Genomic DNA, 115,343 nt, shown 5'->3' with positions numbered 1-115,343 from the left:
TCAGGCAGCGGCATAAAAAGAAGAGTCTGCCAGTCTGTATCCAGATGTTCTGCAAGCGCAGGCTTATATGTTCTTATCATCTCTCTTCCCTCCTCTGAAAATATCTCCATGTTTACTGACCGTTTCGTCTTTTTTCGCCAAAGACGTGGCACATTCCTTCACTCGTAACCACCCATGTTTTTCCGAACTTCCGGATGGTGCCCGGCGGAAACTGATTGACCCTTTTTCTGAGAGCAGAATCGTCAATCCCCCATTCTTTGCAGGCCTGAGCGGAACTCATAATGTTTTTATCCAATAGATTGGTTTTTGTTTTTTCTGCTGTTGCCAAGACGTTCACTCCAATAAGAACTGAGAAAATCAGCCGTGCAGCCATAGGTACCCTGAGAACACCCCGCTCCTATTGTACCACCTTATACAGGTAAATATTTCTATTTACTGTTCAGCAGGGACAGGCTTGATTTTCGCCAGGACATTTTCCAGAATTTCCTCTGAAGCGAAGATTCCATTTTTCGACGTTCGCTGTATGGTTCCAGACAGCCTTGCGCCTGACTCGCCAAGCTCGCCGTGCAACGGTGAAAAGGCAAGATCGGCTTCTTCGAGCATGCACAAATCAAGCAGGGAGTCGCCCGCAGTCATCACGGTTTTTGCACCGGCAGCTTCTTTCACATAGGCAACGGCGTCCCATTTATTAATCGGTTTCGGCACAAAATACAGCTTTCTTCCCTGCAGTGAATGCTTCCAGCCGTGACGGTCCGCCCAGAGGATAAACTCCTGCAGGCGAGCCTCCGGAATATTTCCGCGTTCAATAATGTTGTATAAAAAGAGATTCTCGGCGTTTTTCTGCTTCAGCACCCAGTCATCTGAAGCAATCTCCTGAAATTTAAGGGAGACATCCTCCAAACTTGTACACTCATCTTTCATGCGTGCTTCAAGATGCTGTTTCCACTCCTCGTCAAGCTTCCCCTCTTTGAATACATGTCCGCCGTTGCTCGTTACAGCGTAGCGCGGAAGGATTTCCTGCTGAAAGATGGAGATCCGTCCGTATTGGGACGGGGTTCTGGTTGTTACAGGAACAAACGTCATCTGTCCGGCTATTTCCTTCAGCATGGAAATCGCTTTTTTCGTCATGAACGAAATTTCCTGGCCGTCGAGAGTTTCAATCAATTGAATATCCTCTTCTCCAACCGGCTCACGGAACGATCTTCTCGAATAAATGAGCGTCTGATCCAGATCACTTGCAAAAATCACAGCAGTACCTCCTAGTTTAAGGGCTTGATAATCCCGCAGCATGAGTAAGACATATTCTTGTATTCAATGACAGGGACGTTCCGTTCTTTTGCCAGCAGGAAGATATGCTCGAGGTCTTTATTGCCTAAATCCTTAACAAGGATCTTCCATGGCACTCTTCTGAGCAGTACACGCGTCGTCTCTCCCACTCCCGGCTTCACATGGTGGATGTTTTCAATGCCAAACTCGTCCTGAATTTGCTTAATATCCTCAATCCCTTTCCATGTCGGTGTCCGGTCCTCTTTATCAAGCAGCGAAACCTGCTTTGAGATCTCCTCTTTAACGTTTGGAAACTCAGAGACTACTACGTCAATGAAATGATTGGACACGTCTTCCGGCAGCAGTTCTTCGTAATATTTGGCACCGTGGAAGTCATCCGGCCCGATGAAGGCATCGTTCAGGACAGTTCTGCTGACAAGGCCTGATACAGTTGAGTTCAGGCAGGCGCTCGGAATCAGAAAATCTTCTCTGGTTCCATAAATATCCGTGCAATAACCGGGATCTGCAAGTACCGCGAGCGAGTCATCAATGGCAAGGCCGTGTTTGCTGTTGAAAACTTCCATTGCTTCTCTAAGCTCTCTTGTGATGGCGCCTTTTCCTGTCCAGCCATCCACAAACTGCACGCTTTCATCCGGATGATTATGGGCGATATAATTCATGGCGTTGGCATCAATGCCGCGTCCTCTCACAATGGAGACACTGTAATGAGGAACATCGATCTGATGCACCTCCTGCAAGTAGCGCTTCATCAGAATTCCTACCGGAGTGCCTGCGCGGGCAAGCGAAACGAGCACGATGCTCTTGCCCTTTGTTTTTAAAATCTGCTCTGACACCGTTCCAACAGCAGCTGCAAGCTTTTGTTTATACATGTCTAATGAGTGATGAAAAAGCTGCAAATATTCATCGGTCGGCTTATATTCAATTGGAAGCATCTCAGAATAATGTGTTCCGCTCTGAACAGCCTGCTCCCGTTCGAGTGTTGATTTTTCAAGACTAATTTGGCTCAAGTCCTTCAGCAGGAAAACAACGTCCTTTTCTGAATAACTTCCCATTGCTGCCGGCTTCGGCAATTGCTGCTCCACCTTACTCATCAGATGCACTTCCTTTTTGGTTTGTACTGAAATATACAAAATGAATCACCGGGAAAACAGTTTTCAGCTGATCAAGCATCGGCTGCAGTCTCTCCTCAGGAACAGAACGTTCGAAGAAGACAAAAACTTCATCATACTGGCCCTCTGTGACATTGTAGAAAAAGTTTGCTGTTTCCCCGTCTTCTGGATTTGAAAACGGGAACGCGCTGTTCACAGCGTAATTCACGCGGTTAACAGGATGAATCGGGCTTCTTGTCGTAGACTGATAGTAGATGCCGTCCCCCATGTAGGAGGCTGTTTTCATAGGAATGTACATAAATTCCCCTGTACCGAGACAAAGGGTTCTTTTTCCTTTTCTGGCTTCGCGCAGCCTTGCTGCCGCCTTCAGGCAATAAATGTCTGCCTCCAATTGTTCTGCATCAGTCAGACCGAACCTTCCCGTATGCTTCACATATGGGGAAGACAGCTGTTCTGACGCACATGACGTAAGATCGCCTTCTTCCGGAGAAATCACGATTTCCTCCATTTCTGCATGGAGTGAAGACAGAGAACGGGTTTGGGGTTTGCTTTCTGCAACCGGATCTCCATTTGCTGTAATCAGTCCCGTTACAAGAGAAACCTCATGAATGGTAATGCCCAGCCGTTTCTCTGTATCTCTGAATCTCTTTTGATCTTCCTCTGAACGCCAGTCGAGGATGGATACGACCGTATATTCGCTGCGCGGGAATTTTTCCTGAATGGATTCAATGATATTCAGCGCCGTTTTCCCTGTTGTGACTTCATCATCAACAAGAACGATCGGCCTCGTGTTATCAAAAAGCTTTTCATCAACATAGCACCGGTGTGAAGTGGCGTGAGAATGCTCCTCTTCAAAGTTAATAATAGAATCCATTTCAGACACCTGTTCTCTTGTCGTATGGAAAAAAGCCGCATTTCTGAAGTTCTCAAACACCGCGTGCCCAAGAGCTGTCGCTGTTTCTGCAAACCCGATAAATAATGCCGGTTCAGCTAGTGCATGGCGGTATTCGCTTTTCTTTGCCTGTCCGCCCATCAATCCTGCAAGAATCTGATCCCGCTCCGGATGCGTTTTTGCCTCAACGACTTCCATGTATCTGGCTGCAAGCGCCTGACCAGTAAGAAGAGCAAGCGAAGGATCAACAGGAATATGCTTGCCGAGAACGGTGCTGACAAAAAGAAACGAGCGCTTTTTGTTAATGCGCGCCGCCATCTGGAACAGCCTGTCCAGCGGTAGAAGATAAGGATTTCCGGTCAATTCGATGTCTACCGAAAGCTGACCCAGCAGGTCAAATGTATAGCTGTTCGTTTGCGGTTTCGCTGATAAGGTCGATAAATGATTGCTGCTCATGGAACACCCCGTATAGTTTAGATTTCAAGATGATTTTCCGCGCCCAATTGTAATGGGGTTTAATTTCGTTCATTTTATTTGAAAATTCGCTTCGGATCACGCCGTTGTAGGACTGCGCCTGATCAAGGATGGAGGAGGCGTCCAAATATTCCTCCCTTGTGACCGCGTTCAGCGCATTGACGATTTTAATATGAAGAGGATGTATGATCGTTTTCCCTACAAGCCCGTTCGTATTATCCAGAACGATCTCATGAATAAGTCCGTCGTCATAACGGTCAATGAGGTTCGCTCTGAATTCAAGCCCTTCATGGCCATATGCCTGCTGGAAAGGAGTTTGTCTGATCTGCGGCTTCAAAATTCGCTGTCCGCCCCCAAAATACTCCCATACCGGACCGGAGATGACGTACTCTTTTTCACATCGGCCGAAAACATTGATAATGTCCGTAATGCAGTCCCGGATGACTGAAATATCATAGATGGTCGTATCCCTGCTTCTCCTGATTCCAAACAGACCGGATAAGTCTGTGCCTCCAAGCCTTACATTCAGCACATACTCATAAAAATCATCCAGAATCGCTTTGATGCCAAGCAGTTCGTTCAAGCGTGTTTCTTTATAAATAATCTCTTTTGTTTCAAGAATCGGCATTCCGTAAAGCGTAACAGAATAATCGGATGCAATTTCCTGCAGCGCTGTGTAATACCCTCTCCCGTTTTCAGATGTGAATTTCGGAAAAACAAATCCGCTGATCAGCTGAATGTGATGCTTAAGCTTCCGAGACACCCGCTGCATCTGTTCCCGGCTTCTGATTCTGATAAAAATAAGCGGAAGATTTCTCTGGTCAAACTGTCCTTTCAGCACACTGTCTGAAATGGTTTGAATCTGGCTCACAGTATTTGCTTCTGCTGCCTCTACTTCTGTATCGCCGATGGAATCTTCAAGACAAATGACCATCGAAGTCAGTCCTTCGTGCTTTCCATTAAGAAATTTACCAGATAGTACATCTCCTGCAATGGCTGTCCTGCTTCCGGGCATATAGAGAGTTGCGCCCAGAGCATAGGCAAGCATTTCCCGCTCGGTCTCCTTTGAAAAGTGAATCGGCTCATATAAAAAAATCTCGCTGCGTTTTTCCTTGCTTAAATATTGAAAATGTTTCAAGATTGTTCCTCCATTCAGGGACCGTTCGTGATGTACTAAGTGGTAAATTTCCACACTGAAATGCGGAACCTTCCGTTTAGCTCCGACAGACAGAAAAGAAATCACCCGAAAAGTCCGCTTTTAGACTTTTTGGGGGATTTTGTTCTGGCGGAGGAGCTGGAAGGTGGAGCTGGACACTGCGAAAAGCAGAATCGCCCGGATGGCCGGGCGATTCACCGCCTTGCTGTTCTTTCAGCTTTGAAAAAGGCGCGTTGTTTATAAAAACAACGCACCCCTTCATGTTTATTTACACTTCTGCAATTAAACGTCCAAGCCGTAGTCTTTTACAAGTGAACCAAGACCGCCCTGGTAGCCGCTTCCGATTGCATTAAATTTCCACTCTGCGCCGTGACGGTAAAGTTCGCCTACAACGACTGCAGTTTCAATAGAGAAGTCTTCCCCTAAGTCATAGCGGATAAGCTCTGAATTGCTGTCTTCGTTCAAGATGCGCACGTAAGCATTGGAAACTTGTCCAAAGTTCTGGCTGCGTGATTCTGCATCATGAATCGTGATTGTGAACGCAATTTTGCTGATAGAAGCAGGAACTTGTGAAAGGTTAACTTTGATGACTTCATCGTCACCTGAACCTTCGCCCGTACGGTTGTCGCCAGTATGCTCAACTGATCCGTTTCCGCCAACAAGGTTGTTGTAGAAAATGAAATCTGCTTCGCTTGCTGCTTTGCCGTTTTCATCCAATAAGAAAACAGATGTGTCAAGGTCAAAGTCTTTTCCGCCGTCATACTTGTTTGTATCCCAGCCAAGACCGACCAATACTTTTGTTAAACCAGGGTTTGTTTTTGTTAAATCGATTTTCTGACCTTTAGATAAGCTGATTGCCATTTTGAATTCGACTCCTTTTATCCTGTTATTTTTTATGTCTTTCAGAATCCCGTGTCAGGATTCCGGAAAGAAATTATGCGTGACGGTTTGCAATTTCTGTAATGGAAGCGTCTTTTGTACCTGAACCGACTGCGGAAAACTTCCACTCGCCTCCGTGGCGGTAGATTTCGCCCGGGATAAGGGATGTTAGACCGGAGTAATCATCGCTCAGGTTAAACTGAACAAGTTCCGTGCGGCTTGCAGAATCCACTACACGGATAAAGGCATTTTGAATCATGCCGAAATGCTGTTTTCTTTGGACAGCCTGATAGATGTTAACAACAAACACAAGCTTATGAACATTTGCAGGAACCTTGCTCAGATCGATCAGCACCTGCTCATCGTCTCCATCGCCGTCTCCTGTCAGGTTGTCTCCGGTATGTTTAACTGAACCGCATTTGCTTGTAAGGTTGCCAAAATAAATGACGCTCTTTTTATCAAGCAGACGGTCATTTTCATCAAGCATTAATACTGAAGCATCGCAGTCAACGTTGCTTCCGCCGCCTCCGAAGAGTCCGCCGAGAAGACCGCCGCTTTTTTGCTGGACAGGATCCCATCCTAGTCCTACCATAATGTTTTTAAGACCGGCATTTCCTTTTGTCAGATCAATCTTCTGACCCTTTTGCAGTGTAATTGCCATTTCTTCACTCTCCCTTTCTGGGTAATGGGGAAACTTGCAAACAGAGACCTGAGCCATACTTCTTTATGTATTATTCGGTCTATTGTCACGATAACGTGACCACAAGTCTTATACTACCAATATCTGAGCAAATTTCAACTAAAAACCTTTTACTGGCCCGCACTATTTCATACGTTTTAAAAGAAGAAAAGTTTCATAGAAGCTAAGATAAAATAATTTCCTTTTCCAGGAAGGTTGCCTTTATATCAAGCTTTGCCTCCTGCTTTTCTACTTTTTCGCCAAGCAGCAGCTTGACCGCCAGATACGGGAAGTTCACTCCCGAGAGGCAGCTGAAATACAGGCCGCCCGACATCCGCGGGTTAATCTCAAGCAGCTTTGGAAGCCCCTGATTATATTTGACCTGGATATTAAAAATGTAGTCCAGCTTAAATTCCTTGGTGAACGCCTCTGCAAGTTCAATTAATTCTTTGTTGTTTTCAAGAATCCGGATTCTTCCTCCGCCTTTCCTGCGCGGCACAGCTGCGATGAGTTCGCCATTAAAGGCCAGGCAGTCAATGCTGTATTCTTCTCCTTCGAGAAATTCCATGACCATAAGCTCCGGGAACTCTCCGGCAGCTTTCAGCCCGTCGTAGACTCTCTGAAACGGAATCCGGTAGCTCGGCGCCATCACTTCTTTAAGGGGATCAACATTGTCATCGATGATTCTGAACCCGTATCCTCCCTCTCCGACCACAGGCTTATAGCAGACACCGAGTCCTTCGTTTTTCAATTTTTCATATGTATCTTTGAATTCTTCAGGTGTTTTTGCTGTATAAAAGGAAGGGATATCAAATAAGCCCTTCTCTCTGCAAATCTCGTAAAAATCATCTTTATTGTCTATAGCCTCTAGCAGCTCAGCATCTCTATTGACTAATACCTTTACACCGAGCTCTTCAAACTTGTCCAGCGCTTTTGCAATTGGCAGCATTTTATACCTTGGGATGAACAGCTCAATGCCATGTTTTCGGCAAAAATCAAGACAGTACTGAACATATTCCTCATCCGTTTCGCACTTCGGTTCAACCTCTGAATAATCGCAGTTGGCAAGCATGACATGATCAGCATCCGGATGCGTCCCGTACACTTCAAACTTAATCCCGTCTTCATTGTTCCGAATCATATCAATATAGTGATAGGCAACCGAGAACCAGCGGTTGAACCAGATTTTATATGTACTCATTTTTCAGAAAAACCCCTCTCTTCGGAACAGTCCGAAGTTTTCTATTTCTTTCATTTTACATAAAACGGGAAGATAAGTCATTGGGAAAAAATTTCTTTCCGGGTTAGTGCCTTCAACCTGTGGATTCTTCTTTTTGGTGGTTCTGTTTTTCCCGGTAAGTGCCTTCAACCTGAAGGTTCTTTCTTTTGGTGGTCCTGTTCTTCCTGATAAGTGCCTTCAACCAGCTGACTCTTCCTTTTGATGGTACTGTTCTTCCTGATAAGTGCCTTCAACCTGAGGACTCTTCCTTTTGATGGTACTGTTCTTCCTGATAAGTGCCTTCAACCAGCTGACTCTTCCTTTTGATGGTACTGTTCTTCCTGATAAGTGCCTTCAACCAGCTGACTCTTTCTTTTGGTGGTACTGTTCTTCCTGATAAGTGCCTTCAACCTGAGGACTCTTCTTTTTGGTGGTTCTATTTTTCCTGATAAGTCCTTCAACCTGAAGATTCTTTCTTTTGGTGGTACTGTTCTTCCTGATAAGTGCCTTCAACCAGCTGACTCTTCCTTTTGATGGTACTGTTCTTCATGATAAGTGCCTTCAACCAGCTGACTCTTCCTTTTGATGGTACTGTTCTTCCTGATAAGTGCCTTCAACCTGAGGATTCTTTCTTTTGGTGGTACTGTTCTTCCTGATAAGTGCCTTCAACCTGAGGATTCCTCCTTTTGATGGTACTGTTCTCCCGGATAAGTGCCATCAACCTGAGGATTCTTCTTTTTGATGGTTCTATTCTTCCTGATAAGTGCCATCAACCTGAGGATTCTTCTTTTTGATGGTTCTATTCTTCCTGATAAGTGCCATCAACCTCCGGATTCTTCTTTTTGATGGTTCTATTCTTCCCGATAAGTGCCATCAACCTCCGGATTCCTCCTTTTGATAGCACTGTTCTACCAGATTAGTGCCATCAACCTGAATATTCTTTCTTTTGGTGGCACTGTTCTTCCTGATAAGTACCATCACCCTGATTATTCCTCCTTTTGATAGCACTGTTCTCCCGGATGAGTAACATCAACCAGAACATTCTTCCTTTTGATGGTTCTATTCTTCCCGGTAAGTACCATCAACCCAGGAATTTCTCTTCTTGATGGCACCATTCTACAAAATCAGTGATCTCCTTTCACAAAAAGAAAGAAGCCCCCTCTAAAACCGGGAGCTCCCTCTTCCTACATATTCCTGCGGTACTGTCCGCCTACTTCGTATAGTGCCTGCGTGATCTGGCCGAGACTTGCGTAGTTGACCGTCTCCATCAGTTCAGCAAAGATGTTCTGATTGTGGATGGCTGCCTGCTTCAGTCTTTCGATGGCTGCATCAGCTTGAGCGGCATTGCGTTCCTGGAACGCTTTTAAGTTTTGAATTTGTGTTTCTTTTTCCTCTTTAGAGGCCCGGGCTACTTCCATGTTGTCAACGGAATCTTCAGATGGCTTGTTCGGATTGATATAAGTGTTGACGCCGATGATCGGGAGTTCACCTGAATGCTTCTGCATTTCGTAGTACATGGATTCATCCTGGATTTTTCCGCGCTGATACTGGGTTTCCATTGCACCAAGCACTCCGCCGCGCTCGTTGATGCTGTCGAATTCTTTAAGGACAGCTTCTTCAACTAGGTCTGTCAGTTCTTCAATGATGAAGGAGCCCTGCAGCGGATTTTCGTTTTTGGCGAGTCCGTGCTCTTTTGTGATGATGAGCTGAATGGCCATGGCTCTGCGGACCGATTCTTCTGTCGGTGTCGTGATGGCTTCATCGTACGCATTTGTGTGCAGCGAGTTGCAATTATCCTGAAGCGCCATAAGAGCCTGCAGCGTTGTGCGGATATCGTTAAAGTCAATTTCCTGGGCGTGCAGGGAACGGCCGGATGTCTGAACGTGGTATTTCAGCTTCTGGCTCCGTTCGTTTGCCCCGTATTTTTCCCTCATAACGGTTGACCAGATGCGGCGTGCCACACGTCCGATGACGGTGTATTCCGGATCAAGGCCGTTGCTGAAAAAGAAAGAAAGGTTCGGCGCAAAATCATCGATTTTCATGCCTCTGCTTAAATAGTATTCGACATACGTAAACCCGTTTGCGAGTGTAAACGCAAGCTGTGAAATCGGGTTTGCTCCCGCTTCTGCAATATGATAGCCGGAAATGGAGACAGAGTAATAGTTTCTCACTTTTTCATTGATAAAGTACTCCTGGATGTCCCCCATCATTTTCAGGGCAAATTCTGTTGAGAAGATGCAGGTGTTCTGTCCCTGGTCTTCTTTCAGAATGTCTGCCTGAACCGTTCCGCGGACCGTTTGAAGGGTTCTTTTTTTCACCTGCATCATTTCCTCTGCCGTTAACTCGCGTCCAAGCTCTGTCCGCTGCTTTTCAGCCTGCTGGGCAATGGCCGTGTTCATGAACATGGCCAGGATGATTGGCGCAGGTCCATTGATGGTCATTGAAACAGATGTGGCCGGCGCGCACAAATCAAAGCCTGCATAAAGCTTTTTCATGTCATCAAGCGTACAGATGCTGACTCCGCTCTCGCCGATTTTCCCGTAAATGTCGGGACGGTATGCAGGGTCTTCTCCGTAAAGGGTAACAGAGTCGAATGCGGTGCTCAGGCGTTTTGCCGGGTCATCTTTTGAAAGGTAATGAAAACGTCGGTTCGTCCGTTCTGGTGTACCTTCCCCTGCAAACTGCCGCTTCGGATCTTCTTCTGCCCGCTTGAACGGGAAGACGCCGGCGGTATACGGAAATGCTCCAGGTACATTTTCTTTGTAGACCCACTTTAGAATTTCCCCGTAGTCTTTGTATTTTGGAAGCGAGACTTTCGGAATCGCGAGTCCTGACAGGGAAACCATCTTTAATGATGTCACAATTTCTCTATCGCGGATTTTTGTCACAAACTGATCCGCTTCGTATTTCTCCCTTAGCTCTCCCCACCCGTCAAGGATCCGCTTTGATTCCGGAGAAAGCTCTTCTTCTGTTTTCTTTTTAATTGCTTCAAGAGAGTCAATCACCTCGGGTGCCCCGTTCTGCTCTTTGACACTTTCAATCGCACCCTGAAGCTGAAACAGTCTTCTGGCAGTATCAGCCTGATATTCGGCATTTTTGTGGTAGTTCCGGACAGATTCGCTGATCTCTCTCAGATAGTAGCGGCGGTCTGTCGGAATGATGACATTCTGTTTTTCAACATCTTTGACAATAGGCAGACTTGAAGACCAGTTTTTATTTTTCTTTTTGTTGATGAGGTCAAGCAGGGCTACAAACAGGGTGTTTGTACCGGGATCGTTGAACTGGCTTGCAATCGTTCCGTAAACCGGAAGATCCTCAGCAGGACTTTCAAACAGCATATGGCTGCGCTGGTACTGCTTTTGCACCTGGCGCTTTGCATCCTGGGACCCTTTACGTTCAAATTTGTTGATGACGATCAAGTCCGCGTAGTCAATCATGTCGATTTTTTCAAGCTGGGACGGCGCACCGAATTCGCTTGTCATGACATACATGGACATGTCGCAAATCTCAGTGATGGCTGCATCGCCCTGCCCAATTCCGCTTGTTTCTACAATAATTAAATCATAGCCTGCTGCTTTCACAACGGCGATGGCGTCATGGATGGCAAGCGACAGCTCTGATCTGGACTGTCTCGTCGCAAGACTTCTCATATATACCCGAGGAGAAAATATCGCATTCATCCGGATTCTGTCACCAAGCAGAGCTCCGCCTGTTTTCTGTTTTGTCGGGTCAATGGAAATGACGGCAATCTTAATTTCAGGCACTTCATTTAAAAAACGCCTGATCAATTCATCTGTCAGTGAACTTTTGCCTGCCCCGCCGGTACCGGTAATCCCAAGGACAGGTGCATCGGATGCATGCTGCTTGACCTCTGAAATGACTTTTTCTGCTGCAGCTGCCGCTTCCTGCCTGCTGCCGATTTGCGATTCGGCAACCGTGATCAGTTTTGCGATTGCTCCGGCATCGCCTGTTTTCAGCTTCTCCATCTCTTCCTCAAGCTTTGCGGCTGTCTGGAAATCGCACTCTTTCATCATAAGTTCAATCATGCCCTGAAGACCGAGCTCTCTCCCGTCCTCAGGAGAAAAGATGCGGGCAATCCCGTATTCATGAAGCTCTTTGATTTCCCGCGGAAGGATGACCCCGCCTCCTCCGCCGTAGAGCCTGATATGCGAAGCTCCTCTTTCTTTTAAAAGATCATACATGTATTTGAAAAACTCCACGTGCCCGCCCTGATAAGAAGAAATGGCAATTCCCTGCGCGTCCTCCTGGATGGCTGCATTGACAATCTCTTCAACCGAACGGTTATGGCCGAGGTGAATCACTTCTGCGCCGCTCGCCTGAAGAATTCTCCGCATAATGTTGATTGATGCATCATGTCCGTCAAACAAACTGGATGCCGTTACAAAACGAACGGCATGTTTCGGTTTATAGGTTTCCTTTGTATGCATGCTGGCCGCATCCCCTTTATTGTCGTTATTCCGGCTGATTTCCGCTTTTTTGTATCCCCCGCAGAATCAGCTGGGTCTGAACTTCAATGTATTCCTCAAGCGTATAGTTCCGCTGAAGGGCCCATCTTCTGAAGCCCCACATCTGTCCCTGAACGAAGATGTTGTGGGCAAGCAGCTGTCTTTCCGTTGCTGTAAGCGAGATTTCCCCTTTATCCGCACAGCCTGCTATCACCTTTTCAAACATCCCGACCATTTCAATTTCTTTTTGAAGCACATAAGGAAGCGCGTCACGTGACAGTGACTTCGCTTCCTGGTACATGACGAGAACCTCATCCTGCATCTCATCCACCACTCTGAAGTAGTTTGCGATGGCAAGCTTGAGACTCTCAATCGTTCCAAGCTTCATGTCGATGTTTTTCTCCAGCCGGTCGCGCACCTGATCATAGATCGTGTCGCAGACCAGGTAGAGGACGTCTTCCTTCTGCCTGATATATTCATAGAGCGTGCCGATGCTGAAGCCTGCCGCTTTGGCAATTTCCCTTGTGGTTGTGCGGTGGAATCCCTTTTGTTTAAAAAGATGAACCGCCCCTTTAATCATCTGGTCACGCCGCTTTTCCACAAGCCTCTCATCTTTGACAGAGGCATGCACTTCCCGTTTAGACATGTTCCACCGCCTCCCTGTTTAGGCCCTTTATTTTGTCAGCATGCGCGAAATGACAAGTCTCTGAATCTCCTGAGTGCCTTCGTAAATCTGGGTAATCTTCGCATCTCTCATGTAGCGTTCAACCGGATAATCCTTCGTATAGCCGTAGCCGCCGAACACCTGCACCGCTTCTGTCGTGACTTTCATAGCCGTATCTCCGGCAAACAGTTTGGACATGGCCGATTCTTTTCCGTACGGAAGGCCCTCAGACTCAAGCCATGCAGCCTGGTAGGTTAATAGACGCGATGCTTCAATCGTTGTCGCCATATCAGCAAGCTTAAAGCCGATTCCCTGCTGCTGTGCAATCGGCTTGCCGAACTGCTGGCGCTCTTTCGCATAGGCAACAGATGCATCAAGGGCTCCCTGTGCGATTCCTACAGCCTGGGCTGCGATGCCGTTGCGGCCGCCGTCAAGAGTCATCATGGCAATTTTAAAGCCTTCTCCTTCTTGACCGAGAAGGTTTTCTTTCGGAACCATGCAGTCTTCAAACATGATTTCGGTTGTAGGCGATGAGCGGATGCCGAGCTTGCTTTCTTTTTTGCCGACGGAGAAGCCTTTAAAGTCCTTCTCGACGATGAATGCACTCGTGCCTTTATGCTTGCTTGAAGGATCTGTGACGGCAAAAACAATATACGTATCAGCAATGCCACCGTTTGTTATGAAAATCTTGGATCCGTTAAAGACATAATGATCGCCGTTCAGTTTGGCAGTTGTTCTCATGCCGCCGGCGTCTGAACCCGAGCCCGGTTCTGTCAGTCCGTAAGCACCGATTTTCTCGCCCTGGGCCATTGGTTTTAAGTACTTCTGCTTTTGCTCTTCTGTACCGAATTTGTAAACCGGCCAGCCTGCTAGCGAGGTGTGGGCTGAAAGGGTTACTCCGATGGAAGCGCACACTCTAGATAGCTCTTCTACGGCTATGACGTATGCCAGATAGTCGCTGCCGATGCCGCCGTACTCTTCCGGCCATGGAATTCCTGTCAGTCCAAGCTCAGCCATTTTGTCGAACAGCTCACGGTCAAAGCGCTCTTCTTCGTCGCGCTCTGCAGCTGTAGGCTCAACTTCATTTTTAGCGAAATCTCTTACCATTTTGCGGATCATTTCATGTTCATCTGACAGTTTGAAAAACATTGCGTTCATCTCCCGTGTTCTTATTATTATTTACCCCTTAGTTAAATGCTTGCTGATGACGATTCTTTGAATCTCGCTTGTACCTTCGTAGATTTCACACACTTTGGCATCGCGGAAGTAGCGTTCGACCGGGTAGTCCTTTGTGTAGCCGTAGCCGCCGAAGACCTGGATGGCCTCTGTTGCTGTTTCCATAGCCGTTTTGGAGGCGAAAAGCTTTGCCATGGAGGCTTCTTTGCCGCACGGCATGCCGTTTTCCCTCATGAATGCCGCTCTGTAGGTCAGCAGTTCTGAAGCTTCGACGGCTGTCGCCATGTCGGCAAGCTTGAAGCCGATTCCCTGCTGGGATGAGATCGGCCTTCCAAACTGGACGCGCTCTTTTGCGTATTCAACCGATTTTTCTAGGGCTGCCTGGGCAATACCGAGAGACTGGGCAGCAATTCCGATGCGCCCGACGTCAAGGTTGGCCATCGCGATTTTAAAGCCTTCGCCTTCTTCGCCAAGCAGATTTTCAGCAGGCACTTCTGCATCTTCAAACGAAAGCTGAACCGTTCTTGAACCGTACAGACCCATTTTATGTTCGTCTTTTCCGATGACAAGTCCTTTTGTGTTTTTCTCGACGATAAAAGCAGAAATCCCTTTTATGCCCGCCTCAGCGTTCGTAGAAGCGAAAACAATGTACGTATCTGCTTCTCCGCCGTTTGTAATAAACACCTTTGAGCCGTTCAGGATGTAGGTGCCGTCTTTTTTGACTGCTTTTGTTTTCAGGCTGCCTGCATCAGATCCTGATCCCGGTTCGGTCAGGCAGAATGCGCCAAGATACTCGCCGCTTGCAAGCTTTGGAATGTACTTGTTTTTCTGCTCTTCCGTTCCGAAATAGAGGATTGGATTTGTTCCTACCGATGTATGAACGCTCAGGATGACCCCGACTGTCGCACTGACCTTTGAGAGTTCATGAATGGCGATAATGTAGGACGTAAAGTCCATTCCCGCTCCTCCGTACTGCTCCGACACAGGGATACCCATCAGGCCGAGTGATCCCATTTTCCGGAGGATGTCCCGGGGGAATTCTCCCTTTTCCATCCGTTCGACAAACGGTTCAATTTCAGCCTGGGCAAAATCCCGAACCATTTTCCTCATCATTTCCTGTTCTTCCGTGAAGCGAATATTCATATCCCGTCCCCCTGTGATGTCCGATTACCCTTCGTATGAATAAAACCCTCTGCCTGTCTTGCGTCCAAGCCAGCCTGCTTTTACATATTTTCTGAGAAGCGGACACGGCCGGTATTTATCGTCGCCAAAGCCCTCGTGCAGCGTTTCCATAATGTACAGGCATGTATCAAGCCCGATAAAATCAGCAAGCGTAAGCGGCCCCATCGGATGGTTCATGCCAAGCTTCATCACTTCATCAATTGCTTCCTTCTCTGCTACCCCTTCATACAGCGTATAGATCGCTTCATTGATCATCGGCATCAGGATGCGGTTTGAAACAAATCCGGGAAAGTCATTGACCTCAACGGGGATTTTATTCAGCGTCTTTGTCATGTCTTCTATCGACTGATACACGTCATCTGCCGTTGCAAGGCCCCGTATAATCTCAACCAGCTTCATGACAGGAACAGGATTCATAAAGTGCATGCCGATTACTTTTTCCGGACGGTTTGTTGCTGCCGCAATTTCCGTGATCGGCAGGGAAGAAGTGTTTGTGGCAAGTATAGTGCTTTCCGGCGTGATTTTATCAAGCTTTGCAAAAATGTCTGTTTTGATCGCCATGTTCTCAACAGCTGCTTCAATGACCAGGTCCGTCCCGGCTGCATCCTGAAGATCCGTTGATGGAGAAAGCCTGCTTAATATCTCCTGCTTTTGATCTGCCGTGAGCTTCTGCTTATCAACCTGGCGCTGCAGGTTTTTTTCAATTGATGCGAGTCCCTTTAAAACAAATTCCTCTTTCAGGTCATTCACTAAAACGCTGTACCCTGCCATTGCGCACACCTGTGCGATGCCTGATCCCATCTGTCCTGCGCCAATTACCATTACGTTTTGAATACTCATTATTATCCCCCCTGCTATTAAACTTCCACCATAATCGCGTCGCCCTGGCCGCCGCCGCTGCAGATGGCTGCAATACCGATGCCGCCGCCGCGCCGTTTCAGCTCGTGAATCAATGTGATGATAATCCGCGCTCCGCTTGCCCCGATCGGATGGCCGAGTGCAACAGCTCCTCCGTTTACGTTCACTTTTTCAGGATCAAGACCTGCCAGCTGATTGCTTGCAAGAGCAACCGCCGAGAAGGCCTCGTTAATTTCAAACAGATCGATTTCTTCAAGCTTTCTGCCCGTTTTCTTTAAAAGTTCAAGAATGACAAGACCCGGTGTTTTTGGAAAATCCTTTGCTTCAAGCGCAATGGCCGTGTGGCCAAGGATTGTTGCCAGAGGCTGCTTTCCTTCTTTTTGCGCACGTTCCTCGCTCATGAGAACAAGGGCGCCTGCACCGTCATTCACTCCAGGGGCATTGCCGGCTGTAATCGTCCCTGCCTGATTAAAAACGGGAGACAGCTTTGAAAGCCTTTCGATTGAAGTATCTTTTCTTGGTGCTTCGTCGTGCTGAACGATGATAGGATCTCCTTTTCTCTGCGGTACAGGGACAGGAACAATTTCTTCTCCCAGTTTTCCTGACTCAATGGCTGCGACGGACCGCTCATGGCTTCTGAGCGCCCATGCATCCTGTGCTTCTCTTGAAATTTCAAGCTCCGATGCCGTTTCATTTCCGTAGGTTCCCATATGCACGCCTGTAAATGTGCACGTCAGTCCGTCATGAACCATCATGTCCTGAACCTTTGCATCTCCCATGCGAAGGCCCCATCTTGCTTTTGGCATCATGTACGGCGCATTGCTCATCGACTCCATTCCGCCTGCAACAATGACTTCCTCGTCGCCTGCACGGATAATCTGGTCTGCTAGCGTCACGCTTCGAAGACCGGAAGCACATACTTTATTAATTGTTTCGGTTTTAACTTCCCATGGCATGCCGGCGTGTCTTGCTGCCTGGCGGGAAGGAATCTGCCCCTGTCCGCCCTGCAGAACAGAACCCATGATGACTTCATCTACTTCCTCTGCTTTCACGCCTGCACGCTCTAACGCTTCTTTAATGGCGATGCCGCCAAGCTGCGATGCTGTCAGCGTGCTGAGCCCTCCGCCAAATTTCCCAAAAGGTGTGCGCACTCCGCTTACAATGACTGTCCGGTTCATCGTTCATCATCCCTCCGTATTTTTATAAAAACCCTATAGAAAGCGGTTACAAAACTGTCGATTGAACGCTCGCTCAGTATGCGTCCAGCCAAGAAGGTGAAACGAAATCCGTCTCACCTTCCTATTCAGACTATTGGCTGTTCACACTTTAAGCGGCACTTTCTTTTCCTTCACCAATCACTGCTTTTTCAAGCAGCTCTGCCACATCATACGTGCTGACTGTTTCTTCTACTTCTTTTGCCTTCGTGCCGTCGCTTAGCATGGTCAGGCAGTAAGGACATCCTGAACTGATGACCGTCGGATTCACTTCAAGCGCCTGGTTCGTTCTCGCCACGTTAACACGCGAACCGGCATCCTCTTCCATCCACATCAGACCTCCACCGGCACCGCAGCACATGCCTGTTTCGCGGTTCCTGTTCATCTCGACAAGCTTCACGCCCGGAATGGCTTTCAAGATTTCGCGAGGCGGCTCATACACTTCGTTGTAGCGGCCAAGGTAACAGGAATCGTGGAACGTAATCGTTTCCTTCACTTCATGCTTTGGAACAAGCCTTCCTTCCTTAACAAGCGCTGCAAGCAGCTCTGTATGATGGTATACCTCTGCTTCAAGCCCAAAGTCAGGATATTCATTTTTGAAAATGTTATAAGCATGCGGATCAATTGTGACAATCTTTTTGATCTCATTTTTCTGGAATTCATCAATGTTTTTCGTCGCAAGCTCCTGGAACAAAAATTCATTTCCAAGACGGCGAGGCGTGTCTCCCGAGTTCTTTTCCTTGTTGCCGAGAATGGCAAACTTCACTCCCGCTTCGTTCAGAAGCTTTGCAAACGAAAGGGCGATCTTTTGGCTTCGGTTGTCATAAGATCCCATAGAGCCGACCCAGAACAGGTACTCAAACTCTTCGCCTGCCTTGTTCATTTCTTTCACCGTCGGAACATGAACATCTTCGCGCGCCTCGCGCCAGTCTTCACGCTCTTTGCGGTTAAGGCCCCACGGATTTCCCTGGCGCTCAATGTTCGTCATGGCGCGCTGGGCATCTGCGTCCATTTTTCCTTCTGTAAGAACGAGATAACGGCGCATATCAATAATTTTATCGACGTGCTCATTCATTACCGGACACTGATCCTCACAGTTGCGGCACGTTGTACATGCCCAGATTTCCTCTTCTGTGATGATTTCGCCGATCAGGCTCGGGTTATAGGCAAGTGATGCTGCAGCTTCCTGTGAACCCTGTCCCTGGGCCATCGCAGCAAGCTGGTTTCCTTTCGTATCTGCAAACGCATAGGCAGGAACCCACGGGGACATCGATGTGACGGCAGCCCCTTTTTCCGTTAAATGGTCGCGAAGCCTTAAGATCAGGTCCATCGGCGACAGCATTTTGCCTGTACCAGTTGCAGGACACATATTCGTACAGCGTCCGCACTCCACGCAGGCATATAAGTCAATCAGCTGCGTCTGTTTGAAATCTTCAATTTTACCTACCCCGAACGTCTCCTGACTCTCATCTTCAAAGTCAATTTTCTCTAGCTTTCCAGGGTTCGAAAGGCGACCGAAATAGACGTTGGCCGGGCCTGCAAGCAAATGTGCGTGTTTTGACTGCGGCACATAGACAAGGAATGTTAATAGGATCAATAAATGAACCCACCATGAAATGTAAAAGATGACGGCAGCTCCCGTTTCACCGACAAAGCTCAGCAGATAAGCAAAGCTTGAAGCGATCGGTTCTGTCCACGTCAGCTCGTGATTGTGCCAGATGAGGTTCATTCCGTTTCCAAGAAGAACAGAAAGCATCAGCCCGCCGATGAAAATCAGAACAAGACCGGCTTTAAAATTCTTTTTGAGGCGAACGAGCTTTTCTATGTATCTGCGGTGAAAAGCCCAGACAACCGCAACAAGAATCATCAGCGTGACGATTTCCTGGAAGAATGTAAAACCTGGATACAGCGGCCCAAGCGGCAGGTGAGCATCCGGAATTAACCCTTTAATAATAAAATCAAGCGCCCCAAACTGGACAAGGATAAATCCGTAAAAGAACATGACGTGCATGATTCCGCTCTTTTTGTCCTTTAAAAGCTTTTTCTGGCCGAAAACATTCACCATAATGTTTTTCAGCCGCTCATTTAATCGCTGATCAAACTCCTGTTTACGTCCGAGCTTGATATAAGCCATGCGTGAACGGATCAGGTATACAAACAAACTGACTCCGTAAGCGGTTACAAGTATGAATGCCAAAAAGTTGACCCATAGCAGTGCGTCCACTGTCTCTCCCCCGTTTCTGTGATGAAATTTCCCGTTTCCCCATGATTTTAAATACTTTAAATCCATTTAATTTTCAGAATTCAACCTATATTTACATGATAATAATGAATGAGCATTCAGTCAATGATTTTCACTCAATCTTCCCCTGATAATTTTTCATCCGGACGTAAAAGATAAAAGATAGATGAATTCATGGAGGGTTTAGAATGAACGGCATTCTTTTTATCACAGCGGTTATGATTATTTTTGCTGTCTTTCTCTCTATGGACTTTTATTTTGGTCGCAGACAGCACATAAAAACGGCTGCAGCAACTGGCTTTCCTCCAAGAAAAAGTGATTTGGAGCTGTTCACTGTAGGCCAGCACTTTTATGAACGGCTGTTTGAAGATATTGAAAATAGCACCCATTCCGTTCATGTGTTATTTTATATTATAAAAAATGATGCCGACAGCGAGTCCTTTCTTTCTCTCCTGCAGAAAAAAGCGAAGCAGGGAATCAGCGTGCGGCTGCTCGCTGACTATGTCGGCAGCCATAAGCTTGAAAAAAAGAAAATCCAACAGCTGAAAGAAAGCGGCATTTCCTTTGCTTTTGCCCATAAACCGAAATGGCCGTTCTTTTTTTACAGCTCACAGACAAGAAATCACAGAAAAATTACTGTCATTGACGGCAGGACGGGCTACACAGGCGGGTTTAATATCGGAAAAGAATACCTTGGCAAAGATCCAAAGTTTGGCTTCTGGAGAGATTATCACCTGCGTGTTACAGGGGAAGGTGTACAGGATTTGCAGCGGCAGTTTCTGACAGACTGGAACGCTGCGTCTGATGAGCATTCTGAAGAAGAAACCGGGCTTTTTCCTTCCCTGTCTCAAGGCAAATTCAGCCACAGGTTTCTTACAACTCCCGGCAAAGATCTTGAGAAGAATTTTCTCACGTTCGTTAAAGAAGCAAAAACGGAGCTTCTGATTTGTTCTCCTTATTTCATTCCCGGAAAGAAACTGATGAAAGCGCTTTTGAACGCAAGGAACCGGGGAGTTTCAGTCAAAATCATGGTGCCGATGAAGGCGGATCATCCGCTTGTGAAAGAGGCGTCTTTCCCTTATTTCGGTCCTCTTCTGAAGGCAGGCTGTGACATATATCAATATTATTATGGATTTTATCATGCGAAAGTCATTGTCGTTGATGACGTCTTCTGTGATATCGGGACAGCCAATTTTGATAAGCGCAGCCTGTTCTTAAATGATGAATTCAACTGCCTGATTTATGACGAAGCGTTTATTTCACAGCTGAAACTCTCGGTTATAAAAGATATGAAGAGTTCAGCTAAGCTTACCCTCGACCACTATAACAGCAGATCTTTCCGTCAGAGGGTGATGGAGAAGACCGCTTCCATCGTATCTTATTTCTTATGAACGAAAGGAGAATATCATGGAGATCCGGTTCGGCTATGTATCAAATGCTCTCAACTTGTGGGACTGTTCTCCTGCAAAAACGATGACTTTTGCCCGCTATTCCAAGCTTGACCGTGAAGAAGCCGAACAAGCGCTTCACACTGTTGCAAAGCAGAATCTTGAGCATACGCTGCGCATTCTGCATTACAGCGTGGCCCATGAAATTCCGCTCTACCGTTTCTCATCTTCTCTCATTCCCCTTGCTACCCACCCTGAAGTAAAGTGGGATTTTCTGACGCCGTTTGGCGGTCTTCTGCGGGAAATCGGCAGCTTAGTGAAAAAAAACAGGCTCCGGGTGAGCTTTCATCCAAATCAGTTCACTTTGTTCACGAGCGATAAGCCCCATATTACAGAAAATACCGTAGCTGATATGCAGTATCACTATGACCTGCTGAAAGGAATGGGGCTTGAAGATGAAGGGTTTATCAACATTCATGTCGGCGGGGCATACGGGAACAAAGAAACGGCGACAGAACGCTTCCACCGCAATATAAAAAAGCTTCCGGCTGAAATTAAAGCACGGATGACCCTTGAAAATGATGATAAAACGTATACAACATCCGAAACACTGGCAATCTGCGAGAAGGAAAACATCCCGCTCATGTTTGATTATCATCACTGCTTTGCCAATAAAACAGATGAGGATGATCTTGAGAAGCTGCTGATCAGGTTTGCCCGGACGTGGGACGGCACCGGGAAAAAGCCGAAAATCCATATATCCTCCCCAAAATCAGAGAAGGAACTCAGAGCCCATGCCGATTATGTGGATCTGGATTTTATTATGCCTCTTTTGAAAAAGCTGAAAGAGATGGATTTGGACAGTGATTTTATGATTGAAGCGAAACAGAAGGACCGTGCCGTATTGAAGCTTGTAGAGGAGATTTCCGCAATCCGGGGTGTAAAGCGGATCAGCGGAGGATCTGTTGTGTGGTAGGATCAGTTGGCTTAAGCCCCCTGATCCTCTGTTTCGTTATCAAATAATGCTAAGAATGAAGCCCATGACAGGAAGGCTAAAACAATACTGAAAAAAGCAGCGACTATTGACAGAAAATATTCACCTTCCTTAAATCCTTCATAAGCTCCATACCCCGCAAGGAAAGTACCGAGCGGCATCAGGACCATCATCATATAATCCCCCACTCTGGATCTGACTCTATGTCGGTTTTTCCCCCACATCATGTACAGAATCCCAGCAAACACCGCAAGGAAAACCATGCTTGCTGCCGCATACCCCATTGCTCCCGCCGAAAGATTTTTAAACAAGCCGTCCACTGCAACCCACCCAAGAAACAGGACAAGGATTGTGCCCGGAATTTTCATCATGGAAGAAAGACATCCCATCTTCATGACCTCCTTTATGTATTCTGTTGATTTCATACCTCACCCTCATACCGATTAAACCCTTTTTAAGGAAATTTTATGGGTGGATGGTACTGAATTTGAGGTCTTTGCTGTTTTTGTATGCTATCTTTTCGGTACCAGCCATTTTTAACGTACGTTTCTCCTGTTTTCTTATGCTATCTTCCATGCGACAGCCACTTATAACGTACGATTCTCCTGTTTTCTTATGCTATCTTCCGTGCGACAGCCACTTATAACGTACGATTCTCCTGTTTTCTTATGCTATCTTCCGTGCGTTAGCCACTTATAACGTACGATTCTCCTGTGCTCTTATGCTATCTTCCTGGCGCAAGTCACTTATAACGTACGATTCTGCCTTTTACTTATGCTATTTCCTGGCGCCGGCCGTTTTTAACATACGATTCCTGCCATTTCCTACAAAAAAAAGAACGGCCATCAGCCGTTCTTTCTTCCTTACATCTTTTCAGGAGCAGATACTCCAATTAGTGTAAGCGAGTTTTTCAATGTAATTTGTGTTGCTCTCATTAAAGCGAGACGCGCTTTGCTTTTCGCTTCGTTTTCAGGGTCAAGCACTTTTTCTGCGTTGTAGAAGCTGTGAAGCGCAGAAGACAGATCATAAATGTAGTTTGTGATTCTGTGCGGGATCCGCTTTACAGCTGCTTCTGCTACTGCCTGCGGGAATTCGCCGAGTTTTTTCAGAAGCTCGACTTCTTTTTCAGACGCTATATCTTTAAAGTCCTGAACACCTTCGTATGAAAGTCCCTGCTCTGCCCCCTGGCGCAGCATGCTTTCGATGCGGGCATGTGCATATTGGGCATAGAATACCGGGTTTTCGTTTGACTGTGATGCTGCAAGGTCCATGTCAAAGTCCATGTGGGTATCAGCGCTTCTCATCGCGAAGAAATAGCGTACAGCATCAAGTCCTACTTCTTCCATCAGATCGCGCATCGTCACAGCTTTGCCTGTCCGTTTGCTCATTTTCATCTTTTCGCCGTTTTTATATAAGTGAACGAGCTGAATGATTTCAACTTCCAGCGTGTCTTTTTCGTATCCTAGGGCTTCAATTGCCGCTTTCATACGCGGAATGTAGCCGTGGTGGTCAGCGCCCCAGATGTTGATCAGCTTTGTAAAACCGCGGTCAAGCTTATCTTTGTGATAAGCGATATCCGGCGTTAAGTACGTGTAAGAGCCGTCGTTTTTAATAAGCACGCGGTCTTTATCATCGCCGTAAGCAGTTGAACGGAACCATGTCGCTCCGTCTTCCTCGAAAATATGTCCCTTTTCGCGGAGAACGGCAAGAGCATCGTCAATTTTCCCGTTTTGGTAAAGAGATGTTTCTGAATACCAGACGTCAAACGGCACGCGGAAAGCATCCAGATCCTTCTTCAATTTATCCATTTCGAATTTCAGGCCGTACTCACGGAAAAACGCAAGGCGTTCTTCTTTGCTTTCTGACACAAACCGGTCGCCGAATTCATCAGCAAGCTTTTTGCCGATGTCAATGATGTCCTTGCCGTGGTAGCCGTCTTCAGGCATCGCTGCGTCCTGTCCGAGAGCCTGAAGGTAGCGCGCTTCAACTGACAGAGCGAGGTTGTTGATCTGATTGCCTGCATCGTTGATGTAATATTCGCGGGAAACATCGTAGCCTGCTTTATCAAGAATGTTGCACAGGGAATCGCCGACCGCTGCACCGCGGGCGTGGCCCAAGTGAAGCGTGCCTGTCGGGTTGGCTGATACAAACTCAACCTGAAGCTTTTCATTGTTGCCGATGTTCACTTCGCCGTATGCCTCTCCTGCGTCAAGAATAGACGGAATAAGATCTGTGAGGTATGAATTATTCATGTAAAAATTGATGAAACCGGGTCCGGCAATTTCAATTTTTTCAATTGACGCCTTTCCTTTATCAAAAGAAGCTACAATATCTTCTGCGATTGCTCGCGGTGCTTTTTTTGCAACACGCGCAAGCTGCATCGCCATGTTTGTTGAATAGTCTCCATGGGCTTTTTCTTTCGGAAGCTCTAAGATCACGTCAGGAATCTGACTTTCTTCTGCAAGTCCAGCCTTAAGTACTGATGCTTTAATTTCGTCCTTTAACCGTTCTTTAACCTGCTCAACGATGTTCATCCTTTTTCCTCCCTAAACATGATCGTTAACATATGTGAATGCGAATCTTCTTCGCCGATTTGAAGTTCATATTGAACACGGATGATGCCGCCTGCGTTCCCGTCAGTCATCCTGACAGAAATGGTTTTTGTCCACGTTTCAAGCCTGAGTTCCCCGAACTGCGTCCTGTAGTTTGTCATGGTGTCCACATCTTTTACAAAGCGCTGCTTCATGGAGACGGCCCCGGACCTCATAATAAACACTTCATCATCCCTGAATTTGACGACCGTTTTTACTTTTCCGTACTCGTGTTCCTCGTGATAGCTTAAATAGGAGGCGTTGTTTTTTACATAGTGTTCGCCGGAAGTAAAAAGCTCCAGGTTTTCTGTGTCCCCGCCCTGATTGATCTCCGTTTTTACGATCACTTGAACTGGTTTGCTTGCCGTCATTGTCACACATCCTTATAAAAGTATCCGCTATTAACTTATCCAGTATAAAGATTTCGGGCAGAAAATTCAATAGAAGGCAAGTAGTAGTTATCATCGTTGACGTTCTGGGGTCATTTATACCCAAAAATGAAAAAGCTCCAGTTTTGAACTGGAGCTTTTCTCATTACGGGCGCTTTTGCACCCAGCCTAAAATCATTTCACGGATCAGTTTGCTTGCTGTATTGGCCGTCTGTTCAGAGTTGTCATAGATAGGCGCGACTTCTACGAGGTCTGCACCGACAACATGAATGTCCGAGCCTGCAATCGCATGAATGGAAGCAAGCAGTTCTCTTGATGTAATCCCGCCGGCATCAACAGTTCCCGTTCCAGGTGCATGTGCCGGATCAAGAACATCGATGTCGATTGTGACATAAACCGGACGTCCGGAAAGAGTCGGAAGGATTTCCTTCAGCGGCTCCAGCACTTCGAATTTCGAGATGTGCATGCCGTTTTCCTTTGCCCACTGAAATTCTTCCTTCATGCCTGAACGGATCCCGAATGAATACACATTTGACGGTCCGATCAGATTGGCTGCTTTGCGGATCGGCGTTGAGTGGGAAAGAGGCTCTCCTTCGTACTCTTCACGAAGATCTGTATGGGCATCCATATGGATGATCGCAAGGTCCGGATATTTTTTATACATTGCTTTAATGACCGGCCAGGAAACGAGATGTTCTCCGCCCATGCCAAGCGGGAACTTATCCTCCGCCAGTAGTTTATCAATGAAGTCTTCAATGATATCAAGGCTGCGCTGCGCATTTCCAAACGGAAGCGGAATGTCACCTGCATCAAAGTATTTTACTTCCTCAAGCTCGCGGTCTAAATACGCGCTGTATTCTTCAAGACCGATAGACACTTCGCGGATGCGCGTCGGACCGAACCTGGAGCCTGGACGGTAGCTGACCGTCCAGTCCATCGGCATGCCGTACAGAACGGCTTCGCTGTCTTCGAATGTCGGGTGGCTTTTAATAAAAACGTTGCCTGAATAGGCTTCATCAAATCGCATTTGTGTTTCCTCCTGATTATTTGATAAGATCTGCTACAAATTTCGGCAGGACAAACGCTGCTTTATGAAGCTCTTTTGTGTAATACTTCGTTTCGATCTCATGGAAGCGGTCTTCGCTTACTTCAAGCGGATCATATTTTTTCGATCCAAGTGTGAACGTCCAAAGTCCGCTTGGGTATGTCGGGATGTTTGCTGTGTAAAGACGGGTAATCGGGAAAATTTCCTTAACGTCACGCTGCACGTTGCGGATCAGGTCAGGCGTGAACCAAGGGTTGTCTGACTGTGCAACAAAGATGCCGTCTTCTTTAAGCGCTTTTGAAATTCCAGCATAGAAGCCTTTAGAGAAAAGGTTCACAGCAGGCCCTACAGGCTCTGTAGAATCAACCATGATCACGTCGTATTCGTTATTGCTCTCTGCGATGTGCATAAATCCGTCGCCTACTTTAACCTCTACGCGCTCATTTTCAAGCTCTCCGGCAATTTCAGGCAGGTACTTTTTAGAGTACTCGATCACTTTTCCGTCGATATCAACAAGCGTCGCTTTTTTCACGCCTGGGTGCTTCATGATTTCACGGATAACCCCGCCGTCTCCTCCGCCTACAACAAGAACGTTTTCAGGATTTGGATGAGTGAACAGCGGTACGTGAGCAACCATTTCATGGTAGACGAACTCGTCCACCTGTGACGTCATAACCATGCCGTCCAAAAGAAGCATGTTGCCCCACTCTTCTGTTTCGACCATGTCAAGCTTCTGGAATTCTGTCTGCTCTGTATGTAAAGTGCGGTTAATTTTAATTGTAATACCGAAGTTTTCGGTTTGTTTTTCTGTAAACCAATGTCCTCCCATTTTAAAACTTCCTTTCTATATATAGTTTCTTTTAAAGCTACAGTAACGATTATTCCCTAATCGGTCATTCTGATTCGCCAAATTTCGAGTTCAAAACCTCACGGAAAAGTATAGATGAATCTAGCAAAATTGCAAGAAGAATTTTAATAGAAAAGGTTTAAAAAGACTGAGATTTTCTCATACTGATTAACAGGAAAGGATGCGGGTTTCACGTATTCCGAAAAGATGCAGAAATGAGGTGGGGAACATGGAGGTTATGACGCCGCGGAGAATGCGCATAACTATCAAAGCCGTACGAGCTGCTTTTTTTATCAGTCTTATTGCCATTTTTACAGGGTCAGTCTTGCTCGGCACCATCATGCTTACAGCTAAATGGCAGGGTGCTCCTTCCCTGGCCGTTCAGCAGTCTTCCATTATGTATGCAGGTGACGGGTCTGAGATTGCAAGGACCCACCACGGCGGCAAACGGTACTGGGTGAATCTCGAAGAAATGTCCCCTTCCCTGCTGGCAGCGACAGTGGCCGTCGAGGACAGGCACTTTTACAGTCATCACGGGTTTGACTATAAACGGATTGCCGGTGCTGCGATAGCAGACTTAAAAGCGATGGCAAAGGTTCAGGGGGCGAGCACCATTACCCAGCAATACGCACGGAACCTTTATCTTGGACACGATAAAACATGGAAGCGAAAATTGTCAGAAGCGTTTTACACCATACGCCTTGAGCTGAATTACAGCAAAGAAGAAATTCTGGAAGGCTATTTAAATACAATTTACTACGGACACGGGGCATACGGAGCTGAAGCTGCCGCCAGGTATTATTTTGACAAAACGGCCGCAGAATTATCCCTGGCTGAAGCATCAATGCTTGCAGGAATCCCTAAAGCCCCAGGCTCTTATTCTCCTTTTGACAATCAGGAGCGTGCGAAAAGCAGGCAGGAACTGATCCTGAAAACGATGGTGAACCAAGAGCTGATCTCTCAGGCAGAAGCAGATAAAGCCTATAATGAGCCATTAAAATACAGAGCAGTCGAAGCTGTCAAAGCACCCGAATCAGCCCCGTATTTCCAGGATGCTGTCATGAAAGAGCTGTCTGAAAAGCTCAACCTTGACAGAGTCACAATTGAAACGCGGGGATTGCGGATTTTCACAACCCTCGATCTTGAGATGCAAAAAATGGCGGAGCAGAAGATGGCGGACATCATTGATGAAGACTCAGCCATCCAGGCAGGCTTTATGGCCATGGACCCGAAAACGGGGCAGGTAAAGGCGCTGATCGGCGGAAGAGACTATTCAGCAAGCCCCTTCAACAGGGCTACGCAGGCTAAGAGACAGCCTGGTTCGACTATGAAGCCGTTTCTCTATTATGCCGCAGTGAACAAAGGGTTCACCCCTTCTACCCTGCTGAAAAGCGAACCGTATACGTTCAAATTTGAGGACGGCAAATCGGTTTACAAGCCAAGCAACTATAATGGCTATTATGCAGACGGCGATATTACGCTTGCACAGGCCATTGCACTTTCAGACAACATCTATGCTGTGAAAACACACCTTTTCCTTGGCATGAATGAACTGATTGATACATCAAAAGCACTGGGCATTACAAGCAGGCTGCAGAAGGTGCCGTCCCTTGCATTAGGCACGTCTCCCGTAAAACTTTCTGAAATGGTCGGCGGATACGGGATGCTTGCAAACGGCGGCAAGCAAATCGAGCCTTCTTTCATTAAAAGAGTGGAAGATGCAGAAGGAAACGTTATTTACCAGAAGGAAAAAACAGGTGAACAAGTACTGAACGCAGAAGCAGCCTTTGTCACATCCCATTTGATGACTGGAATGTTTGATGAGCAGCTGAATGATTATACATCCGTTACCGGCCATGCCATCATCCCGAAGCTTTCGCGGGAATATGCAGGAAAATCCGGTACGACAAAGACCGACAGCTGGATGATCGGCTATGCCCCGCAGCTTGTTGCAGGTGTCTGGACAGGCTACGATAAAGACCAGACAATCGATGCAGTAGCAGAACGCAGCTATGCCAAGGATATTTGGGCCGGGTTTATGGAAGAAGCGCTGAAGGATGAGTCCGTGAAGGCTTTCTCCCCTCCAAAAGGCGTCATCGGCGTCTACATCAATCCGAAGACAGGCAAGCTCGCATCTGACAACTGTCCTACTAAGAGATTCGCTTATTTCGTAAAAGGCACAGAGCCGACGGAATATTGCACTGATCACTTAGAAGACGGGAACAGCAGTCCTCAAAAAGGTGAAGAAAAGCAGGAAGAAACGTGGTACAAAAATGTATGGAAATGGTGGGACTAGGCAGCAGCCGCCCCTAAAAGATGAAAAACCCCGGACCGCCCATGGTCCGGGGTTTTTCGTGTCCTAGCTTTATAAGCTATCTTCAGTTTACTAAAATCGAAAGAATTTGACAATTTGTTCACAGGAACGTCACAGGATTGTCACGATTCTCCGAGCCCTGTTTTCAGCTCCGCACCGGAGTTGTTCCACATGTCTGCGTTATGGTTTTTCAAAAAGTTCATCAAAACCCCTTTAGAAGGTGCATCCATGTGATCAACCATAATATGGCGCTTAAGGGATTTATCCATCTTGTTTACGTGTTCAGGCAGCGACTTATAGCCCCTTCTGATTTCACGGTCGACCGTCATTTCACAAGCCGTTACACCAGCGTAGTACGGCCCTTCCGCTTTGCGGTCAATGGTCACCCATACGAGCCAGAACGGCTTTCCGTTCGGCACATCTTCCTTGTTCGGAAGAAACTTAATGCCCTTTTCAACCGTGCTTCTCGCATGCATCGCACCGATGTCGACAAAAGCTTCCCCTTCATTTACATCTATAAAGACAGGCGAAATATTCTCAAGGCTCAGTGCACCGACCCCGTAGCCGCCGTGGCCGTCAGTGGGATCGTTCTTAATAATATTAAACGCGACCTTTTTCTTTTTCTTATCTTGCTCCATTAAAATAACCTCCTAGAAAAACGGGGTGAGTATTGTATAAAAGACAGTCATAACAGCTTCTCTGCCGAAATCAAAAACAGGATAAATCGTGTACTTGCCAAGCGGTGTCAAAACTAAAATCAAAAAGACGACAATCCCGTAGTTTTCAAACTGCGTCATTTTCGCCCGGATGCGCGAAGGCGCCAGATCTTCAAGGATCCGGTATCCGTCAAGCGGCGGAAACGGAAACAGATTGAAAATGAACAGGGTAATATTTAATCCCACAAGGATGTTAAAAAACTGCTCCAGACTTTCTGCCATACCTGATGACAAACCGGTCAAAACCCCTGTACTTAAAAGTATATACCATAACGCCAGGCCAATAAAAGCGACGAGCAAATTGCTGAGGGGCCCGGCAGCCGATACGAGTATTCCGGCAAGCCGCGGCTTTTTAAAATAAAACCGGTTGACCGGAACCGGCCTCGCCCATCCGAAGCCGGCAATAAAAATCAGGATCGTCCCGATCGGATCAAGATGCTTCAGCGGCGACAGGGTCAGCCTTCCCTGATTCTTTGCAGTAGGATCTCCAAATTTAAAGGCCACATACGCATGGGCAAACTCATGCACCGAAAACGCAATCGCAAGCACAATCACAACGTACGGAATGAGCTCCAATTCAAACGCCAAAAATTCCACCAATCATTCTCCTCGCTAAACATTCTATTCTCCTTCAAGTATACTATAGAAGAATCCAGCTAGAATACAAAAAGGAGAGTGTAACATGCCATACGTAACTGTAAAAATGCTTGAAGGCCGCACAGAAGACCAGAAAAAGGCATTAGTCGAAAAGGTAACTGCAGCTGTATCCGAAACAACAGGCGCTCCTGCCGAGAAAGTCACTGTATTTATTGAAGAAATGAGCAAAAATCATTATGGTGTTGGCGGAAAGAGACTTAGTGATCAATAATAACAAAAGCGGAAGCGCCAAGACCCGCTCCGATAGGCAGATAAGAATCCGGCAGAAAAGTCCGGGTCCCGCCTTTTTTGCCGGATTTGTTCTGACAGAGGATCTAGGCGCTTACGCTTGCCGATGATAACTTTGTCAGTTGTTCATAGTCTTATATCGCTTGAAAATCCCGCTAAATAACCAAACAAAATCCCCCGGCAAAGCCCGGGGGATTTTCTATTGAAAAGCCTTCGTACGAATTGCCTCTATGTACTCATACGCCTGGCTGATTTCTTCTTCTGTATATTTCTGCTTGCTCTTAAGCGTAAAGACCTTTTCTTTTACTTCCTCTTTTTCAAGGGAATCGAAGTACAGAACGGTCGAGACAAGCTCGAGGAATCTGGCGGACTGACCGTTTAAATCCTGCATGCATTCCTGCATCGGCGGCATGTCCGGCTCATAATTGGCAAGAAACTCTTCGCCTGCCTCTGTCAGGGAGTAGCGGTACTGAAAATACCCGCCTTTTTTCTCGTGCATTTCATTTAAAAACCCGAGATTGCAGAGCTCTTCAATTCTTAGTGTCAGTTCCTCTGAATATGGTCCGTAAAAGTGAAAATCATATTTTTCATAAAAAGGAAGATTGATCTTTTTGGCTATGTAGATCATCTTCTGCAGCTTTTTCCGCCCGGTAATCTCACCCGAAGAAGAAAAGACCTTCATCAGCTTTGCGTGTTCATTCAGCAAACCCCAACACTCCTAACCTTGTATTTTCACAGTATCTCTCTCTTTTTATTGTGTACTGAAGCGGTCCGCTCCCGGCCTAAACATTCAGCAATTCCATAATCCGTTTCTTCGCTGTTCGTTTTGATGACATATCCTTTATGAGATCTAATGGAAAATACAGCTTGTGGTCGGTTCTGCGCTTCCCTGATATCGCATCTACAATCTCCGACTGGCGGGAAAGCTCCCGCAAATCTCCGTTTGGCAGCTGCAGATGAATCGGAAGACGCTCCTCTTCCTCTCCCGGACGGTAAAAATCGTAAGGAAGGTCAGACGATGAATCCACTACAAGATAATAGTCAGGGTCGATGCCTGCTTTTTTAAACAAAGCTGTAAGCTCCATCAGCTTCTTCATTTCCACTGTTGCAGCAGGATTAAACTCCGCATATTGAAACAAGTTACGGTTCATGAACCTCCTGCAAAGGTCGCTCAGGATCGGATCAGCTTCCTCCTGCCACTGCTGGAAATAGTACATCACAACGGACTCATCAAGCTTCAGATAATCCTCCGTGGTGACTTCCTCTTCAAAAATAGAATAAAAGTGAACCGGGTCCTGCCTGAATGTGTAGTAGTCTTTGTGAAGCTGCTTCGCACGGTGGAGAATTTTTGTCAGGATAACCTCTGCACTCCGTGTGACAGGATGAAAATACACCTGCCAGTACATTTGGTACCTGCTCATAATGTAATCTTCTACAGCATGCATCCCGCTTTGCTTGATGACCACCTGATCTTCGCGCGGCCTCATGACTCTGAGAATCCGCTCCATATCAAAATGTCCGTAGCTGACTCCCGTAAAATAAGCATCCCGCTGCAGGTAATCCATCCGGTCGGCGTCAATCTGGCTTGAAATAAGGCTGACAACCTGCTTATTCTCATACGTTTTGCCGATAACCTCGGCAACCTTTTTCGGAAAATCGTCTCCCATCTGGCGCAGGACGGCATTCACTTCCGTATCACCCGTCAGGATCTCCCGTGTAAAGACTTCGTGATCCATGTGAAACACTTTTTCAAATGAATGCGAAAACGGACCGTGCCCTAAATCGTGCAGAAGGGCTGCGCAAAGCGAAAGAAGCCTGTCGTCATCATTCCACTCAGGACGTCCTTTAAACACGTCATCTACGATTCTCCGCACAATTTCATAGACTCCCAAAGAATGATTAAACCGGCTGTGTTCTGCTCCGTGGAAGACAAGATAAGTCGTTCCGAGCTGTCTGATCCTGCGGAGCCTTTGAAACTCTTTCGTTCCGATCAGATCCCAAATCAGCTTGTCCCTTACATGGATGTATCTGTGTACCGGATCTTTAAACACTTTTTCCTCAGAAAGCTTTCCGCTAATGGCCACTTAAAGTTCCCTCTTCCATCTTGACTTGTATCCATTATATCGATTTGGAAATGATGGCTTCAACCATTATTTTCAAAATGAATCCGATAAAAAAATCACCACTGCAGGATGTGCCAATGGTGATATTATTTCTTCAGTTTTGTTTCAATTTTAACGATCAGCTCGTCCTCATTCGGAGCTGATAGCGGACGGTTATTAACAAACGCAAACGATTTTTTTCTGCCTGGACCGCAGTATGACTGGCACCCGATGTCAATTTTCGCATCAGGATCCACTTTTTTCAGGCGCGGCAGCAACGTCTTCATGTTGGTTGCCTGGCAATCGTCGCATATTCTGAATTCATTTGCCACTGTCTTACAACCCTTTCCTTCTGTGAATCACGTTCAAACACTATTTGGTATTTTACAGCTATTTGAACGCCAATGCAAGCCGGGGGAAATAACTTCTAGAAAGAATTCCTTTTTAGAAAATCTACTATCCTTGTAAAGTTTTTGTATAAAACCCGCCCAATCTGGCCAGAATGGTAACAAGAAAATACACAACTATTTATCTAATGAAAAGCGGATGCACATTTTATCTGCTTCGCATCTTAAGAAATTATTCTATCTACACTTTTATTAAGGGAGTTGGAACACATGAAACAGCGACAAGACGCCTGGTCAGAAGAAGATGATCTGTTATTGGCTGAAACCGTCCTCCGCCATGTGCGTGAAGGAAGCACTCAGCTGAATGCCTTTGAAGAAGTAGGAGACAAGCTTAACCGCACGTCGGCCGCCTGCGGATTCCGCTGGAACGCCGTTGTCCGCCATAACTATGAAAAAGCGCTTCAGCTTGCCAAAAAACAGCGCAAGCAAAAAATGCGCGCAGCCGGAAAAGGACAGCCCGCCAAAAAGCAGCTGCTCTACTCTCCGCCTGAAACTGAGAATGTACCTGTACCTGAAGAAATTCATACGGCTGTCTATGAACAAGAAGAACTGCCTGCTGTGACACACCCTGCCTACCAGGAAGATGTGCACATGGAAGAAACTTATGAGATTCCATTTACAGCCCGCAGACCTTCTGTGCCTTCTGTGCCTTCACCATCAGCCGAACTGACCATGAGCCAGGTCATTTCATTTCTAGAATCATATTCTCAGTCAATCGAGCACGTAAATGCGCTCAAACTTGAGAATGAGAGATTAAAGCGAGAGAACTACGAGCTTTCCATGCGAAACCAGGATCTTGCCATAAAAGTATCACAGCTCGAGCAGGATACCGTCATGGTGCAGGAAGATTACGAAACACTCATGAAAATCATGAACCGTGCAAGAAAGCTTGTCTTATTTGAAGAAGAAGAGCGTCCGGCCACAAAGTTCAAAATGGACCGGAACGGCAATTTGGAGAAGCTGGCGGAGTGATAAAAAAGATGTCCTGATGGGGCATCTTTTTTAGTTGAAGATTAAAAGGCTGAATGCTCTTGTTTCGTGAGGAGAAAGTGCTTGAAAAAGAGTTTTGGAGCGCTAACGGCGGATTGTGGTGGGGCGTTAGTGTTCTTAAAACTGGTTTGCTGCACAAACTCTTCTCTGGGAAGGTGCGTTAGTGTTCTTAAACCTTGTTAGCAGCACAAACTTTTTTCTGGGAAGATGCCTTAGTGCTCTTAAACCTGGTTAGCAGCACAAACTCTTTTCTGGGAAGATACTAAAGTGCTCTTAAACCTGGTTAGCAGCACAAACTCTTCTCTGGGAAGATGCCTTAGTGCTCTTAAACCTGGTTAGCAGCACAAACTCTTCTCTGGGAAGATACGTTAGTGTTCTTTAACCTTGTTAGCAGCACAAACCCTTTTCTGGGAAGATACTAAAGTGCTCTTAAACCTTGCTAGCAGCACAAACTTTTCTCTGGGAAGACGCGTTAGTGCTCATAAACCTTGTTAGCAGCACAAACTCTTTTCTGGGAAGATACTAAAGTGCTCTTAAACCTGGTTAGCAGCACTAACCCTTTTCTGGGAAGATGCGTTAGTGCTCTTAAACCTTGTTAGCAGCACAAACTCTTCTCTGGGAAGATGCGTTAGTGTTCTTAAACCTTGCTAGCAGCACAAACTCTTCTCTGGGAAGATGCGTTAGTGCTCTTAAACCTTGCTAGCTGCACAAACTCTTCTCTGGGAAGATGCCTTAGTGTTCTTAAACCTTGTTAGCAGCACAAACTCTTCTCTGGGAAGATGCCTTAGTGCTCTTAAACCTTGCTAGCAGCACAAACTCTTCTCTGGGAAGATGCCTTAGTATTCTTAAACCTTGTTAGCAGCACAAACCCTTTTCTGGGAAGATGCCTTAGTGCTCTTAAACCTGGTTAGCAGCACAAACTCTTCTCTGGGAAGATACGTTAGTGTTCTTAAACCTTGTTAGCAGCACAAACCCTTTTCTGGGAAGATACGTTAGTGCTCTTAAACCTTGCTAGCAACACAAACTCTTCTCTGGGAAGACGTGTAAGTGTTCTTAAACCTTGTTAGCAGCACAAACCCTTTTCTGGGAAGATACGTTAGTGCTCTTAAACCAGGTTTGCTGCACAAACTCTTTTCTGGGAAGATGCTAAAGTGCTTTTAAGCACTGGTTTACAGCACAAACTTTGTACAGTGAAGACGAGTACAAAAAAACAGGCAAGGAACTCCCCTCCTGCCTGCTTTTTTGCCATCTATTGAACGGTCCCAAATACCTTCTCATTCCGGTCATACATCCGAAGCAGGTTTTTTTCAAACAGCACCTGCTCATCAACAGAGAGGGATGCTGAATAGATTCTTCCGCTCAGCTCCTTCAGTGTCTTCAGAAAAGAAAGCATCAGCGACTGTACGTTGATCTCATCGTGAAGCAGCTCGCTCAGCGATGCCATTGTTTCCGGAACAATTTCCGGATACGCAAATTTTGTCTGCTCCCCTTTTTTGGCTAGCTCATAAAATCTGCGGATGAGCTCAGCACGCTCTGAGCCGCTTCCATCTGCACAAAGATAGATTTGAACAGCTATTCCCCCGCGAAGTCTTCGCTGCGAAATCCCTGCGAACTTTTTCCCGCCGATGCTGAGGTCATAGCTGCCTGGGCAGTACGAACCGGTTATTTCACGGGCTTCAATCTCCGCATTATAAGGCTTCAGCATCCGTTTGATCAGATCCCACATCGTGTCATAGCCGCGGTTTATATCAATTCCTTTATCTGTCTCAGGAAAAATTAGCGAAATGTTGAGGACCCCCTCATCCAGCACAACGGCAAGACCGCCGGAGTTCCGGACAATGACGCGGTAGCCCTGCTCCTTTAAAAAAGCAATTCCATCCTGCAGATAAGGAAGCTTTGTGTCCTGAATGCCGAGTACAATCGTTTTGTGGTGTACCCATGTTCTCGCCGTTGCTGGCGATGTGCCGTTTCCGACAGCCGTGCACAAGGTGTCATCCATGGCAAAGGACTGCCTCGCATCAAAATGAGGCCCGAGACTGGACTGGTCGACAATTTTCCATTCATCCTGTTTCAGCAGTGTTTCAAAAGACATCTTCGTAGACTCCTTAGCGTTTATAAACATGTATATTATAGCATGAGCTCAAGAAAAAAGAGACAGCGGCCGCTGTCTCTTCTCCTACGATTAGATTGCCTGTCCGGCAGTAATCAATGCAAGTTTGTATACATCTTCTGCGTTGCATCCGCGTGACAAGTCGTTAACCGGTGCATTCAGTCCCTGAAGGATTGGGCCTACTGCTTCAAAGTTGCCCAGACGCTGAGCAATTTTGTAGCCGATGTTGCCTGCTTCAAGGCTTGGGAAAACAAATACGTTAGCGTCGCCTTTCAGTACAGAATCCGGAGCTTTAGAAGCTGCTACGGACGGTACGAACGCAGCGTCAAATTGGAATTCGCCGTCAAGCACAAGAGTCGGGTCCATTTCTTTCGCAATTTTCACAGCTTCCGCTACACGCTCTGTTTCCGGTGATTTAGCTGAGCCTTTTGTTGAAAAGCTGAGCATCGCCACTCTCGGCTCGATGTTGAACATGTCAGCTGTTTTTGCGCTTTCGATGGCAATTTCAGCAAGATCCTGGCTGTCTGGAGAAATGTTGATTGCGCAGTCTGCAAAGACATATTTCTCATCGCCGCGCACCATGATGAACACGCCTGATGTTTTTTTAATGCCTTCTTTTGTTTTAATAATCTGAAGAGCCGGGCGAACAGTATCTGCTGTTGAATGAGCCGCTCCGCTTACAAGGCCGTGTGCCTGTCCTGTGTAAACAAGCATTGTGCCGAAGTAGTTTTCATCCAAAAGAATCTTTTGAGCCTGTTCTTCTGTCGCTTTTCCTTTGCGGCGCTCTACAAAAGATGCCACAAGCTCATTCATGCCTTCAAACGTTTGAGGGTCATAGATCTCAACACCTTCAAGCGTAAGATTCAGTTCATTCGCTTTTTTCGTGATCTCATCTTTGCTTCCGACAAGAATCGGGACCAGAATGCCTTCTCCGGCAAGACGGTTTGCAGCTGTAAGAATACGCTCATCCGTACCTTCAGGGAAAACAAGTTTCAGCTCTTTTCCTGATACTTTTTCTTTTAAAAGACTAAATAAATCAGACATTCCAAAACCTCCTAATTTGTTAAAAACAAACACTCTACAGACAAGGATACTCCACTTTCAGGCAAATTCAAACAAGCCCGGACCAATGCAGCGCTTACAAGACAAATTCTTTATTTTCTAAATAGACAAACAACTTTACACTTAAACATCCCTATTTAATATGTGCAGCAGAGTCTGATTTCATTATTCGATGGACAAACTGTGGTATAGTAAATAGCGTAAATAAGTATGATGAAACGGAGTGAACGTACATGAGTGAAGCTGCACAAACACTTGACGGCTGGTATTGCCTGCATGATTTCCGCGCAATGAACTGGGCGCTCTGGAAGACGGCAAGCAGCGATGAACGCCAGTCAGCCATTTATGAGTTTCAGGGTTTGCTTGAAAAATGGGGACTTGCAGATGAGCAGAAGCAGGGAAGTCAGGCACTGTACTCGATCGTCGGACAAAAAGCCGACTTTATGCTGATGATTCTGCGCCCTACGATGGAAGAACTGAATGTCATTGAAACAGAGTTTAATAAATCAAAGCTTGCTGATTACACCCTTCCAACCTTCTCTTACGTGTCAGTGGTGGAACTCAGCAACTATCTTCCTGCAGGAGAAGATCCATATCAGAATCCGCAGGTTCTTGCCCGTCTGTATCCTTCCCTTCCTGAAGCGAAGCACGTCTGCTTCTATCCGATGGATAAGCGCCGAAACGGCGAAGACAACTGGTACATGCTTCCGATGGAAGAACGAAAAAGCCTGATGCGCAGCCACGGCATGATTGGCCGCCAGTATGCCGGCAAAGTAAAGCAGATCATTACAGGATCTGTCGGATTTGATGATTTTGAATGGGGCGTAACGCTTTTTTCAGATGATGTGCTTCAATTCAAAAAGCTTGTATATGAGATGAGATTCGATGAAGTGAGCGCGCGCTACGGCGAGTTTGGCACATTCTTTGTCGGAAATATTCTGCCTGAAGATAAATTGTACAGCTACTTCCATATTTAACGGTCACAAGCTCTTGCCGGATCAGGCAGGGGCTTTTTTTGTGTCATAACGCTTATTCTCCGTTCATACCTATAAATGAGTGAGATTGATCTTTCATCCGGTCACACTGCTTCTTTGCGCCACCCGGGGCAAATGATTCTGGTGTTTATTCATTTCTTACTGATTAAGGAGGGTTATTATGAATTCAGGTTTCAATCAGTTTGGAGCAGGCTTCAATCCTTATGGATATGATTACCGTCAGCAGCAGCCGCAGTTTGGACAGCAGCAGCAATTTGGACAGCAGCAGGGCGGCGGACAGCAGGGTATGCAGGGCGGGCAGCAGCAGACCCCGACTCAGGCACAGGGCGGGATGCTGCCGCTTGAAGAATCATATGTGGAAAACATTCTTAGGCTTAACCGCGGTAAAGTTGCGACGATTTACATGACATTTGAAAACAGCAAAGAGTGGAACTCAAAAATCTTTAAAGGCGTGATTGAAGCAGCCGGCCGCGATCATATCATTCTGAGTGATCCGAAAACGTCCAAAAGGTACCTGCTTTTGACCATTTACCTTGATTACATTACGTTTGATGAAGAGATCGCCTATTATTATCCATACGACATGGCGTCCTATTCGCCTAGATAAGGTCTGATCTTTGGAGCATATACCGTGTATGCTCTTTTTTAGCCTTTCCAATAATAGCGATCGTCTTCACCCGTATCGTCAAGCGATACGTCCTTTTGCTTTTCCTGCTTAAAAAGGGCAATTGTTTCCTGTTCTGCCTGTGAAAGCGTACTCTGCACTGGTTTGGGCTCTTCTTTCACAAGTGTATGGACATAGCTCTCCATGATGCTTGTCCTGTCCTCATATCGCTTTAAAAAAGCCGATACGGCTAGAAGCAGGCTGCCGCCGATCATCAGGTAAACAAAAATAGACAGGCCGGGAAGCATCTGAATATAAAAAAGGCCGTAGGGCTCGTAATACTGCTGATTCTCTTCTGTCAGCATTTTATAGATAGTTGATATGGAGCTTAACCCTCCGGCAAGCCCTCCAATGATCATGATACCCGCAATAATCGTCAGTATTTTCTTCACTTTTCTCCCGCCTTCCTTTTTCATTATTTTACCATGCAGCAGAATTTTAAGGGTAGCAAAAAGGCGGACAGAACTCTTCCTGCTGATTAGGCCGGCCTCAGTACAAAAGCGCAAGCGCCTTGGTCAGATCCGATAGGCAGATAAGAATCCGGCAGAAAAGTCCGTTTTTGACTTTTTTGACGGATTTGTTCTGACAGAGGATCTAGGCGCTGGAGCTGGACGATGATATCTTTGTTATCTTATCAACAGCCTTTTATTTTTTATAATTACCTTAACAATGAAAAGAGCCCCGCCTCAGGCGGAGCTCTTTAACACTAATTATAGGAACTTCACGGCTGCAATGATGATCATTACCCAGGCAATAAGGAAGGAAAGTCCGCCAAGCGGAGTGATGGCTCCAAGGACACTGATTTGCGTAACTGCCAGAACGTACAGGCTTCCTGAAAACAGCAGAATGCCGATAAACATCAGCCACCCCGCCCAGTTCAGCATGCCTGCCTGCGGAAGCTTGTCCATGAGAAACGCGATGACGAACAGGCCGCCTGCGTGGAACATTTGATAGGTGACGGCTTTTTCCCAGATGTTCAAGTATCTTTCAGGAATTTTCCCTTCAAGTCCGTGTGCGCCGAATGCACCGAGTGCCACTGAAAGAAACGCATTTGCTGCAGCAAGAATTAAAAATAGTTTCACAATTATCTTCTCCCCGGTTTTGAAATCTAAGCTCTGCTTTCATCTTACCTTAACGCACCTGCAATGCAAAGGCAGGAAGCGTATTCGTCAACGGATAATTAGAAATCGAAAAGGGAGTCGCCGCTGTCTTCCTCTTCTTTTTTCTTATTCAAGGAGGAGGCGCCCATCATTTTCTGCAGCTGAAGAGCATCCACTTCTAAAGGCTGTGATGCCTGCAGTTTCGGTTTGCCCGGTTCGTGAGACTCCCCGCTTCTCTCTTCAAGGACAAGGTCGCACAGAGTCTTAACAGCAAGCAGACGCTCTCTTACCTCTGACTCGCTTGATTCATTCATTGCCATGCGGACCTCTCTTTCCATTTTTGCGAGCAGCTTTGAAATATGAATATCCATTCTTCTTTCCTCCATTATGATTTTTTAAGCGTATATTTTAAGCAGTTTTCACCTGAAGATTTTTTCACCTCAGCAGATGGCCTTGCAGCTGATTTAAAGCCGAAAGCCCTGCATCCATTTGGAAATTGTCTATCCCAGGTCACGTAGTAATGTGCACATTTTAAACAGTTGATCTGCTGAACGTTCATCTGATATCCTGCCTTTTTCTTATTCCTTGCTCCCTATTATAGCAGGTGTTTTTGCACACCGCCTGCAAAAAAGAGGTTTACATCTCGTGCCCGGGTGATAAATAACCAGTATTACTAAACAGGAGAGTGATTGAATATGAAACCGACAGTTAAAGAATACACAAATGATGAAATGTTGAAGCAGGATGTAACTGAGCTGAAAAATCAGGGTATTGATAAACAGGACATTTATATTCTTTCACACGATGACGAGCGCACCAACCGTGTAGCAGGCAGTGCGGACGCCAACACAATCGGTCTTTCTGAAATGGGCCTTGGCAGCGCAGTCGGCAACATTTTCAGCAAAAAAGGAGACGAGCTCCGCACAAAGCTTGAAGAAATCGGATTCAGCAAGGATGAAGCTGAGCGATATGAAGAAAAGCTTGATGAGGGTAAAATTCTGCTGATGGTGACAAATCATGACCGCGTAACCGGCGGAATTTAATGGCTGACAAAAAGGAGGTGCAGAGGCACCTCCTTTTCTTTTCAGTTTTTTATGCTTCGGCGGGCAAGGCGCTTATTTGATTTCCCAGTCAATTTCTTCTCTTCCCATTTTCCGCAGTGCTTCATTTGTCTTCGAAAAAGGTTTGCTTCCGAAGAACCCTCTGCGTGCAGAAAAAGGACTTGGGTGAGGCGACTCAATGATGACATGCCTGTTTTCATCAATCAGCTCTTTTTTGGCCGTTGCATGCTTTCCCCATAGAATAAAGACAACCGGCTGTTCCCGTTCGTTCAAAAGCTCAATGATCCGGTCGGTGAAAGTCTCCCACCCCTGACCTTTATGCGAGGCAGCCTGCCCTTTCCGCACGGTGAGGACTGTATTCAAAAGGAGCACACCTTGTTCTGCCCATTTTTCAAGGCAGCCGTGATCCGGAGGCTCGTAACCGAGGTCATCTTTCAGTTCAAGAAAAATGTTGCGCAGTGAAGGAGGCTGCTTCACTCCTTTTTGCACAGAAAAACTCAGCCCGTGTGCCTGGTTCGGCCCGTGGTAAGGGTCCTGACCGAGGATAACGGCTTTCACATTCTCGTAGGATGTTGCATCCAGTGCATGAAAGATATCATTCATGGGAGGATAGACAGTTTCAGAAGCGTATTCCTCTTTCAGGAATTTTCTTAGTTTTGCATAATAGGATTTTTCGAATTCGGGTTTAAGCCACTGCCACCAGCCGTCATGAAGAAGCTGTTTCAATTGTGTTTCCCCCAATCACATGCAGGTTTCTTCTACTAACGAGATCAGTTTTTTCAGCATGGAAACTGAATCTTCAAGTGTTAAAGAATAGAAGCGCTTTGTTCCCTGCTGTTCAGTGACAACCAGTCCCTGATCTTTTAAGATTTTCAGATGATGAGAAATAGCCGGTCTTGAAAGTCTGGACTGCTCCGCAATTTCGTTGACGGTCAGCCGCTCTGTTTCTGCCAGTAATAAAATAATATCCTGTCTCGCCGGATCTCCGAGAGCATGGAATAATGGGATGCAAGATCGAAATGTATCAATTGCCTGATCTCCCATTCACTTCACACCTTTCTTACGCACGTTCCTGTGTTTTTCTCACAACCCCTGTTACCGTTTTGCGGGGCATAAACCGTACGGCTGCTGCGAGTATTTTATTTTTTAGTCCAGGGATAATAACGGTTTGCTTCTTTTGCAGCCCTTTATAAGCCGCGTCCGCCACCTCTTTGACATCCATGACCCCGCTTTTAAAAAGCTTGGACTGGCCCAGGTTGGCACGGTCGCTGAAACCGGTTTTAGTCGGTCCGGGGCAAAGTACGGAAACGCTGATCCCTGTCCCTTTAAGTTCATTTTCTATGGCTTCACTAAATGATAACACATATGCTTTTGTGGCGTAATACACAGCCATAAGCGGACCCGGCTGAAAGGCAGCTGTTGATGCAACATTGAGTATATGGCCGGAACCTCTGGCGGCCATATCAGGTGCGAACAGTTTGGCAAGCAGCGTAATGGATTTAATATTAAGGTCAATCATATTGAGTTCTTCTTCAGCAGATGTGCGGACAAATTCTCCGTAGAGGCCGAATCCTGCGTTGTTGACGAGAACATCTATCTGTACACTTTCTGCCTTCAGTTCTTCGTACAGTTCTCGGACTTGACTCATATCGCTTAAATCTTTTCTTTTAACGATGACAGGTGCAGGCTTAAGTTCTTCTGCAAGCTTCTGCAATTTCCCCTCGCTGCGCGCAGCCAGGACTAAGCGGTATCCATCCTGCGCATATTTATAAGCAAGTTCTTTCCCGATGCCGTCTGATGCTCCTGTAATCAATACTGTTTTCATTTATTAAGGTCTCCTTCTGTTTGTTTGTTTAAATGTTTAAACATATAATATATTGAGCGTACAATAATGTCAAACATAAAGAAAAAAACTCCCGCATCGCAGGAGTTAAACCAGTCTTGACCGAATCGGCCTGCCGTCCCAGACAATCCGGCTTTCGGCCTCTCTCTTTTTCAGCTCAGGCTCTTCGAGGAGCACAAAGAAGTTTTTTTGCGGAAGCTTTCCAAGCCCGTGTTTTTCACAAAGGACTTCAAGAAATGACTGTCTTTTTTCATTAAGGGAAAAAGACTGATGGCTGCCGCCTGCAGAAAAAGCATAGATAACACTTGCTGCCGGAACCCGTTTCACGGAAAATGCTTCAGACACTCTCAGGAAAAAATCCCAGTCCCAATAATTGTGGACCTCCGGATCGAAATAGCCAATTTCACTATGGATGCTTTTTAAATAAAGACTGCCGGACGGGACATAGGTTGAAAAGCGCCTCATCTCTACCGGATCATATGTATAGGCAAACAGCCTCCTGCTTACAGGCAGACGGACATGATTCTCTTCTTCAAACGTGACAATTTCTACGTCTGAATAGACAAACTGAGCACCGTCTGAAAGTTCCCGGGCCATCCGCTCAATATGCCCGGGAGTGAAATAATCATCGTCATCACTGAGCATGATGGCATCACCTGAAGCCGCCTCAATCCCGGCATTCCTCGCATGAACATGCCCGCAGTTCTCGCCAAGATCAACGACCTTGAGAGGCAATTCATGATAAATTTCCTTTAGGGAGTCAACAGACTCTCCTCCATCATTCACAATAATAATTTCTTCCGGCATGCGGGTCTGGCCTGCAATGGATTCAAGCAAATCCGCCAGTGCATATAACCGGTTGTACGTCACAATAACAATCGATATTCGCACGTGAATATCCCTCATTTCTGTTGGGTTCTTTTATCCATTAAATCATAAACGGGCATGGGATGCTTATTGGCAGTTGAATTTAGCAGGCCATCTTATTGCAATTTTTGCTTTAAGGGGACACGTTCAAACCAAGTGTATTGCAGCGGAAGGCACTTGACTCCTTGTCCAGCTGCAGCGCTCAGGCTCCTCTGTCAGAACAAAATCCCCCAAAAAGGCGGGACCCGGACTTTTCGGGTGATTTCTTATCTGACTGCCGGAGCAAAACGGGCGCTTCCGCTTTTCTAAGGGATGAAGAGGGAAGTGGAGACCCCGCAAGCGAAGCTGAGGAGGCTCCACTGCCTCCCCGCGGAAAGCAAGTGACTGGAGCGGAAAGAAACGTATACGAATAGCAATCAACAATAATAAAGCCTTTTAGAAAGCTTGTTTTAAAAATGAAGACACGGGGTAAATATAAATCATCAGCACAAAAGGAGAGATCGATTATGAAGACATTCGTTGTTGAAAACGGCGTACAAGCCACCGAAAAAATCAATCACCTTGAAGTTGAAGGGTTCACAAAGGATGATATTTACCTTTTCGCCCATGACCCGAACCGCTCGAAGCATCTTACATCGGGAACAGATACAGAAAGCGTAGGCGTTTCAGAACAAGGCGTCTTCTCGTCTATGAAAAACGTATTCCGTTCACGCGGAGATGAGCTGCGCTCCAAAATGGCCTCACTTGGCCTGACGGAAAATGAAGCAGCACACATGGAAGAAGAACTCGATAAAGGCAAAGTTGTCATTATCGCACAGCAGTAATCACGCAATCTATATTCCCCCCTACTCAATATAGATGTGAGGCGTGTCTCGTCCATACGAGGCACGCCTATTTTTTATTTCTCACGGAACAATTATGCGCTCCGCTGCGTCTCACGAATAGAATGAACGGTAAAGAAAGACTTACTTTATCAGCATTCGACAAGAAGATTCTACACATTCCTCATATCCAGTCTGGTAATCTTTTCTTGTATTCATTTAAAAGGGGACTAGAGAGAAATGAAAAAATGGCTGTTCGCGTTAATCACGGCTTTCTTCCTGTTTTCTCAAGCTTCATTTCCGGCAAAAGCCGACGGCATTCCGCAGCTTATCATCATCAACAAAAGTACCAATAAACTGGCTTTTTTTGACAATGGAAAGCTCATGCGCGTCTTTCATGTCGCAACCGGCAGAGACAATTCCTTTACGCCGGAAGGGACGTTTCCAATTGTCAATAAGATCAAAAACCGGCCCTACTACAAAGAGAACATTCCCGGAGGAGACAGCCGCAATCCTTTAGGCGACAGATGGCTCGGCCTCAGGGCACTTGGGACGGAGGGCACCACTTACGCCATTCACGGCAATAACAACGCAAATTCCATCGGAACCTACGCCAGTGCAGGCTGCATCCGCATGCACAATGAAGAAATCCGTTATCTCTTTGATCAGGTTCAAACCGGCACATCTGTTATTATTCTGCACTCCACTCACTCCTTTGAAGCAATTGCCGCAGCAAACAACTATCCAAATTCCCTGCCTGCAGATTCACCTCCTGCGGTTGATGAAAAACCGCAGGCTGAAAAACCTGTGCCAAAACCGAAGCCTGCTCCGAAGCCAAAACCGGAACCAAAACCCGAGCCTGCTCCTGAGGACCCTCTCTCATGCATCAAAAGCAAGCTGCAGGGCCGCATATACTTCCCTGACATTCATGTGAAAATGGATGTATCATGTACTACGCAAGCCGGCGGGTTTTAATTGCCGGCTTTTTGCGTGGAGAAAACAGACTGGCTTACAGGAATTCCTCCATCATGGCTAACCTTTTTTGAAATTGTTATAATAGGAGAGAAGATACGCTTAATCACCCGGATGGAGGTACAAATACTTATGACAATGAAAAAAGCCTTAACGTTCGCCGGATCAGACAGCAGCGGCGGTGCCGGCATTCAGGCAGATTTGAAAACCTTTCAGGAGCGCGGGGTTTACGGAATGACAGCGTTGACCGTAGTAGTCGCGATGGACCCTGCAAACGAGTGGCATCACCAGGTATTCCCTGTGGAGCTTGAGACAATTAAAGCTCAGGCAGCCACCATTGTGGAAGGCATCGGCGTTGATGCAATGAAAACCGGTATGCTCCCTACAGTTGATATTATCAAGCTTGCGGCTGAAACGATAAAGAAACACAATGTCCAAAACGTAGTAGTAGATCCTGTTATGGTCTGCAAAGGAGCAGACGAAGTGCTTTATCCTGACCTGGCGGATGCCCTCAGGGAGATTCTCACTCCGCTTGCGACAGTTGTCACGCCAAATCTATTTGAAGCAGGACAGATGAGCGGAATTGGTACAATTACAACTGTTGAACAAATGAAAGAAGCAGCTGTAAAGATTTTTGACCTGGGCCCAAAATTCGTCCTTGTAAAAGGCGGCGGCAAACTGGATCATGAGAAAGCAGTGGACGTGCTCTATGACGGAAAAGAATTTCAGATTCTTGAAGGCGAGCGCATTGACACATCTTACACGCATGGCGCAGGATGCACATACTCTGCAGCGATTGCGGCTGAACTTGCAAAAGGAGCTTCCGTAAAAGAAGCCATCTACACAGCAAAAGAGTTCATCACGGCAGCAATCCGCCATTCCTTCCCGCTGAATGAATACGTTGGACCGACAAATCATGCTGCATTGCGTTTGCATGGAGATAAGTAATTTATGAAAAAATCACCCGGCGGATGCCGGGTGATTTTGTTTTGGATGTTGTACTGTCCTCTGTGCCGCCAGCCCGACTTTGTAATGCCCTTTATCTCAGCCGTGCTTTATTATAGGGTTCCATTTTTACTTTTTGCTGCCCCATATTTCAGCCCTACCACTTTATGGGGCACCATATTCACTTTTTGCTACCCCATATTTCAGCCGCACCACTTTATAGGGTTCCATTTTCACCTTTTTTTGCCCCATATTTCAGCTGCATCACTTCATAGGGCACCATTTTCACCTTTTGCTGCCCCATATTTCAGCCGCACCTGATTACAGGACTCTAATTCCATCAAAAACCTGTCACCCGAGTTCATCACAGCTCCCACTTCTTCAAATCAAAAGCCGCCTCTCCCTCTGCAGAGACCACGATGCTTTTTTCATCCGGTTCCGGGAAAAACCTCGCTGTGAACACTTCTTCTCCGTCATTGATAAAGACTTCAATGGATGAGGTGTCAACAAATACATGAATGTTAGATAGGTGCTCTAACCGGCACTGTCTTGATTCAGGCTGCCCCGTGTCATAACTTGTGCGGGTCATCGTAAAGATTTTCTCCTCACTGGAATAGTGAAGAATCGCATTGTTCTTAATGGAAACGGAAAGGCCTGATCTGACTTCCAGGTTCTCAAGCTTCAGTTCAAAAACAGTTCCAGCCGTCTGGTGCTTCTCTCCCGCCTGCAGCCTGATGCCAGGCACTGACTCTTCTGTTTTCCTCAATGCTTCCAGCTCTTCGACCGGCTGCTGAACAAGTTTCTCTCCACGCATCGACAATTTCCTCGGAAATGTCATGGTGTGTATCCACTTATGCGGGATAGTTGGATGTTTGTCTTCCGCTTGATCCGGCACGCTCATCCAGGCGAACAGCAGGCGTCTGCCTTTCTCGTCTTCTGTTGTTTGCGGTGCATAGAAGTCAAAGCCTCTGTCAAGCTCGGCGAAGTCGCCGTGCGTCAGTTTTGATGATTCATAATCCATTTTCCCGGAGAAGTAGCCGGACTGATAGACATTCTGATACAGCATTCCCTGCGGCTCAAGGCCCTGAGGCGAGACGATCAGAATGTCTTTGCCGTCAAGATGAAACAGATCCGGGCATTCCCACATATAGCCGAATTCACCCAGCTGCTCTGTATGAGAACCCGCCACGTCGCCTAAATAGGTCCACTTCATAAGATCCTCAGAAGAGAAGATGGCTGTACGGCCTTTGAGGTCATTTGTCTGGGCACCTACAACCATGTACCACTTTCCATCATGCTCCCAAACTTTCGGATCGCGGAAATGAGCGGTATAGCCTTCCGGAAGCTCAGCTACAACACCTTGTTTCTCAAAATGAAGGCCATCCTCAGATACGGCCAGACATTGATAGGTCTCTCGCTCCCCGTTCTCATCCTTTACATTTCCTGTATAAAAGAGATGCATTTTACCGAAAGCGTCCACTGCACTGCCTGAATAGCAGCCGTTCTTTTCATACCATTCACTCGGTGCGAGCGCAATCGGTTCGTGCTTCCAGTTCACAAGATCCTGAGATGTGTAATGCCCCCAGAATTTAGCACCATGCCCTGTCTTAAACGGCATCCACTGATAAAAAAGATGATAGACACCCTTCCACTGAATGAAGCCGTTCGGATCATTCAGCAGACCGACCGGCGGCATAATGTGGTGCTTAAGGCGATATGGATCGCTTTCAACCACTTCTTTATTCATTTCCGCTTCCAAATAGGCGGCTTCTTTCAGTTCAGCGTCCCGCTTTGTCATATCGCTTCAGCTCCTTATCTCTTTTTCAGAATGTCTTCCACTTCGCCAAGAGTCGGCAAAGCGGTCATAGCCCCTTTTACAGATGCAGCAAGGCCGCCCGATACACTGGCAAATCGGCCGATTCGCTTCAGTTCATCCGCAGCCAGCTCACCCGGATGCGTTTCAAGCTCGTGCAGCTGGTAAAGGATGCCCGATACGAATGCGTCTCCTGCACCTGTCGTGTCAACTGCATTTACCCTCATCGCGTCGATTTTGACAGCCCCATTCTTTGTAAATGCATAGCTGCCTTCGCTTCCCATAGTGATAAACAGCAGCGGAATGTTATAAACAGATAGTTTGCCCACACCCTTTTCAATGTCGGATTCTCCTGTCAGAAATTCAAGTTCTTCCTCTGAAATTTTAATCAGATCGGCCTTGTCGAACATAGATAAAATCGTCTCTTTGGCTGTCTCTTCGTTTTCCCAAAGACCGAGCCTCAAATTGGGATCGTAGGAAACAATCATTCCGTTCTCCCGTGCAAGTTCGACCGCCTTAACTGTCGCACTTTTTGAGGGTTCACTGATCATAGAAATGGATCCGTAATGAAGGATTTTCTTTTCTTCAAACAGGGACACATCCAAATTCTCTTCATGCAAAAAACGGTCTGCGCTCGGATCGATGTAAAAGTCGAAGGACCGCTCGCCATCTTCTGCGAGCGTGATGAAGACCGCCCCCGTCTTTGCTTCTTTTGTCAGCAGCATATGGTCTGTATTCACGCCATATGACCGAAGCGTATCCTTCAAAAAAGTTCCAAGCACATCATCCCCGACTTTGCCGAGGAAAGAGGAAGGCGCACCGAGTCTTGCAAGTCCGACTGCTACATTTGCCGGGGCACCTCCAGGGCTTTTCTGATACACAAGGTTCTCAGAATCGGCCGGTATAAAATCAATCAGCGCTTCTCCAAGACTGATAATTCCTTTTTTCATCGCACTCATACCTTTCTGTTTTGAAAGGAAAAACAGGCAAGGTTACGGACCCTGCCTGATTTTCTTTACCTTACTCATTCTTCTTTTAAACCAAAAATCCTACTTCTTCTCTTCCTCTTTTATGCCAAGTAGCATCGTGGCAATAAAGGCACCTGCAACCGCAATGGCAAAACCGATGAGGTAGTTCACAACGGCAGCCGTGCCAAACGGCGCCACAATGGCAATCATCGGAATGCCTGTGAGTCCGTAAGCATTCGCTGCCACATTTGTGAAAACGACATAAGCACCGCCAAGAGCTCCCCCGATCATTCCGCCGATGAATGGATTGCGGTATCGGAGGTTTACCCCGAATATAACAGGTTCTGTTATGCCAAGGAAGGAAGAAAAGGCACCTGGAAGCGCAATTTCTTTTGTTTTGGCTCTTTTCGTCATGAAGAAAACGGCAAGTCCCGCTCCTCCCTGCGCTACGTTCGCCATTGACCAGATCGGAAGCAGGTAGTTTTTGCCGATGTCAGCAAGCAAACCTGCTTCTATAGCATGGAAGCTGTGATGAACGCCTGTCAGAACGATTAGAGAATACGTTCCTCCAAAAATCAGTCCGGCAAGGAATCCTGCCGTATCATACACATATGTGAGAGCTGTTGTAATTCCTGATCCCAAACCGCGTCCAAGCGGACCGATGGCAATCAGTGCGATAAAACCTGTCGATATGATGGTAAGGAACGGCGTGACAAGCAGGTCAATTGAGTTTGGCACCACTTTCCGCAGTCCTTTTTCAATTTTGCTCATAACGTAAACAGCGAGCAGGATAGGAATAACAGTCCCCTGATACCCGAGCATCGCAATGTCCATGCCTGCAAAATTCAAGTATTCCGGTTTAGCTTCTGCAAGACCCCACGGATTTAATAGTGCGGGGTGAGTCAAAATTCCTCCGATTACGGCCCCGAGGTACGGATTTGCCCCAAACTCTTTTGAAGCACTTACGCCGATCAGGATCGGCAGAATAATAAAGGCTGCACTCGAGAACATATCAAGAAGCACAATGAAGGCACTGTCAGCGCTCACCCATTCGAACGCTTTCATCATGCCCAGAAGCCCCATTAACAGACCGCTTGCGACAATCGCCGGAATAATCGGCACGAAGATATTTGAAAGAGTTTTGGCAAACCGGGCAAAAGGATTCATTTTCTGTTTAACAGCATCGGAATGCGAGACATTCTCTGTTTCCTGAACTCCGAGATGAGGCTGAAGCTGTTCATACACCTTGTTGACATTGCCTGTTCCAAAGATGATCTGAAACTGTCCGGAGCTTGCAAATGCTCCTTTTACTCCTTCAAGCTCTTCAATTTCCCCTTTATCCGCCTTGCTGTCATCCTGCAGGACAAGCCGAAGACGTGTCGCACAGTGTGTTGCACTGATAATATTGTCCCTCCCGCCAAGCAGCGGAACCAATTTGTCAGCTGTATCTTTGTAATTCATACCTTTCTCCTCCTTTTTTTAAATAGAAAAAGACCTAAAACTTATAAAGGTATCATAGACAGAGTGTCTCCAATGATCTCTTTACAAATTCTAGGTCTTGCCTGCATAACCAGTCACAATCCCGGATATAAAGTTGAGTAATACGCTTTCATTGTAGGGGATGATGACGCTTGGGTCAAGAAAAAACTATTCGCTCAGCCTCTGAATATGGAGAGTAATATATCCCATTTCAGATTCTGGAAACTGCATACCGTATTCCTTTTTCAAGTAGTCCGCTATTTTCTCAGAACAAGCATAGGCGAAGCTGTAGGTTTTCTGAATCATCTGCAGCATCTCCCTGTCCATCACGTGGAAATCTTCGTTCTGCTCAAGACGGTTTAAAGCAAATCTCAAATGAGTCAGCAGGCGCTGATAAGATATGGAATCCTTGCTTAAGCTCACATTGAAGTGACCCTCAATGATATCGATTGATTCCTGGATAATGGCCGTGTGCCTGATTGTCTCTTTCATGTCTGCAGCGTCGAGTTTCGCTGTATGAATGTGAAGAGCAATGTGGCCTGCCTCATCTTCTGGCAGAGAGATTCCAAGCTTTTCTTCTGCCCGTTTAATCGCCCACTGTCCGATTTCAAATTCATTTTTATAGAGCACTTTAATTTCACTGAGCAGCTTATTGTGGATGGTGTAGCCGTTTTGAATCCGTTCGACAGCAAACGATAAGTGGTCCGTCAAGGCAATGTGGATATGATTGCTAAGCGGGGACATCAATCGGCCTTCTGCGTAGCTGATGATTTCTTCGGCAAGCTCTATATGCTCTTCCGGAACCATCTGCAGCAGCTGCTGGAACTTTTCATTTTCTTCCTTCATCACAAAGATCTTCTCCACTTTGCTTTTTGGGATGATGTCATTTTTCTTCTTTTGAAAAGCTATTCCCGGTCCCATGACAATTTTCTCCTGATCCCCGTCCTGGACGACAGCAGCATTATTGTTCAAAACTTTATAAATTCTCACGTGACTCGACCCTCTCCTGCTAATAGTCTCTTTATCATGACAAAAATGACGAAAAATCTCAAATTTCATCATTCTGTGTAAATATCTTGTAAACGTTTTTAAATTTTTTGTCAAATTATAAGATATTCACACGATTTTCCACACTTCGACACAAGTTATCAACAGAAGTTATCAACATATCCACAATTTCTATCCGCATTTTGTGTGGGTACAACTGTTCGCCACTATATATATAGAGTCCCGAACTTTATTCACAGGGGTGTTGATAACCCAAATTGCTATTGTGAATGATTTAAAATTGATGCAAATCAGAGCTCTTTTTGCACTTCTCTCAAAATCCAAAAAGGCACAAAAAAGGGGCTCCTATGACAGGAACACCCCTCCGTACACAAGTGCACCCGCAATTACATAAGCAGGATGCACCTTCCATTTCTCCAAAAGCAGCAGACTGATGATAAACAGGAAAAGCGTGTGCCAAATGCCTGATCCTTTCGCGGAGTTATCCAAAAACTGATACGTCATCACACCGAGCATCACAGCGATGACAGGCCTTACAACCGCCGAAAGACGCTTCACCTGAGGAGATTCCTTGTATTTCATCAAGATGTTTAAAAGGACCAGCATGAGAATCAGCGAAGGGGCAATGGTGGCAAAAAGCCCGACTGCGGCTCCAAGCCATCCTCCCTGCTGATAGCCGATCAGGCCGGCCATTTTGGTGGCAATGGGACCAGGCAGCGCATTCCCAATCGCAAGTGTTTCACTGAATTCATTCACCGATTGCCATTCGTAGCGGTCGACCACTTCTTTTTCAATTAACGGAATGGAAGCCGGTCCCCCGCCGTATCCGAGGATGCCGGGCAGGAAGAAGGCAAGAAAGATGTGAATATAAATCATGATGGCATCCCCTTTTGATCTGATTTTCGCCGGGGTTTATATAGAACAGCCCACAATAGGAGGACACCGATCAAGATGCCCGGGTGAAGATGAAAAACCTCCATCAGAACCAATGCTGAGGCCATTAAAAGAACCGTCTTAATCACACCGTATGACTGGGAGGATTTTTTTGAAAAGTCCCATGTAAGTGTCAGCAGCATCACAGCTACAACCGGCAAAACGGCCTGTGACATTCCTTTGACCCAAGTTTCATCTTTATACGCATTCAGTGTTGTAAGCAGCAGAATCATCAGAACGACTGTCGGCAAGGCCGTGGCAAGGACCGCATTCAGCATGCCGGCCACCCCTCCGACACGGTACCCGATATAACCGGCCATTTTCGTGGCAATCGGCCCGGGAAGTGTGTTTCCGAGGGCCAGAACATCGGAAAATTCGTCGTCATCCATCCATTTAAATGTCGTGACCACTTCCTTGTGGACAAGCGGGATTGTGGATGGTCCGCCGCCAAATCCGAGCATGCCGGACCTGAAGAAGGCGATAAACAAATTCCGCTGCACGATCAGCGGTGTCTCTTTTACCACGATGCAACGACCCCGTCTGCTCTGGATTCTGTTCCGCCGGACAGCACGCCCGTTTCAGGATCTCTCCATATAATCTGTCCGCGCCCAAAAGCTCCTTTATCAACAGCAACCTTGATCTGATGTCCTTTTCTCGCGAGAGCCTGCGCTAGATGGGAAGGAAATTGCGGCTCTACAAGTACCTTTTTCCCCTCCATCCACTGCCAGCGCGGTGCATCGAGTGCAGCCTGCGGATGAAGACCAAAGTCAATGGTATTCATGACAACCTGCATATGCCCCTGCGGCTGCATATAGCCCCCCATTACACCAAAGGGCCCAACCGCCTCATTCCCTTTCGTCAAAAATCCCGGAATAATCGTATGATACGTCTTTTTGCCGGGCTTCAGGGCATTAGGGTGCGTTTCATCAAGGGAAAAATCATGCCCGCGGTTCTGCATCGAAATGCCGGTACCCGGAATGACCACTCCTGAGCCGAACCCCATATAGTTGCTCTGAATAAACGAAACCATGTTTCCTTCCCCGTCTGCAGCGGCTAAATACACCGTTCCGCCCTTAGCAGGCTCATAGGCGGAAGGCTCCACAGCATGCTCTTTGATCTCTGCGCGGCGCTGCTCTCCGTAAGCATCACTCAGCAGTTCTTCTGTGGTGATTTTCATCTCTTTCGGGTCTGTTATGTATGCTTTTCCATCTGTAAATGCAAGCTTCATGGCTTCTATTTGTTTATGATAGGTTTCCAGACTGTCTTTTTCACGGATATCAAACCCTTTTACAATATTTAAACCAAGCAATGCGACAAGACCCTGTCCGTTAGGCGGGATTTCCCAGACATCATAGCCCTTGTAGCGGACGGAAATCGGGTCCACCCACTCAGCTTCATAGGAAGCGAGATCCTTTTTCGACAAGTAGCCGCCCTGTTCCTGAATAAATGAACTGATTTTTTCCGCCAGGTTTCCCCGGTAAAAACTTTCTCCTTCTGTTTCGGCTATTTCCTTAAGGGTGGCAGCATGTCCAGGCGAGCGCCATACTTCTCCAATTTTCGGAGCACGGTGATCAGGTGCAAACGTCTCGAACCACGCTTCAAATTCAGGACCGGAAAGAGTACGCTTAAATTTATCATACGCCAGTGACCAGTATTTCCCGAGGATTGGCGTGAGCGGATATCCTTCTTCGGCATAGCTGATTGCAGGGGCCAGCACTTCCTGCAGGGGCAGTCTCCCGAATCTCTTTGACAGCTTCGCCCAGGCAGACGGCGCACCGGGAACGGTGATCGGGGTTACTCCATAGACAGGCATTTCAGTATGCCCTTTTGCTTTAACGGCTTCGATGGACAGAGAAGACGGCGCAGGACCGCTTGCGTTTAATCCGTACAGACTGCCATTCGTCCATACGAGAGCGAATGCATCTCCGCCAATCCCGTTTGAGGTCGGTTCAAGGACAGTAAGTGCTGCCGCTGTCGCAATAGCCGCGTCAATGGCATTCCCTCCTTTTTTCAATATATCGAGCCCTGCCTGTGCAGCCAGAGGCTGCGAAGTGGCAACCATGCCTTTCTTTGAAAAGACCGTTTGCCTTTCAGACGGGTATGGATGGTACAGATAATCAAACTTCATAAGTAACCTCCTTATTTGACAACGCATATTATGTCGTTTCTCTAAAGTATATCTGAAAACGTTAAATATTCAATCTATTAAGCCTTTCAGGATCATCCGCTATAAATCGATTTTAAGTTTCATTTTCTGCGTTTCACGTGAAACAATCTTCAGCAAAATGATTCTTTTTATTACAGAAAAATCCGGCAGAAATCTGCCGGATTAGGTTATTTAGATAATACTTTTACAAATTCTTTCGCCGTGTTAAAGCTTGACTGCGGATTTTGTCCGGTCACAAGCTTGCCGTCTACTTCTGTATGGTCTGTGAATTTAGGGGCTCTGATAAATTCGGCTCCAAGATCGACTAATTTTGATTCAAGCAAAAACGGCATATACTGATCGAGCTTTGTATCTACTTCTTCCTCGTCGGTAAATCCTGTCAGGCGCTTTCCTTCTACTAAAGGCTTTCCGTTTGAAAGAACGGGACCCACAAGTCCGGCTGGTCCGTGGCATACTGCGCCAATCGCTTTATCAGACTCAGCGAAATGCACCAGGAGCTCCTGCAGTTTTTTGTTGTCCGGAAAATCAAACATCGTCCCGTGGCCGCCGGGAAGGAAGATCCCGTCATACTCTTCTCCGTTTACTTCATCAAGATGCACCGTTTGCTGCAGAACACGTCTTGCTTCCTGCCATTGATTTTCTTCAACGCCTTCTAAACTGTTTGGATCCAGCGGCACGTTCCCGCCTTTCGGACTCGCCGCTGTCACTTCATATCCGTTTGAAGTGAACTCTTCATACGGCTCTGCAAATTCAGAAAGCCAAAGCCCTGTTTTATGCTCATCGGTTATTTTATCTGCTGTTGTCACGACTGTAAGAATTTTTTTTGCCATGTTTACCGCTCCTTTAAAAAGTGTCATTCGCAGTAAGTTTTCCCGGCTTATCTTTTATTAAACCCTTTTATTTTCGTAAACTCTTTCATGTACATTCTCGTCGGTTTTGAAAGCATGGAGGCCATTTGACCTGTCCATGTATCGCTGCGCTTGCCCGAAGTCCGCTCGTGGTAATACTCCGAAATAAGCTCGTTATAATCTTCGAGCTGTTTTTTATAGACAGCCTCATCCGTTTCATACACATCTTCGTGATAAACATGCTCCAAGTGAATTCTCGGTTTTTTATCCGGGTTTTGAGCCGGATATCCGACAGCGAGTCCAAATAGCGGCAGCACTCTTTCAGGGGTTTTGAGGAGCTCTGACACTTCTTTAAGGCTGTTTCTCAAACCTCCGATGTAGACGGCTCCAAGCCCCATGGACTCAGCAGCAATGACGGCATTTTGGGCAGCAAGAGCTGCATCAATGACAGCGACCATGAACTTTTCCGTACTTTCTAGGGATTCGTCAAGACTGACACCTTCCATTTCCGCAAGCACATCATGCCGGTGCAAATCCGCGCAAAAAACAAAGAAGTGACCGTTCTCTTCCACATACGGCTGATTGCCGGCAAGCTCCGCAAGCCTCTTCTTCATTTCCGGATTCTTGACTCCAATAATAGAATAAGCCTGTATGAAGCTTGATGTGGATGCTGCCTGGGCGCTTTCGACAATCGTCCGGATTTGTTCAGTACTCAGCGCCCTGTCTTCGAATTTTCTGATTGACCTGTGTGACAGCATGGTTTCAATGGTCTGGTTCATAGGATCCCTCTCCTTTTTGTTCGTTTTTCTTATCTTACCTAAGTTTCACCTTTTTTGCAGATACTAGGCTTAGGGAACACTTTTACAGGGTAAAAAAAGGAGAAAATACAGGAAATTTGCTTAAAGGCATTGGCTTTTCTCCCTGTTTGCATTAAAATAACACAGGTTACATAAATATGTACTTTTACGTAAGGAGCATCTGAATTGACTTCACAGACGAAAAACAAACTAAAATTTATTTTCCCTTCCCTGCTGGGAATTCTTTTATTTATGGTTCCGATCAGCTATAAAGGTGAAGTGACCATTCCAATCGCCATCTTCTCCGGAATGCTGCAGAAGGCTCTTGGCCCGTCGCTTCCGGCGGTCATGACTGTTATCATTATCCTGACACTTATCGGGACACTTGCAGCCAAATGGATGAAACCGGACTTCGTTGCAAAGAGCCCGTTCTTTACAACCTTGTTTGATGTTCCGGTTATCTGGGTGATTGCACGTGTACTTGGCGCCATTTTCGCCGTGCTTACGCTTTTTAAAGCAGGCCCGGAATGGATCTGGTCTGAAAACACCGGAGGACTTCTGCTTAATGATCTGCTTCCGATTTTGTTTTCCGTTTTCTTTTTTGCAGGGCTGCTTCTGCCTCTGCTATTAAACTTCGGACTGCTTGAACTTTTCGGTTCACTGCTTGCTAAATTTATGAGACCTGTTTTTAAGCTTCCCGGCAGATCTTCTGTCGATTGTGTCGCTTCCTGGCTCGGGGACGGAACCATCGGCGTGCTGCTGACAAGCAAACAGTATGAAGAGGGCTTTTATACGAAGAGGGAAGCTGCCATAATCGGAACAAGCTTTTCTGTGGTTTCCATTACATTCAGCCTTGTCGTGATTTCTCAGGTTAACCTTGGTCATATGTTTGTGCCTTTTTATCTGACAGTCACATTTGCAGGAATCATTGCAGCTCTTGTTCTTCCGAGAATACCTCCGCTTTCTGTAAAAGCAGATACGTATTACAACGGACAAGAGGAACAAATTTCAGAAGCCGTGCCTGAGGGCTATACGCCATTCAGCTGGGGGTATAAACAGGCGCTTAAAAAAGCAGAAGAAAATAAAAGCACAGCAGCATTTTTCCAGGACGGCGCTAAAAACATTCTTGATATGTGGATGGGTGTAGCCCCGATTGTTATGGCTCTTGGAACCATTGCGCTGGTCGTTGCTGAATTCACGCCTGTTTTTGACTGGCTTGGCATGCCGTTTATTCCGCTGCTTGAACTGATGCAGATACCAGAAGCACAGGAAGCATCAAAAACACTTGTTGTCGGATTTGCCGACATGTTCCTTCCAACTGTTCTCGCTGCTGATATTACAAGTGAGATGACCCGGTTCATTATCGCCTGTGTATCTGTCACACAGCTTATCTATATGTCTGAAGTGGGCGGACTGCTGCTAGGATCTAAAATCCCGGTTTCCTTTAAAGATCTCGTGATTATCTTCCTGCTCCGTACACTGATTACACTGCCGGTGATTGTCGGTATTGCTCATATATTGTTTTAAAATCGTTAAAAGACCGTCTGGCTTCCCCAGACGGTCTTTTGCTGTTTATCAGTCTATATTCTTATACAGTCAGCGCCATTTTCTCAAGCTCTGCTTTCAGCACCTTCGCAATTTCGAGCATGCCGTATTTCCCTGCCGCCGCCTCTGCGTCTCCATTATAATTTGTGTTGGTATTGATATCATATGTGTAGATCTCGCCGTTTGCATCGCGGATGAATTCAATACCTGCCACTTTAACGTCATTTGCTTTCAGCATCGTTTCATATTTTGAAATGCTTTCTTCATTCACGTCATCAACAATCTGGAACTTTGGTTTGACAGGAGCTTCCTCTCCAACCGGGCAGAAGAGATCGCCAATCTGGCAGGCGTCAGCCGGGCAAAGCTCAAATCCTTCTGACGTGTCTACTCGCACAGCATACAGGAATTTGCCGTTAACAAATTCGCAGCGCGTGATATACGGCTCAGGCGCCTGAATGTATTCCTGAATAAGAGTAATGCCGTCTACCGGCTCCTCAAAATCCGGACCTTCCACATACTGCTTCAGTCCTTCAATGGAATGGAAAAGCTGAACACCAAGTCCTTTTCCTGCACGGTTATGCTTTGTAATGAAAGGTTTTCCTTCAAATTGGGCTGCTGCGTTTAATACAGCCTCTTTTCCAACAGCAGCTGTTGTTTTCGGAGTTTGAATGCCGTGCTCATTTAAGGTCATATACTGAGCAACCTTGCTCACTTCAAGCTGAATAGCCCTGCTGCCGTTATAGACTTTGCGGTTATGGCGTTCAAGCCAGTACAGCACAGACGCTGCAAGTTCCGGTGCATACCGGTGGCCTCTCGTATGTGAAGAAGCGCTCATGCGATTATAGAAGATTCCCTCAGGCGGTGCTTCAGACAGATTCACAAGCCCCTGATCGAGATGCCATTCCTCATATGGAACATTCAGTTCGTCCAGTCTTTTCGTCAGATGGTCTGTCCACTCTTTATTTTCATGAATAATATACACTTTGCTCATTTCATATATCCCCCATCCTGTTGTACATAAATTAGCCTAATCCTACTATACCCATCAATTATCTGTCAATTTATAAGGTTCTGTCAGTTAGTGGCATGGACAAAGAATTTGTTCTTATGCGGGCAGTTAAAAATAGAATAAGAATAAGAGAATGTATGATGTTTTATTTTTTGAAAATTTAATTAAAAGAAATAGTTAGAAACACTGGAATTTTAACCCTGATGTGATATACTAATTGTAACAAAACGTTCACAAAATATTTTCTTGTTTGTCACATTTTTATTTATGTAAGCGTTGACAATAATTTTAAACGGGAGTTGTTAAACATGGATGTATTCTTCGTCTATTTGCTCATTGTAAGTGCTACGCCGCTCTTCTTGTGGGATCAGCGAAAAAGCCTGGCGCTCCTTCATATACCGTTCATCTTAATGCTGTGGGTGTACTTCGGAATGTTTGCCACAATGGAGCTTGCCATGCCGCTGCACATTATCGGGGGGTCACTATTCCTTGTTAACCTGGTGTTCGCCCATGTTGCAGCCTATCTGATTTACGCGAAGCCGATCTTAAAACGCAAAGCCGATCCTAAAAGCAATTTGGATATCATCAAATAAAAAAATCCCGGACACCAAAGTCCGGGATTTTTTCTGTTTATTAGTGATCGTTCATTACCCATACAGATCCAAGAACTGTTACAACGGCAACAAAGATCGCGAATGCTGTATTGACAACCTGTACGTTTCCGCTTTCTGATTCCGTCATGTGCATGAACATGAAGAGCTGAATGCCAGCTTGAAGGAATGCCAGAGTGAAAACAACGGCTATTTTAATTGATAATGAAAAATCAGTATATAAACCAATCCAAAGTGCGACGATTGTCAGTACAATCGAGGAGATAAACCCTATCACGTGACTCCACGGAAAGTGGTTGTGATCTCCTGCTGTGTTTTGCTGATTATTAGCCATGCGGACTTAATCCTCCCATCATAAGGAGCAGGTATACTCCCGAAAAGATGAAAATCCAGACAACATCAAGGAAATGCCAGTAAAGACTTGAGATGAACAGCTTAGCTGATGTTTGAGGAGTTAATCCTCTTTTCTTTACTTGCATTAAGATGAAACTGATCCAGAATATCCCGATGGTGACGTGAAGTCCATGGGTTCCTGCAAGAACAAAGAATGCTGACCACATTGCACTTGACTGCAATGTAGCACCATGGTGAACATACTCTACAAACTCATATATTTCGTAACCGACAAATCCCAGTCCAAGGGCCAATGTGATGATTGTCCACATGATGACGCCTTTTTGGTTGTGACGGCGCAATTCGTGAATTGCAAGGCCACATGTGAAACTGCTCGTAAGCAACAGAAACGTCATGATCAAGACGCCTTCAATCTTAAACAGATCAGTCGGCAGCGGGCCGTCTGCTGTCATCGGCGCAAGAACGAAGTAAGTCGCAAATAGCGTTGCAAACAGGGCAATTTCAGCACCAAGGAAGATCCAGAAGCCAAGAATATTCAATCGGCCTATTTCAGATTGATATTCAAGAGGCACACTCGGATCATGTTCTTCATGATGATGTGCATGTTCCATCATTCACGCCTCCTTTACACAGATATTTTTTGTTCTGTTTCTTTAATTTCTTCAACACTTACATAGTAGCCATGATCTTCTTCGAACGAACGGAGGATCATGCAGGCAAAGATTCCGATTAAACCGGCAATGGCAGGAATCCACCATTCAAATACAAGAGCGAAACCGCTGATTCCGAAGAACACGGACATGATGAACGGTCTGCCTGAGTAGTTAGGCATGTGAATCGGCTTGTATTCCACTTCTTTTTTCTTGCCTGTTTCTTTTTCTTCCATTTTCATTTGCCAGAATGCATCAAGACCCTTTACCTCAGGTGTAACCGCGAAGTTGTAGTGAGGCGGAATCATTGTTGTTGTAGACCATTCAAGCGTACGGCCGTCCCATGCATCTCCAGTTTGCTCGCGCGGAGAGTAGCGGAAGCTGTAGTAGATGTTGTATACGAGAACAACGAATCCAAGTGCCATTCCGATTGCACCGATGGATGCTACCACGTTAAGCCCCGTCCATCCGTCTGCAGCGCCATACGTCGAAATACGGCGTGGCATACCTGCAAGCCCAAGGAAGTACATTGGGAAGAAACAGATATTGAAACCGATCGTGAACAGCCAGAAGCTGACTTTCCCGATTTTTTCGTTCAGTTTGTGTCCGAACATCTTCGGATACCAGAAAATCAGACCTGCGAAACATGCGAAGACGGTTCCGGCAATCAATACGTAATGGAAGTGAGCAATCAGGAAGTACGTATTGTGGTACTGATAGTCTGCTGCTGCCATCGCAAGCATAACTCCTGTTACCCCGCCGATGACGAAGTTTGGAATAAACGCAAGTGACCAGAGCATTGGTACAGTAAATCTGATTCTTCCTTTGTAAAGCGTGAAGAGCCAGTTGAATATTTTAACACCCGTCGGTATGGCGATCGCCATTGTTGTGATGGAGAAGAACGAGTTAACAAGTGCTCCTGAACCCATCGTGAAGAAATGGTGAACCCAAACGACGAAACTTAGGCCAGAAATTGCAACGATGGAAACAACCATCGCTTTATAGCCGAACAATGTTTTTCGTGCAAACGTTGAGATGATTTCTGAGAAAATCCCGAACGCAGGCAAGATAACGATGTAAACCTCAGGATGACCCCAAATCCAGAACAAGTTCGCCCATAACATCGGCATACCGCCGTTCTCAAGGGTGAAGAAAGCTGTTCCGAACAGCCTGTCAAATGACATGAGAGCAAGCGCAACTGTCAGTACAGGGAAAGCGAACACGATAATCAAACAAGTGATTAAAGATGTCCAAGTAAACATTGGCATGCGCATTAGCGTCATACCAGGCGCACGCATCTTTAAGATCGTGACCATGAAGTTAATACCTGTCAGGAGGGTACCGATACCGGCAACCTGCAGGCCAAGAAGGTAGTAGTTCTGTCCAGGTCCGGGACTTGCCTCGTTGCCTGCGAGAGGCGTGTAGCTCGTCCAGCCTGCATCAGGTGATCCGCCGATAACAAACGAAATGTTAAACAGCATCGCACCGACAAAGAATGTCCAGAAACTTAATGAGTTAAGGTACGGATATGCAACGTCGCGCGCTCCAATTTGCAGAGGAACAACAACGTTCATTAGACCAATCAAAAACGGCATCGCCATGAAGATAATCATGATCGTTCCGTGAGTCGTGAAAATTTCATTGTAATGCTGCGAATTCAGAAACTCTGAATCTGGCAATGTCAGCTGGGCGCGCATCAAGAGCGCATCTACTCCCCCGCGGAACAGCATAAGAATGGCAGCAATGATATACATGATTCCAAGCTTCTTATGGTCGACAGTCGTAATCCAGTCTGTCCAGAGCCATTTCCACTTTTTAAAATAGGTAAGGCCTGCCACAACGGCGATGGATGTAAGCAGTATTGAGATTTGGGCGCCGAGTATCAGCGGATCGCCCATAACAATAAATTCATCCCATTTCATAGTTGATGTTTCCTCCCTTCTCAGTGAGAATGTTCTTCTTCAGTCTTTTCGTCTGATTCATGCTCAGAGTGGTCTGACCCGTCTTCAGAATGTTCTGAACCATGTCCTGAATGACCTTCTGATTTTTGTGTATGATCAATGTTCATTTCTTTATTTGGATCGATTTTTTCCAAGTGTTCAACTTCATCGTGCTTGTGAAGCTCATAATCAGTCTGTTCGCGGACTCTCACTGCATATTCAGAGTCTTTAGAATGATCCACCCACTCAAGGTGAGTATTGGAGAATGTCATTTCTCCAGTTGTGCCAGGAATCATAAGCTGATCGTACTGATCCTGCGTTAGCTCAGGTGCAGAACCTTTTGTTTCTTCTGCCCACTTCTCAAACTCTTCTTCAGGCATGGCTTCTACATCGAATGTATGTCTTTCAAAGCCTTTACCCGTGAAGTTCGCGTTGCGGCCTGCATACGTTCCAGGCTCATCTGCCTGCAGATAAAGCTTAGTCTGCATGCCGGACATCGCATATTTTTGTCCTCCAAGCTGCGGAATCCAGAAAGCTGTCATTGTGTCAGCCGAAGTAAGCTTGAACAGTACAGCACGGTCTTCAGGAATGTTTAAGTAGTTAACAGTCTCAATTCCCTCTTCTTCATAAGAGAAAATCCATTTCCAGTCAACCGATGTTGCATGTATAACCAGAGGCTCCTTATGTTTAGATGATTCAGGCGGCTTTTCAAGTGCATAAATAGTTTGAACGGTCGGAACAGACAGCGCAATTACGATCAGAATCGGAATAACTGTCCAGACAATCTCAAGAAATTTGCTGCCTTCCATTTCAGGCGGCTCATATTCAAGGTTGTCTTTGCGCTCACGGTATTTAATAACAATGAGGGTAAACAGAACAAACACAACAGCTATAATGAAAAGCATAAAACCTATCGACAAAAGAATAAGGTCACTTTGTGCAGCTGCAACTGGCCCTTTCGGATCCAGGATCACATAGTTGCTGCATCCGCCCAGAAAAAAGACAGAGAGTAATAGACCTAACGCATAAAACGGTTTAAACAGCTTGAACACCAGGTTCACCTTCCTTCCTAATTAATGGCATGACTATTATGCATGCTTTTTGCAAAAAAAGCACGTTTAAATTATGGCAGAAAAACGATGTTTTCGTTTTCTTTTCTTCTATATGCTAGCAGAGCAGGCTTCATCATGTGAGTACCCTTCATTAAATGTCACGAACATTTCATCAGTCGTTCAAACAAATGTCACATTTTCATCATACTTTAGTCATATTTATTCCAGTCCTTTCTTTTAATGGAATTGAAAGTGTTTTTATTAAAATTTTGCTTTTTAAGGATAAATAAGTAAAGAGAGCATCAAACCTCCTTTTACCCTTGCTGCAGAAGGGGTAAACTCTGTAATATGTTCAAACTCTCAGTCTTTGTATCTAGTTTGGGAGAGGACTTTTTAAGCAAGAGCATTGGGCGATTAGAGGGTACGATTCTGACGTTTCCTTACCCTCCCATATCGTTTTACGGTTTGGCGGGGGACGATTCCGGCGTTTCCTTACCCTCCCATATCGTTTTACGGTTTGGCGGGGTAAGATTCCGGCGTTTGCTTACCCTCCCATATCGTTTTTCGGTTTGGCGGGGTAAGATTCCGGCGTTTGCTTACCCTCGCACATCGTTTTTCAGTTTTAGAGGGTGCGATTCAAACCGTTGCTTACCCTACCATATCGTTTTTCAGTTTTAGAGGGTGCGATTCCAGCGTTTCCTTACCCTCGCACATCGTTTTTCAGTTTGACAGGGTACGATTCCGGCGTTTGCTTACCCTCGCATACCGTTTTTCGGTTTGGCAGGGTACGATTCCAGCGTTTGCTTACCCTCCCATATCGTTTTACGGTTTGGCAGGGTATGATTCAAACCGTTGCTTACCCTCGCACATCGTTTTTCAGTTTGGCAGGGTACGATTCCAGCGTTTGCTTACCCTCCCATATCGTTATTCAGTTTGGCGGGGTAAGATTCCGGCGTTTGCTTACCCTACCATATCGTTTTTCGGTTTGGCAGGGTTCGATTCCGGCGTTTGCTTACCCTCGCATACCGTTTTTCGGTTTGGCAGGGTACGATTCAAACCGTTGCTTACCCTACCATATCGTTTTTCAGTTTTAGAGGGTGCGATTCCAGCGTTTCCTTACCCTCGCATATCGTTTTACGGTTTGGCGGGATACGATTCAAACCGCTGCTTACCCTCCCACATCGTTTTTCAGTTTTAGAGGGTACGGAAATCACCGAATTCAAATCCTCCCCGCACAAAAAAAACAGCCCCGAATCCGGGACTGCTGCATGTCAGTCAAACTTCAGCTTGGACAGGGCATCTGCCAAAGCGGGGTTTGATAATTCATCATTCTGTTTTTTCATGTAGTTTGCGACTTCTTTTTTGGACACTTTTGTGTTCTGGGTTTTCTTTTTGCGTTCGGTAAAGGCGGAGAGTTTTTCGCGGTGGCCGCATTTGCACAGGAAGAACTGTCCGTCTCCCTCGCCCCGAAGCTCGAGCTTTTTATGGCATACAGGGCATCTGGCATTGGTTGTGCGCGCGATTCCTTTTCTGTAGCCGCACTCCCTGTCCTGACATACGTGCATTTTTCCTTTTTTGCCGTTCACTTCAAGAAGAAGCTTGCCGCACTCAGGGCATTTTTTGCCGACGAGGTTATCGTGCTTAAAGGTTTTGCTGCTGTTTTTCACTTCGTGGACAACCGCTTTTGCATAGTCCCTCATCTCCTGGACGAATGCCTGCTTTGCAAGCTTGCCTTTGGCGATTTGTGTAAGCTTTTGTTCCCACTCCGCTGTGAGGGCAGGTGATTTTAAGTCTTCAGGCACAAGGTCGAGAAGCTGTTTCCCCTTGGATGTGACGAAAAGTTCTTTTCCTTTTTTCTCAACTAAGAAGCTGTTGAACAGCTTTTCAATAATATCCGCCCGGGTTGCCACGGTGCCAAGGCCGCCGGTTTCGCCGATGACTTTCTTTAAATCTGCATTTCCTGACATATATTTTGCCGGATTTTCCATCGCTGAAAGCAGGGAAGCTTCATTGAAGCGGGACGGAGGCTTTGTTTCCCCTTTTGTCTGTACAAGTGACTTAACGCTCAGCACGTCACCTTTGTTCAGAATCGGAAGCTGCTGCTCTGAAAGGCCGTCCTTATCGTCTTCCTCCTCATACTCATACACTTCTTTCCACCCTTGAGAGAGGACCGCTTTTCCTTTTGCAAGGAAGGTCTCATCTCCAATCCTGCAAGTGAGGGATGTTTGCTCGTATTCAAATGCCGGAGAGAGAACCGCCAGGAATCGCTTGACGACTAAATCGTAAATTTTTCTCTCTTTGTCGCTGAATGCAGAAGGAATTACCGTTTCTTCCGTTGGAATGATGGCATGGTGATCTGACACTTTGCTGTCATCCACAAATGATGAGTTGGCCTTTATCGGTTTTTGCAGAATCTTCATCGCTGCCTTTGCATAAGGCTTTACTCCGCAGGCTTTTACGCGTTCTGCAAGTGTTTCGACAAGATCTGTACTTAAAAAGCGCGAATCTGTTCTTGGATAGGTCAGCACTTTATGCTGTTCGTAAAGCTTTTGCATGATGGACAGTGTTTCTTTCGCCGAGTATCCGAACCGTTTATTCGCATCTCTTTGAAGCTCCGTCAGATCATAAAGACCAGGAGAAAACGTCTTTTTGCGGGCTTTGTCCGCCGACACGATGACAGCATCCTTCCCGGAAAGCCCTTTTGCTAAAGCGGCCACTTTCTCCTGTTGAAAGGATTTGATATCCTTCGTTTTTGCATCCTGCCAAACGAGATGCAGCCCCTCTTTTGTCTGGGCTTTCAGGCCGTAGTACGTTTTCGGCTGAAACTGCCTGATTTCTTCTTCGCGCGCTGCAATAATGGCAAGCGTCGGTGTCTGAACACGGCCTGATGACAGCTGGGCATTGTGCTTCGTCGTGAGCGCGCGCGTTGCATTCATCCCGACGATCCAGTCCGCCTCCGCCCTCGCTTCAGCTGAATGAAAAAGAGGCTCATAGTCTTTTCCGTTTTTCAGCTTTTTGAAACCTTCTTTAATGGCTTTATCCGTAACAGATGAAATCCACAGCCGCTTAATCGGTTTATGGACATGCGCTTTTTCAATAATCCACCGCGCAACAAGCTCGCCTTCCCGTCCGGCGTCTGTCGCGATGACGATTTCCGTCACGTCCTTGCGGTTTAAAACGGCTTTTACCGCGTGAAACTGCTTGCTTGTCTTTTTTATCACAACGAGTTTCAGCTCGTTTGGAAGCATCGGCAAATCTTCCATCTTCCACGTCTTGTAGGAATCACTGTAAGCTTCAGGATCCGCGTGTGTAACAAGATGGCCAAGAGCCCATGTCACAATGTAATTGCTGCCTTCAAAATACCCGTTGCCTTTTTTTCCGCACTGTAACACTCTTGCAAGGTCCCTTCCGACAGAAGGCTTTTCTGCAAGTACTGCAATTTTTCCCATAGTCACATTCCTCACTTTCATTCGATAGTATATCGTATCACATCTTCACACTGAAGGTTTTGTACCACTCGGGCTCGCACTGGTCAAAATCTGAATGGTCTGCTGCAATCATATTGAGCCTTGAGATCATCTGATCCATCAGATGCGGTGTTTCTCTTTTCGTCCAGACAACGGCGGAAAAGATGCTCATTGCCGCATAGAGGCTGTAAAGCGTCCAAAAATCATTCGGAATGCCGTCTTTAAAGTACCCGTCAATCTGTCCTGCTGAAAAGGGAACACTTACTTCCCGGCTGAACAGGGCCACTTTATAAAAATCATGATAAGGATCACCAAAATCATGGCGGTTAAAGTCAATACAGCCCGCATATTTCCTGTTTTTCACAATAAGATTTGCGGGATGGAAATCATCGTGCTGAAAAGTGCGCGGACGGCCTTTGAGCAAGTGAAGATGTTCATCAATAAATTGACCGGCACAGCCGCCATACTCAAGCTGGATGTTAAGCCTTTTATATGCGTCCGAATATCGCTGATGCTTGGCAGAGGCGGCCTCATACCATGTGTGAGGCGCAGGCGGCGCGGGAATCGTATGCAGCGCACGCAGCTCAAGGCCGGCCTCAAAGCCTATCTCGTACTGCTCCCTGACTGTAAGAATAGGAAGAACGCCCAAAGCTTCCTCACCCTCAATATACCGGACGATCATATAGCAGATATTCAAAGGTTCAATGATTCCGAAATCAACAGGGACTGACGTCTGAATACCCCTTTTTTCAGCTTCTTTCAGCATGTCATATTCTTTTAGCTTAGAAGCCTGCTGATTCAGATCTGCCGTGCGAATGACATATTTTTTTCCTTCTTCGTCCACCGCAAGATACTTTTTATCGTATGAGAATCCTTTTTCTATTTTATGAATGGCCTTGAAGCTGTCAAAACAGCGTTCTAATTCCAGTTCCATACCCATCCCCCTGTCCTGAAAAAAACAAGATTTCTCTCATATGTTACCATATTCAAAGACAGGAGGCTGTTTAGCACGAACACTGAAAGTGAGGATCAGTCATGCACGCTGAAGTACAGAATTACTTTTCAAGAGCAAATATTAACCACCTGGCAGATATGGTTCTGCTGCGCAAGAAAATCCTTGCCGCCCTTCCGTCTGCGGAGGAGGGCTTTCAATACGGATTCCCTGTCTATTCGCTCTCGGGCGAACCGGCTGCAGGCTTTGCAAGCCGGGAAAAAGGACTGATGTTTTATTTAATGGACCCCGGAATCGTTGCCCCTTATCATGAAGACCTTGCAACGAGAATCACGGGAAAAACCTGCATCATCCTGAAAGAAAACTCTGATACGCCTAAGAGCATCATCCTCGACTGCATTGACCGCATGCTCGCCGACGTAAGAAGCAAACACCTTTCCTAGCTGCGGCACCGCAGTTTTTTTCCCGTTTTCAGACAACATTGTGCCATAATGTTCCGCTTCTGCGGTATAGCTTAAATAATCGGGATTTAGTATGATGGTAGAATGAAACGTTTAGAAAGCAGCGGAGGGTTAAAAAGAACATGAGTTTACTTACAATTGATAAATTAAGCCATACGTTTGGCGACCGTACTTTATTTAAAGATGTATCCTTCAGGCTTCTTCCGGGGGAGCATGTAGGCCTTGTCGGAGCGAACGGCGTCGGGAAATCGACGCTGATGAACATCCTGACAAAAGAATTGATCCATGACACAGGAAAAGTGGAGTGGACACCCGGTGTTCACTACGGATACCTTGACCAGCATACGGTCCTGTCAAAAGGGAAAACAATCAGAGACGTATTAAGAGACGCATTCCTGCCTCTGTATAAAAAAGAAGAAGAGCTAAACGAAGTTATCGCGAAGATGGGAGATGCCTCTCCTGAAGAGCTTGAAGATCTTCTTGAACAGATGGGGGAAATTCAGGATCACCTGGACGCCGGAGGCTTTTACTCGCTTGATATGAAGGTGGAGGAAGCAGCACGCGGGCTTGGCCTTGATGCCATCGGACTCGACCGCGACGTATCAGCGCTGAGCGGCGGGCAGCGGACGAAGGTTCTCCTTGCAAAGCTATTGCTTGAACAGCCTGAAGTGCTTCTTCTCGATGAGCCGACGAACTACCTTGATGTTGAGCATATAAACTGGCTCAGCAATTACTTGAGAGAATATCCGCATGCATTCCTTTTGATTTCGCATGATACGGAATTCATGAACGGGATTGTTGATGTTATTTTCCATTTTGAATTCTCAAAACTGACGCGCTACACAGCAACTTATGAAAAATTCCTGGAGCTTGCGGAAATCAACAAGAACCAGCACATTAACGCGTATGAGAAACAGAAGGAATTCATTAAAAAACAGGAAGATTTCATCGCTAAAAACAAAGCGCGCTATTCCACGACCGGACGTGCAAAAAGCCGCCAGAAGCAGCTTGACCGCATGGAGCGGATTGACCGTCCTGAGACAGCGATGAAACCGACATTTGAATTTAAAGAGTCTCGCGGAAGCAGCAGGTATGTTTTTGAAGGAAAAGACGTCGAAATCGGCTATACGCAGCCTCTGCTGCCAAAACTGACGATGACGATCGAACGCGGGGAAAAAATCGCAATCGTCGGCTGCAACGGGGTCGGAAAATCCACCCTGCTGAAAACGATTTTAGGTAAAATCAAGCCTCTCGGCGGATCGATCCAGCTTGGAGACTTCCTCTATCCTTCTTACTTCGAGCAGGAAGTAAAAGCGGAAAACATTACACCGATTGACGATGTATGGAGTGCATTCCCGGGCCTTGACCAGCATCAGGTACGCGCGATGCTTGCCCGTGTCGGCCTGAAAAATGAACACATTTCCCGTCCGCTTAATCAGCTGAGCGGAGGCGAACAGGCAAAGGTGCGCCTGTGCAAACTGCTTCAGAACGAATCAAACTGGCTGCTGTTTGACGAGCCTACGAACCACTTGGACGTAACAGCCAAAGAAGAGCTGAAGCGGGCCATTAAAGCATACAAAGGGACCGTTGTCCTTGTCTGCCATGAACCTGACTTTTATGAAGACTGGGTCACAAAGGTCTGGAACGTAGAAGAATGGGCGGAGCAGGCTCAATCATAAGAACAAAAGCGGAAGCGCCTTGGTCAGATCCGATAGGCAGATAAGAATCCGGCGGAAAAGTCCGGGTTTGACTTTTTTGACGGATTTGTTCTGACAGAGGATCTAGGCGCTGGAGCTGGACGAGGTTATCCACAGCCTATTACTTTTATAATTTCTTTAACACCAAACAATCCGGCACATCGGTGTGCCGGATTGTTTGTATTTTATAAAACAGCCAAAACGCTCGTGCAAGCAATGATTTCCTGTCAGTCAGCTGCAGTAAAGCGGGCTTATGAGCAAGTTATACTTTCACAGACTCCTGCACGGCAGCCTTCGGGTGAACATCAAGGCTTCCTGTATACTCAACCGTGCCGATTTCGCAGTTTTCACCGATGGAAATATCCGTTCCCCTGACAAGCTTCGCTTTTGTATTCTGAAGGCGGACCGAATCTCCTTCAATGACCTCTGTGTGAAGATAAGGCTCTGAATTCATAAAACGGAACAGGCGGCGGAAGAGATTAAATGATTTTTCGGCACTGACGGTAATTGTTTCGCCGCCGATTTCTTTCACTTTTGAATAGTGATCAACGCAAATTTCAATCTGATCCGCACTAAGCAGTCCTCCGACATGGATCACTCCGCTTGAACGGAAGCTCTCTGCTTCACAGTCTTTTGATGCACTCAGCAGTCCGCTTACTTCCACTCGCTCAGCTTGAATCTTTCCCATCACTTTTGCAGATCCGTTCACTTTAAATTCCCCGGCCGTCAATTCTTTCAGTAATTTTGCAGATCCGTTCACCGTAAATTCTTCAGCAGAAACCGTTTCCTCAAACTTTGTGCTGCCATTCGTTTTAAGAAGCTTTGTTTCAATCTTCCCCTTCAATGTTGAAGATCCGGAGATTTTAATCTGCTCTGCAAGAACAGAGCCTTCCACTTTTCCGGAACCGTCAATCTTCAGGCTTTCGCATTCAACATCTCCGTGGATCTTGCCGCTTCCGCTTATTGATACATGCTCATACTGGCCGCCGCCTGCAGAACCGGATCCATTTATTTTTAAATCATGCCGTTTCGTTGCCTGTTCCATTTTTCCCCATCCCCTTATTATTAAATGGTCGAAAGCCGTTTTTTCAACTGATTAACTTTGTCTTCCAAATTGATCCGCACAAGCAGTTCCGCTTCCGCAATTACCTCAGAAGGCGGGCTGATGATCACCCACATGGTGACCCCGTTCTTTTCAAATCCAACCAGTTCACTTGTTTTATGTTCAGCTTCCATGTACCTGCCCGACAGAAATTCAAGCAGTTCTCTGCACTGACCATCATTGAGCTTTACCCGGAGGTCTTCTGCGAGTGAAAGAAAAAGAATAGAGTGGAAATCATAACTTTCCCCTCGGAACAGATCTCCAAATGCTTTCAATGTCTCAGGCTTCAGAAATTTTACGAGAAGGTCTTCTTTAAGAGTCACTTCCGCAGGCTTCGGGGAAAAAAACGCCGACAATTCGTCAAGCGAATACTCATCTTTCATTCCTTTTATCGCTTCCACACGTTCAAGCATCTTCTCCTTAGGAAAAAACGTCTCCTGTCCGGTGAAGCTTGATTTCTTTATAAACCATTCTTCAGGAATGATGTTTTTCCTCTTCCATCTGTAAAGCTGTCCGTAAGAAATTCCGGTTGCATCAAGCAGTTCTTTTTTCGAAATAACCTCTTGTTCCACTAAAATCCCCCTTTCGTAAAACATTGTTACGCTGCCTAGTTTGAATGTAACATAACATTGTTACGTTGTAAATAACTTTAGTGGAATTTTTTTGAAAGTCTGAAAGGCTGCTCTGGCGCAGTTTTACTAAACTGCTTTTAATCGAGCAAATTCTCCACAAAAAAATAACGGAATCCGTCATCTGGATTCCGTCAGTTCATAGCTGTCCCAAGAGCCTGTTCAGACAAATTGATCAAGTCAATGTCTTTTTGATTAATTCCATAGAGCAAAAGCAGGGATAGTGTATAGATTCCTTTAAATCTCGCAAGTTCTGCAGTTTCGGAGCTCACGTCACCGTATATCTCAAAAAACACCTTTCTTGCATGTGGTGTGAAAAATCCGTAAACCGCTGAGAGATCAACTGCCGGATGCCTGATATGAAGATCTCCCCAATCAATTACACCTGAAAGGGAACCTTCTTCGTCTACGAGAACATTGCGTATGTGCAGATCCCCGTGTACCAGGCAATGGCAGCTGTCCTGCTTCAGAGGCTTCCGTTTTTCCACATACGTTTTCAGCCGCTGTACAATTGGACTTTCCGGAAGGTGATCACTTAGCTTAGCCGCGGTCTCCCTCATCATTGGGATGCGCTTGTTCATATTAAGTCTTCCAAGTGTGTCCGGCTCAGCACCGGATTTTTTGGCTGTCTCAACAGGGATGCCGTGCAATGCTTTTAAGAAATACGCTAGCTTTTGCGCATTCCGGTTTTGCTGTTCCCCATTCCATTTAACCGGCGTTTTTCCAGGTAAATGCCTGTAGCCAAGGTATGGCCATTTATAGCCGCATCCGGAGTTTCCGCTGAATAAGGGGACTGGAACAGCTATTCCAAGATCTGAGAGAAGAGGAAGCACGCCCTCCTCTGTCTTCAGCAGGTCAACCGCTATATCTCTCCGCGGAAACCGGAAAACGTACTGGCCGTTCACTTTGAACACCGTATTGTCAAATCCATACCCCAGCAGCTCGGCATGAACCGGATGCAGCTCAGGAAAATCCTTTGATATGAGCTGTTCTGCCTGATCGGCTGTAACAGTCTGGTCCGGTGACCATGGATTTGCCATTGTTATCGCCTCGTTTTGCGGCGCGGCTGACCTCTGTTTTCTTTTTCAGGACGATATACCTGATCTTTGTTTTTCGGCTGTGAGGTGTATTCAGAGGAAGGAATATCAATCACTTGCCTTGGCAGCTTCATGCCGATACCCTTTTCAACCGTATTCAGGTCGTCCATATCTTTTGGAGCGGCGAATGTAATCGCCATACCGTCTCCTCCGGCACGTCCTGTTCTTCCAATACGGTGGATATAGGTTTCTGCATCTTGAGGCATATCATAGTTATAGACGTGAGTAATTCCTTCTACGTCAATTCCGCGTGCGGCAACATCTGTTGCGACCAGATATTGAATTTTAGCTTCTCTGAAAAGCTTCATGACTTTTTCTCTTTTAGCCTGGGAAAGATCTCCGTGAAGCTCTTCTGCTTCATATTTCCGCGCTTTCATTGCATCAATGAGTCTGCCGGCCCTTATCTTTGTCCGGCAGAAAATAATGGCAAGGAAGGGCTGCTGCTCGTCAAGAAAGCGGAACAGGGCTGCCTGTTTGGCTCTGTCATTCGTTTCAATAACAAGCTGATTGATTTTTTCGACCGTAACCTTTTTTTCCTGCACCGTGATTTCTTTCGGGTTCGACATGTATTGTCTGGAAAGCTCTTTCACTTTTGGCGTGATCGTGGCTGAGAAGAGCATCGTCTGGCGGGACTGGAAGGTTTGGGATACGATGTCTTCAATATCTTTGTGGAAGCCTGCGAGCAGCATTTGATCCGCTTCGTCAATGACAAGCATGGAAACGCCTGATAGATCGATGGTCTCTCTGCGGATGTGGTCAAGAATTCTGCCAGGCGTTGCAACTGCAATGTGAATGCCGCGGCCAAGTTTTTTTATCTGCCTCTCAACATCCTGTCCTCCGTAAACGGCGAGGATGCCGAATCCTCCAAGTCTGTCTGTCAGCTTCTTAATTTCCGCCGTTATTTGAATGGCAAGCTCTCTTGTCGGGGCAAGAATGAGTGCCTGCATTTCATTCCGCTCCACCTCTATTTTTTCAAGAATCGGAAGGACGAAAGCAAGGGTTTTTCCCGTTCCTGTCTGTGCTTTTGCAATGATATCCAATCCTTCAAGTGCAGCAGGAATTGTTTTTTCCTGTATGGGTGTCGGTGCTGAGATTCCTTGGCGTTTAAGGGCGGCAGCTGTTTCTTCTGAGATTCCTAATTCTGAAAACGTCATTCTAATTTAGTTTCCTCTCTATTCTCCGTCTTTTCTTAGATTCTTATTGTACACTTCCGGACTGGTAAATAAAACAGCAGCTATTTCCCAGAAAATATCAGGATCTTTTTACAGCTTTCATTTTAAGCCCGTTTTTCACACGCAATGAGACAAGCGGTTCAGGCTGAAGCCTTTCGTCAGGAGAAATGAGTTCAAGCTTGTATTTCCTTAAAACCGAGGCAGAGATTAAGACAGCCTCCATCATGGCGAACTGGCTGCCGATGCAGCCTCTTGACCCTCCTCCAAATGGAAAAAAGCCGTACAGGGGAATTTCTTCTCCGCTGTCCTTTGAAAACCTGCCTGGATTAAATGTTTCGGGGTCACTGAAGAATGCCGGATTCCGGTGCATAACATACGGACTAATAAGAAAGATAGACCCTTTTTGAAAGTGGGTTCCTGCAATTTCAACATCCGTTTTCGCTTCCCGCAGGATAATCCATGCCGCAGGATAGAGTCTGAGCGTTTCCTGCACCACCTGCTGCGTGTAGGGAAGGGCCTTCATCGATTCAAAAGACAGCTGTCCCACATCCTTTATTTCTGCCAGCATCCTTTCTTCCACTTGCGGATGCTTGGCCAGGACAGCAAAAATCCACGTCAGTACGTTTGCGGTCGTTTCATGGCCGGCTATTAAGATCGTGACAATTTGATCTCTCAGCTCTGTTCTTGTCAGCGGCTCTCCATTTTCATCCGCTGCCTGAAAGAGGAGGCTGAGCAAATGACCGCTGTCCTGATTGTTCTCGCCCTTTTCAATAAGCAGATCTGCCAGCTCATCCAGGGTTTTTACACCGCGCTTATATTTTCGGTTTTGCGAAGTGGGAAGAAAATCAGGCGGCGAAAAAGGAGTCAGAAGAGAATTGGCCGTTTTTTCAATAATATCGCTTACCGCTGATGCGACAGGATTTGTTTCGTTACTCAGCCTTTCTCCAAACATGGTTTGAACGATAATCCGAAGAGTCAGATTCATCATATCCTCATGAATGGATCTTGTTTCTCCATCCCTGTAAGAAGAAAGCAGTTCTTCCGTCATGGAAACAGCTGTATCTGCATACTCCGCAACTTTCCGTTTATGAAAAGACGGCTGCATGAGCTTTCGCTGACGCCTGTGCACTTCTCCTTCACTCGTCAAAACACCGTTTCCAAGCGTTTTTCCCAGAGTTTTTGAAGAAGAGCCTTTTACAAAAGCCTCCTCTTTTAACGTCAGGATCTGTTTGACAGCTTCTCTTGAATGAATGATATAGGATGTATTTTTTGACCTGGGGTTAATGGCGACAATTTCTCCGAGAGTATGTGTTTTGTATAAAAATTCAAGGGGATCTTTGCGGAATTTGAGGTAGTTCTGCAGCTGGGTTCCCGGTATTTTAGCAATCATCAGAAAATCCTCCTATTTGATTGATTATATGACCAGTATACAGCAGAACGCTGCTTTCCCGGGAGAAAGAAGCGTCCCCAAGAGAGAGTTCTATTGTTCTCTGTTAAAAGGTAGTATAATATGAATGAATGATTAAAAAGGAGGATGTCCCATGTCCGAGAAAAAAATGACCCTTCAAGAGGCGATTAAACAAAAGCTTGAAAGCAAAAAACAGGCACAGGCAAACGGCCAGGCCGGCGCTAAAGGTTCAAACCAGACCAAGAGCATGAAAAGCCAGGTGTCAAAGAAAACAAATAATCAGCGCAGAAGAATGGGCGTCTGATGAACGGCCAGAACAGGGAGCACGTTAAGCCCGGCATGTCCGTTCAAATTGTATTAAAGCAGGACCAGCGAAGCGGCAAGCTTACGCCTGGCATCGTAAAAGACATTTTGACAAATTCCCCCTTTCACCCTCACGGCATTAAGGTAAGACTTCAGGATGGACAAGTTGGAAGAGTCAAGTCAATCGATGTTAAATAAGTGTCTCGTTTGATCATATGGATCATAGATGAGAACATAGACAGTCAGCTGCCCTTCAATGACTTCTATCTTTTGTGAGAGCTGAAAGCCAAAATGTTCGTAAATACGGACATTTTCAAGTGTCTCTGTCTCAAGAACGCAGAATGTTTTTTTGCTGTCAGCTTCCTTGAGCGCAGCCCTTATCATTCTGCTCATAAATTTTTGGCCGCGACAGGCCGGATCTACTGCTACCATGTCTATGACTAGATGTGGTTTTTGTTTTTTATAGATGGCCATTTTCGCAGTCACGGAGGATAGTTTCTGCGCTTTGCGTATAAATGGGATCAGCGGAACATCCCTGATAAGGAGAAGACTTCTTAAAACGGTTTTAATGATGGCTCCACATAATACAAAATAGGAAGCAGCTTTATCCGTTCTTCTGACTGCAAAAATTCCTTCAACCTTATCAGACGTCACATAAACATCACTGACGGCAGCCACGATTTCCACTGTTCCTTTGTACACGTTTTTAAGGATTTTTCTTCTCTTTTTTTCATCTGGAAAAAGATAAATGAACAAGGGGTTGCTGTGAAACGACTCTGAAAGCATCATGGCAGCTTTATCTCTGTGTTTCTTTTGAAAGACAATCAGCTCTTCATACATTTTCAGCCCTCCCTGTAAGAATATATGCTTTCTTGCACAAAAAAAGCTAACGTTTCAAGGTTAGCTTTTTCTATTTATTCATTTTTTCCAAAAACCCGCCAATCAGGTCATCTGCGGTTTCCTCTTTCTCTTCTTTCTCAGTGGATGCAGCTGTTTCCTGAAGGGCTTTTTCCCAGTCAAAATCATCGAGGCCCTGATTAGGATCGAAATCCTCTTCTGGTTCTGGATCTGAGTCCGGACGCACACTCGGCACTTCCTGCAGATAGAGCGCCTCGTCAATATCCAGCGATTTGCTCGTAAAGGAGGCAAGCAGGGAAGCGGCTCTTACCGGATCTGCAAGGATCTGATAAACAATGCTGCCAAGCAGCGCTTCAGAGTGTTCATGCTTGATCCAGTCCTTTTGAGCTTTGCTGAGCTTTTGCGGAATGGGGATGGTGATGCTTTCTTTGTCTTTGACAAATGAATCACTGACGCCCTGTGTGACGAATTCCGCAATTTTGCTTGAGAAATTCCTTTTTTCTGTCTCTTTCAGCTTCTGAAGCTGTTTGATAATATGCTCAGGGGTATCTGAGGGGATGCGGAACGTGATCGCCTGTCCCCTCTGAATGCCTGATGAACCGCCCTTATTCATATAACCACCCTATTTATTTGGCAGTAGCTGCTTTTTTATCTTCATTGCTTTTATCTTTGTTTTCCTTGCGGTAAAAATCAAAAATCAACTTGTAATAAGCATTTGCCATCATCCAGATGCTTTCATTTTCATCTTCAAAGAAGTCGATATTGTAGCCATCCAGATTGTTGTTCAGTGTTTTAAGGTAATCTTTCAGCACAACGGCTCCTCCGCCGACGAAGTAGCAGATCTCAGTCTGAGAGTTCTTTTGCCATACATTGCGCAAGTGACGGTATTGCTTTTTGGCAAGGTCAAGAAGGATGCGGTCTGTAATGTCATGGACGCTTGTGCGGCTTCCTCTTACATAAATGTGGTTGCGGTCCTGTTTTTTCGTAATAATCTCGACTACATCACGGCGGCTGTCAAGCTCTACACCGTGCTTAGTGCGGATTTCCTCACGGATCGCTTCAAGTGATTCAACAACACCGAGGTTAAAGCCCTGTGCTTTGTCGTCATCCACGTTGCGGTTTTTAATCACAGCGATATCTGTCGATAATCCGCCGATATCCTGAATGATGATGCGTTTGTCTATCAGATCTTTATTAATAATGTTTAAGTCTTTATCCATCACAAGGTTAATGTAGGCAGCAAATCCTTCAGGATAAACTTTCACTTCATCAAACTTGATGTTGACCTTCAACCCCTGGTATTTAGGTGTAATTAAAAATTCAACCTGATGCACATTCCCAAGAAGCTTTGAACGATAGCCCACATCTTTTCCTTCTTTTGCTTCTCTCAGCGGAAGGCCGGTTCCGAGCGTGTAGTTGGCATCGATCACTTTGTTGTTTCTGCGGAACACTTTTTCATTTTCAGGCTTCACGGCATCAAGAGCAATAGAAGCAAAGAGCATAATAAGAGTCTGGTCTTCTTCTGATTTGCTGCTGCCTGGATCAAGCTCAGAAGCATTGTCGCTTTTTGTCGCAAGAGAACCTACGCGGTAAATCGCATTGTTGTCTTTCAGGGCAGGGGAGTGCACTCTAATATGAATGCCGTCCAGCGGATCTTTGCTGTCCAGTTCTTCAATTCCAATAACAGGGCGGTCTTCAATATCCCTTGCGATCACGTTTGGTATGTATAGTTGAGATTCGTATTTTCCAAAGATTGCTTTTACGGCATCGTTGCCGACATCAATTGCTGCAATTCTAGATTTCGTCATATCAGTCATTCCTTTCCTTTCATGAATTAGTATAAAAATCCAATCACTTAAAGAGTATTAAAGATTGCCAGATTCGTCAATAGAAGAAGGAAGATTACAAATACGTATACATGTAAACAATTTCGTTTACAATCGCACACAAAAACGTATACAACCGTTACAAATTGTACACACCCTTATATACCAACATGCGTACACATTTGTACACTTGTAAACATTATTTGTATACAATAGATTACATTTTGTTTACAAGTAAACAATTAGTGTATACATGTAAACACTCCAAGATTCGATGCTGATAGAATGTCCGGAAAAACGGGTATTCACACAGTCGAATTTCAGCGAAACATGCTGCCAAAAAAACAGGATTTTAACCGGATGCTGTCGAAATAAACAGTTTCAACAAGAAAGAGGAGAGCAAATATGCCGTCAACATTTCCATTGATTGAAACTGACCGGCTCAGACTGAGAAGCATCGATCAGTCTGATGCTGAACAAATCTATCAAACCTTTTCAAAAGAGGAAGTAACAAAGTATTACGGAATGAATGCTTTTAAGACGAAAGAGGAAGCAGAGGCCCTGATACACAGCTTCAAGCTTGGCTACCAGTCAAACAGGCTCATACGCTGGGGGATCGAGCTGAAAGACTCCGGCACATTGATAGGCACGTGCGGGTATCATTCCCTGTCCCCAAAATACAAGCGCGCTGAAATAGGCTACGAGATTTCACGTGACTACTGGAGAATGGGCTACAGCATAGAGGCGATAAAGGCGATTTTGTCCTTTGGCTTTGAAAAAATGGGGCTGATTCGCGTTGGGGCTGTAGTCATGATTGCAAATACACCATCCAGAAGCGTTCTTCAAAAGCTTGGCTTTAAAGAGGAAGGAAGACTGAGAGATTATATTATTCAGGATGAAAAACCTTATGACGTGATCATGCATTCTATCCTGAAGGAAGAATGGCAAAAAAGCGGATTCCAGTAAGGATACCGCTTGATCACAATGGCTTTATTTCTGACTGGGGCGGCTGTTCAAACCACCCTCGCCGAATCATCAGCTGTGTGCCATCTTCCGTAAAGAGCATAATATCTTTCATTATCAGCAGATAATGGGCAGCTACATCCCTTCTCATCGACAGAGATAAACTCCGTCCAATTAGAGATATGGCGGCGCCTGTTGATGCTGTAATCATGAACATAATCAGCTTTTCAGAAAAAGGGCAAACCTCTGAATCCGTAACCTCAAGCGATACTGGAATCGTTCCCAAATGACCTTCTTTCTTCAGCAGAAGATTAAAGACATCCACCTGCTTTTCAGCGAGCTTCTTAGCCCTTATCAAGTAGTTTTTGACTTCTTTATCTTTCATGGATTGAAGGAAGCCCTTAAGCAGCAGAATACCGATATAGTTGCGCTCGATAATAAAAAACGCTTCGCCAAGTTCAAACGAATTAAGCGGTCTTCTTTCACCAAACCAGCCGGTCAAATAGGAATTGTTTTCAACATAATGCAAACTGTCAGGATAGGTCATTTTCGGCGGACGGTCATAAATCCCCTTAGAGAGCATCAAATCTACGGACATTTTGTACAAGCCTGTTACTTTCTGCTGCGCTTGAATAAAAAACGCAAGCAGATCTGTCCTGGCAACATTCGTAATGAGGGTAGAGACGCTGACAAGAGTAAGCTGGCTTGTCCGGTACACATAACTAAGCGCGTAAAGATCTGTATATAAGGGCGGTGCAGACAAATCCACGTCTGCATCTGAAAACCCGTCTGGAACAGGATAGTTTTCACCCTCTAAAAAGCGTTTTACCGTTTCCAGGTTAGATGCCGAAAGCTGCATCGCTTCTTTAACTAAAGGGGCAATTTCCTCGTCCTCCATATGGACGATAAAATGCTTTAAAAAGCATAAAGATGCACTTTCCTGCATATGCGTCGTCCACAATGCGGAGATTTCAGGAGTTGTTAAGTTAATATTGTGATGAACCATGTGCAGTAATCTCCCCTGTACCGGATTTTTTATTACTATTTCGTAAAAGCATTTATTTTATGCGAAAATAAAGCCGGTCTTAAAGACCGGCTCACCGTTTTTCTATAAACACCACTTTTAAATAATTGCCTTCTTTGTACTCTTTGATTGTTTTAAAATCAGCCGGAAGAGAGAATTCCTCAAGTATCCTGTATGATTCACCCGTTTCTTTAAACGCCGTTTCAATAAACCCTTTAAACTTCTTCATAGAGAATGTACTGCAGTTTGTGGAGGCAACGATGACTCCTTTATCTGAAGTCAGAGCAATCGCATCCTTCAGCAGATCTTTATAGTCTTTCGCAGCACTGAAGGTAACCTTTTTTGACCTTGCAAAGCTCGGGGGATCAAGAACCACCATATCGAACTTCAGCTTTTTCTTCACGGCATACTTGAAATAGTGAAACACATCTTCCACGATGATATCCTGTGCTTCATAATCAATGCCGTTAATGCTGAACTGCTCGATCGTTTTACTCATGCTGCGGTTCGCCAGGTCTACGCTTGTTGTTTTAACGGCTCCTCCGAGTGCTGCATAAACAGAAAAAGCACCCGTATAAGAAAAGAGATTCAGCATTGTTCTTCCTTTTGCGTATTGATCTCTGATCGCTTTTCTGACCTCTCTCTGATCCAGAAAGACACCCACCATGGCTCCATCGTTCAAATACACTGCAAACTTAACGCCGTTTTCCTTCACGATCAGTGGAAACTCGGGCTGTTCTCCTTCCACATAGCTGTCTTCATCCACCACTTGGCCTTTAGTATCAAACCTTTTTTTCTGATAGATGCCTGCAGGTTCAGCGTACTTTTTCAGAGCATCCAGAATGGCTGTCCTGAACTGATAGATGCCTTTGCTGTACCATGTCAGCAAGTAATAGCCGTTAAAAACATCAATGGTTAATCCGCCAATGCCGTCACCCTCACCGTTAAACACGCGAAAAGCTGTCGTATCCGTGCTTTCGAACAGCTGCTTTCTGTAAGAGAGGGCGGTTTTTAGTTTTTCATCAAAAAAGGCCTGGTCAATGGGTTCACCTTCTTTGTGAGTCAGGATCCAGCCCGCTCCTTTATTCTGCCTGCCATAATAGCCCAAGCCAATAAACTGGCGCTGCTCATCAAGGAGCCTGATTAATTCCCCTTCTTCTTTCAGAGCGGAGGGATCTACAAGAGCATCTTTAGGGATAAGCGGATTGCCGCTTTTCATTTCATCTGCGTATTTTCGTTTGATCAAAATGGTTTTTTCCATAGCATGTTCCGTCCAATCTTTTGTGAATTCTTTTACCCATACTACATGAAAGTCCGGTCACTTGCCAGAATGCCCGAAGTAGGCCCCTAAAAAGAATTTTCAAACAAAATGTTTCTTTTTAAAAAAGCCGGGGAATAACAACGAATAGAAACAGCAATACACAAAACCACACTGAAAGGATGAATGAAAATGGGCATTATTTTATACTTAATCGTCGGCGGTTTAATCGGCTGGCTGGCAGGAGTTATTTTAGGGAAAAACGTTCCGGGAGGCATTATCGGAAACATCATTGCAGGGATCATCGGAGCATGGATCGGCGGCGAACTTCTTGGTTCATTCGGTCCTTCATTAGCAGGAATCGCGATTATTCCGGCATTGCTTGGAGCAATCATCTTCGTATTCTTGTTAAGCCTTATTCTACGCTCAATGCGTAAAACAGCATAACATGAGACCTGGCATCCGCTGACTGCGGGTGCTTTTTCTATGGAAAAAAGCATAAATAAAAGGCCCTGCCTGAGCAGGACCTTATATGCATCAATAAGTTGTGCGTCTTCCTTTACGCTTGTTCAGCATCTTTTTCACAATCGGATAGACGATAGGTGCATATTTAATTGCTTTTCTAATTAAATTCTTCAAATCGATCTCCTCCTCTTTCTGATTAGTTTCCCATTTTGGCTTCTTAATAAACGCTTCAAGCCTCAAAGTAGAGGTGGTAGTGATTTCTGCAGCCCGGGTTAAAGTCCGATTTGCAGGAAGGGCATTCATACCCGCTTTCCATGTATTCGTTTATGGTGAGCTCGTGATGGCAGTTTCCGCAGAAGATGGCTTTTGTATCAAACTCTTCCTTTTTCCAAACTTCATGAGCATGACCTGACAGCTCGCTGTGACACTCAAAGCAGGCATAATAGATCCCGCAGCATGTAAATTTGATGGCAATGATATCTTTTTCGGAAGAATAGTGGCTGCATCTTGTATTGCGGTCAAGATCAACACCCTTAATGTTCATGTATGCTTCACGCTCCTCAGAATGGCTTACAGGGAGTGGTAATGGGTTGTGCAGGCCTTTTCCTTTACCGAAGAAAAGAAGATCAGGAGAATGCCCTGCAGCGCCCTATGGAATCATCACGATTTTCCCTGTGCTTTTTCTGCTTTCAAGCAGACGGTGGGCATCAGCACCTTTGTTTAATGGAAAGGTAGCGGGATCTGCCAGGGCAATTGATCCGGAGGTAATCCATTGAAACAGCTTGTTCGACCGTTTTATACGTTCATCCCGGGAAGTAAGAACGTTCCATAGATCTCCGCCGGTCAGTGTTTTGGAGGTATCCATGAGCATCCTTGGATCGATGTGGACAGGATCTCCTCCTGCCATACCGTAGAAAACAACTGTGCCTCCGGTTCTTACTGCCTTAAAGCTGTCCATAATTGTGGACCCGACGGATTCATAAACGACGTCAGCACCTCTCCCCTTTGTTGCGTCCAAAATTTCCTGCACCCAATGATCACTGTATAAAAAGGCATCTTGCGCTCCCATTATCTTAGCAACCGCTGCTTTTTCAGGGGTCGAAACAAGGGCTATTACCTTTCCGCCAAGTAAACGAATCATTTGAGTAAGAAGCTGGCCCACACCCCCTGCAGCTGCATGTACGACGCAAACATCTCCTTCTTGAACGGCATAGCTGTCTGAGGTTAAATACTGGGCTGTCAGTCCCTGCAGCAAAACACTTGCTGCTGTTTCAAAAGAAATATCTTCTGGTAAAGGGATGACTTTATCTGCAGGAGCAGCAGTCAGTTCTGCGTTTGAATAGGGAACATCCGCAAAGCCGACGCGGTCACCTTTGCTTATATGAGTAATGTTGGAGCCGGCTTCCTCTACAATTCCTGCTCCTTCATAGCCAAGAATAAAAGGCGGGGAGCCTTCTAAGTGGTAATTTCCTTTTCTGCGGTAAACATCTGCAAAGTTTAAGCCGACAGCCTTCATTCGTATGAGTACTTCGTCGGGGCCAATGACCGGTGTCTCAACATCTGCCATCTCGAGAACCTCAGGTCCGCCGAACTGATTGAATACTAATGCTTTCATAGGGTCAATCCTCTCTGTTCAACTGTTTTCTACAGTGTACCAAATTCTGAAGCCATAAAAAAAGACAGCCGTATTACCGGCTGCCTCTCAAATTGTCTGCTTTTTTGCTTTGTGTCATTTTAGGAATCAGAATTCCGATGATAAGCAAAACCCCCACTGCAATCAGAAGGATATATGTCATCAGCAGTCCTGTGTTCCCGCTTTGCTGCTGTTCTTCGCCAGTGCTGACTGTCCCTGACGCCTGGTCTGTGCTTTCTGAGAACAGCCCCATTTGCTCCGCTTTGGATTTAATGGTGTTGTTCTCTTTTGTGTATTGAGTGAAAAGGCGGTCTTTCAGTTCATCCTCAGCATCTCTTCCGGGTTTTTGAAAGGTTAAACTTTTTTGTTCTTCCGGAATTTCTTTTCTTTTTTCATAGAGACCTTTTTCGTGAAGGTACTCTGTGTTTTCCTTGCGCTCTTTTTCTTCATAAATATTCGGGTCAAGCTGATTGAGATCTGTCTCAGCAAGTGCTGATGCCCCGCCCGATAAGACGAGGGCAAGCAGCAGAATCGCCGCTGAGAGTGTTCTACATTTCATGCGCATGATCCTGATCAGCCGGTTCATTTGTGTTTTTAAAAGCATTGACGACAAACGGCAGAATGGTCAGGACAAGGATGATGCCTGCGAGTACAAGTATCCCTTGAGTAAACAGGTTTTCAGCATCGTATTGGATTGAAATATACACTTTCGACATTGGATCTTCGTAGTTGAAATTCGGCGCAGCCAGTGCAAGCAGCGGGCTTACAAAGAATGCGACAAGTCCTACGCTTGCAACCCAGCCTAAGAAATTGCTGAACAGGAAAGCCGTCCGGACAACTGTTGAGGCGGCGAATACAAGCAGAATGGTGAAAATGGACCACTGGATCGCCCGTTCATTCGTCAAGGTGTAAATATTCAGACCAAATACACTGATAATCAGCCCTACAAGGAGGTTCAGAAGTGTAAACATGGAACCTCTGACAAGCATCGGAGCCGTTTTGAAATAGTTGCTGAAGTAGCCGATCAGCAGACTGCTGATTAAAATAATGACCAATATCACGACAGGAGGAACAGCTTTCGCCTGCGCTGCCGGTGCATCTCCGCTGATTTGAAGCGGATTTGCAAGGTGTTCGTAAACATAGCCGTTGTTCTGTCCGTCTACAAATGTGTTGCCGAGGATGCTGAACACATCATCCCTTACAAGCTGGGTAGACGCTACGTTTGTTGACCACTTTTCATTCAGGACATCGGCTTCGGACTGAACCTGATTCACTTTTTGCTGAAGGTCGTCTGTACTGCTGACAACCGTATCCTGTCTCTCGCCAAGTGAATTCACAAGCTCTGTCATCATCGCGATTTCCTGTCCAATCGTTTGCTGATTGGAGACAAGTGTCGTTCCATCCGAGTTTTCAAGAGGCATTCTTGAAGTTGTATCGCCTGATTCCTGAACCTGGCTGAGAACCTTTGCTGCGCTCTCTTCCATCGCAATAAGATCTTCAAGGATGGCTGACTGCTGCGTCTCAAGCTCTGCACTGTATTCATCCATGAAAGCAAGAGCTGATGCCTGGAGGTCTTCCATTTGCTTTTCTGATTCGGGAAGTTCCTGATTCAGCTTATCCCATGCTCCCTGCTCCTCTGAATTAATGGACAGGATGGTATTGATTTTCGTCTTTTGCCATTCATCTGAAAGCACGGCATCTTTAGCCGGTACTGAAGGGTTGTTTAATCTCGAAACGGCTGCTTCATATTGAGCAAGAACCGTGTGGTAGCTTAATACTTCATTCATTGAACCGTTTTTGATCGGTTCATTAAAGATTGCTTCCAGCTTTTGTTTTCGTTCAGCCGGCAGGGCGTTTAAAACCGCCTGTTCCTGGGAACGGATGGCTGCTGACCCTGAATTAACGTTATCGCTCAGCTTTTTCAAGCGTTCTTCAAGTGCCGTGATCTGCTCCTTCAGAAGCTGATTTTCATTGAAAAGCTCAGTATTTTTAACAAGAAGGGCATTGTATAGCTCTAAAAGCTTGTCATACTCGCCTTTCCATGAGTTTTCACTCTCTTTAGCCTTTATGGCCTGTTCGACTTCAACAAGCTGGGCAGAAAGGCCGTCTAATTGGCCGATGACCTCATCCACTTGAAGGGGTCTAGGCTCAGGCACCGTTTCAAGAAGGGCTTTCAAGATTTTCAGCTGTTCAGATATGGCAAGAATCTTAGCCCGCTCTTCTTCCATATTGGACGCGTTTCCTTCACCCGGTTCTCCAGGCTGAGGCGTTTCTCCGCCGTCCCCTGGAGGCTGTTCTCCCCCGTCGCCCGGTTCTTCTTCAGAACTTCCGCTTATCGCCTGCCTTAGAGGAATAAGCTCTCCTTCAAGACGGTTCAGCGTATCCTGATTTTCTTTCAAGATAAACATGTCTACATAATCATTATGAACAGCCGCAAGCTCTCTTTCCTGGCGCTCTGTCTGGCTGAGTCTTACATTCCCGAGGTTTTCGGCTGCAGCCTGATTTTGATCAAGCTTCTGCTGCATCGTCGTCATATCAGAAGCAAGCTTGTCTCCTTCCGTCTGAAAAGCAGCCTGTGCCGCATCCTGTCTTTGATCAACATCAGATGTACCGCCCTGGATGCTTGTCAGGCTCTCCTCTTGAGCCAATGTCAGAAGCTGCTGCTGGTCTTCTTGATACGCTTGGTATTTCTCGACATATTCAACGAAAGCAGCAAGGCTTTTTTCGAATTGTTCAGCAGAATTCCTGCGGTCAGGATTCTCTTTTTCAGCCTGCTCAATTGTTGATTTCAGCTGTTCAAGCATTTGCTTTTGCTGCGTAAGTTCGCCGGCTAAATCTTTTGAGCTTGGCTTGTAAAAATTAAGCATGGCATTCTGAAACGCGATTTCTTTCTCAAGGATGCGGTCAAATTCCTGACGCACATTTTCCATGTCCTGAGACACATAGCTCCAGTAGAGAGAAGACATTTGTTTGTTTACGCGGTTTGTCGCGTCTTCAAGCTCGCGGAGCACTCTCTGTCTGTTTTCAGCATTCAGCTGGTTTTGAACGGTGTATTCAAATTCCGCTTTTGAAGGCTGCTGCTGATCATAGGTCAGAATGTTATTTGAAAAGTTGGAAGGAATATAAATAACGGCATCATATTCTCCGTTTTTCAATCCGTTGACAGCCGCGCTTCTTCCAAGAATCGTCCATTTATATTGCGACTCATCATCAAGGATTGCTGCGACTTCTTTTCCGAACTGGACAGGCTCCGAATCGGACTTTTCTTCCTCTTCGACTTTTTCCGCTCCCGTATCTTCATTGACAACGGCAATATTACGGGTCGCATTTTCTCTCACTTCAAGAGGGTTGTCCCCGATAAACTGAAAGAAAAGCGCCGGCACTGCAAGAATCAGCAGCACCGCAGCAATCATTTTTATCGTATGTTTTCGTTGATCTGTCATGTGTAGATCTTCCTTTCAATGGCGCAAAGAGGAATTTGAATCTTCGTTTCTTTGCCATTTTCCACATAGTATCCAAATCCAGGGTGAATTTCGCTTTCTTTTCTGCTGTATGGCAGAGTATACAGCGTTTGCTCTGATTTTTTCATCAGGATCAGAGCCTGTCTGATTTGCTTGATTTCCGTCGTAAAGGAATCAAATCCTTTTGTCAGTTCATTGTTGTTGCCGGAAATAATGACGTTAAATCCAAGATGGCTGTAGTTTTTCATAAAACGGGACAGTCTTTCCTGAAGCATGCTGTCAAGCGACTGCTGGAATCTTGCATATCCGTCGACAACGAGCATCACAGGCGAGAAGGCCAGATTGTTTACCACGCCCTGCTGGATTGCGGTCAAATAAGTGCTTTCTCTTTCTTTGAAAAGCTCTTCTGAAGCATCCAGCCATGCTGTAATCTGCTCTTTTGTATCAATGTAGGATATTTTTTCCTCAGAGGCATAGCTCGAGAGCCCGCGGTCAATCGAATCAAACACCCCGATTGAATCTGTTGCCTGAAGAAGCGCCGTATTAAGCACAACCTTGAGGACATTCGTTTTGCCTTTTTGTGTCTGGCCAATTATGACGCAGTGCTTCGTTTTGGCCAGATTGATGCTGACAGGCTGGACATGCTCCTCGTCCAGTCCTATTGGAATGACTCCTGTTTTTTGAGAGCCGTCTGTAAATTGAGTGAAATTGACCATGGAAAGCTCTGCAGGAAGCATAGGAATCGGACGCGGAAGTTTCGCTCCGCTGTATTTCTCTTTCAGCATGCTGATGTCTTCCTTGATGGCATCGAGAAGCTCGTAATCATCCCTGCCGTCAGCAGGAAGGAACATTTGAGAGAAGAACACCGATTCTTTTTTGATGATGGCCCTGCCCGGAACCGGTTCAGGCGCAAATGGAAGTTTGCCCACTGCCATATAGGTTTCGGTCGTATCCATCAGGTAGTGCAGAATTTTGGTCTTCATGCTGTTCATCAGCGACTGGCGCATCGATTGAACTCTCGTAGCCGTGAAGATCATATAAATGCCGAGTGACTGGCCGTCACGCGCAAACTGGATCAGCTGCGCCTCGAGCTCCTGCATTTCTTCCTTGACCAGATCAAAATTATCAATGGTGATGTACATAAGAGGCAGTTTATGACTGCTCAGGGAGTTGTACATCTTGATGCTGCTGACTTCCTGCTGCTGGAACAGCTGCTTTCTGCGCGAAATCTCATCGCGCACGATCCGCATGAACTTATCGATTTTCAGCTCCTGATCAAGCTGGAAATAGTCGGCCGTATGCGGCAGCTGTCTCAGCGGCAGAAGCGTTCCATTGCCGTAGTCAATCACATAGAAGTGTGCTTCTTCAGGACTCAGCTTTGATGCAATGCTCATTAGAAGAAGCATCACGGTGTGGGATTTTCCGTAGCCCGATGAACCAAAAATGGCCACGTTGCCGTCGTCCATCAGCTGATACGCAACCGGTGTCTGACTTTGCTTTTCAGGCTCATCCACAAGCCCGATGAAGATTTCATGCTGATCCTCTGCGCCGTACTGATGGCGCGAGATTCTTGCTTCGAGTGGAGGCAGCCACGGGCTTCTGAGCTTTTTGATGCCCATTTGATGCTGCAGCGCCTCAATTTTATCGACGATCACTTCAATTTCAGACTCAGAGTCCTTCTTGCTTTGTTCAGCAGACTGGAGGTTTGATAGCGGCTGAAGACCTAAATCCGTTACGATTGCCACCTCATCCTCTGATTCTGATGTTTCCTCGAGATAAGGCGCTCCTGACCATGCAGACTGGAACAGCTCGTACACTTCGTTGTTTCCGACCTGCAAATAGCCGCGGCCTGTAATCGTAATGGAGGCTGCATCTGCATTTTTCAATATCTCTTTACTGTCGCTTGCATCTTGAACTTTCAGCGCCACGCGGAATCTTGCGTTGCTCCAGATTTGATCATCAATGACCCCGCCCGGTTTTTGGGTTGCGAGAATCAGATGGACACCGAGGCTCCGGCCGATGCGGGCTGCACTGACAAGCTCGCGGATAAAATCAGGCTCTTCGCTTTTCAGCTCGGCGAATTCGTCTGAGATCAAAAATAAATGCGGCAGCGGCTCTTCCGCCTGATTACGCTTGTAAAGCGTCGTGTAGTCGTTGATGTGATTGACCTGATACTGATCAAACAGCCTCTGGCGGCGCTTCAGCTCGCTCTTGATGGAAGCAAGAGCACGCGCGCTGAAATTTTTGCTGCCTTCTATATTTGTAATCGTTCCGAGCAGATGAGGCATATTTTTAAATGGCTGGGCCATTCCGCCGCCTTTATAGTCAATAAGCAGAAATGCCACTTCATGCGGATGGAAATGAACCGCAAGAGACAGGATGTAGGTCTGAAGGAATTCACTTTTCCCTGAACCGGTCGTTCCCGCAAGCAGTCCGTGCGGTCCATGGGCCTTTTCATGAAGGTTCAGTTCTACGACATCTTCCTTCCCTTTAAGTCCTACCGGAACAGCCAGGGACTTTGCTGATTCCCTCGTCAGCCAGTTCTGCTCAATCGGAAGCTCGTCCACTTCTTTGACATTCACCATCTCAAGGAAGGACACGCTTTTCGGAATGGAATTTGTCATGCCGATCTGGTGATCCAGCGTTCTCAGCATCCTAGCAAAAGATTCATTGCCTTCCCGTTCATGCGAATCGAGCCTGAACGGAATGGAGGCCGCTTTTTTCTCCTGAATGAGAATATCGCCTTCCTGGTCGTTCACATAGCGGACAAGCGTGTGAATGTTGTCTGAAAGACTTTCTTTCGCCTCAGCCGCAAAAATAACCGAAATCCCTAGATGAGAGAATTCACCCTCAAGATATTCCAGAATGACATGGTCTGAGATAAGCTGCTGATTGGTGATGACGAAAATCAGGTGCGGGGCAAATCTCGTTTTCTCATTTTTTTCTTCCAGATCGCGCTCTCTCAGAATTTCATAAATGGATGTGAGCAGCTGATCCCTTGTCTGTTCGTTGTAGATCATGCCCTTGGCATAGGCATGAGGCAGCTGAAAATGCGGGAGCCATTTCATCCATTCCCATGTTTTGTATTCTTTTTCGTTGAATATAAAGACGAAGCGGACATCATGGTAGCTCTGGGAAAAAGCGAGCTGTCCGATCAGCTGGTGAAGCTCCTTTTTAATAACGGCTTCCTTCCCGATCAGCCCCATCGCTCCCTGTGAAAGATCCACACTTACAGGCACGTCGCGCACCTCTTTGTAAACCTTCTCCATTTGCTGGGACTGTTCAAGCAGATCATCTACTTCACGGTTAGCCATATCGTTTGAGCTGAGTGAGATTTCATAGCTGGATTTAACCGTTCCAGTACCGATACGGAGCTCCAAAAAGTCCGTGCTCTCAGGCGTCCGCTCCCAAATTCTGTCGGAAAGCTGATGGGTCATGTACTTCATCTGCTCAAACGACGGAAAATGAAACGAGAGAACCTGGCGCTGCTTTTCCGATACTTCCTGAAGCTCGCGGCGCTTAGCCTCTAAATATTGTGTGTAAACGCGAAGTCTGCGTTCCTGACGTCTTTTCGTCGTGCTTTTATCTCTGAAATACTGCGCGGTTGATGTGATCAGGGTCATCACGAACATCACCATCGAAATGATGATGAAAATCCCCCGCGGCGCAACCAGCGCCACAATGCCCATTGCAATCATCATGACAAGAGGCGGAAGGATAATCAGCCACAGGCTGCGTGAGTGATCATCGCTCTCCTGGGAAGGGAAGGTGAGATTGACCTTTTCCTTCGGCAATTCATAGATCATCCGCGGCGTCCTGCGGTATATTGGATATTTTTTGCTCATTTCAGAGCGCGGTTTTTCCGTTTTCGGAAGGGAAGACTGAAAGCCTTCAAAGCTTGTCACTTGAAGAAGGTCCTCCTCCAGAAGACGCACCGTCATAAACGGCCAGAAGAGAAGGTCACCTGTCTCAAGCGGCGTGATGCTGTCGATTTTCCGGCCGTTCAAGTAAACCGTTTCATCACCCGGCTCGACCTTCCAGCTGCCGTTTGTCCGGAGCAGGCTCAGCTGGTTTTTTCCGAGTGCCGCTGACTGACTTTCTTTGAAAATGTGAGCGTCCCTGCTTACTGACGAAAACGTAACCTCTTTCTTTGAACCTATGAATCTTGTCTCTGAAACTTCTTCTGCTGCTGTGAAAAACACCGTCAGCTTTTCTCCGTTATCTTCAAAAACAACCGGTTCATCCGGTAATGTCGCGCCAATTTCCCGGTCTTCCTGGAGAATGGACAGACCGCTTCCGTTGTCCGGCTTTACAAGCTTAAGCGGGCCGGATGAAAACGGAAAATTTCTCACCGTCAATGTATGCTGGATATCAGGACCGATGGTAACCGGCCTGAATGATTCATCGTTCAGCTGAAGCTGCTGATAGGAATCCCCGTGAAAAACCCATAACGTACTCATGATTTCACCTCCTGTTGCCTATGATCAGTTAGAGCCTGAACCTGCAGGAGCGGCAGGCTTTTCTGCAGGTGCCTTCGCTTTTGCAGCTTCCTCTTTGGCTTTTGCCTCTTGTGCAGCCTGCTTTTCTTCTTCTTCCTTCTGCTGCTCTACCTGTTCCTGTGCCTGCTGTTCTTCTTCAAGCCTTGCTTCTTCTTCTTTCTTTTGAGCTTCCTGCTCTTCTTCGTACTGCTCAATTTCAGCACGGATTTTTTCAAGCTGCTGCTGTTTTTCCTCGCTGTCCAGTTCACTGTCAGCTTTAATTTGCTCTTCATATTTGATCAGACCGAAAATGATTAAATCTCGTTCTTCAAGGTTTCTCGCAAGGTCAAGGGCTTCTTTCGCTTCACCTCTGCCGACATGAATCCAGTACTCAAGGTACTGCGGATCAGACTGCAGCGTCACCCGGTTTTTCAGCATTTCTTTCTGGTCCTCTGTAAGTGACTCGTTCACAACGTAGGAGGATGCAAGCTGATATTTTACGACAAGGGGCATCTCATCAATGCTGTAGCCTTCGAGCGTGCTGACAACCTCACTGAAGTTGTTGCCCAAGTAATGTTCATTGCTCGCGACAAACGCTTCCTGTTTAGGATTCAGGGAAAAAAGGGAATAAGCTGTATAAGCAAGGGCCGGTACAAGCAGGATCAAAAAGCCCAGCGCAACATACCGCGTCATCTTCCATTTTTTCTGGGGAATGGTTACAAGCGCTGCATTCCGTCTATCTATTTCCTTCATGTTTTTTTCAATAAGCTCAAGGAGCTGTTCATATGTATCTGCTGATAGAATCTCTTTCGGAACAGGCGGAACATCGAGCGTCTCGTTGAATTTCAAATACTGCTCGAACGAATATTTCGAATCCACTGCAGCCGCCGCACAGGCTTTTACCTCCCGGAACAGCTGGCCGCCGTCCTGTTCATAAGGGGGGATGCTCTCCATCACGCCATAGTGGAGAAAGTAAGGGGTAAAGCTCTGGTCAAAAAGAAGATTCTCGGGACAAACAATAAGATGTATGCGTGAAAGCGAGTGATTTTTTACCTTTTTTACCAGCTGATAGGAAAAATTCCACTTGCTTCGTTCATCTTTTTTATTTAAACTGGAAAAACCCAAATAAGTTCTAGGCGGCTGAACATGAACCCTCAATTCATCTTCAGCCAGTGTTACATCACGCTTAATAGACGGGTCCATTTCTTTGATCATTTCAATCTCTGATACATGATCAAGCTTTACTTTTTCTGTTTGAAAGACGAATGTATAGCCGTCTTTCTCTTTTTCGATGACAGCATCAAGCTGCTGCTCCAAATATGCCGGTTTTTTTTCTGACATTGAGAATGACTCCTTCATAGGATTTCAAATCGGTCTCCTGTTGTAATTCCGCATTCTACAAGCTTATGGTTGCCTGATAGGACAATTTGCTTATTGGGAACGCGCACCCAGTACCCTTCTCGAGGTGGGTCAGAAATGCATTTTGCCTGCCACACAATATCCACTGCTTTTTTCACAGAGTGATAGTTCGACAGCCTCAGATCAAATGTTTCTCCTGTATAATGCTTCAAATCTATCGTCACTTCTATATACATGCCTTTTCACCTCAAAAATGAAGAAGCGCCTTCATCTAAAATAGAATCGGCGCTCCTTTTTAGCACTTCACTAAATTGTCTTTCAGATGCTATTAGCCGCGGATTTGGCCAGCAATGTTTGCATCCGCTTCTTGAAGAGCGTGTGCTGTTTTGTCCAATTGTCTTGAGATATCTTCTACAAGATTCTGCATTTGCACGAAAGAAGGCTTAAGCTCCTCGTACTGGTCTCTGAAAGCGTTGCTCGCTTCCCCTTCCCACATAGCCTGAAGCTGACCGATCATGCTGTCAAGACGGCCGATCATTAGACCAAGTTCTCCACCTTCATTGCTGTAGCGTTTTGACATATCGACAAGTTCTGCTGGTGTTACGCGAATAATACCTGACATCATTATCTCTCCTTTTACATGAATTTACATTAATTGTATAAACAAAGACCATGAAGGTCAATTGTTACTTGGGTGATACTAGTAAAATGGTACAAACTATCTACTAATATGTAAGAGAGGAAAAAAATCTCACTACTAGTAAATTCTATTTATAAATACCCACTATTAAATGGATAATAAACCTATTTTAAGGAAAAATTTTAATAAAAATTCCAGTTTGTAGTTGGTAAGTCCTTTTTATTTTCTGATCCTTAATGTCTTATTTAGTGGAATAACGTATTAGACTAGCTTACTGGTTCTTTTTTATCATAGCGGATCGTCACGCTCTGGGTGCGGATTTCTTCTATTAAAGAAGTGTATTGGTTCGAAAGCATGTGATTCATGTAGGTATACTGATTGACAGCATGTTCATTCTCCCGCTGAAGCTGACTCAGCTCTTTAAACACTTCATCAATGAACAGGGCGGAGCTGCCTGCCAGTTCATTTGTAATATAGGAGGTCAGAGCTGCATCTTCAGAAGCGATTTGGTTCAGCTGGGCATTGACATGGTCTGCTTTGCCGGGATGTTCCGAAATCGATTCAAACCGGTGCCTTTTATAGATTTGGTTCATCTAAATAACCCCTTTCTATCTCAGCTCAAAAATGGCGGCAATGTCCTTTTCTTCATTAAACATTTTTTCAATCGAGGTTTTAATGGAAGTCACAAGCCTTCTTCCTTTATCAAACTGATACTGAAAATGATGTACAGCTTCCTCCATACGGTCAGCAAATGCAGAGGGGAGAGGCGGGATGTGCTCATGCACCTGAATGCTGCTGATCTCGGCATCCTCGAGGTTAAACATACTCCTGAAAGCGCGGGGGTTTGTCTCCATATCCTGAATCTGATTCAGCAGATGCCTTTTTCTCATGTCAAAATCATCAAGGAATGCTGCATCATAGGCAGCCTGATATCGCTTAAGTGATTCTTCCCGGGCTTCATAGCTGTCCATCCCCCTCTGATAAATCCGTACTGAAGAGGAAAGGTTCACTTCAATTTTCTTTCCGTCTGCACCCGTCTTATAAAGAATAAGATTTCCGCCTTCATAGCGCCTTCCTTTTTTCGCAAGCGCGTTTGACACCTGCTGCAGGCTGTGGCCCTCGACAGCTGCCCCGAAATCAAGCTTCGCTCTGTCAATGGCAGCAAAGATCTTGTCGAACCTGTCCATTAACCCATTGATCTTTGAATAGATTGCTTCAAACCGTTCAGTCATATCCTTGATATTTTCATAGAAGGTAAAGGGATTAAGAGTAAGCAGCTCCTCCATCGTGCTCATGCTCATCAGATCTGTTATCATCGAACGGATTTCAATCACATCATTCTCCATGCCTGCGAGCTCACCCTCAATAATCGATATTTCTTCACTCGTTAAATCCGTGAAAATGCTGAGGATAATCGGTATGTTTTCAGCAAGCACAGGCAGCTGTTCAATGAAATCCCTTAAACTCACAGCCATCTCATCAAACTTCTTCACCGTCTCCCAGGCAGAATCCAGCGTATCAACAGGATTATCCGTGATGTTGAAGCCCTCCCACTCACTCTTCAAATCCTGCACCAAGACAAGATCAATTCCCGTCATCGCCTTAATCAGTCCGTCGTAGCCGCCTGCCTTGTACGCAGGGGCGTACTTCACAAGAAACTTCTGCATCTCATACAAATCCTCATCCGAGAGATTCGCAATCCGCTCTCTAATACTCTCAAAATGAGGATTCGAATCCAGCATCGTCCGGCTTCCCAAATCCAAAAATCCGCGCAGCTCAGAAGCAGCAAAGAGCATATCCTCCTCATTCGTGAGGTGGTGGATGTTCTTGCCTTGTTCTTTGTAGTAAGTTTCGGCGAAGGCTTTCAGGTCTTTTGGGGGGATGGTGTAGATTTGGTCGAAAGAGTTTGGATTTAAATTGAAGTTTAAAAACAATTTATCTTTAAAGGGAACATCAATAGCAGCTAACTGATACGCACTGGGAGGAGCATCATTTATTGCATAGACCCTTTCATAAGATCCTGTTAGAATACCGAGCATTTGTATTAAATTTCCTCCCAAAGAATGCCCAATACCGTATATTTTATTTTCAACAACAATTTGATTCTGGTTTGATTCAAACTTTTTCACTTCTTCATTTATTATGTTAGAGAATAACTTTGCATCTCTATATTGGTTCGTTTCTTTACCAGCATAGATACCCAAGGAATTATAAATCCAATCTAAAGGGCTGCCGCTTTCTTCTTTTTTTAATTTCTCGGCGTTTTCGCTACCTCTAGTAATAATATAAGTTTGATTAATACCTTTTTCAGCATCATAAAAATGTATTGCTGTACCGTCGAATCCTGAATCTTTACCTTCCTTTTTTAAATCATCAAACTCCTCCATGTTATCTGAATAAAATATTCGAATATTTTGAGGAGGCGCAGCTCCAGTTTCTTCAATGATTATTTTCCTTACTTCATCTATATTAAATGTATTGCTACCGCCATATTCTAATTGTGCTAACCTTGCGCGGAGTATATCACTGTTTAGAACTTCTTCATTTTGCATTCCCTCACCTCAATACTACTTTATAAAGTTTATTGATTTCATCATTAATAGGGCTTTCTCTTCTTCATCCTTGTCGATAATTTCGCATGAATCAGTCGCTTTCTTACAAGTCGTCTGATAAAAAAATTGTATTCCTTTTTCGCTTTTTTGAGATTGAACATAGGCAAAGTAACTATAGAATTTAACTTTCTTGTTCGTTTCTTTATGGGTAAGTTCTTTTTTGCCCTTACTATAGAAAATGATGTTGTCACCAGCTTTAATTTCTCTAAAATCTGTATCGTATCCAGTATGCTCTGATAATAATTCAAGATTAAATTTAATATCTTTAGTAGAAGGTTTATCTTCGTATGTGACAGTGATATATCTTGATAGATTTTTGTCATCAACACTTTCACCAAAATTATATGTTTCAAAAAAATCATCTTGAGAATCATATGCGGTTGATGCAATCTTTGCGTTTACAGGAAACAACATCGTATACCCCTTAGTCTTTGACTCAAATGTATAATATCCCTCTTCTGTTTCTTCCGTTGATTTCATAAATTCTCTAGTAAATTCATCTTGAAAAGCTTCTGTCTCAGGCATAGATTGTTGATCTACTTTACCGTTATCCTTTTCTTTAGTCATTCCGCAGCCTCCTGTAAATGCAAGCATGATTGTTAAACTCAGCAGTATTATTTTTTTCATTGTGTTTGGCTCCCTCCGGAGATGATATTTAATATAGTGTGAAGGTGCTTGGTATGGCATTAAGCGTCTTGTTCATTTACCTGACGTTTAATTCTGTCTAAATGTTTCATCCTTTACTTAAAGATAAGTGATTCAACGATTTTCTCAAAGCTTTCATTTATATTTTTTGAATCGAGACCGCAGGGCTTTTCCTTATCTGTACAGCCTCCGTTGAAATTGAGCGATATTGCTTTATCTGTCCCTGTATCCTCTATATAAGCTAAGTAAGTAACAGCTATTTTTCCATAACTCATCTCTTCTTTTGCTGCATAATAAACATTATATTCTTCACCAGATTTTTCCCTGTACTCACCTGTATACCCCGCCATATCAGATAACACATGTAACTTTGAGGAAATATTATTTGTCGTCTTTTTATCTTCGAAAATGACTTTTATGTAGTAGGAATAATTCTCTTCCTCCTTGTCTTCGCCAATTGAAAATGATTCAAATGAATCTCCGTCAACATCGTACTCTATATCTGAGACGATTGCATTAACGGGAAAAAGCATGGAGTACGCTTCTGTCCTTGACTCAAATGTATAAAAACCTTCTTCTGTTTCTTTATTTGATTTCATAAATCCCCGAGTGAATTCATCTTTAAATGCTTCTGTATCAGGGATCGATTCTTGATTCATTTTTTCACTTTCCAAACCGGAACTTAACCCGCAGCCGCCTGTAAAAGCTAATAAGATACTGAGATATAACAGTGTGATTTGTTTCAATAGCATGTCTCCTGTTAATTATTGATAGCAGAACCGCAGGCTTTAATTTTTTCTGCTGCCGTCTTTCAAATTTATATAAACTCAATAGATTCCGTTACTCTTTTTATTCTATCTTTTATTACAGAAGGTGATGGTTCACACGATTTTGGTTCATCAATACATCGGCCAGAAAAAACAAAGCGTATGCCCTTATCTGATTTATTGGAAACGATATAAGCATTATAAAAATAAAGCCCGCTTTCACGATCATCATATTCCCCGTAATAGATGGTCTTATCGTCAAGTTTATAAGGTGTATACTCACCGCTGTAACCTGTTGCAGCTGACAATTGCTTAGTAAACATCGAAGTGTTTTTAGCATGAGAAGTTTCTTCAAAATTGATTGTGATAAAATACGTTACGTTCTCTTGATCTATTTTTTCCGCAAAACTGAGTGCCTCATAATCGGTGTCAATCTGTTCGTAGTCTCCCATAGATATTTTCCCGTTTTCAGGGAAAAGCATCGTATATCCCTTAGTCTTTGACTCAAACGTATAGTATCCTTCTTCTGGTTCTTTCGTTGATTTTATAAACTCTCTGGTAAATTCATCTTTGAACGCTCGAGTTTCAGGTAAAGATTCCTGATTTACGCTTCCGTTTCCCTGTTCGCTATTCATTCCGCAGCCGCCTGTAAAAGCTAATGAAATAAGGATGTACACCTGTAAGATTCTCTTCAAAATGTCGGCTCCTGTCATGATAAATAAGTTCTATATGAACGCTTACTCAACAAACCCGATAGAATAAAGTATCTGATTAATCCGTTCTTCTGTTTTTTCCGTTATCAGCTCACAGTTTTTTTCTTCAACATTGCAGTTGCTTACATAGGAGAAGCGAATAGCTTTATTAGAAGCAGTGGATTTTACATAAGCCAAAAGGTAATAATAATCTTTATTTTTAGGACCATCATCTGAAAGGTAGATGACCTTATCTCCCTTTTCTATTTTCTTATATTCCCCTTCATAATCAGTACCGCTGGAAAGCAACTTTAATTTCGTACCAATTTCATCTGTGATTTCATTATCTTCGTAGTCTAACTTAATAAAGTATGAGATTTTCTCACTCAATAGTTCTTCTCCGAAGGATAAGCTTTCAAGTTTATCTTGCTCTGCCGAATAGTCACCTACTGATACTGTAGCATTTTTGGGAAACAAGATTGTATAGCCCTTTGTCTTTGACTCGAACGTATAGTATCCTTCTTCTGTTTCCTCCGCTGATTTCATAAATTCTCTAGTAAACTCATCTTGAAAAGCTTCAGTATCCGGTATAGATTCTTGGTTCGTTTTTTCAATACCCGGACCGGCACTTGACCCGCATCCGCTTGTAATTCCAAGCACAATCCCTAACAGCAGTATTACCCTTTTCACTTTGCGAGGCTCCTCTCAGGAGATGAAATACAATGTGTATCATTAAATGTATGAGCAAATTTATAAGCAGAAAAATCACTATTTAAATTCCATTGAATTAAGTATCTTATTGATCCGATTTTTTTCTTTTTCAGTTATCAGCTCACAGCTTTTCTCTCCAACAATGCAATTACTAAAATAAGTGAATCGAACAGCTTGATCAGATGCAGCGGATTTGATATAAGCCAAATAGTAATAATACTCCGGATTTTTAGGACCGGCATCCGACGAATAAATCATATAATCCCCCTGTACTGCTTTCTTATATTCCCCTTTATACTCCACACCGTTGGAGAGCAGTTCTAATTTCGTATCAATATCCCTTGTACTGCTGTTATCTTCGTAGCTCAACTTAATAAAATATGAAATTTTTTCGTCAATTTGTTTTTCACCGAAAGATAAACTCTCAAATTGATCTTTCACAGCCTCATAATCACCTGTCGATACAGTTGCATTTCGGGGAAACAAGATTGTATATCCCTTCGTCTTTGACTCGAACGTATAGTATCCTTCTTCTGTTTCCTCCGTTGATTTGATAAATTCTCTAGTGAACTCATCTTTAAAAGCTTCTGTCTCAGGCATAGATTCTTGATTTGCTTTCCCTTTATTCTTTTCTTTACTCATTCCGCAGCCGCCTGCAAAAAGAAATAAAAGAATGAAGAACAGCATAATTCTTTTTTCCATTATGATATGGCCCCTGTCAGTAGAATCAGGTTGCCTCACATTAATTAATGAAAGCAATTGATTCCATTAAGTCTAAGGTATTCATTTTTTCTTTAGTTACATCAACCCTGCATGTCATTTCTGTTTTCAAACAGCTGACAGCGTTTGTGAAGCTTACAGCCTGATCACTGTCAGCCGATTTTGCATATCCGAAGATTTCGTAGAACGTTGTCTCACCATTTTTGGACTTGCTGGTTTTTTCAGCGTAATAAATGATCTTATCAGGGAGTTCTTCTTTAAGGTATACGCCGCTGTAATTCACACTGTCTGAAATCAAAGATAAATTTGCTTCTATTTCAGCTGTAACGGGCTGATTCTCGTAGGTCAAAATCATTGAAAACGTCGTATTTTCATTTTTGTCGTTAGCACCGAAGAGCATATTTTCAAAATGGTTTCCATCTATTTCATAAAACACTTGGTTTAAAGTAGCGTTTTCGGGAAAATTCATTGTAAAACCATCCGTTTTTGATTTAAATAAATAGAATCCTTTTTGTGGTTTAGTATCAGGATCAATAAAACTACTGGTAAACTCATCCCTTATTGCATCGCTTTCTTCCTGGGCTTTTTGTGCTGTTTCAACGCTTTTGCGGTCTTCTCCTGATTGACATCCGCCTGTAATCACCAGCAGAATCAGGCATAGGAATATGGCTCTAATCAAAATAACGGCTCCTGTCAGTAATGGATCTGCATATCATTCAAACTCTACTGATTCTGCAATTCTTTTTATTTTTTCTTTTTCTCCTGGACCGGGTAATTCGCAGGAAGTCCCTTTATTTATACACCTGCTGTGGTAATTAAGACTTACTGCTTTATTAGATTCATCAGATGTTATATAGGCTACATGTGAATAATAACCATCTTCTTCATTTCGTTTTTCTCCAAAGTATATTGTCTTTTCACCGCTTGTGTATTCTTTATAGACCCCTTCATAACCTGATACATCTGAAAGAATCTCCAGGTTTATTTGAATATCATCTGTATCTGAACTGTCTTCAAAATTTGCCGTCATAAAGTATGAAATGTTTTCTTTATCTATCTTTTCACTATAGCTTAGAGCCTCAAATGAAATTTTAATCTGCTCATAATCCATAGTAGAGATCTTTGCGTTGACCGGGAACAGCATCGTATACCCCTTGGTTTTTGACTCAAAGGTGTAAAATCCATCTTCTGTTTCCTCCGTTGACTTCATAAACCCTCTGGTAAACTCATCTTTGAACGCTCTAGTTTCAGGTAAAGATTCCTGATCTACTTTTTCGTTTCCCTGTTCGCTATTCATTCCGCAGCCGCCTGTTACAGCTAGGAAAATAAGGATGTAAAACTGTAAGATTCTCTTCAAAATGTTTGCTCCTGTCATGATAAAAGGTTCTATATGATCACTTACTCAATAAACTCAATAGAATCAAGAATCTTATTAATAAGTTCTTCTGTTTTATCAGTCATTAGCTCACAGCTTTTTTCTTCAACATTACAGTTACTCATATAGGTAAAGCGAATAGCTTTATTAGAAGCAGTGGATTTTACATAAGCCAAAAGGTAATAATAATCTTTATTTTTAGGACCATCATCTGAAAGGTAGATGACTTTATCTCCCTTTTCTATTTTCTAATATTCCCCTTCATAATCAGTACCGCTGGAGAGCAACTTTAATTTCGTATCAATTTCATCTGTGAGTTCATTATCTTCGTAGTTCAACTTAATATAATAAGAAATTTTCTCATCCACTAATTTTTCCCCAAAAGATAAACTCTCCAATTTATCTTGCTCTGCCGAATAGTTACCTATTGATACAATAGCATCTCGGGGAAACAAGATTCTATATCCCTTCGTCTTTGACTCGAACGTATAGTATCCTTCTTCTGTTTCCTCCGTTGATTTCATGAATTCTCTAGTGAACTCATCTTGAAAAGCTTCTGTCTCAGGCATAGAAGCCCGATTTACATTTCCGTTACCATTTTCTATCCTCATTCCGCAGCCGCCTGTAAATGCAAGCATGCAAATCAATAGAAGCTGAATGTTAATTCTCAAAACAATTACTCCTGTCGAGGTGTTTTTAAACTAGAACTGAATCGACTTCATCATCAGCAGTGCTCTTTCCTCTTCAACTTGTTCATTAATCTCGCATGGTTTATCTGCTTTTCTGCATGTCGTCTGATAAAAGAAGTGCAGTCCTTCTTGATCCTTTTGCGAGTGAATATAGGCTAAATAACCGTAGAACTTCACCTTCTTGTTTGTTTCATTATGGGTGAGTTCTTCGTTGCCCTTACCATAATAAATAACGTTGTCCCCAGCTCTGATTTCTTTGAATTCCGACTCGTATCCAGTGTGCTCAGTCAGTAATTCAAGGTTAAATTCAATATCTCTGGTGGAGGGTTTATCTTCATATGTAACCGTGAAATATCTTGATAGATTTTCCTCATCAACACTTTCACCAAAATTAAATGTTTCAAAATAATCATCTTGATAATCATGGGCTGCAGATGAGATCGTTGCATCTACAGGAAACAGCATTGTGTATCCTTTTGTCTTTGACACAAACGTGTAGTACCCTTCTTCTGCCTCATCAGGAGACTTGATAAAGTCACGTGTAAAGTCGTCCTTAAATGCCTCTGTTTCAGGGATCGACTCTGGATTCGTTTTTTCACTTTCTGAACCACTACTGATTCCGCATCCGCCTGCAAAAACAAATAAAGGAATGATGAACAGCATTGTTGTTTTTCTCATCACAATAAGGCTCCTGTCAAAAAATAGTGAGCGGATCTGCATGTCATTTAAACTCTACTGACTCTAAAATTTTTTTTATTTTTTCTCTTTCTCCTGGACCGGGTAATTCACAGGAATTTCCGCCGTCTAAACAATTACTGTTGTAAGTAAGACTTACTGCTTTATTAGATGCATCAGATTTTATATAGGCTATATATGAATAATAACCATCCTCTTCATTTCGTTTTTCTCCAAAGTATATTGTCTTTTTAGCTCTTGTATATTCGTTGTACTCTCCTTCATAACCAGATACATCTGAGAGGATTATTTGAATATCATCTGTATCTGAACTGTCTTCAAAATTTACTGTCATAAAGTATGAAATGTTCTCTTCATCTACGTCCTCACTATAGCTTAGAGCCTCATATGAAGTTTTAATCTGTTCATAATCCATAGTCGAGATTATCGCATTTACTGGAAACAGCATTGTATACCCCTTGGTTTTTGACTCAAAGGTGTAAAATCCATCTACTGTTTCTTCAGTTGACTTCATGAATTCTCGTGTAAATTCATTTTTGAATGCTTCTGTTTCAGGAATGGATTTTTGTTTTTCAGTTTTGTCTGAATCTGTCCCGCAGCCGGCTGTCACAATCAGCATGATGGCAAGGTTCAGTTTTATAAACTTTTTTATCATAGTTTCTCCTGCCAGAAGCCGGTTGGACTTTACATTTCATTTGAACTGAATGGAATGCACAATGATCTTCAGCCTCTGATTTAATTCATTAGGATTTACGTTACACTCTGTTTCTCCGTTTGAGCAGCTGCTGTCAAACGTTAAGCGAATTAATTGGTCTGTTTCTTTCGCTTTTATTACGGCTACATAATAAAAGAGGCCTTTTTGTTCGTTATTTTCTCTGGCAGAATAGACAATATTATTATTGAATTCTTCTCTTTTAAAGTTTCCTTTGTAGCCGGAGGTAATGGCCAGCTGTTCCAGATGTACATCGATGTCACTTATGTTCGGTGCCTTTTCATACGTTACTTTTACATAATAAGAGGTCTCCTGATTTTTTATTTTCTCTCCTAGACTTAATGTCTCGTATTTATCTTCATGAGATTCGAAATCACTTTCAGAAACCTTTGCATTTACAGGAAACAGCATTGTATACCCATTCGTTTTTGACTCAAATGTGTAGTACCCGTCTGTTGTTTCTTCAGAAGAAGCTATGAACCCCCGCGTAAACTCACCCTTAAAAGCTTCCGTATCAGGCAGTTTTTCCTCTGAGCAGCCTGCAGCAATCAAAATAATCATTAAACAATAAAAGTATCGCATGATAATCTCCCGAAATTTTACAATTTACACATACCAATTCCCCAGTACCATGTGTGATGAAACTCCTTTATTATCTCTTTTTTCCAGAAATGAGAAAATCCCGCATTGTTCCTAAAATGCGGGATGGGACTTTCTTCTTTAGTTTCGTTTGAATTCGATTGGGCCTTCGTCCATTTTAAAGGTGCCGTCCGGATAAAGCATGGGGGACCGTTCGGATCCGCCTTTTGAATAGGTTTCAACATGGCTGACGCTCATACTGGCAGGATCGGTGAAATCCAAGTGGGCAATGGCGACCCAGTAGGAGAACCAGTTTTTGTGAAAGAGAGGGGCTGTGACGACCTGGCCCTGGTGGTTGTCTACGACCGCCCGCGCTTTCATGGATTTGAAGCTGCCGAATCCGTTTGAGATAGCGCTGTAGGCGGCAAAAAGGGCGTAGCGCAGCTCTTCAGGTTTATGAATGATGATTGTTTCACTGCCTGCTATTTTCGAATCGCCGTCAAGTGTGATGAAAGGTGCCTGGTTCGCTTTGCCGAGTTCCTTATAGTAGACTTTTCCGGACTCACCGTTTTTCAGGACGTAAAAGCAGTAGAGGTCGAGGTCTTTTTTGCTGTCCCATTTTAGGACCGTTGTAACTCTTGCTGATTTTTTGATGGAAACGGTCTGCTTTTTTTCAAGGCTAATTTTAAGGGGCTGGACGGGTTCGGGCTCTTTAACCGGCGGTTCCTCTATGGCGGCTGCTGCTTCTCCCTGCGGCTCGTCTTTTACCTCAATGCCGAAGTTTGCGCACAATCCTTCAAGGCCATTGTGAAAGCCGCTGCCGATGGCGCTGAATTTCCACTCTCCGTTATGGGCATAAAGCTCGCCTGCCACAATCGCCGTTTCATGCGAAAGCTCTTCTCCGCATTCAAACCGGATAAGCTCGGCACCGGAGGCGTCTGCAACCTGAAGATAGATACCGCTCACATCCCTGAAATGATGGCCGCGTTCAGCCCCTTCGTGAATGGTCAGTGTAAACGCGATTTTCCGGACATCACCTGGGAGAGAGGAGAGGGAGATCTTCACTTCTTCCTGACTCCCTCCGCTTCCTGCAGAGTGCTCCACTGCTCCGTTTCTGCTGAGATGCTGTCCGTAAAAAATAAAATCCTCATCTTGTCCGCATGTTCCGTTTTCTCCCAGCAGAAAAGCCGCTCCGTCAATTTCCATATCCGGACTTGCTGATCGAAAGCCCAGCCTGACCGTCAGACGGTCAATCTGTTTTCCTTTCGTGACATCCGCTTTTTGTCCCCTTTGTACCAGCACGTTTTCTCCTCCTATTTGTCTGCAAGCTGCAGAAGGGATTCTTTTATTGTCTGCACCCCTTTGATACAGTCCGGCAAAGAGGTCCACTCTTCGGGAGAGTGGCTTTTTCCGTTTTGGCTCGGCACGAAAATCATACCGGACGGGACATACTTTCCAAGTGTCATCGCATCATGCCCTGCCCCGCTCGGCAGTGAGAGCGTTGAAAGGCCGCTTTTTTCTGCCGCCTGCCGGATGATGTTCTGAATGTCATCCGGGACAATGACCGGCGCAATGGAAATTCCGTCTTTGATTTCAACTGTCAAACCGCGGGATTCTGCAATGGTCTGTGAGGCTTTCTTCATTGATTGTATCACAGCATCCCGGGCCTCACGGTCGATATCCCTTACATCTGCCACTGCTTCTGTCCGGCCGGAAATCACGTTTGTGCCGTTTGGAAAAACGTTCAGTTTGCCGACTGTCGCAACAGCCGTTTCGCTGAATCTGCGAGGGGTTTTTTCAACAGCCAAAATGAATTCGGCTGCTGCGGCTACTGTATCTTTCCGGAACTCCATCGGCGTGTTCCCTGCGTGGTCCGTTTCGCCGATAAATGTGAAGGATGTCCAGGAAGGACCGGCAATGCCGCTGACAACGCCGATGTCCTTCCCTTCTGATTCAAGCCGCTTTCCCTGCTCGATGTGAAGCTCGAGGAAGGCATAGATTTGTTTAGGATTTCTGACGTGCTCTGCTATCCTTTCAGGCTGATGGCCGTTTCGGATCATTTCGTCATATAACGAGTTTCCCTGTTCATCGTGAAATGCTTTGAAATCTTCGGTGCCTGCTTCTCCCATCATCGCCCGGCTTCCGAAAATGCCGTTTTTAAATCTGGCTCCTTCTTCGTCCACAAAAACCGCGAGTTCAATGGAACGCTTAAGTTTGCCGTTTTTTGCAATGGCCTTCATGGCGAGCAGACTGCTCAGGCAGCCAAGCGGACCGTCAAACGCCCCTCCGTTCGGCACGCTGTCGAGGTGGGAGCCTGTCATCACAACGGGAAGCTCAGGCGACGTTCCGCGAAGGATGCCGAACAGGTTGCCCACAGCATCCTCCTTCACCTCAAGACCAGCTTCCTCCATCCAGGACTGAAACAGCGCCTTTGCTTTGTTTTCTTCATCTGTATAAGGAAATCTTGTGATTCCTCCCTCTGGTGTTTTTCCTATATCAAAAAGGGCTGACAGTTTTTCTGCAAGCTCCAGGGGATCTATTCCTTCATAAGAAGGGGTCTGATCCAGTTCCTTCAGCAATCGTTCTTTTGAAAACATGCGCTCAGCTCCTATTGATTAGTTTAAAAAGATATCAGCACCCGGCCCGAGCGGAATTCCAAGGTAGTACCAGGCAATAAAGAAAAGGATCCATGCAATACCAAAAAAGATCGTGTACGGAAGCATCACGGAAATAAGGGAACCGAGACCCATGTTTTTATCAAACTTTTTGGCACCTGCAAGAAGGATGGCAAAGTAGGCAAACATCGGCGTGATCGGGTTTGTGATGCTGTCCCCGATCCGGTAGGCCACTTGTGTAAAGGCGGGGTCATATCCAAGAAGCATGAACATCGGAACAAAGACAGGTCCGACGATTGCCCATTTAGCTGAAGCACTCGCGATAAACAGGTTCAGCGTTCCGCAAAAGAGAATAAATCCAATCAGCAGCGGCAGTCCGGTAAGTCCGAGGCCTTTAAGAACATCAGCTCCCGATATGGCCATGATGATTCCGAGGTTGCTCCAGTTGAAATAGGCAATAAACTGGGCCGCGAAAAAGGCAATCGCCATGTACATGCCCATTGTGCCGAGCGATTTGGCGATTTCCTGTGCAATGTCCTTATCCGACTGGATGGATTTCGTGGCTATTCCATAGGCAAGAGCCGGGAACAGGAAGAGACCCATGATGATCGGAACAAGGGAATTCATAAACGGTGATATAATGACCGCACCGTTTTCTCCTCTCAGCCAGCCGTTTTCAGGAACGATGGTGACGGCAACAAGAAGCAGGAAAATAAGTGTCGCAGCACCCGCATAGCGGAGCCCTTTCGCTTCCTCAGGCGACAGCTTGTCCATCGGCATACGCGGTCCTTTGTATTCGGGAAGACGCGGTTCTACGATTTTTTCAGTCACCCAGATGGCAAGCGGAACGAAGAATAAACATGACCCTGCAAGGAAATACCAGTTCATCGCAGGATTGGTCTGGAAGTCCGGGTCAACAATCTCCGCTGCTGACTGTGTGAAGCCGGCAAGAAGGGCATCAAGCATATTCACAATCAGGTTCGCACTGAATCCTCCTGCAACAGAAGCATAAGCAACGACCATACCTGCAATCGGATGCCTGCCGACACTCATGAACACTAGCGCAGCGATCGGAGGCAGCACGATAAATCCTGCATCCCCTGCCATATTGGCAAGAAGACCTGCAAATACGATTGAAAACGTAATAATCCCCTTTGGCGCTCCGAGAACGAGCTTTCGGAGAAGAGCTGAAATCAGTCCGACACCTTCTGCAAGCCCAACCCCGATCATGGTCACGAGCACAAGACCAAGCGGCGGGAATTCCGCGAAATTTTTCACCATATTCGTCATGATTTTCTGGAAGCCTTCCTTGGTAAGAAGACTGACAGCCTCAACCGTTTCCTTCGTGGCAGGATTCACTGCCTTTACACCCAGTACAGCTGCAAGATGTGAGGCGAGAATGACAATCACCGCAAACAAAATAAACAAGGTGACCGGATCGGGAAGCTTGTTCCCTGCTTTTTCCACTCCGTCCAGCATCCGGTTAAAGATGCCGCGGTTCTTTCTGTTTTCTACTGATGATGTAGCTGGTTCCATAGACATCCTCCTGAATACTGAAAATTTTAATATTTCTTATTATAAAGTTTTCTTTTGCATACGCAACCTTGAAAAGCATTTACGGAAGCGCTTAATCGCAGCTCCCCCAACGGAGCATATTCTTTTTGAAAAATTCTGCTTCATTTTCAAAAATATAGGGTAGAAAGTAGGATAACAGATACAACACAAGAAAAGGGGAATTTGGGATGGAACAGAATCACACGATGATGCAGTTTTTTGAATGGCATGTCAGACCGACCGGAACGCATTGGAACAGACTGAAAGAGCTTGCGCCTGAGCTGAAGGATAGGGGCATTGACTCGGTATGGATTCCGCCTGTAACAAAGGGGCAGTCCGGGGATGATGTCGGATACGGCGTCTATGATCTGTATGACCTCGGCGAGTTTAATCAAAAGGGCAGCGTCCGTACAAAATACGGCCTGAAAAAAGAACTGATCGCCGCCATTGAAGCGTGCCATAATGTCGGCATTAATGTATATGTAGACCTCGTCATGAACCACAAAGCCGGTGCTGATGAGACCGAGCTGTTTAAAGCCATTGAAGTGGACCGGGAAAACCGGACCGAGGAACTGTCTAAGCCTAAAAATATTGAAGGCTGGACGAAATTCACCTTCCCTGGAAGAAAAGGAAAATATTCTGATTTCGAGTGGAACTTCGAGCACTTCAACGGGACAGATTATGATGCAAAGAATGATAAAATCGGTGTATTCAAAATCGTCGGCGACAACAAAGACTGGAATGAAAATGTCGACAGCGAGTTTGGAAACTATGACTATCTGATGTTTGCAAACCTTGATTATGACAATCAGGCCGTACAGGATGAGATGATCTCTTGGGGCAAGTGGCTGGCGGATACACTGAACTGCAACGGCTACAGACTCGATGCAATTAAGCACATCAACCATGAATTTGTTCACCGGTTCGCAGAGGAATTGTATGAAGACCGCGGCGATGACTTCTTTTTTGTCGGGGAGTTCTGGAAATCAGACTTAAAAGCATGCCAGGATTTCCTTGATAAAATCAATTACAATATGAGTCTTTTTGATGTGTCTCTTCATTACAAGCTGCATGAAGCTTCAAAGTCAGGGAAGGATTTTGACCTTTCAACAATCTTTGAGGATACGCTTGTAGGATCACACCCGGAGCATGCGGTCACATTTGTTGATAATCATGATTCACAGCCGGATGAAGCACTCGAGTCATGGGTGGAGGACTGGTTCAAACAGAGTGCCTACGCGCTGATTCTGCTGCGTGAGCACGGTTACCCGTGCGTATTTTACGGTGATTACTACGGAATAGACGGCGATAACCCTATAGACGGCAAACGGGAAGCGATTGATCCGCTCCTTTACGTAAGGCAGACAAGAGCCTACGGCGAGCAGGAGGATTACTTCGATCATCCGAACACCATCGGCTGGGTCAGACGCGGTGTAGATGAATTTGAGCGTTCCGGCTGTGCGGTCGTCATTTCAAACGGAGATGACGGCGAAAAACGCATGTGCGTCGGTGAACACCACGCCGGCGAGGTATGGGTGGACATGACCGGCACGCGCGAAGAGCACATTGCCATTGAGGACGACGGCTTTGCGGTTTTCCCTGTAAATGGACAGAGTGTATCCGTCTGGGCACGCCCGGAAGAAGATGTAGAATAAATATGAAAACAGCCGGTCTCACTTGAGACCGGCTGTTTTTTGGAAGTTATTTAGAAAATTTCAAGTAAATCTGTATGCACGGCAAGTAATATGCCTTGTTTTTCATGTAATACTGGTTCTTTTTCAAGTCAGACGGGGATTTTTTCAAGTAAATGTATCTCTGCGGCCCAACTGAGCAGATCTTCGTGCTAAACCGCGTCCAACATCATTGTTACCTTGAAAAGATCGCCATCAACATCAATCTCAAGCTGGCCTCCATGCAAATCAACAATGGATTTGGCGATCGTCAGGCCAAGACCCGATCCTTCTGTATGACGTGATGAATCCCCGCGCTTAAACCTTTCAAAAAGCTCATCCGTATTCTCGCTCAGCTCGTATTTCGTAACGTTCTTAAACGAGATGACCGTCTGGCTGCCTGACTGTTTCATCGAAATATAAACGCGCGTGTTCTCAAGAGAATATTTCAGGATGTTGCCAATCAGATTTTCAAACACTCTCCACATTTTCTGCCCATCGACTACCGCATAAACCGGCTCATCCGGATACGTTACCCGAAAATGCAGACCTGAATCACCGATCGCTTCGTTGTACTCGGCAAGCGCCTGCTGCAAAAGCTGAGAGACGTCCACCTTCTGTTTGATAAGCTCGATGCTGCCGCTTGCCATCTTTGAAGCTTCAAATAAGTCTTCAATCAAAATCTTCAGGCGCTGGGACTTGCGGTCAATGATTTCTACATAGGAAGCTCTTTCATCATCGGTGAGATCCGGATTTTTCAGGAGATCTGTATAGCTGATAATCGAAGTGAGCGGTGTTCTGAGATCATGGCTGACATTTGTAATCAGTTCCGTTTTCAGACGCTCGCTTTTCACCTGCTTCTGCTGCGACGTTTTCACGCCGTGCTTTAAAGCATTCATATTTGACGCAAGTGCTGCTAGTGCTGACTTCCCTTTTACAGGCAGGTCTGTTTCCAGATTTCCGAGCATAATCTCATTCGAGTTTGCGACAATCTGATTAAAATAGCCGATTCGCTTAAACATAAACAGCACAGCCGGAATGCCGAGCAGGATGAAAGCAGGAACGTAAATGAGCACAAAGGCAGGCTCAAAAAGAACGGCAACGACGCCGATTCCAAACCCAAATACAATTCCGAGCAGAATGACAAGCTGAATACCGACCTTTTGAATAAGAAAAGCATCTGCAACCGCTTTTGAAATTCTGTAAAGAAGAGTCGTTTTCCATTCTTTTTTCAGATTTCCTTCGTTTTTAATTTGGTGAACAAGCAGGAAGGATTGAATGATCAGAGCAGAGATGAAGCATGCTCCTAAAACCAGAAAGATAAAGGAATAGAGCCATTCGTATCCATAGCGGAACGGATAGTAGTCGATTACTCCAAACAGGGAAATTAAGCTCCCGATAAGCGCAATTCCGGCAAGCACAAATCTGACATCCAGCGGCAAGCGGTTATACCTGTCAGACCAGACGCTTTTCAGAATCGGATCAAACAGACGGCGTCTCTTTAAAAGGAGGACACTGATCATCAGTGCCAGCACTCCGCTTATAGAGTGTGCATAGTAGATTGTCTGTGATTTTTGAAAATCACGAAGTTCAATCATGGTTACACTGTCTGACGGTGCGTTTTTAGGCAGGGCGATCTGGCCGGTGAATTTCTTCTCCTGCAGGCCGTCAAATGAATTCATGACTTCTCCGCTGCCGAAATAGTTGAAACCATCAGTCGAATAAATATATCCTCTTGCTCCCGAATAGTTCTCAACATGATACATGTCTTTTTTAGTTAAGAATGCTTTTGGATCATCCTTGGCGGATAATGGCAGGTTCGTGTAAATCTCTTCTGAATCTATACTTTTTAAATAATAGAAAAATTCGTTTTTAATTGCTTCAAATTCCGGTTTAGGATCTTTATAGATTTCTTCAAAAAACCGGTCAATTTCTTTCTGTTTTTCCGCCAGAATCTTTTCCCTGACATGCTCATCATCTTTGAAATTCATGGTGATGTCCGCAATCTTTTTATTCTTTTCTTCCGTCAGGACTTTTTCCACCTCGGTGTTGCCGTTTTCCTTGGCGGCTGAAATATCCGCATCATACTGTCCTTCAATATTCATCATCTGCTCGCTTAAACTTCCGTATCTGTAGCGGTGTTCATCGATTTCTTCCGCAGAAACGGTGACGTTCTTTTTTGCTTCTTCTTTTGTCAGGCCGTTCAGTTCATATAAACTTAAAAGATTCGCAAAGTAGTTTACCCGTTCCTGATATTCAACAGATTGAAAATAGTTCTTGAATAAATATCTGTCTCCGTTTCCTATAGCGGAAAACACACCGCTGATTCCGTAGGTCAGCACCATCATTACCAGAATGAATGCCATACTATTTTTCCATTTTGTACCCAATTCCCCATACCACCTTTAAATATCTAGGATTTTTAGGATCAATCTCAATTTTCTCCCTGATTTTCCGGATATGGACAGCAACCGTTTTTTCGGCGTTGTAGCCCGGCTCATTCCACACACGTTCGTATATTTCATTAATGGAGAACACACGTCCCGCATTCAGCATCAGCAGCTCGACAATGCTGTATTCAATGCGGGTCAGCTTGACGTTCTCGCCGTTTACAGTGACTTCTTTAGCTGATTGATCAAGGATCAGTCCGTTCAAATCAACGGTTTTCTGTGCACCTTCATACGTGCCGAGTGTCACAAAGCGGCGCAGCTGGGATTTGACTCTGGCAATCAGCTCCATCGGGTTGAACGGCTTTGTCACATAATCATCCGCTCCGACCTGCAGGCCGAGAATTTTATCGGTATCTTCGCTTTTTGCACTTAAAATGATGATCGGTATGTTCTTTTTCTCGCGGATTTTAAAAGTTGTGGAAATGCCGTCAAGCCGGGGCATCATGATGTCCAGCAAGATAAGATGAATCTGGTGCTCGTTCAGTTTTTCAAGGGCTTCGACGCCGTCTTTCGCTTTGATGACGGTTATGTTTTCATTCTTTAGATAGATTTCTATCGCATCGCGGATTTCTTTTTCATCATCTACGACCAGTACGTTGTAATTTGTCATTTTTTCTCACGCTCCTTTCAAAAGTATAGCTAAACCTGGTGAATAACTATAGTGTAATTGGAAATTCTTAATAGGCAGTCAGTGGAATGTTTAAGAATTTATTAAGTTCTTGCTGTTTTTGGATAAAGAAGTCCGGTTTCGGCTCTACACGTTCCTTTCCGCTCCAGGAACTTGCTTTCCGCGGGGAGTGCCGGAAGCTTCCTCGCTGCGCTTGCGGGATCTTCCGTGCCCTCTTCATCCCGCAGGAGTCAAGTTCCTTCCGCTGCAATCCACTGGATTGATAGCTAATAAAAAAAGCCCCCAAAAAGGGACTCTCAGCTCTGATTATTCTTTTTCGTCCCCGATACATAAGGGTTTCCGCTCACCCGGAATCTCCATGGATATTCCATTGCCTCTCCGCTGTTGTCAATGCCGATGCGGGGCCCCGCTGAAATTCCGTGCGGTCTAATACCTTCTGCAATATATAATGGGCTCTCCCACAGCGGATGGCCGTAATCCGCCATTGTGATGCCGAGTGCTTTCGTCAGTTTGCCTGGTCCGTTTGTCAGTTCCTTGCCTCTTTTAGCTCCAGGACGCCTTTTTTTCATCAGCTCTTCTCCGGTGACGGGCTCGACTGCCCGGATCAGCACGGCTTCAGGAGCATCCTTATCCCCGCTCACAACGTTCACGAGACAATGGGTGTGCATAACGTAGGTGTAGGCGTATCCAGCGGAGCCGAACATCACTTCCGTTCTGGGTGTGCGGCGCCCGCCAAAGCTGTGGGCTGCCCGGTCTCCCGGCCCGATATAGGCTTCCGTTTCGACGATTATGCCTGCAGCTGTTCCTTCAGCGGTTTCTTTCACAAGCAACTGGCCTAAGAGCTCCTGTGCAAGCTCAAGGGTCGGCTTCTCAAAAAAGGAAGGGTGCACAGGCTTGATAGTCATAAGCTCCATCTCCATTCGAGTTCTTGCTGTAATGATAGCAGAACACAAAAAAAGAAGGCAATCCGCCCCCTTCGTCAGCTCCATAACCCGTGCAGCACGCCAAGAAGCGAACACGCAATCACGTGGTCAAGCACGGCAATGCCATATGATTTCCAATTCATCAGTCCAAAAAGGGTATTTTTCAAATAGGCAAGCGCAAGCACTGCCCCTACTATTAATCCGGTTAATAAACCCGGGCCCGCACCGTCTGCGCCAGTTAATTGAATGAGTGTATAAATCAGAAAAGAAGTTAGCAGTGCAATGACGGCAGAGCCTGTATATTTGACAGAATCTTTGATTCCACCCGGGTGCATGCCCGTCCAGGTTTTTCCGAATAAAAGCGGTGAATAATAGAATGCGCCAAATGCCATATAAAGCAGACCTCCTGCCAGTACAGCAATGATATTAAATTCCTCAAACATTCTTTTCAGTCCTTTCTTTTAATAAGGTTCGATTTCAAGCGCAATAGCCTTGATTTTGCATTCAAGCTCAAGTGACCCTGCTATAGAAGTTATCTGTACAATCTCCACGGGATTTCCCAGGTGGCGGAAACCGCTTTTGGGCAGCCAGTAGCTGTAGAGCTCTGAATAACATTCGATCAGCTGCTTTCTCATGCTGTAATTGAGAGGTTCTTCAAATTCATAGACAGCGTATTTCCCGCCATCGAAAGAAGATATTTCTAATCCTTCAATCGCATGATTTCCTTCAATTGAAATGCAGCAGTCATAGCGGCATTTTTCGGGTGGTGTCAAATAAGGATTGTTACGCGGAACCCCGATCAGCATCGTGGATTCATTCATTATCTCCCTTGCCTTACAGTAGCGGTATAGATGCTCCCACGTCTGGCTGATTTCTGCTGAGTATTCTCCAATCCGGTGTTTTAAGATGACATCACGCTTCGGCAGAACCATGACCTTTACTTTATTAAGATTGAGCCACTGAAACCCAGTATACCCAGGAGGCTGCGTGTTTTCTTTCCTTTTACTGCTATCTTGTTTCGATTTCTTGCTATTTACATATACTCTCGGAAATTTCTCTAAGTATCCACCTTCCCGCCAGACTTTTGGACTGTGCTGAAAGGTATCATGAAACGTGTATGTAAAGTAGGATAGGGATGAAAACCCGCAGTCCATTGCAATGTCTGTCACTGGTTTTTCAGGCTCATAAATCAATGAATGCGCTGCCTTTTCAAGCCTCAGCCTCTTCACATAGTCAGCCGGTGTCTCTCCAGTAAATTCCGAAAAAAGACGAT

Annotated in this window: 111 protein-coding genes (2 of these 111 only partly in view); 20 read left to right on the top strand and 91 right to left on the bottom strand. The window is 45.3% G+C overall.

Translation table 11 applies throughout. The annotated features are described in order from the left end of the window. The 16 genes from MHB63_09935 to MHB63_09860 form a co-directional block, all read right to left on the bottom strand. Window positions 1–80, bottom strand: partial view of a YceG family protein gene (locus tag MHB63_09935; GenBank protein ID MEK3806848.1) — the 5' portion only. It extends 1,522 nt beyond the left edge of the window; only the first 80 of its 1,602 coding nucleotides appear in the window; it begins with the start codon at window positions 78–80; its stop codon lies beyond the left edge, outside the window. 32 nt (window positions 81–112) lie between these two features. Continuing rightward, window positions 113–328 carry a helix-turn-helix domain-containing protein gene (locus MHB63_09930; protein MEK3806847.1) on the bottom strand — a complete coding sequence of 72 codons (216 nt, stop codon included), beginning with the start codon at window positions 326–328 and terminating at the stop codon, window positions 113–115. Window positions 329–432: 104 nt separating this feature from the next. Further along, window positions 433–1,248, bottom strand: a complete 816-nt coding sequence (locus tag MHB63_09925) for an HAD family hydrolase (GenBank protein MEK3806846.1) — start codon at window positions 1,246–1,248, stop codon at window positions 433–435. An 11-nt stretch (window positions 1,249–1,259) separates the two neighbouring features. Further along, on the bottom strand, window positions 1,260–2,378 hold the full coding sequence (locus MHB63_09920) for a cysteine protease StiP family protein (GenBank protein MEK3806845.1): 1,119 nt from the start codon (window positions 2,376–2,378) through the stop codon (window positions 1,260–1,262). Further along, window positions 2,371–3,744: a phosphoribosyltransferase family protein gene (locus tag MHB63_09915; protein ID MEK3806844.1), complete on the bottom strand. Its 1,374-nt coding sequence runs from the start codon at window positions 3,742–3,744 to the stop codon at window positions 2,371–2,373. The genes MHB63_09920 and MHB63_09915 overlap by 8 nt, the downstream gene beginning before the upstream one ends. Further along, window positions 3,683–4,900, bottom strand: coding sequence for an HpcH/HpaI aldolase/citrate lyase family protein (locus tag MHB63_09910; GenBank protein MEK3806843.1), 1,218 nt, complete (start codon window positions 4,898–4,900; stop codon window positions 3,683–3,685). The genes MHB63_09915 and MHB63_09910 overlap by 62 nt, the downstream gene beginning before the upstream one ends. A gap of 300 nt (window positions 4,901–5,200) precedes the next feature. Further along, entirely contained in the window at window positions 5,201–5,779 is a 579-nt protein-coding gene (locus tag MHB63_09905) for a TerD family protein (protein MEK3806842.1), read from the bottom strand. A gap of 73 nt (window positions 5,780–5,852) precedes the next feature. Then, window positions 5,853–6,458: a TerD family protein gene (locus tag MHB63_09900; protein ID MEK3806841.1), complete on the bottom strand. Its 606-nt coding sequence runs from the start codon at window positions 6,456–6,458 to the stop codon at window positions 5,853–5,855. 202 nt (window positions 6,459–6,660) lie between these two features. Then, the gene (locus tag MHB63_09895) at window positions 6,661–7,677 is read right to left on the bottom strand and encodes an ATP-grasp domain-containing protein (GenBank protein MEK3806840.1); all 1,017 of its coding nucleotides are present in this window, start codon (window positions 7,675–7,677) and stop codon (window positions 6,661–6,663) included. A gap of 1,202 nt (window positions 7,678–8,879) precedes the next feature. After that, window positions 8,880–12,143, bottom strand: a complete 3,264-nt coding sequence (gene icmF, locus MHB63_09890; GenBank protein MEK3806839.1) for a fused isobutyryl-CoA mutase/GTPase IcmF — start codon at window positions 12,141–12,143, stop codon at window positions 8,880–8,882. Window positions 12,144–12,168: 25 nt separating this feature from the next. Further along, window positions 12,169–12,807, bottom strand: coding sequence for a TetR/AcrR family transcriptional regulator (locus MHB63_09885; protein ID MEK3806838.1), 639 nt, complete (start codon window positions 12,805–12,807; stop codon window positions 12,169–12,171). 27 nt (window positions 12,808–12,834) lie between these two features. Further along, complete coding sequence (locus MHB63_09880; GenBank protein ID MEK3806837.1) at window positions 12,835–13,974, bottom strand: acyl-CoA dehydrogenase; 1,140 nt, start codon at window positions 13,972–13,974, stop codon at window positions 12,835–12,837. Window positions 13,975–14,004: 30 nt separating this feature from the next. Continuing rightward, window positions 14,005–15,144 carry an acyl-CoA dehydrogenase gene (locus MHB63_09875; protein MEK3806836.1) on the bottom strand — a complete coding sequence of 380 codons (1,140 nt, stop codon included), beginning with the start codon at window positions 15,142–15,144 and terminating at the stop codon, window positions 14,005–14,007. 24 nt (window positions 15,145–15,168) lie between these two features. Further along, complete coding sequence (locus MHB63_09870; GenBank protein ID MEK3806835.1) at window positions 15,169–16,023, bottom strand: 3-hydroxybutyryl-CoA dehydrogenase; 855 nt, start codon at window positions 16,021–16,023, stop codon at window positions 15,169–15,171. Window positions 16,024–16,040: 17 nt separating this feature from the next. Further along, window positions 16,041–17,219, bottom strand: coding sequence for an acetyl-CoA C-acetyltransferase (locus tag MHB63_09865; protein ID MEK3806834.1), 1,179 nt, complete (start codon window positions 17,217–17,219; stop codon window positions 16,041–16,043). A 148-nt stretch (window positions 17,220–17,367) separates the two neighbouring features. Next, window positions 17,368–19,479: a heterodisulfide reductase-related iron-sulfur binding cluster gene (locus MHB63_09860; GenBank protein MEK3806833.1), complete on the bottom strand. Its 2,112-nt coding sequence runs from the start codon at window positions 19,477–19,479 to the stop codon at window positions 17,368–17,370. A 206-nt stretch (window positions 19,480–19,685) separates the two neighbouring features. Between MHB63_09860 and cls the strand changes: the two genes are divergently transcribed. Further along, entirely contained in the window at window positions 19,686–20,888 is a 1,203-nt protein-coding gene (gene cls, locus MHB63_09855; protein ID MEK3806832.1) for a cardiolipin synthase, read from the top strand. 16 nt (window positions 20,889–20,904) lie between these two features. After that, the gene (gene uvsE, locus MHB63_09850; protein ID MEK3806831.1) at window positions 20,905–21,861 is read left to right on the top strand and encodes a UV DNA damage repair endonuclease UvsE; all 957 of its coding nucleotides are present in this window, start codon (window positions 20,905–20,907) and stop codon (window positions 21,859–21,861) included. 11 nt (window positions 21,862–21,872) lie between these two features. On the opposite strand, the gene MHB63_09845 is transcribed toward uvsE, so the two are convergent. From MHB63_09845 to speE, 5 genes are all read right to left on the bottom strand, one after another. Next, window positions 21,873–22,304, bottom strand: coding sequence for a hypothetical protein (locus MHB63_09845; GenBank protein MEK3806830.1), 432 nt, complete (start codon window positions 22,302–22,304; stop codon window positions 21,873–21,875). Between the two features lie 438 nt (window positions 22,305–22,742). Next, window positions 22,743–24,413 (bottom strand): arginine--tRNA ligase, encoded by a 1,671-nt coding sequence (gene argS, locus MHB63_09840; protein ID MEK3806829.1) that lies wholly within the window; start codon window positions 24,411–24,413, stop codon window positions 22,743–22,745. After that, window positions 24,410–24,841, bottom strand: a complete 432-nt coding sequence (locus tag MHB63_09835) for a DUF1934 family protein (GenBank protein ID MEK3806828.1) — start codon at window positions 24,839–24,841, stop codon at window positions 24,410–24,412. The genes argS and MHB63_09835 overlap by 4 nt, the downstream gene beginning before the upstream one ends. Before the next feature lie 163 nt (window positions 24,842–25,004). Beyond that, complete coding sequence (gene speB, locus MHB63_09830) at window positions 25,005–25,886, bottom strand: agmatinase (protein ID MEK3806827.1); 882 nt, start codon at window positions 25,884–25,886, stop codon at window positions 25,005–25,007. Between the two features lie 16 nt (window positions 25,887–25,902). Then, window positions 25,903–26,733: a spermidine synthase gene (speE, locus tag MHB63_09825; protein MEK3806826.1), complete on the bottom strand. Its 831-nt coding sequence runs from the start codon at window positions 26,731–26,733 to the stop codon at window positions 25,903–25,905. Window positions 26,734–26,980: 247 nt separating this feature from the next. Here speE and MHB63_09820 point away from each other — a divergent pair, with 247 nt between their 5' ends. Further along, a complete protein-coding gene (locus MHB63_09820; protein MEK3806825.1) occupies window positions 26,981–29,047 on the top strand; it encodes a PBP1A family penicillin-binding protein in 2,067 nt (688 codons plus the stop codon). 140 nt (window positions 29,048–29,187) lie between these two features. On the opposite strand, the gene MHB63_09815 is transcribed toward MHB63_09820, so the two are convergent. Together MHB63_09815 and MHB63_09810 are read right to left on the bottom strand one after the other, a co-directional pair. Further along, window positions 29,188–29,703, bottom strand: a complete 516-nt coding sequence (locus MHB63_09815; protein MEK3806824.1) for a YwhD family protein — start codon at window positions 29,701–29,703, stop codon at window positions 29,188–29,190. A 12-nt stretch (window positions 29,704–29,715) separates the two neighbouring features. After that, window positions 29,716–30,381 (bottom strand): site-2 protease family protein, encoded by a 666-nt coding sequence (locus MHB63_09810; protein MEK3806823.1) that lies wholly within the window; start codon window positions 30,379–30,381, stop codon window positions 29,716–29,718. Window positions 30,382–30,463: 82 nt separating this feature from the next. On the opposite strand from MHB63_09810, the gene MHB63_09805 reads away from it, so the two are divergent. Then, the gene (locus MHB63_09805; GenBank protein MEK3806822.1) at window positions 30,464–30,649 is read left to right on the top strand and encodes a 2-hydroxymuconate tautomerase; all 186 of its coding nucleotides are present in this window, start codon (window positions 30,464–30,466) and stop codon (window positions 30,647–30,649) included. A gap of 216 nt (window positions 30,650–30,865) precedes the next feature. On the opposite strand, the gene MHB63_09800 is transcribed toward MHB63_09805, so the two are convergent. From MHB63_09800 to MHB63_09790, 3 genes are all read right to left on the bottom strand, one after another. After that, window positions 30,866–31,372: a YwgA family protein gene (locus MHB63_09800; protein MEK3806821.1), complete on the bottom strand. Its 507-nt coding sequence runs from the start codon at window positions 31,370–31,372 to the stop codon at window positions 30,866–30,868. Between the two features lie 76 nt (window positions 31,373–31,448). Next, window positions 31,449–32,750, bottom strand: coding sequence for an HD domain-containing protein (locus MHB63_09795; protein MEK3806820.1), 1,302 nt, complete (start codon window positions 32,748–32,750; stop codon window positions 31,449–31,451). 125 nt (window positions 32,751–32,875) lie between these two features. Beyond that, on the bottom strand, window positions 32,876–33,100 hold the full coding sequence (locus MHB63_09790) for a DUF1450 domain-containing protein (protein ID MEK3806819.1): 225 nt from the start codon (window positions 33,098–33,100) through the stop codon (window positions 32,876–32,878). Between the two features lie 285 nt (window positions 33,101–33,385). On the opposite strand from MHB63_09790, the gene MHB63_09785 reads away from it, so the two are divergent. Further along, on the top strand, window positions 33,386–34,147 hold the full coding sequence (locus MHB63_09785) for an RsfA family transcriptional regulator (protein MEK3806818.1): 762 nt from the start codon (window positions 33,386–33,388) through the stop codon (window positions 34,145–34,147). A gap of 1,267 nt (window positions 34,148–35,414) precedes the next feature. Here MHB63_09785 and MHB63_09780 read toward each other — a convergent pair. Both MHB63_09780 and pta read right to left on the bottom strand, forming a co-directional pair. Beyond that, the gene (locus MHB63_09780; GenBank protein ID MEK3806817.1) at window positions 35,415–36,257 is read right to left on the bottom strand and encodes a biotin/lipoate A/B protein ligase family protein; all 843 of its coding nucleotides are present in this window, start codon (window positions 36,255–36,257) and stop codon (window positions 35,415–35,417) included. Between the two features lie 90 nt (window positions 36,258–36,347). Beyond that, complete coding sequence (pta, locus tag MHB63_09775) at window positions 36,348–37,319, bottom strand: phosphate acetyltransferase (protein ID MEK3806816.1); 972 nt, start codon at window positions 37,317–37,319, stop codon at window positions 36,348–36,350. Window positions 37,320–37,570: 251 nt separating this feature from the next. Between pta and hemQ the strand changes: the two genes are divergently transcribed. Continuing rightward, window positions 37,571–38,314, top strand: coding sequence for a hydrogen peroxide-dependent heme synthase (gene hemQ, locus MHB63_09770; GenBank protein MEK3806815.1), 744 nt, complete (start codon window positions 37,571–37,573; stop codon window positions 38,312–38,314). A 178-nt stretch (window positions 38,315–38,492) separates the two neighbouring features. Then, window positions 38,493–38,939 carry a spore coat protein GerQ gene (gene gerQ, locus MHB63_09765; GenBank protein MEK3806814.1) on the top strand — a complete coding sequence of 149 codons (447 nt, stop codon included), beginning with the start codon at window positions 38,493–38,495 and terminating at the stop codon, window positions 38,937–38,939. A 38-nt stretch (window positions 38,940–38,977) separates the two neighbouring features. Here gerQ and MHB63_09760 read toward each other — a convergent pair whose 3' ends face one another. The 4 genes from MHB63_09760 to MHB63_09745 all read right to left on the bottom strand — a co-directional run bounded on the left by MHB63_09760 (window position 38,978) and on the right by MHB63_09745 (window position 40,655). Then, window positions 38,978–39,388, bottom strand: coding sequence for a hypothetical protein (locus tag MHB63_09760; protein MEK3806813.1), 411 nt, complete (start codon window positions 39,386–39,388; stop codon window positions 38,978–38,980). Window positions 39,389–39,706: 318 nt separating this feature from the next. Next, window positions 39,707–40,078: a DUF423 domain-containing protein gene (locus tag MHB63_09755; protein MEK3806812.1), complete on the bottom strand. Its 372-nt coding sequence runs from the start codon at window positions 40,076–40,078 to the stop codon at window positions 39,707–39,709. A gap of 98 nt (window positions 40,079–40,176) precedes the next feature. Next, complete coding sequence (locus tag MHB63_09750) at window positions 40,177–40,467, bottom strand: YwdI family protein (protein ID MEK3806811.1); 291 nt, start codon at window positions 40,465–40,467, stop codon at window positions 40,177–40,179. Between the two features lie 14 nt (window positions 40,468–40,481). Further along, window positions 40,482–40,655: a uracil-DNA glycosylase gene (locus MHB63_09745; protein MEK3806810.1), complete on the bottom strand. Its 174-nt coding sequence runs from the start codon at window positions 40,653–40,655 to the stop codon at window positions 40,482–40,484. 136 nt (window positions 40,656–40,791) lie between these two features. On the opposite strand from MHB63_09745, the gene MHB63_09740 reads away from it, so the two are divergent. Continuing rightward, entirely contained in the window at window positions 40,792–41,139 is a 348-nt protein-coding gene (locus MHB63_09740) for a general stress protein (GenBank protein ID MEK3806809.1), read from the top strand. Window positions 41,140–41,211: 72 nt separating this feature from the next. Here the strand turns inward: MHB63_09740 and MHB63_09735 are convergent, their stop codons facing one another. From MHB63_09735 to MHB63_09720, 4 genes are all read right to left on the bottom strand, one after another. Further along, window positions 41,212–41,883 (bottom strand): uracil-DNA glycosylase, encoded by a 672-nt coding sequence (locus MHB63_09735; GenBank protein MEK3806808.1) that lies wholly within the window; start codon window positions 41,881–41,883, stop codon window positions 41,212–41,214. A gap of 15 nt (window positions 41,884–41,898) precedes the next feature. Then, complete coding sequence (locus tag MHB63_09730; GenBank protein ID MEK3806807.1) at window positions 41,899–42,201, bottom strand: metalloregulator ArsR/SmtB family transcription factor; 303 nt, start codon at window positions 42,199–42,201, stop codon at window positions 41,899–41,901. A gap of 16 nt (window positions 42,202–42,217) precedes the next feature. Next, the gene (locus MHB63_09725) at window positions 42,218–42,982 is read right to left on the bottom strand and encodes an SDR family oxidoreductase (protein MEK3806806.1); all 765 of its coding nucleotides are present in this window, start codon (window positions 42,980–42,982) and stop codon (window positions 42,218–42,220) included. Between the two features lie 105 nt (window positions 42,983–43,087). Continuing rightward, a complete protein-coding gene (locus tag MHB63_09720) occupies window positions 43,088–43,891 on the bottom strand; it encodes a glycosyltransferase family 2 protein (protein ID MEK3806805.1) in 804 nt (267 codons plus the stop codon). Between the two features lie 479 nt (window positions 43,892–44,370). Between MHB63_09720 and MHB63_09715 the strand changes: the two genes are divergently transcribed. From MHB63_09715 to MHB63_09705, 3 genes are all read left to right on the top strand, one after another. Next, a complete protein-coding gene (locus MHB63_09715) occupies window positions 44,371–44,691 on the top strand; it encodes a general stress protein (GenBank protein ID MEK3806804.1) in 321 nt (106 codons plus the stop codon). Window positions 44,692–44,928: 237 nt separating this feature from the next. Continuing rightward, on the top strand, window positions 44,929–45,663 hold the full coding sequence (locus MHB63_09710; protein MEK3806803.1) for a L,D-transpeptidase: 735 nt from the start codon (window positions 44,929–44,931) through the stop codon (window positions 45,661–45,663). Between the two features lie 129 nt (window positions 45,664–45,792). Continuing rightward, window positions 45,793–46,608 carry a bifunctional hydroxymethylpyrimidine kinase/phosphomethylpyrimidine kinase gene (locus MHB63_09705; GenBank protein MEK3806802.1) on the top strand — a complete coding sequence of 272 codons (816 nt, stop codon included), beginning with the start codon at window positions 45,793–45,795 and terminating at the stop codon, window positions 46,606–46,608. Between the two features lie 361 nt (window positions 46,609–46,969). Here MHB63_09705 and MHB63_09700 read toward each other — a convergent pair whose 3' ends face one another. From MHB63_09700 to nfsA, 9 genes are all read right to left on the bottom strand, one after another. Next, window positions 46,970–48,403, bottom strand: coding sequence for a sucrose-6-phosphate hydrolase (locus tag MHB63_09700; GenBank protein MEK3806801.1), 1,434 nt, complete (start codon window positions 48,401–48,403; stop codon window positions 46,970–46,972). 14 nt (window positions 48,404–48,417) lie between these two features. Continuing rightward, a complete protein-coding gene (locus MHB63_09695) occupies window positions 48,418–49,368 on the bottom strand; it encodes an aminoimidazole riboside kinase (protein MEK3806800.1) in 951 nt (316 codons plus the stop codon). 99 nt (window positions 49,369–49,467) lie between these two features. Then, the gene (locus MHB63_09690; GenBank protein ID MEK3806799.1) at window positions 49,468–50,847 is read right to left on the bottom strand and encodes a sucrose-specific PTS transporter subunit IIBC; all 1,380 of its coding nucleotides are present in this window, start codon (window positions 50,845–50,847) and stop codon (window positions 49,468–49,470) included. 186 nt (window positions 50,848–51,033) lie between these two features. Then, window positions 51,034–51,855, bottom strand: a complete 822-nt coding sequence (locus tag MHB63_09685) for a PRD domain-containing protein (protein ID MEK3806798.1) — start codon at window positions 51,853–51,855, stop codon at window positions 51,034–51,036. A gap of 363 nt (window positions 51,856–52,218) precedes the next feature. Continuing rightward, the gene (locus MHB63_09680) at window positions 52,219–52,749 is read right to left on the bottom strand and encodes a chromate transporter (protein ID MEK3806797.1); all 531 of its coding nucleotides are present in this window, start codon (window positions 52,747–52,749) and stop codon (window positions 52,219–52,221) included. Beyond that, window positions 52,746–53,309, bottom strand: a complete 564-nt coding sequence (locus MHB63_09675; GenBank protein ID MEK3806796.1) for a chromate transporter — start codon at window positions 53,307–53,309, stop codon at window positions 52,746–52,748. Before MHB63_09675 ends, MHB63_09680 begins: the two co-directional genes overlap by 4 nt. A gap of 14 nt (window positions 53,310–53,323) precedes the next feature. Continuing rightward, complete coding sequence (locus MHB63_09670) at window positions 53,324–54,934, bottom strand: gamma-glutamyltransferase family protein (protein ID MEK3806795.1); 1,611 nt, start codon at window positions 54,932–54,934, stop codon at window positions 53,324–53,326. A 206-nt stretch (window positions 54,935–55,140) separates the two neighbouring features. Continuing rightward, complete coding sequence (locus MHB63_09665; GenBank protein MEK3806794.1) at window positions 55,141–55,803, bottom strand: type 1 glutamine amidotransferase domain-containing protein; 663 nt, start codon at window positions 55,801–55,803, stop codon at window positions 55,141–55,143. Window positions 55,804–55,850: 47 nt separating this feature from the next. Next, the gene (nfsA, locus tag MHB63_09660; protein MEK3806793.1) at window positions 55,851–56,600 is read right to left on the bottom strand and encodes an oxygen-insensitive NADPH nitroreductase; all 750 of its coding nucleotides are present in this window, start codon (window positions 56,598–56,600) and stop codon (window positions 55,851–55,853) included. A gap of 270 nt (window positions 56,601–56,870) precedes the next feature. Between nfsA and MHB63_09655 the strand changes: the two genes are divergently transcribed. Beyond that, window positions 56,871–58,145: a YjiH family protein gene (locus MHB63_09655; protein MEK3806792.1), complete on the top strand. Its 1,275-nt coding sequence runs from the start codon at window positions 56,871–56,873 to the stop codon at window positions 58,143–58,145. Between the two features lie 61 nt (window positions 58,146–58,206). On the opposite strand, the gene MHB63_09650 is transcribed toward MHB63_09655, so the two are convergent. After that, window positions 58,207–59,154 carry an alpha-L-glutamate ligase gene (locus MHB63_09650; GenBank protein ID MEK3806791.1) on the bottom strand — a complete coding sequence of 316 codons (948 nt, stop codon included), beginning with the start codon at window positions 59,152–59,154 and terminating at the stop codon, window positions 58,207–58,209. Between the two features lie 326 nt (window positions 59,155–59,480). On the opposite strand from MHB63_09650, the gene MHB63_09645 reads away from it, so the two are divergent. Then, a complete protein-coding gene (locus tag MHB63_09645) occupies window positions 59,481–59,765 on the top strand; it encodes a spore morphogenesis/germination protein YwcE (protein ID MEK3806790.1) in 285 nt (94 codons plus the stop codon). Between the two features lie 40 nt (window positions 59,766–59,805). Here the strand turns inward: MHB63_09645 and qoxD are convergent, their stop codons facing one another. From qoxD to MHB63_09615, 6 genes are all read right to left on the bottom strand, one after another. Further along, window positions 59,806–60,117 carry a cytochrome aa3 quinol oxidase subunit IV gene (gene qoxD / locus MHB63_09640; protein ID MEK3806789.1) on the bottom strand — a complete coding sequence of 104 codons (312 nt, stop codon included), beginning with the start codon at window positions 60,115–60,117 and terminating at the stop codon, window positions 59,806–59,808. Beyond that, entirely contained in the window at window positions 60,110–60,748 is a 639-nt protein-coding gene (qoxC, locus tag MHB63_09635) for a cytochrome aa3 quinol oxidase subunit III (GenBank protein MEK3806788.1), read from the bottom strand. Before qoxC ends, qoxD begins: the two co-directional genes overlap by 8 nt. Window positions 60,749–60,762: 14 nt before the next feature. Continuing rightward, complete coding sequence (gene qoxB, locus MHB63_09630; protein ID MEK3806787.1) at window positions 60,763–62,709, bottom strand: cytochrome aa3 quinol oxidase subunit I; 1,947 nt, start codon at window positions 62,707–62,709, stop codon at window positions 60,763–60,765. A gap of 20 nt (window positions 62,710–62,729) precedes the next feature. Beyond that, window positions 62,730–63,779, bottom strand: coding sequence for a cytochrome aa3 quinol oxidase subunit II (gene qoxA, locus MHB63_09625; protein ID MEK3806786.1), 1,050 nt, complete (start codon window positions 63,777–63,779; stop codon window positions 62,730–62,732). 1,271 nt (window positions 63,780–65,050) lie between these two features. Next, entirely contained in the window at window positions 65,051–67,228 is a 2,178-nt protein-coding gene (locus MHB63_09620; GenBank protein ID MEK3806785.1) for a DNA topoisomerase III, read from the bottom strand. 37 nt (window positions 67,229–67,265) lie between these two features. Then, complete coding sequence (locus MHB63_09615) at window positions 67,266–68,180, bottom strand: aminoglycoside phosphotransferase family protein (GenBank protein ID MEK3806784.1); 915 nt, start codon at window positions 68,178–68,180, stop codon at window positions 67,266–67,268. A gap of 101 nt (window positions 68,181–68,281) precedes the next feature. Here MHB63_09615 and MHB63_09610 point away from each other — a divergent pair, with 101 nt between their 5' ends. Both MHB63_09610 and MHB63_09605 read left to right on the top strand, forming a co-directional pair. After that, the gene (locus tag MHB63_09610) at window positions 68,282–68,641 is read left to right on the top strand and encodes a DUF1801 domain-containing protein (GenBank protein ID MEK3806783.1); all 360 of its coding nucleotides are present in this window, start codon (window positions 68,282–68,284) and stop codon (window positions 68,639–68,641) included. Between the two features lie 140 nt (window positions 68,642–68,781). Further along, window positions 68,782–70,338 (top strand): ABC-F family ATP-binding cassette domain-containing protein, encoded by a 1,557-nt coding sequence (locus MHB63_09605; GenBank protein MEK3806782.1) that lies wholly within the window; start codon window positions 68,782–68,784, stop codon window positions 70,336–70,338. Window positions 70,339–70,618: 280 nt separating this feature from the next. Here MHB63_09605 and MHB63_09600 read toward each other — a convergent pair whose 3' ends face one another. The 5 genes from MHB63_09600 to MHB63_09580 all read right to left on the bottom strand — a co-directional run bounded on the left by MHB63_09600 (window position 70,619) and on the right by MHB63_09580 (window position 75,746). Then, a complete protein-coding gene (locus MHB63_09600) occupies window positions 70,619–71,401 on the bottom strand; it encodes a polymer-forming cytoskeletal protein (GenBank protein ID MEK3806781.1) in 783 nt (260 codons plus the stop codon). Between the two features lie 20 nt (window positions 71,402–71,421). Beyond that, window positions 71,422–72,030 carry a DUF4004 family protein gene (locus MHB63_09595; protein MEK3806780.1) on the bottom strand — a complete coding sequence of 203 codons (609 nt, stop codon included), beginning with the start codon at window positions 72,028–72,030 and terminating at the stop codon, window positions 71,422–71,424. 191 nt (window positions 72,031–72,221) lie between these two features. Next, window positions 72,222–73,127 (bottom strand): phosphotransferase, encoded by a 906-nt coding sequence (locus tag MHB63_09590; GenBank protein ID MEK3806779.1) that lies wholly within the window; start codon window positions 73,125–73,127, stop codon window positions 72,222–72,224. A gap of 2 nt (window positions 73,128–73,129) precedes the next feature. Continuing rightward, window positions 73,130–74,338 carry a DEAD/DEAH box helicase gene (locus MHB63_09585; GenBank protein ID MEK3806778.1) on the bottom strand — a complete coding sequence of 403 codons (1,209 nt, stop codon included), beginning with the start codon at window positions 74,336–74,338 and terminating at the stop codon, window positions 73,130–73,132. A 97-nt stretch (window positions 74,339–74,435) separates the two neighbouring features. Then, entirely contained in the window at window positions 74,436–75,746 is a 1,311-nt protein-coding gene (locus MHB63_09580) for a cytochrome P450 (GenBank protein MEK3806777.1), read from the bottom strand. A 151-nt stretch (window positions 75,747–75,897) separates the two neighbouring features. Here MHB63_09580 and MHB63_09575 point away from each other — a divergent pair, with 151 nt between their 5' ends. Further along, window positions 75,898–76,068, top strand: coding sequence for a hypothetical protein (locus MHB63_09575; GenBank protein ID MEK3806776.1), 171 nt, complete (start codon window positions 75,898–75,900; stop codon window positions 76,066–76,068). After that, the gene (locus MHB63_09570; protein ID MEK3806775.1) at window positions 76,068–76,265 is read left to right on the top strand and encodes a YwbE family protein; all 198 of its coding nucleotides are present in this window, start codon (window positions 76,068–76,070) and stop codon (window positions 76,263–76,265) included. Before MHB63_09575 ends, MHB63_09570 begins: the two co-directional genes overlap by 1 nt. Here the strand turns inward: MHB63_09570 and MHB63_09565 are convergent. The 3 genes from MHB63_09565 to MHB63_09555 form a co-directional block, all read right to left on the bottom strand. Further along, window positions 76,248–76,907 carry a GNAT family N-acetyltransferase gene (locus MHB63_09565; protein MEK3806774.1) on the bottom strand — a complete coding sequence of 220 codons (660 nt, stop codon included), beginning with the start codon at window positions 76,905–76,907 and terminating at the stop codon, window positions 76,248–76,250. The two genes, MHB63_09570 and MHB63_09565, sit on opposite strands and share 18 nt — an antisense overlap. Window positions 76,908–76,977: 70 nt before the next feature. After that, entirely contained in the window at window positions 76,978–77,538 is a 561-nt protein-coding gene (locus MHB63_09560) for a hypothetical protein (GenBank protein ID MEK3806773.1), read from the bottom strand. A 13-nt stretch (window positions 77,539–77,551) separates the two neighbouring features. Further along, window positions 77,552–78,733, bottom strand: a complete 1,182-nt coding sequence (locus MHB63_09555) for a ParM/StbA family protein (protein MEK3806772.1) — start codon at window positions 78,731–78,733, stop codon at window positions 77,552–77,554. 423 nt (window positions 78,734–79,156) lie between these two features. On the opposite strand from MHB63_09555, the gene MHB63_09550 reads away from it, so the two are divergent. Then, entirely contained in the window at window positions 79,157–79,717 is a 561-nt protein-coding gene (locus tag MHB63_09550; GenBank protein ID MEK3806771.1) for a GNAT family protein, read from the top strand. Between the two features lie 13 nt (window positions 79,718–79,730). Here MHB63_09550 and MHB63_09545 read toward each other — a convergent pair whose 3' ends face one another. Together MHB63_09545 and MHB63_09540 are read right to left on the bottom strand one after the other, a co-directional pair. After that, the gene (locus tag MHB63_09545; GenBank protein ID MEK3806770.1) at window positions 79,731–80,720 is read right to left on the bottom strand and encodes a DUF3231 family protein; all 990 of its coding nucleotides are present in this window, start codon (window positions 80,718–80,720) and stop codon (window positions 79,731–79,733) included. 91 nt (window positions 80,721–80,811) lie between these two features. After that, complete coding sequence (locus MHB63_09540; GenBank protein ID MEK3806769.1) at window positions 80,812–81,999, bottom strand: class I SAM-dependent rRNA methyltransferase; 1,188 nt, start codon at window positions 81,997–81,999, stop codon at window positions 80,812–80,814. Window positions 82,000–82,188: 189 nt separating this feature from the next. Between MHB63_09540 and MHB63_09535 the strand changes: the two genes are divergently transcribed. Beyond that, window positions 82,189–82,443, top strand: coding sequence for a GlsB/YeaQ/YmgE family stress response membrane protein (locus MHB63_09535; GenBank protein ID MEK3806768.1), 255 nt, complete (start codon window positions 82,189–82,191; stop codon window positions 82,441–82,443). 247 nt (window positions 82,444–82,690) lie between these two features. Here MHB63_09535 and MHB63_09530 read toward each other — a convergent pair whose 3' ends face one another. The 24 genes from MHB63_09530 to MHB63_09415 all read right to left on the bottom strand — a co-directional run bounded on the left by MHB63_09530 (window position 82,691) and on the right by MHB63_09415 (window position 108,381). Further along, a complete protein-coding gene (locus MHB63_09530) occupies window positions 82,691–83,005 on the bottom strand; it encodes a CHY zinc finger protein (protein MEK3806767.1) in 315 nt (104 codons plus the stop codon). 105 nt (window positions 83,006–83,110) lie between these two features. Next, entirely contained in the window at window positions 83,111–84,076 is a 966-nt protein-coding gene (locus tag MHB63_09525) for a quinone oxidoreductase (GenBank protein MEK3806766.1), read from the bottom strand. Between the two features lie 73 nt (window positions 84,077–84,149). Next, window positions 84,150–84,653 (bottom strand): type VII secretion protein EssA, encoded by a 504-nt coding sequence (gene essA, locus MHB63_09520; GenBank protein ID MEK3806765.1) that lies wholly within the window; start codon window positions 84,651–84,653, stop codon window positions 84,150–84,152. Next, the gene (gene esaA, locus MHB63_09515; protein MEK3806764.1) at window positions 84,643–87,537 is read right to left on the bottom strand and encodes a type VII secretion protein EsaA; all 2,895 of its coding nucleotides are present in this window, start codon (window positions 87,535–87,537) and stop codon (window positions 84,643–84,645) included. Before esaA ends, essA begins: the two co-directional genes overlap by 11 nt. After that, entirely contained in the window at window positions 87,534–92,015 is a 4,482-nt protein-coding gene (gene essC / locus MHB63_09510) for a type VII secretion protein EssC (protein ID MEK3806763.1), read from the bottom strand. Before essC ends, esaA begins: the two co-directional genes overlap by 4 nt. Window positions 92,016–92,039: 24 nt before the next feature. Then, entirely contained in the window at window positions 92,040–93,374 is a 1,335-nt protein-coding gene (gene essB, locus MHB63_09505) for a type VII secretion protein EssB (protein MEK3806762.1), read from the bottom strand. Window positions 93,375–93,388: 14 nt separating this feature from the next. After that, window positions 93,389–93,628 (bottom strand): EsaB/YukD family protein, encoded by a 240-nt coding sequence (locus MHB63_09500; protein ID MEK3806761.1) that lies wholly within the window; start codon window positions 93,626–93,628, stop codon window positions 93,389–93,391. Between the two features lie 92 nt (window positions 93,629–93,720). After that, the gene (locus MHB63_09495; protein MEK3806760.1) at window positions 93,721–94,014 is read right to left on the bottom strand and encodes a WXG100 family type VII secretion target; all 294 of its coding nucleotides are present in this window, start codon (window positions 94,012–94,014) and stop codon (window positions 93,721–93,723) included. Window positions 94,015–94,298: 284 nt separating this feature from the next. After that, window positions 94,299–94,625, bottom strand: a complete 327-nt coding sequence (locus MHB63_09490; GenBank protein MEK3806759.1) for a hypothetical protein — start codon at window positions 94,623–94,625, stop codon at window positions 94,299–94,301. Between the two features lie 15 nt (window positions 94,626–94,640). After that, entirely contained in the window at window positions 94,641–96,584 is a 1,944-nt protein-coding gene (locus tag MHB63_09485; protein MEK3806758.1) for a DUF6792 domain-containing protein, read from the bottom strand. A gap of 15 nt (window positions 96,585–96,599) precedes the next feature. Next, window positions 96,600–97,271 carry a hypothetical protein gene (locus tag MHB63_09480; GenBank protein MEK3806757.1) on the bottom strand — a complete coding sequence of 224 codons (672 nt, stop codon included), beginning with the start codon at window positions 97,269–97,271 and terminating at the stop codon, window positions 96,600–96,602. 113 nt (window positions 97,272–97,384) lie between these two features. Next, window positions 97,385–98,035 (bottom strand): hypothetical protein, encoded by a 651-nt coding sequence (locus MHB63_09475; GenBank protein MEK3806756.1) that lies wholly within the window; start codon window positions 98,033–98,035, stop codon window positions 97,385–97,387. Between the two features lie 71 nt (window positions 98,036–98,106). After that, complete coding sequence (locus tag MHB63_09470) at window positions 98,107–98,751, bottom strand: hypothetical protein (GenBank protein ID MEK3806755.1); 645 nt, start codon at window positions 98,749–98,751, stop codon at window positions 98,107–98,109. A gap of 42 nt (window positions 98,752–98,793) precedes the next feature. Then, on the bottom strand, window positions 98,794–99,438 hold the full coding sequence (locus MHB63_09465) for a hypothetical protein (protein MEK3806754.1): 645 nt from the start codon (window positions 99,436–99,438) through the stop codon (window positions 98,794–98,796). 78 nt (window positions 99,439–99,516) lie between these two features. Continuing rightward, window positions 99,517–100,161, bottom strand: coding sequence for a hypothetical protein (locus MHB63_09460; GenBank protein ID MEK3806753.1), 645 nt, complete (start codon window positions 100,159–100,161; stop codon window positions 99,517–99,519). A 40-nt stretch (window positions 100,162–100,201) separates the two neighbouring features. Beyond that, window positions 100,202–100,822 carry a hypothetical protein gene (locus MHB63_09455; protein MEK3806752.1) on the bottom strand — a complete coding sequence of 207 codons (621 nt, stop codon included), beginning with the start codon at window positions 100,820–100,822 and terminating at the stop codon, window positions 100,202–100,204. Window positions 100,823–100,891: 69 nt separating this feature from the next. Beyond that, window positions 100,892–101,536 (bottom strand): hypothetical protein, encoded by a 645-nt coding sequence (locus tag MHB63_09450; protein ID MEK3806751.1) that lies wholly within the window; start codon window positions 101,534–101,536, stop codon window positions 100,892–100,894. A gap of 266 nt (window positions 101,537–101,802) precedes the next feature. Further along, entirely contained in the window at window positions 101,803–102,225 is a 423-nt protein-coding gene (locus MHB63_09445; GenBank protein ID MEK3806750.1) for a hypothetical protein, read from the bottom strand. Between the two features lie 30 nt (window positions 102,226–102,255). After that, window positions 102,256–102,921 (bottom strand): hypothetical protein, encoded by a 666-nt coding sequence (locus MHB63_09440; GenBank protein ID MEK3806749.1) that lies wholly within the window; start codon window positions 102,919–102,921, stop codon window positions 102,256–102,258. A gap of 43 nt (window positions 102,922–102,964) precedes the next feature. Beyond that, window positions 102,965–103,594: a hypothetical protein gene (locus tag MHB63_09435; protein MEK3806748.1), complete on the bottom strand. Its 630-nt coding sequence runs from the start codon at window positions 103,592–103,594 to the stop codon at window positions 102,965–102,967. A gap of 36 nt (window positions 103,595–103,630) precedes the next feature. Beyond that, on the bottom strand, window positions 103,631–104,233 hold the full coding sequence (locus MHB63_09430; protein ID MEK3806747.1) for a hypothetical protein: 603 nt from the start codon (window positions 104,231–104,233) through the stop codon (window positions 103,631–103,633). A gap of 138 nt (window positions 104,234–104,371) precedes the next feature. Next, window positions 104,372–105,532 carry a TerD family protein gene (locus tag MHB63_09425; GenBank protein MEK3806746.1) on the bottom strand — a complete coding sequence of 387 codons (1,161 nt, stop codon included), beginning with the start codon at window positions 105,530–105,532 and terminating at the stop codon, window positions 104,372–104,374. 11 nt (window positions 105,533–105,543) lie between these two features. Further along, entirely contained in the window at window positions 105,544–106,827 is a 1,284-nt protein-coding gene (locus MHB63_09420) for a Zn-dependent hydrolase (protein MEK3806745.1), read from the bottom strand. Window positions 106,828–106,845: 18 nt separating this feature from the next. Next, entirely contained in the window at window positions 106,846–108,381 is a 1,536-nt protein-coding gene (locus MHB63_09415; GenBank protein MEK3806744.1) for an AbgT family transporter, read from the bottom strand. A 206-nt stretch (window positions 108,382–108,587) separates the two neighbouring features. Between MHB63_09415 and MHB63_09410 the strand changes: the two genes are divergently transcribed. After that, window positions 108,588–110,054 (top strand): alpha-amylase, encoded by a 1,467-nt coding sequence (locus tag MHB63_09410; protein MEK3806743.1) that lies wholly within the window; start codon window positions 108,588–108,590, stop codon window positions 110,052–110,054. Between the two features lie 188 nt (window positions 110,055–110,242). Here the strand turns inward: MHB63_09410 and MHB63_09405 are convergent, their stop codons facing one another. The 5 genes from MHB63_09405 to MHB63_09385 all read right to left on the bottom strand — a co-directional run. After that, window positions 110,243–112,459: a HAMP domain-containing sensor histidine kinase gene (locus MHB63_09405; protein ID MEK3806742.1), complete on the bottom strand. Its 2,217-nt coding sequence runs from the start codon at window positions 112,457–112,459 to the stop codon at window positions 110,243–110,245. Further along, window positions 112,437–113,129 (bottom strand): response regulator transcription factor, encoded by a 693-nt coding sequence (locus tag MHB63_09400; protein ID MEK3806741.1) that lies wholly within the window; start codon window positions 113,127–113,129, stop codon window positions 112,437–112,439. Before MHB63_09400 ends, MHB63_09405 begins: the two co-directional genes overlap by 23 nt. A 314-nt stretch (window positions 113,130–113,443) precedes the next feature. Next, window positions 113,444–114,052, bottom strand: a complete 609-nt coding sequence (locus MHB63_09395) for a DNA-3-methyladenine glycosylase (GenBank protein MEK3806740.1) — start codon at window positions 114,050–114,052, stop codon at window positions 113,444–113,446. A gap of 74 nt (window positions 114,053–114,126) precedes the next feature. Beyond that, window positions 114,127–114,513, bottom strand: a complete 387-nt coding sequence (locus tag MHB63_09390) for a DUF1761 domain-containing protein (GenBank protein MEK3806739.1) — start codon at window positions 114,511–114,513, stop codon at window positions 114,127–114,129. Window positions 114,514–114,531: 18 nt separating this feature from the next. Beyond that, a protein-coding gene (locus tag MHB63_09385; GenBank protein ID MEK3806738.1) for a helix-turn-helix domain-containing protein crosses the window boundary here: on the bottom strand, window positions 114,532–115,343 show its 3' portion. It continues 127 nt past the right edge of the window; the window shows 812 of its 939 coding nt (coding positions 128–939); its start codon lies off the right edge, out of view — the gene reads right to left on this strand; its stop codon occupies window positions 114,532–114,534.

The organism is Bacillus sp. FSL H8-0547, from assembly GCA_038002745.1.
In the GTDB taxonomy this organism is placed as follows: domain Bacteria; phylum Bacillota; class Bacilli; order Bacillales; family Bacillaceae; genus Bacillus_P.
Note: the sequence above shows the minus strand (reverse complement) of the source record. Positions and strands in the feature narration are given on the sequence as shown.

What these genes read in the sequence shown, in the direction of transcription:
- MHB63_09920 (MEK3806845.1), bottom strand. Translation starts at nt 2,378, where the DNA reads ATGAGTAAGGTGGAGCAGCAATTGCCGAAGCCGGCAGCAATGGGAAGT.
- MHB63_09915 (MEK3806844.1), bottom strand. Translation starts at nt 3,744, where the DNA reads ATGAGCAGCAATCATTTATCGACCTTATCAGCGAAACCGCAAACGAAC.
- MHB63_09905 (MEK3806842.1), bottom strand. Translation starts at nt 5,779, where the DNA reads ATGGCAATCAGCTTATCTAAAGGTCAGAAAATCGATTTAACAAAAACA.
- MHB63_09900 (MEK3806841.1), bottom strand. Translation starts at nt 6,458, where the DNA reads ATGGCAATTACACTGCAAAAGGGTCAGAAGATTGATCTGACAAAAGGA.
- MHB63_09895 (MEK3806840.1), bottom strand. Translation starts at nt 7,677, where the DNA reads ATGAGTACATATAAAATCTGGTTCAACCGCTGGTTCTCGGTTGCCTAT.
- icmF (MEK3806839.1), bottom strand. Translation starts at nt 12,143, where the DNA reads ATGCATACAAAGGAAACCTATAAACCGAAACATGCCGTTCGTTTTGTA.
- MHB63_09885 (MEK3806838.1), bottom strand. Translation starts at nt 12,807, where the DNA reads ATGTCTAAACGGGAAGTGCATGCCTCTGTCAAAGATGAGAGGCTTGTG.
- MHB63_09880 (MEK3806837.1), bottom strand. Translation starts at nt 13,974, where the DNA reads ATGTTTTTCAAACTGTCAGATGAACATGAAATGATCCGCAAAATGGTA.
- MHB63_09875 (MEK3806836.1), bottom strand. Translation starts at nt 15,144, where the DNA reads ATGAATATTCGCTTCACGGAAGAACAGGAAATGATGAGGAAAATGGTT.
- MHB63_09870 (MEK3806835.1), bottom strand. Translation starts at nt 16,023, where the DNA reads ATGAGTATTCAAAACGTAATGGTAATTGGCGCAGGACAGATGGGATCA.
- MHB63_09865 (MEK3806834.1), bottom strand. Translation starts at nt 17,219, where the DNA reads ATGAACCGGACAGTCATTGTAAGCGGAGTGCGCACACCTTTTGGGAAA.
- cls (MEK3806832.1), top strand. Translation starts at nt 19,686, where the DNA reads ATGAACGGCATTCTTTTTATCACAGCGGTTATGATTATTTTTGCTGTC.
- uvsE (MEK3806831.1), top strand. Translation starts at nt 20,905, where the DNA reads ATGGAGATCCGGTTCGGCTATGTATCAAATGCTCTCAACTTGTGGGAC.
- MHB63_09845 (MEK3806830.1), bottom strand. Translation starts at nt 22,304, where the DNA reads ATGAAATCAACAGAATACATAAAGGAGGTCATGAAGATGGGATGTCTT.
- argS (MEK3806829.1), bottom strand. Translation starts at nt 24,413, where the DNA reads ATGAACATCGTTGAGCAGGTTAAAGAACGGTTAAAGGACGAAATTAAA.
- MHB63_09835 (MEK3806828.1), bottom strand. Translation starts at nt 24,841, where the DNA reads ATGACGGCAAGCAAACCAGTTCAAGTGATCGTAAAAACGGAGATCAAT.
- speB (MEK3806827.1), bottom strand. Translation starts at nt 25,886, where the DNA reads ATGCGATTTGATGAAGCCTATTCAGGCAACGTTTTTATTAAAAGCCAC.
- speE (MEK3806826.1), bottom strand. Translation starts at nt 26,733, where the DNA reads ATGGGAGGACATTGGTTTACAGAAAAACAAACCGAAAACTTCGGTATT.
- MHB63_09820 (MEK3806825.1), top strand. Translation starts at nt 26,981, where the DNA reads ATGGAGGTTATGACGCCGCGGAGAATGCGCATAACTATCAAAGCCGTA.
- MHB63_09815 (MEK3806824.1), bottom strand. Translation starts at nt 29,703, where the DNA reads ATGGAGCAAGATAAGAAAAAGAAAAAGGTCGCGTTTAATATTATTAAG.
- MHB63_09805 (MEK3806822.1), top strand. Translation starts at nt 30,464, where the DNA reads ATGCCATACGTAACTGTAAAAATGCTTGAAGGCCGCACAGAAGACCAG.
- MHB63_09785 (MEK3806818.1), top strand. Translation starts at nt 33,386, where the DNA reads ATGAAACAGCGACAAGACGCCTGGTCAGAAGAAGATGATCTGTTATTG.
- MHB63_09780 (MEK3806817.1), bottom strand. Translation starts at nt 36,257, where the DNA reads ATGTCTTTTGAAACACTGCTGAAACAGGATGAATGGAAAATTGTCGAC.
- pta (MEK3806816.1), bottom strand. Translation starts at nt 37,319, where the DNA reads ATGTCTGATTTATTTAGTCTTTTAAAAGAAAAAGTATCAGGAAAAGAG.
- hemQ (MEK3806815.1), top strand. Translation starts at nt 37,571, where the DNA reads ATGAGTGAAGCTGCACAAACACTTGACGGCTGGTATTGCCTGCATGAT.
- gerQ (MEK3806814.1), top strand. Translation starts at nt 38,493, where the DNA reads ATGAATTCAGGTTTCAATCAGTTTGGAGCAGGCTTCAATCCTTATGGA.
- MHB63_09750 (MEK3806811.1), bottom strand. Translation starts at nt 40,467, where the DNA reads ATGGATATTCATATTTCAAAGCTGCTCGCAAAAATGGAAAGAGAGGTC.
- MHB63_09745 (MEK3806810.1), bottom strand. Translation starts at nt 40,655, where the DNA reads ATGAACGTTCAGCAGATCAACTGTTTAAAATGTGCACATTACTACGTG.
- MHB63_09740 (MEK3806809.1), top strand. Translation starts at nt 40,792, where the DNA reads ATGAAACCGACAGTTAAAGAATACACAAATGATGAAATGTTGAAGCAG.
- MHB63_09730 (MEK3806807.1), bottom strand. Translation starts at nt 42,201, where the DNA reads ATGGGAGATCAGGCAATTGATACATTTCGATCTTGCATCCCATTATTC.
- MHB63_09725 (MEK3806806.1), bottom strand. Translation starts at nt 42,982, where the DNA reads ATGAAAACAGTATTGATTACAGGAGCATCAGACGGCATCGGGAAAGAA.
- MHB63_09710 (MEK3806803.1), top strand. Translation starts at nt 44,929, where the DNA reads ATGAAAAAATGGCTGTTCGCGTTAATCACGGCTTTCTTCCTGTTTTCT.
- MHB63_09705 (MEK3806802.1), top strand. Translation starts at nt 45,793, where the DNA reads ATGACAATGAAAAAAGCCTTAACGTTCGCCGGATCAGACAGCAGCGGC.
- MHB63_09700 (MEK3806801.1), bottom strand. Translation starts at nt 48,403, where the DNA reads ATGACAAAGCGGGACGCTGAACTGAAAGAAGCCGCCTATTTGGAAGCG.
- MHB63_09695 (MEK3806800.1), bottom strand. Translation starts at nt 49,368, where the DNA reads ATGAAAAAAGGAATTATCAGTCTTGGAGAAGCGCTGATTGATTTTATA.
- MHB63_09690 (MEK3806799.1), bottom strand. Translation starts at nt 50,847, where the DNA reads ATGAATTACAAAGATACAGCTGACAAATTGGTTCCGCTGCTTGGCGGG.
- MHB63_09680 (MEK3806797.1), bottom strand. Translation starts at nt 52,749, where the DNA reads ATGATTTATATTCACATCTTTCTTGCCTTCTTCCTGCCCGGCATCCTC.
- MHB63_09670 (MEK3806795.1), bottom strand. Translation starts at nt 54,934, where the DNA reads ATGAAGTTTGATTATCTGTACCATCCATACCCGTCTGAAAGGCAAACG.
- MHB63_09665 (MEK3806794.1), bottom strand. Translation starts at nt 55,803, where the DNA reads ATGGCAAAAAAAATTCTTACAGTCGTGACAACAGCAGATAAAATAACC.
- nfsA (MEK3806793.1), bottom strand. Translation starts at nt 56,600, where the DNA reads ATGAACCAGACCATTGAAACCATGCTGTCACACAGGTCAATCAGAAAA.
- MHB63_09655 (MEK3806792.1), top strand. Translation starts at nt 56,871, where the DNA reads ATGGTTCCGATCAGCTATAAAGGTGAAGTGACCATTCCAATCGCCATC.
- MHB63_09650 (MEK3806791.1), bottom strand. Translation starts at nt 59,154, where the DNA reads ATGAGCAAAGTGTATATTATTCATGAAAATAAAGAGTGGACAGACCAT.
- MHB63_09645 (MEK3806790.1), top strand. Translation starts at nt 59,481, where the DNA reads ATGGATGTATTCTTCGTCTATTTGCTCATTGTAAGTGCTACGCCGCTC.
- qoxD (MEK3806789.1), bottom strand. Translation starts at nt 60,117, where the DNA reads ATGGCTAATAATCAGCAAAACACAGCAGGAGATCACAACCACTTTCCG.
- qoxC (MEK3806788.1), bottom strand. Translation starts at nt 60,748, where the DNA reads ATGGAACATGCACATCATCATGAAGAACATGATCCGAGTGTGCCTCTT.
- qoxB (MEK3806787.1), bottom strand. Translation starts at nt 62,709, where the DNA reads ATGAAATGGGATGAATTTATTGTTATGGGCGATCCGCTGATACTCGGC.
- MHB63_09620 (MEK3806785.1), bottom strand. Translation starts at nt 67,228, where the DNA reads ATGGGAAAAATTGCAGTACTTGCAGAAAAGCCTTCTGTCGGAAGGGAC.
- MHB63_09615 (MEK3806784.1), bottom strand. Translation starts at nt 68,180, where the DNA reads ATGGAACTGGAATTAGAACGCTGTTTTGACAGCTTCAAGGCCATTCAT.
- MHB63_09610 (MEK3806783.1), top strand. Translation starts at nt 68,282, where the DNA reads ATGCACGCTGAAGTACAGAATTACTTTTCAAGAGCAAATATTAACCAC.
- MHB63_09605 (MEK3806782.1), top strand. Translation starts at nt 68,782, where the DNA reads ATGAGTTTACTTACAATTGATAAATTAAGCCATACGTTTGGCGACCGT.
- MHB63_09600 (MEK3806781.1), bottom strand. Translation starts at nt 71,401, where the DNA reads ATGGAACAGGCAACGAAACGGCATGATTTAAAAATAAATGGATCCGGT.
- MHB63_09590 (MEK3806779.1), bottom strand. Translation starts at nt 73,127, where the DNA reads ATGGCAAATCCATGGTCACCGGACCAGACTGTTACAGCCGATCAGGCA.
- MHB63_09585 (MEK3806778.1), bottom strand. Translation starts at nt 74,338, where the DNA reads ATGACGTTTTCAGAATTAGGAATCTCAGAAGAAACAGCTGCCGCCCTT.
- MHB63_09580 (MEK3806777.1), bottom strand. Translation starts at nt 75,746, where the DNA reads ATGATTGCTAAAATACCGGGAACCCAGCTGCAGAACTACCTCAAATTC.
- MHB63_09575 (MEK3806776.1), top strand. Translation starts at nt 75,898, where the DNA reads ATGTCCGAGAAAAAAATGACCCTTCAAGAGGCGATTAAACAAAAGCTT.
- MHB63_09570 (MEK3806775.1), top strand. Translation starts at nt 76,068, where the DNA reads ATGAACGGCCAGAACAGGGAGCACGTTAAGCCCGGCATGTCCGTTCAA.
- MHB63_09565 (MEK3806774.1), bottom strand. Translation starts at nt 76,907, where the DNA reads ATGTATGAAGAGCTGATTGTCTTTCAAAAGAAACACAGAGATAAAGCT.
- MHB63_09560 (MEK3806773.1), bottom strand. Translation starts at nt 77,538, where the DNA reads ATGAATAAGGGCGGTTCATCAGGCATTCAGAGGGGACAGGCGATCACG.
- MHB63_09555 (MEK3806772.1), bottom strand. Translation starts at nt 78,733, where the DNA reads ATGACGAAATCTAGAATTGCAGCAATTGATGTCGGCAACGATGCCGTA.
- MHB63_09550 (MEK3806771.1), top strand. Translation starts at nt 79,157, where the DNA reads ATGCCGTCAACATTTCCATTGATTGAAACTGACCGGCTCAGACTGAGA.
- MHB63_09545 (MEK3806770.1), bottom strand. Translation starts at nt 80,720, where the DNA reads ATGGTTCATCACAATATTAACTTAACAACTCCTGAAATCTCCGCATTG.
- MHB63_09540 (MEK3806769.1), bottom strand. Translation starts at nt 81,999, where the DNA reads ATGGAAAAAACCATTTTGATCAAACGAAAATACGCAGATGAAATGAAA.
- MHB63_09535 (MEK3806768.1), top strand. Translation starts at nt 82,189, where the DNA reads ATGGGCATTATTTTATACTTAATCGTCGGCGGTTTAATCGGCTGGCTG.
- MHB63_09530 (MEK3806767.1), bottom strand. Translation starts at nt 83,005, where the DNA reads ATGAACATTAAGGGTGTTGATCTTGACCGCAATACAAGATGCAGCCAC.
- MHB63_09525 (MEK3806766.1), bottom strand. Translation starts at nt 84,076, where the DNA reads ATGAAAGCATTAGTATTCAATCAGTTCGGCGGACCTGAGGTTCTCGAG.
- essA (MEK3806765.1), bottom strand. Translation starts at nt 84,653, where the DNA reads ATGAAATGTAGAACACTCTCAGCGGCGATTCTGCTGCTTGCCCTCGTC.
- esaA (MEK3806764.1), bottom strand. Translation starts at nt 87,537, where the DNA reads ATGACAGATCAACGAAAACATACGATAAAAATGATTGCTGCGGTGCTG.
- essC (MEK3806763.1), bottom strand. Translation starts at nt 92,015, where the DNA reads ATGAGTACGTTATGGGTTTTTCACGGGGATTCCTATCAGCAGCTTCAG.
- essB (MEK3806762.1), bottom strand. Translation starts at nt 93,374, where the DNA reads ATGTCAGAAAAAAAACCGGCATATTTGGAGCAGCAGCTTGATGCTGTC.
- MHB63_09500 (MEK3806761.1), bottom strand. Translation starts at nt 93,628, where the DNA reads ATGTATATAGAAGTGACGATAGATTTGAAGCATTATACAGGAGAAACA.
- MHB63_09495 (MEK3806760.1), bottom strand. Translation starts at nt 94,014, where the DNA reads ATGTCAGGTATTATTCGCGTAACACCAGCAGAACTTGTCGATATGTCA.
- MHB63_09490 (MEK3806759.1), bottom strand. Translation starts at nt 94,625, where the DNA reads ATGAACCAAATCTATAAAAGGCACCGGTTTGAATCGATTTCGGAACAT.
- MHB63_09485 (MEK3806758.1), bottom strand. Translation starts at nt 96,584, where the DNA reads ATGCAAAATGAAGAAGTTCTAAACAGTGATATACTCCGCGCAAGGTTA.
- MHB63_09480 (MEK3806757.1), bottom strand. Translation starts at nt 97,271, where the DNA reads ATGAAAAAAATAATACTGCTGAGTTTAACAATCATGCTTGCATTTACA.
- MHB63_09460 (MEK3806753.1), bottom strand. Translation starts at nt 100,161, where the DNA reads ATGGAAAAAAGAATTATGCTGTTCTTCATTCTTTTATTTCTTTTTGCA.
- MHB63_09440 (MEK3806749.1), bottom strand. Translation starts at nt 102,921, where the DNA reads ATGAGAAAAACAACAATGCTGTTCATCATTCCTTTATTTGTTTTTGCA.
- MHB63_09435 (MEK3806748.1), bottom strand. Translation starts at nt 103,594, where the DNA reads ATGATAAAAAAGTTTATAAAACTGAACCTTGCCATCATGCTGATTGTG.
- MHB63_09430 (MEK3806747.1), bottom strand. Translation starts at nt 104,233, where the DNA reads ATGCGATACTTTTATTGTTTAATGATTATTTTGATTGCTGCAGGCTGC.
- MHB63_09420 (MEK3806745.1), bottom strand. Translation starts at nt 106,827, where the DNA reads ATGTTTTCAAAAGAACGATTGCTGAAGGAACTGGATCAGACCCCTTCT.
- MHB63_09415 (MEK3806744.1), bottom strand. Translation starts at nt 108,381, where the DNA reads ATGGAACCAGCTACATCATCAGTAGAAAACAGAAAGAACCGCGGCATC.
- MHB63_09410 (MEK3806743.1), top strand. Translation starts at nt 108,588, where the DNA reads ATGGAACAGAATCACACGATGATGCAGTTTTTTGAATGGCATGTCAGA.
- MHB63_09400 (MEK3806741.1), bottom strand. Translation starts at nt 113,129, where the DNA reads ATGACAAATTACAACGTACTGGTCGTAGATGATGAAAAAGAAATCCGC.
- MHB63_09395 (MEK3806740.1), bottom strand. Translation starts at nt 114,052, where the DNA reads ATGACTATCAAGCCTGTGCACCCTTCCTTTTTTGAGAAGCCGACCCTT.
- MHB63_09390 (MEK3806739.1), bottom strand. Translation starts at nt 114,513, where the DNA reads ATGTTTGAGGAATTTAATATCATTGCTGTACTGGCAGGAGGTCTGCTT.